The sequence below is a fragment of the Streptomyces sp. ME19-01-6 genome (genome assembly GCF_033793745.1).
GTDB lineage: Bacteria > Actinomycetota > Actinomycetes > Streptomycetales > Streptomycetaceae > Streptomyces.
Genome location: NZ_JARAXF010000007.1, coordinates 170973 through 284445, shown reverse-complemented (window position 1 = coordinate 284445; position 113473 = coordinate 170973). Strand labels below are relative to the sequence as shown.

Below are 113473 nucleotides of genomic sequence, written 5' to 3'. Positions count from 1 at the left end.
TACGAGCGGACCTGAACCGGCGGCGGTCCGACCTGACCGCCCGCGCCGCCGAAGCCTTCCCCGCCCGCCGGCGCGTGGCCGGCACCCCCCTTCTCGCCCGGCCGGGGTGGATCCCCGACCGGCCCGTCCCGCTGGAGCGGGTGCGCCTGGTGTGGACCGGCGACAGCCCCGCCACTTCGGTGGACGGGCACAGCCCCGCGCTCGACCCCATCCGGCCGCTGCGCGACGACGGCACACCGTATGCCTCCTACGCCGAGGCCGTCGGCGAGTTGGCGCGCCCGCGGCTGTTCGAGAACCGCGCGTGTTACCGGCTGCTCCAGGTGAAGGGTGGTGGCGCACCCACGCTCACCTTCGGCCGCGGCCACTACTTCGAGGTCATCGACATCTGCGAGGCCGTGGCGCATGAGTTCGCCGCGGCGGCCCCGCCCCGCGGCGACCGGGCCCCGGACCCGGCCCGCACGCCGTTCCGCGCCCTCATCGGCGACCCGACCGACCTGACCCGCCGCCCGGTCATGGCCGCCGTCAGCACTCTCCTCCTGCGCCACGACCCGGGCCGCGCCCGGGGCCCCGCCCCGGAACACAGCGCCGCCGAATTCATCCTCCACTGGCGCGACCCGGCGAAGGTCGCCACCGGGGGAGGGCTCCACCAAGTGACGCCGGTCGGCATGTTCCAGCCGTCCCACGACGCCCCCTGGAACGAGGACAACGACTTCGGTCTGTGGCGCGCGGTCGTCCGGGAACTCAGTGAGGAGCTTCTGGGCACGAGCGAGGACTACGGCAGCGACACCGCCCCCATCGACTACGACGGATGGCCCCTCAACCGGGCCCTGGGCGAGGCCCGCGCCTCCGGCGCGGCACGGATCCACTGGCTGGGGCTCGGCGTGGACCCGCTGACGTTCGTCACCGACATGCTCACCGTGCTCGTCCTGGACGCCGAGGTCTTCGACGAGCTCTTCCAGGACCTGGCCGCGACAAACGACGAAGGACATCTCGTCGGCGTCGAGGACGGCACCGGCCGCTCGATGGGCGTGCCCTTTTGGGCCGACCACATCGAGCGGCTCACGACCGTCGAACCCATGCAGCCCGCCGGTGCCGCCCTGCTCCGGCTCGCCTGGCTCCACCGGGACGCGCTGCTGGGACGGGCCTGACCAGGCCCGTCCCAGCAGAATCAACATCCAGACATCAACGGCGCAGCGTCAGCCAGTCGAGGGCGGCGACCCGGGGCTACGCCGACTGGGTGACCCCGCGGGGCGAGGTCGCCACCGAACTCGTGGTTCGCGAGAGCAGCGGACCGCCGGGCGGCCTCAGCCGTCGGACAGTTTGAAGTCGTAGTAGCCGGTGGGACCGGTCAACACGGCCTGGAAGTACAGCGGTTCGCCGTCGGCGTCGTCCAGTGGGACATCATGACCGGCCACCCGGGTGAAGCCGAGGGAGAGCCCGGGCACATACGCGTAGAGGGTCTCGTCCAGGACTGTCAGGCCCATCGCCGCCAGCCGCCCCAGCAACTCCCGGGCGGGGGTGCGGAAGACATCGACGCCGCGGAAGTGGACCCGGAAGTCCTCGTGGCCGGGGCGGGGGATCCACACCTCCGCGGCGCCGAGGGTCCTGCCGTCCTCGAGATGGAAGACGATCTCGAACTGCGGGTGCAGCGCGAGCACCTTCATCGAGCGGAACCGGACCGCGGAGCCGTCGTTCGAGACCTTGATCCTGCCCAGCTCCGCTGCCGCCGTTTTGAGGTCCTCCGCCGGCATACCGAGGGGAAAGCCCGTGATGCCGTTCGGCGGGTCCAGCTCGATGTCCATGGCCCGCATCCTATGAGGCAGTGCCCTCGACGAGTCGCCTGACCCCGTTCCGGTGGATCCGGCCGCCGGCGATGGCGCCTCCACCTGGGACACTTGCCGCATGAACATCGAGGAGGACGTCCGGCCGGCGCACGAGGTCGGCGAGCGACTCATCACCGGCCCGCTCGCCGTGAGCGGCCGCGGCCGATGACGATCGAGGTACTCGCGGCCCGCGCCCGCGCCCTGGTACGGCCCGGGCGGCGCGCCACTCTCGGGATCACCGGAAGCCCCGGGGCCGGCAAGTCCACCCTCGCCGAGCACCTCCTGACCGCGCTGCGCGACGGCCCGGTCGAGGAGGGCGGAGAGGGCGGCGGCGGCTGGGTCGCCCATGTGCCGATGGACGGCTTCCACCTGGCCGACATCGAGCTCGACCGCCTGGGTCGCCGCGACCGCAAGGGTGCCCCGGACACCTTCGACGCGGCGGGCTACGCCGCCCTGCTGCGCCGGCTGCGCGAGGACGAGGACGAGGTGGTGTACGCGCCGGGCTTCGCACGGGAGCTGGAGCAGCCGATCGCGGGCAGCATCCCCGTACCGCGCACCGCCCGGCTGGTCATCACCGAGGGCAACTACCTGCTGCACGAGGAGGGGGACTGGGCCCGGGTGCGGCCGCAGCTCGACGAGGTCTGGTACTGCGAGCTGGACGAGGCCGAGCGGTTGCGCCGGCTCGTCGCCCGCCACGAGCGGTTCGGCAAGGACCACGCCGCGGCGGTGGCCTGGAGCCTGGGCACGGACCAGCGCAACGCCGACCTGGTGGCCGGCACCCGGCACCGCGCCGACCTCGTCGTCACCGGGGGCGTCGTCGTCGCAGGGTGACGGCCACGCCCGCGCCCAGGGCGAGCACCGCCGCGCCACCCGCGTACAGCGCCGGCGAGGTGTCGTCAGTGCTCTCCGCAGCGCTGCCCGCGTTGCCGGTACGAGCCGTGCTGCCGGTGTTGTCGGCGCTGGGTGCGCTCTCGGTGCCGTCGGCATCGCCGCCGCCGCGAGTGCTCGGCGCGCTGTCATCGGAGCCGCCGGCGCCGTCCGCGCCGGTGAACACCACATCGGAGCACGAGTAGTAGGTGTCCGGGGTGCTGGTGTTCCGCCAGATGGTGAAGAGGAGCTGACGGCCGGTCCGGTCGGACGGCAGCTTGGCCTTGATGTGGTAGGCGTCGTCGGTCAGGGCCGGGTCGGTGGCCGTCGCGAACGGCTTCGCCTCCAGGTCCGACCACTTCAGCGGCCGCGTGGGGTCGTAGCCCTCCTTGGTGAGATACAACTGGAACGTCCCGGTGTGCGGGATGGTCGAACGGTAGGTGAGCGTGAGGTCCGCACCGGCGGCCAGCCGTGTCGCGGGCCAGTCGGCGCGGGCCAGGTCGAGCCCCTTGTACGCGTCGAGCCCCCCACTGCACAGCTTCCCGTCGGGAATCCTCTGCCGGTCCCGGCCCGCCACCTGGGCCACCCGCAGATTGTCCCACTCGTCCGGGACCCCGCCCGCGGCGACGGCCGCCTTGCATGCGGCCGACCGGGCGTTTCCGCCACCCTCGGGGGAACAGGCCACCGTCCGGCTGACCGGGTCGGTCGGTGCGCCGTGCGCCTGGGCGGGCCCGGCGGCCAGCGCCGTGAGCAGGACCGGGGCCGCTCCGAGGAGAGCGGCCACGGTGGTGGTGCGGTGTGCGGTCATCCGACGCAGCCCTCCTGGCCTCAGCCGCGGGCCGACCCGCCCGCGCCATGGAGTACGGGGCGTACGGGCGACGCGTTCAACGCCCTTGCCCGGCGGCGGGAGCGCCACGCGAGCCATCCGGCGAGCGCGGCCACCGGAGCCGTGGTGAGAAGCATGGTCGCGATCGCGCCGAGGCCGTCGCCCCCGTGGCTCAGCAACTGGCCGGTGAGCAGGAAGAGCACCATGTTGTTCCCGGCGTGGGCCAGGCTCGCCACCCAGACGGTACCGCTGCGCAGATACAGCCACGCCAGGACGGCTTCCTGGCACAGACACGACACCGTCCAGATCAGCAGACCGAGCGGCACGTTCTCGAAGTCGGTATAGCCGATGAAGGCGAGCGGGTAGTGCCACACCGCCCAGATGACGCCCGTGGCCACCACGGACGGCAGGACGCGGCCACCGAACAGCCGCGGCCTGAGATAGCTGGTCCACCCGAACTCCTCGCCCCAGTACACCGGGGTGAGCAGCGGGACGACGAGCATCAGGACGAGCAGCGCCGGCCACCTCGCCACCCCCGGGGCCAGCTCGTCGAGCGGGGACAGGTCCGGGTGCCACACACCCAGGACGGCCGCGAGCGCCATGGTCACCGCGGCCAGCGCGAGCGGGCCGAGCCAGGCGGCCAGGTAGTACGGCCAGGCGGCCCGCAGGCGCGGCCGGAGCCCCGCGTCGGCGAACCCCTCCCGGGTGACCCAGCGCCGTACGACGAGGGCCGCGATCCCCGGCATGAAGAAACCCGGCAGTTGCAGCAGCGGGTTCAGCGCCGACAGGCCCAGGACACCGTGGGCCACCCACAGCCACAGCCACGTACCGGCGAAGGACAGGGCGAGAAACGCCACGACCCCTCTGTTCTTCTTCGTCTTCGACATGCGCGCCTTTCCTTCGTGACCGGACCGGAACCGCGCACCAACGTGTCATCCGGCGGTATGGCCCCACATCGCTGCGCGGAGCGAAATCCGTTTCCCCCGGCGGCGGGAGGCGACGTTGGCTCGTACGGGGGAGGCGCCAGGGCCGGTAATTCGTTCGGTGTCCAGGGCCGTGGTGGCTACAGTGGACGCGTCCAGGTGCGCAGGCGGGGGCTACTTCACCTTTTAAGTGAGTGGTCGCGGGTTCGAGTCCCGCCCGGCTCTCGTGAGCCGGTAGCTCAGTTGGCAGAGCACTTCGTCGCCTCCACCGACTTCGATCTCTGGACATCCAGTACGAGGGGAAATCTCATGGCTCGCTTCAACACCCGTGCCGCGCGCCCGGCGGCCGTCTCGCCGATCGCCACCACGGGGGAGCGGACGGCCACCCACGAGGGCGCGACCGGATACCTCCGCGACGACAAGAGCGAACTGTTCCTCCTCGCCGTGTCCAACATGGTCGGCACCGACACCTTCTACGAGCAGGGCGACGACCGCGACGACCGCTATCGCCGCCTGGTGCGGAAGCTGGCCGTCGAGGACCCGGAGTGGACCGCCCGGCTGCTGGGCTGGCTCCGCCGTGAGGGCAATATGCGCACCGCGTCCCTGGTGGGCGCCGCCGAGTACGTCAGGGCCCGCCTGGACGCGGCGGCGCCCGGCCACTCGCGGCAGGTCGTGGACTCGGTGCTGTGGCGGGCCGACGAGCCGGGGGAGCTGCTCGGCTACTGGACCGGCCGGTACGGCCGGACACTGCCCAAGCCCGTCAAGCGCGGCATCGCCGACGCCGTCCGGCGCCTCTACGACGAGCGGTCGCTGCTGAAGTACGACACGGCCTCCAAGGGATTCCGGTTCGGCGATGTGCTCAATCTCGTGCACGCCCGGCCGACGGACGACAAGCCGTGGCAAGGCGATCTGTTCAAGTACGCGCTCGACCGGCGCCACGGCCGCGACACGGAGATTCCCGAGAGCCTGACGGTGCTGCGGGCCGCCGCGGCGCTCTCCGCGCTCCCGGTCGAGGAGCGCCGGGCGTATGTGCTCGACCCCTCGCTGGTCACCACCCCGGGCGGGCTGGCGGGCGCGGGGTTGACCTGGGAGCGGCTGGCCGGCTGGGCGCGGGGGCCGATGGACAAGGCGGCCTGGGAAGCGGTCATCCCGTCCATGGGCCTGATGGCTCTGGTGCGCAATCTGCGCAACTTCGACGAGGCGGGTGTCTCGGACGAGGTCGCCGAGCAGGTGGCCGCGCGCATCTCCGACCCCGCGCGGGTCGGAAGGTCGCGCATGTTCCCGTTCCGGTTCTGGGCGGCCTACAAGCACACCCGGTCGCTGCGCTGGGGCCACGCCCTGGAGAAGGCGCTGAACGCCTCGCTGTCCAATGTGCCGGCCGTGCCCGGCCGGACGCTGATCCTTATCGACCGGTCCCCGTCGATGTTCCCCGGCTACGGGTACTCCACCCCGAACACCTCGGACATCTCGCTCGCCGAGCAGGCCGCGGTGTTCGGCGCGGGCCTCGCGGTGCGGGCCGAGGCCCCGACACTGGTCGAGTTCGGCATGACCAGCCGGCGGCTCGAGGTGCCCAAGGGCGGCAGCGCGCTGCGGCTCATGGAGGCGTTCGGGCGGATCAACGGCACCGACATCCCCTCCGCGGTCAAGAAGCACTACGCCGGCCACGACCGGATCGTCATCGTCACCGACGAGCAGACCCGCCCGGGCTGGCTGCCGTCGAACTGCCACGGCCAGTGGGGCGGCATGCCCGAGACCCACATCGACGACCTGGTCCCCGCCGAGGTGCCGGTCTACATGTGGAACATGGCGGGCTACCGGGCCGGAGCGATGCCCTCGGGCGGCGGTAATCGCCATGCGTTCGGTGGCCTGACGGACCACAGCTTCCGTATGATCCCGCTCCTGGAAGCCGGCCGGAACGCCCGCTGGCCCTGGGCCTGATGGCCACATCAAGCTGTCCTGGACACCGCGCGGGCGGTCCACATCGGCCGCCGTCTCATCCGCAGGCCGGGTGGGTCAGCGATGCGGGCCTGGCCGTCCTGCCCCACGACGGGGTGGTCGAGACCGGTGCGATCGTGGCCGGTGCGCTCGCCGGGGGGCGAAGTGGACCGGGGGCGGGGACAGATAGGTCCAGGTCACGGAGTCGTCGAGGGCGAGGTAGGCGTCCAGCGCGCGGATCTGCCCGATGGCGTACGGCTTGAACTCCTCGGGGAAGCCGGGGGCGTCGAAGAAGCGCACTCCGTCGTCGTTGAGGAGGCTGGCACCGCCGCCCATGTGGATGATGCGCGGGCCGGCCGGGCCCAGGGCGCCCACGGCCACGGCGGCGGCAGCGACGGCGCCGGCGTAGAGGCCGGCGTCCGGGCCGCCGACGGTCAGCCACGGCGGTGACCTGGTGGCCGCGGGCGGCGGCCTCGGCGACGACGCGGAGCCGGCCTTGCCGGCGGCCCCGAACACGACGATCCTGCTCATCACGTGATCCTTTTCGGTGGTGCTGCGGGTGCTCTGGGTCAGGCGTGCTGGTAAGGCGAGTCTCCTGTGTTGCCTCGTCATCCACTGTCCGCGCAAAGCCGCAGACAGGCGCGGTACGGTGAAGACGTGTCGTGGTCAAAAACAGGCATCGGCGTCGGCGCCACGAACAGCCCGGACGGCCCGGACGGCCCAGAGGGTGCCGAAGAGGCCCCCATCCCAGGGTTCGGGTGCAACCCGCCGCACTCCCCGGTGCCCGGCTTCGAGATCACTGACCTGGCCGCACTGCACAGCCGGGTCGCCGACGGCAGCCTGCAACGGGTGCACCGCGCCGACTTCCTTCCCCGCGCCGGCCACGCCCATCGACCAGCTCGCCGACGACTGGTCCGGACCGAGCTGCCGGCAACTGGGAACCAGCGGTGACCACGCCACCACCTCCGCCCTGCTCAGCCGGCTCAGCGCCGAATCACCCGCCCCCAGGGAGCCTCCCGAGGCATCCTGCGCCTGCTGCTCGCCGCTCTTCTGCTGCGCATCGGACGCCTCCCTCACAGCGGGACGCACACCGACCCGCACGCCGGCGGCGAGGTCTACGCTGCCCGCTTCCGCGCCGAGCTGGAGCGCGCCTACGCCACCACCCGGCGCGCCGAGGACTATGCCGACCGCCTGGGCTACATCGTCAAAACCCTCACCCGCGTCTGCCGGGCCGCCACCGGGCAGTCCGCCAAACAGGCCATCGATGCCCGCGTCGCCCTCCAGGCCCAGCGGCTCCTCGCCCACACAGATGAGCCCGTCGCCGTGATCGCACGCCGCCTGGGCCTGTCCGAACGCACCAACTTCGGCAAGTTCTTCGCCCGCCACTGCGGCACCAGCCCGGGGGACTTCCGCCGCGGCATGCTGCCCGGCGCCCCGACCGCGAACAAGACGGAGCCGAGCGCGAGTGTGTCCGCTCCACGGACGAGGGTCGCGTCCTCGGCTACTTGACCGCGAACACCGGTGGCGTGTCCTTCGCCCCGTTCGAGTTGACGATCACGTACCGGCCGCTCTTCACCCGGTGCAGGGCGAGGATGTCGCCGACCGGTGCGCCGCGCAGCGGGGTCCTGCCGTGCTTCTCGCCGGTGGCCGGGTCGAGGCGCCACAGGTCGCCACCGGCCAGGAGATCGAGCTCTCCCGCGCGGTCCTGCGCCAGGGCGGCGACGGTCGCGCCGAGCGATGTCTTCCAGACGCGTCCGCCGTTCTTCAGCGAATAAGCGGCGACGTGCTGTGGATCGTCCTTCTCCGTCGGGCCGACAGCGCTGATGAACAGTCCTTTGGTCACCACCGACCGGAAGACCGGCCGTGCGTCGAATGGTTCGCTGAAGGCGTAGGGCATGACCTCGAAGTTGAGGTCGTCCTCCTGCCCGGACCGGGGGATCACGGCCTGCCGCCGTCCCTTGCCGTCGAAGCTGATCACCGCGTCGGTCCCGCGATCGTCGTCCTCGTTCACATACATGACGATGGGATCGGCCGAGAGCATGAACACCGTCTCCCAGCGGCTCTCCGTCGGCAGCGTGCTGCGCCACTGCCGTGCGCCGGACCGGGTGTCGAGGGCGGACAGCCGTATCTTCGTGTTCTTCCCGTCGGTGCCGGTGCACTGCTCCACGACCAGGGCCCGCTCGGGCGTCGCGTCGACGGTCAGGGCCTCGCACGTCTCGTCCAGCGGACTGCGCCACCGGGCCGCGCCGTCGCGCAGCCCGAGCCCGACGACCGCCTTCCCCTCCAGGGCCACCACGGTGTCACCGGCGCCGACCAGCCGGGAGTCGGTGGCCCGGGTGAAGGAGCCATCGGCGCGGATCTTCTTCGTCCACAGCTCACGGCCCGAGGACAGATCGACGGCCATCACGGTGTCGCAGGGCTTCTCGTACCGCCCGAGGCCCACAAGACCGATGGCGGACGGCGTGGTACGGCTCATCGTGCACACCGATCTCCGCTCGGGCGCCGGGAGGGTCCACCGCCGGGTGCCGTCCGAGGTGTCGTAGGCGAACAGTCCGTCGTTGCGCGCCCTGATGAGGGTGGACGGCCCCGGCATCCAGTCACCGACGGTCCGCACGGAGGAGGGGCGGTCCCGGGGCGCCTCCCAGGCCACGTCCAGGTGCGGCCCGCGCAGCCATTCGTATCCCAGCACGCCCGGCCATACGCCGCCGGCCAGGCCCACCACGACCAGTGACACGATCCAGGGTTTGGCCAGCGACCCGCTGTTCACCGCGACGGCGATGGCCATCCCGAAGGTACCGGCAAAGGAGAAGACGAACGCGAGGATGAGCACCGGGGTGAGCCCTTCGGGGCACGGGTCGTAATGGCCCCCGCACGCTCCCTGCGACTCGCTGGACAGCGCGGACCACCCCAGCCAGTGGAACACCACGGCCCAGGACACCAAGACCCCTGCCAGGGGCAAGGCGACGGGCTTGATGGCACGCGAAATCGACACGGTCCCCCCGCGGAGTGTGAAAAGCGCGCCAACGACGCGCAGGAGACCTTAACGCGCGGCACCGGGTGAGCGGCATGCCAAGACTCGCCCGTTTATATAGGTGTGTGATACAAATGAATACGTGGATGATGCAGCTATAAGGCGAGGGAGCCTGGCCGGCCACGAGAGGCGCCAGGAGATCGCCGACGTCCTCGAGCAGTTCGCGGTGCTGGCGGTGCGTCAACTGGCCAAGCGGGACATCAGCATGACTGCCGCCTCCGCGCTCGGCCGACTGGCCCGCGAGGGTCCCACCCGACTCACCGCCCTCGCCGCCGACGAGGGAGTGAGCCAGCCCGCCATGACCCAGCTGGTGCAGCGCCTGACCAAGCAGGGGTTGATGGCCCGGGTCGCCGACCCGGACGACGGCCGGGCCGTGCTCGTGTCCGTCACCGACGCCGGGCGGCGGCTGCTCGCCGAGCGCCGCCGGGACCGTGTCGAGCGGCTGTCCGATCTGCTGGCCACGCTCCCGCCCGAGGATCAGGCGACACTCGCCGCCGCGGTCCGCTCGGCCGCGCCCGCCCTGCGGCGCCTCGTGGCGACCGCGGCCGCCCCGGGTGATCAGTCTGCGGTGCGGTCGAGATGACGAAGCGTCACCTTTTATCGCCCGCCCCTGCTCCACCACCGCGAGAGCGCATTCGAAGAACGCATTCCGACCTGGAGTACACCTTGTCCGCTCACGTCAGCGCCCCGAGTCCGTTCCGGCAGCCGAAGGCCGTATGGGCCGTGGCCTTCGCCTGTGTGATCTCTTTCATGGGCATCGGGCTCGTCGACCCCATCCTGCCCGCCCTGTCCAGCCAGCTGCATGCCACGCCCAGCCAGGTGTCGCTGCTGTTCACCAGCTATCTGGTGGTCACCGCCGTCGCCATGCTGGTCACCGGCTTCGTCTCCAGCCGCATCGGCGCCAAGCGGACCCTGGTGGCGGGCCTGGCGGTCATCGTGGTGTTCAGTGCGCTCGCGGGCGCGTCCGGGAGCATCGGCGGCATCGTCGGCTTCCGCGCGGGCTGGGGCCTGGGTAACGCCCTGTTCATCGCCACCTCGCTCGCTGTGATCGTCGGATCGGCGAGCGGCGGCTTCGCCGGGGCGATCATCCTCTACGAGACCGCTCTCGGTGTCGGCATCGCCGTCGGCCCGCTGCTGGGTGGCGAGCTGGGTGGCATCAGCTGGCGCGGGCCCTTCTTCGGCGTCGCCGTGCTGATGGCGATCGCGTTGATCGCCACCCTGATCCTCGTCCAGCCGACCCCGACCCCGGCCCGCCGCGCCTCGCTCCTCGACCCGCTCAAGGCGCTCCGTCACCGCGGGCTGCTCATCATGGGCCTGATGGCGCTCTGCTACAACTGGGGCTTCTTCACGGTCCTCGGTTACTCTCCGTATCCGATGGGGCTGGGCACCCATGAGCTCGGCTATGTCTTCACCGGCTGGGGCGTGCTGGTCGCCGTCTTCTCCGTCTTCGTGGCGCCCCGGCTCCAGGCCCGCTTCGGCATAGCCCGCGCCCTCTACCTCAACCTGGCGCTGTTCGCCCTGGACATCCTGGTCATCGGGTTGTTCACCTCGTCCCGGACGACGCTGATCGCCGCGGTGATCCTGGCCGGCGCCTTCATCGGTGTGAACAACACCATCACCACCCAGGCGGTCATGACCGTCGCCCCGGTCGAGCGCTCGGTGGCCTCCGCGGCCTACGGCTTCGTCCGGTTCATCGGCGGTGGCCTGGCGCCGTATGCCGCGGGCCGGCTGGCCGAGCACTACGACATGCATGTGCCGTTCTACGTCGGGGCGGCCGCGGTCCTAATCGGTCTGGCCGTTCTGACAACCGGCCACTCTCTGCTCGCCGACGCCGAGCGGGCCCAGGCGGCCGAGGCGGCGCTGCACACCCCGGCCGAGAACCGCGAGGAGCGGCTGGAGCGGGGCGCGCTCGCCGAGGACGTCGGCTCCGCGAGCTGAGGCCATGAAACCGGGCCGCGAGGGGTGCGCCGCACCGTGTCACCCGTTCGGCGGTTCCCGCCCCCGTCCCGCCTCGTGGCCTGGTGCGCCGCGAGGCGGGCCGGTGGTCACCGGCCCGTGGTCCCGGGACGGGGTGTCCACTCCTTGGGAATCAACGCGCACGGCGTTCTGGATCTCGTTAACCTGGCGACACATCCGGTTCAGCCGACACCAAGGGAGTGTGCGGTGACCCCCGAGAAGACACAGAGCGACGATTCGCCGGCCAGGGACCTCGGCAGGTTCGCGGAGCGGTCGGAGGTGGGCAGCCTGGAAGTCTGGGCGAGATCGGCCCCGATCCGGCTCGCCGGGTACGAGGACGACCTGGCCGAGCCGCACATCCTCCAGAGCGTGGACTGACGCGGCGAGCGCCCCCGAACTCACGCGCCCGGCGCGGCAGCACGAGGCTTTTCTCTCTTGCCACCCCTCTCGCCGCTCGCGCGCTCCTCAACTGATGGTTAAGTCCGCCCCGGCCGTGATTGGCCGGAGGTGGGCTGGTGTGCTGCCCGATGCCCATGGCAGGATGCATCGCGCGGCCGAGTCCGCCTTAACCAACCGTGAGTGAACGCGCCGTGACCAGCAGGAGGGGGTGCGGATGGCAGTGGGGACCCATGGGTCGCCGGACGCCGACGGCAGCCCGCTGGCGCGGCGGCTCAACTACCTGTTCGCCGCCATGCACCCGCCGGGCGCGCCTTACACCAACGCCCATGTGGCCGAGGCCATCAGCGGCGGCGACGAGTACGGCGGGGTCCGCCTGACCGAGCAGTACCTGTCCATGCTGCGCAATGGCAAGCGCACCAACCCGAGCCCGGACGTGCTCCGGGCCCTGGCCAAGTTCTTCGGCGTGCCCGTCGGCTATCTGTTGGGGGACCTGTCCCCGTCACAGGCCGAGCGGGTTGAGGAAGAGGTGCGGTTCCTGGTCGCGATGCGCGACAAGCGGGTGCGCGGCATCGCGCTGCGCTCGGTGGGCCTGCCACCGGAGGTCCAGGACAGCCTGACCGCCATCATCTCCCAGTTCCGACAGCAGATGAACCTCCCGCCCGACCCGGCCGAAGCCGACGGTCGGGGCGACCCGGGGGATCCCGACAACGGGGCGCCCAGTGGCCGACGGTGATCAGGAGCGGCTGTTCCACTCCTGGCGGCGGATCGGATACGAGGACGGTGCGGGCATGCGAGTGGGACGGATACGGCGGCGGTGCAAGCAGCTCATCAAGGAGCTCGGGCTGCCGGCCACGACCGACCTGCCAGGTCTGTGCGACCTCGTGGCGGGGCGGGTGGGACGTCCCGTCCATCTGGTGCCGATGAGCCTGGGCGGCGTGGTCTCGGGCATGACGGCCAGCACCGACGAGGGATTCTGGATCTTCTACGAGCTGCGGACGTCCCCCTGGCACCAGACCCACATCGTGCTGCACGAGGTCGGTCATCTGCTGCTCGGCCACGACCAGGACCCGGCCGTCACCGAGGACGCGCTGCGCATGTGGGCGCCGTCGGTGGATGTCACCACTGCCATGCGCCGGTTGGGGATGACAGCGGACTTCGCGCGCCACCACTGCTACGACGACCTGACCGAGCGTGAGACCGAAGTGCTGGGCACCCTCCTCATGGAGCGCGTGGTGCCGGCCTCGCCCGACGACAGGCTGCCGCTCGAGGGGCGGGCGGCCGAGCTCGCCACCGCGCTCGGGCCCGCGCTGCGGCATGTCCGCGGCGCGCGGGCGGGCGGCGCGGGTGACGCCCCGAGCGGTGACGAGGGCGGGGGCGCGCGTGTTTGACGTCGTCTACCTGTGCTTCGGCGCCGCCGCGTGGGCGATCGTCGCGTACAAGGCCCGTGCCTGGTTCCGCGACCGGCAGAACGCCGACCTCGGCCTGACCTGCGTCATGACGGCCGGCGTGGCGAATGTGTTCCTGCTCTCCGCGCCGAGTGTCTACCGCTGGTTCGACCACCTGGTGGGCGTGGCCAACCTGGCCATGGTCTTCCTCTACTCCTCGGTGGTGGTGTTCGCCACCGGCGCCCTGGTGCTGATGCTGCGCTGGACCGCGTCGGCGGTGCGGCCCCGTACGGTGGTGACCGCCGTCGGCGCGGCGTGGTCGGTCGCCGTCGTCGGCTTCGCCGTCGGGCGCCCCGACGCCGTCGAGCACCCCCGCGACTTCAGCACCGCCTATGCGGACGCGCCGGGCGTTGTCACCTTCCTGGTGCTGTATCTGGCCATTTTCGGTTCGGGCCTGGCGGGGCTCGGGGTGCTGTGCCGGCGCTACGCGTCCACCCTGCGGGGCTCCTGGCTAGCCCGGGGGCTGCGGGTGTTGGCCGCCGGGTGCTGGCTGGGCCTGGCGTACTGCGCCTGCAAGGTGATCGGCTTTCTCTTCTCCTGGGCGGGCCGGGATATGCCCTGGCTGTCCAACGGCGTGGCGCCGCTGACCGCTTCGGTTGCGGCCCTGCTGGTCCTGGCCGGGTTCGCCATCCCGGCGCTCGGGCCGCGCGCCTCCGCCTGGCGCCGGCTCCGCCGGCTGAACCCGCTGTGGCGGGAGGTCACCGCCCAGGCGCCGGAGGTGGCGATGGCGACGTACATGGGGAGCCCCCGCTGGCCCGACTGGTGGCCGTTCGCCGACTTGGAGTGGCGGGCCAACCGGCAGATGGCGGAGATCCGGGACGTGCAGCGCGGCGTCCGCCGCCATGTGGAGGCGGAAGCCCTGGAGATCGCCCGTGTCAAGGGGCGTTCCGCCGGACTCGGGGATTGGCAACTTGTTGCATTCATGGAAGCGGCGGCGCTCCGACGCGGTTTGCTGAACCAAGCGGCCGGGCGCGTACCGGTGCCCGGCGCTGACAGCGTGGTGGTGGAGACGGGCGCCGGGCCGGGCCAGGAGCATGAGCACCTGGCGCGCGTCGCCGACGTGTACCACCTGCCGCTCGTCGACGAGGTGCTTGAGGAGCTGGGCGAACGGACCGCCGCCCAGCGGCAGTGAAGGGGGACCGAGAGCGAGGTGGCCCTGGACGGGGGTCGGGGCCGCCCGTGGCACAGGGCGGCGCCGGGGAGATTCAGCCCCGGCGCCGCCTCTCGGCCACCATGCGACACACCGCCCGGACCGGGCTCGGGGACCAGTCTCGGGAGACTGGCTCTGACCGACCGGGGCCGACGGACCGGGGCCTAGAGTCGGGAGCCATGCAGAACTCCGCGACATCCGCGAACACCGCTGTTCCCGGCCCGCCCGAGCCGCTCGACACCCGCGCGCTGCTGGAGGATCCGCACGCCACGTACGCCTCGCTGCGCGAGGCGGGCCCCGCCCACCGGATCTCGGGTCCGGACGGGCAGCCCGCCTGGCTGGTGACCCGCTACGACGATGTGCGGCGGGCGCTCGCCGACCCCCGGCTGTCCCTGGACAAGAGCAACGCGCTGCCCGGCAACTTCCGCGGTTTCGCCCTGCCGCCCGCCCTGGACGCCAATTTGCTCAACATGGACCCCCCGGACCACACACGGGTGCGTCGCCTGGTGGCCAAGGCCTTCACCCCCGGGCGTGTCGAGCGGATGCGGGAGCCGGTCCGGCGCGCCGCGGACGCACTCCTCGACGCCGTCGAGCCGGCCGGCCGGGCCGATCTGATCGCCGCGTACGCCGGGCCGCTGCCCATCGTCGTGATCTGCGATCTGCTCGGCGTCCCCCAGCGGGACCGGCGGGACTTCCGCGCCTGGAGCGACGCGCTCATCGCCCCCGACCCGGCGCGGCCGCACCTGGCGAAGGAAGCGGTCGGCAGCATGCTGCGCTTCTACACCGGCCTGATCGCGAGCAAGCGCGAGGAGCCCGGCGACGATCTGCTCTCCGACCTGATCGCGGTACGGGATGACGCTGGGGACGGAGCCGGCGCCGGTGGCGACCGGCTCACCGAGGACGAACTGACCTCGCTGGCCTTTCTGTTGCTGCTCGCCGGGTACGAGAACGTGACCCACCTCATCGGCAACGCGTTGCTCGCGTTGCTCGACCACCCCTCGCTGCTGCGGGAACTGCGCGAACGGCCCGCCGGCATCGCGGCGGCGGTCGAGGAGTTCGCGCGCCACGACGGCCCGGCGCCGCTGGCGATCCGCCGCTTTCCGCTCGAGGACGTGGAGGTCGGCGGAGTGACGGTCCCGGCGGGGGAGACCGTGCTGCTCTCGCTGGCCTCCGCCAACCGCGACCCCGGCCAATTCAAAGAACCGGACCGACTTGATTTGAATTTTGGCCGATGGGGGCATCTTGCCTTCGGCCACGGAATCCACTACTGCCTTGGCGCCCCGCTGGCTCGTCTGGAGGCCGAAACGGCGCTGGCCGCCCTGTTGAGCCGCCTTCCGGGGCTGCGTCTCGATGTTCCGCGCCCACAGCTGCGCCGGCGGCCGACGATTCGCGCACGTGGCTTGATCTCGCTTCCCGTCGCATGGTAGCGGGGAAAGCGCACAAGCTTTTGATGCATAACTGCGCTTCGATGCGGTAGAAAGGTCTTGAGCCCGCCCGGTGTGCATCCCCCGTCGCACCGGGCGGGCCTTCGTCGTCCCGAGGGGGCGAGGTGTTCGGGCGCCATCACAGGGCCGGATCGCCATCACAGGGCCGGATGGGCTAGAGATTGAGCTAGAGAGCAAGGTCACAGAGGGAGACACTGCTTTCGCTTTAGACCCTCGCACTAGCCTCCTCCCATGACGGTCCTGCCTGATGACCTGCCGCTTGCCGCCGATTTCCCGGAGGCGACCCGAGACCAGTGGCACCACCTCGTCGAAGGGGTGCTGCGCAAATCCGGCACTGTGGATGCCGTGGGCGCGCAGGCCGCGGAGGCGCTCGCCACCGAGTTCGACGACGGAATCTCCGTCCGCCCCCTCTACACCGCTGAGGACGCGCCTCCCGACCCCGGCTATCCCGGGTTCGCGCCCTTCGTGCGCGGCGGGCGGGCGCAGGGCTCCACGGTGTCCGGCTGGGGGGTACGCCAGCGACACGCCCACCACGACCCCGGCCACACCAACCGCGCGGTGCTCGCGGACCTGGAGAACGGGGCCGGTTCGCTGTGGCTGGCGGTCGGCGCGGCCGGCCTGCCCGTGGAGGCGCTGCCCGAGGCCCTCAAGGGGGTCTATCTCGACCTCGCCCCCGTCGTCCTCGACGCGGGCGCCGACTTCGACGCCGCCGCCCACGCGCTGCTGCGGCTGTACGCCGACCGCAAGGTGCCGCCGCGCGCGGCCCTCGGCAACCTCGGCGCCGACCCGCTGGGCCTGGCGGCCCGCACCGGTGACCACACCGACCTCGCGGCCCACCTGTCCGCCGCCACCGAGCTCGCGGCGGTCTGCGACCGCGACCACCCGGGCGTGCGGGCCTTCACCGTGGACGCCCTGCCGTACCACGAGGCCGGCGGCTCGGCGGCACAGGAGCTCGGCTGCTCCCTCGCCGCGGGCGTGGAGTATCTGCGCGCGCTGACCGACGCCGGGCCGCTGTCGGCCGAAGCGGCCTGCGCCCAGCTGGAGTTCCGCTATGCGGCCACCGCCGACCAGTTCCTCACCATCGCCAAGCTGCGCGCCGCCAGGCGGCTGTGGGCGCGCGTGGCGCAGGTGTGCGGCGCGCCCACCGAGGCGGCCGCCCAGCGCCAGCACGCGGTGACCTCCCCGGTGATGATGACCCGCCGCGATCCGTGGGTGAATATGCTCCGCACCACCGTCGCGGCCCTGGCCGCCGGGGTGGGCGGGGCCGACGCCGTCACCGTGCTGCCCTTCGACAGCGCGATCGGCCTGCCCGACGACTTCGCCCGCCGGATCGCCCGCAACACCTCCACGATCCTGCTCGAGGAGTCGCACCTGGCGCGGGTGATCGACCCGGCCGGAGGCTCCTGGTACGTCGAGAGCCTCACCGACGACGTGGCCAAGGCGGCCTGGGCCTTCTTCCAGGAGATCGAGCGCGCCGGGGGGCTGGAGCAGGCCCTCGCCTCCGGTCTTGTGGAGCGGCGGCTGGCCGCCACCTGGGAGCGCCGCGCGAAGGACCTCGCCCGCCGCAAGGAGCCGATCACCGGCGTCAGCGAGTTCCCGAACCTCGCGGAGCAGCCGGTGGAGCGCGAGCCCGTCCCCGTACCGCCGGGCGGCGGCCTGCCGCGGGTGCGCCGCGACGAGGCGTACGAGGCGCTGCGCGCCCGCTCCGACGCCCACCTGGCGGCGGAGGGGGCCCGGCCCCGGGTGTTCCTGGCCGCGCTCGGCCCCGCGGCCGCGCACACCGCGCGCGCCGCGTTCGCCGCCAACCTCTTCCGGGCGGGCGGCATCGAGGCGGTGCACGAACCGGCCACGGTCGACGCGGAGTCGGCCGCCGAGGCGTTCGCCGCCAGCGGCGCCCGCGTGGCCTGTCTGTGTTCGAGTGACACGGTGTACGAGCAGGAGGCGGTGGCCGTGGCGAAGCGGCTGAAGGCCGCCGGAGCGCAGCGCGTCTACCTGGCGGGCAGGCCCGGTGAGTGGCGCCAGGAGCGGCGCGGGGAGTTGCAACGGGCCGGGGTGGACGCGTTCGTCTTCGCCGGCTGTGACGCGGTCGGGGTGCTCACCTCGGCCCTCGAGACGATGGGGGTGGCGTGACCGTGAGCGGGATTCCTGACTTCTCCACGGTCGACCTCGGGACACCGGACGAGATGTCCGGCGCGGCGGGCGTCGCGGCGTGGACGGAGGCGCTGCAGAGCGCCACCGGCAAGGACGCCCTGGACCTGGTGTGGGACACCCCCGAGGGCATCGGGGTCAAGCCGCTGTACGGGCCTGAGGACCTGGCCGGTCTCGACTTCCTGGGCACCTACCCGGGCATCGCGCCGTATCTGCGCGGCCCGTATCCGACGATGTACGTCAACCAGCCCTGGACCATCCGCCAGTACGCGGGCTTTTCCACCGCCGAGGAGTCCAACGCCTTCTACCGCCGCAACCTCGCCGCGGGCCAGAAGGGCCTCTCGGTCGCCTTCGACCTGCCCACCCACCGCGGCTACGACAGCGACCACCCCAGAGTCACCGGTGACGTCGGCATGGCGGGCGTGGCCATCGACTCCATCTACGACATGCGGCAGCTCTTCGACGGCATCCCGCTGGACCGGATGAGCGTGTCGATGACGATGAACGGCGCGGTGCTGCCCGTCCTCGCGCTCTACATCGTCGCCGCCGAGGAACAGGGCGTGGCGCCCGACAAGCTGGCCGGGACCATCCAGAACGACATCCTCAAGGAGTTCATGGTCCGCAACACCTACATCTATCCGCCGCAGCCGTCGATGCGGATCATCTCCGACATCTTCGCCTTCACCTCGCAGCGGATGCCGCGCTACAACTCCATCTCCATCTCGGGTTACCACATCCAGGAAGCGGGCGCCACGGCCGACTTGGAGCTGGCCTACACCCTCGCCGACGGCGTGGAGTACCTGCGTGCCGGGCTCGACGCCGGGATGGACGTGGACGCGTTCGCGCCCCGGCTCTCGTTCTTCTGGGCGATCGGCATGAACTTCTTCATGGAGATCGCCAAACTGCGGGCGGCCCGGCTGCTGTGGGCCAAGCTGGTCGGCCAGTTCGACCCCAAGAACCCCAAGTCACTGTCGCTGCGCACCCATTCGCAGACCTCCGGCTGGTCGCTGACCGCCCAGGACGTGTTCAACAACGTGGCCCGCACCTGCGTGGAGGCCATGGCCGCCACCCAGGGCCACACCCAGTCGCTGCACACCAACGCCCTCGACGAGGCCCTCGCGCTGCCCACCGACTTCTCCGCGCGCATCGCCCGCAACACCCAGATCCTGCTCCAGCAGGAGTCCGGCACCTGCCGGGTGATCGACCCGTGGGGCGGCAGCGCGTATGTGGAGCGGCTCACCCACGACCTGGCCCGGCGCGCCTGGCAGCACATCCAGGAGGTCGAGGCCGCCGGCGGCATGGCCAAGGCCATCGACGCCGGCATCCCCAAGATGCGCGTCGAGGAGGCCGCGGCCCGTACCCAGGCGCGGATCGACTCGGGGCGGCAGCCGGTGATCGGCGTCAACAAGTACCGCCCTGAAAATGGCACCAGCGACGAGCAGATCGATGTCCTGAAGGTCGACAACTCCGCGGTGCGCGCCCAGCAGTTCGAGAAGTTGCGGCGGCTGCGCGCCGAGCGCGACGAGGCCGCCTGCCAGGACGCGCTGCGGGCGCTCACCGCGGCCGCCGAGTCCGGCCCGGGCGCGGGCCTTACGGGCAACCTCCTCGCGCTCGCCGTGAACGCGGCCCGCGCCAAGGCGACCGTCGGTGAGATCTCCGACGCGCTGGAGAAGGTGTACGGGCGCCACTCCGGCCAGATCCGTACGATCTCCGGTGTGTATCGAGACGAGGCCGGACCCTCTTCCGGCGTGGACCGCACCCGGGCGCTGGTCGAGGAGTTCGAGCGCGCCGAGGGCCGCCGCCCGCGCATCCTGGTCGCCAAGATGGGCCAGGACGGGCACGACCGCGGCCAGAAGGTGATCGCCACCGCCTTCGCCGACCTGGGCTTCGACGTGGACGTCGGCCCGCTCTTCCAGACGCCCGAGGAGGTCGCGTGGCAGGCGGTCGAAGCCGATGTGCACATCGTCGGCGTCTCCTCGCTCGCGGCCGGCCACCTGACGCTGGTGCCCGCGCTGCGCGAGCAACTGGCCGAGGCGGGGCGGGAGGACATCACCATCGTGGTGGGCGGGGTCATCCCGCCGCAGGACGTGCAGACCCTGCACGAGGCGGGCGCCGCCGCCGTCTTCCTGCCCGGCACGGTCATCCCCGACGCCGCGTACGAGCTGGTGAAGACGCTGGCCGCCGACCTCGGCCACGAGCTGTAGGCCCATGCCGGCGAAGAAGAAACCGACCTCTGCCCCCCGAATCGATGTCGACACCTACGCCAAGGGCGTGCTCGACGGCTCCCGCGCCTATATCGCCCGCGCGATCACGCTCGTCGAGTCCACCCGCCCCGACCACCGCGACCTCGCCCAGCGGCTGCTGATCGAACTGTTGCCGCACGCGGGTGGGGCGCGCCGGGTGGGCATCAGCGGCGTCCCCGGGGTGGGCAAGTCCACCTTCATCGACGCCCTGGGTTCGCTGCTGACCGGGCTCGGCCACAAGGTCGCCGTGCTCGCCGTCGACCCCTCGTCCAGCCGCACCGGCGGCTCCATCCTGGGCGACAAGACCCGGATGGAGCGGCTGGCGGTCGACCCGGCCGCCTTCGTCCGCCCCTCGCCCAGCGCGGGCACGCTGGGCGGGGTGGCCCGCGCCACCCGCGAGTCCATGGTGGTCATGGAGGCGGCGGGCTACGACGTGCTGCTGGTCGAGACGGTGGGCGTGGGGCAGTCGGAGACCGCCGTGGCGGGCATGGTCGACTCCTTCCTGCTGCTCTCCCTCGCCCGCACCGGCGACCAGCTCCAGGGCATCAAGAAGGGCGTTCTGGAGCTCGCGGACGTCGTCGCCATCAACAAGGCCGACGGCCCCCACGAGCGCGACGCCAAGTCCGCCGCCCGCGAACTAGCGGGCGCCCTGCGGCTGCTGCAGCCCCCGGACGCGCCCTGGAACCCCCCGGTGCTGACTTGCAGCGCACGCGAGGGCACCGGGCTCGACGGGGTGTGGGAGCGGCTGGAGCAGCACCGCCGGGTGCTGGAGGCGACCGGCGCGCTGGACGCCAAGCGGCGCGACCAGCAGGTCGAGTGGACCTGGTCCATGGTCCGCGACCAGCTGCTGACCCGGCTGCGGGAACACCCCGAGGTGCGGCGGCTCGGCCCCGTGCTCGAACAGCAGGTGCGCGACGGCACGCTGACGGCGACGCTGGCCGCCGACCGGCTGCTGGAGGCGTTCGCGGCGTCGACCGACGCCCATGGATGACGCGCCGCTGAAGGTGGCCGAGGTGGGACCGTTTTTCGCCCTGCGCACCGACCCCGCCACCGGCGAGCCGCGTGAGCAGGGCTACGCGCTGATCGGCGAGGCGTACCGGCTGACGCGTGAGGGGGCCGCCTCGCCGCTGCTGCGCGCCCGCGTCGAGACGGTGGCCGCGAACCTGCGCACCGATGAGCCCAGGGTCGCGGCATCGCTCGCCTTCCAAGGGCTCGCCGCCCGGATGTGGTCGCTCGCGCTCGGCCAGGCGGCCCTCTCCGGCCAGGTGTCGCGCCTCCGCTCCGACCGGCTGTGGTGGCACCCCGGGCGCGCCGCCCCCGACGACCTGTGGTGGCCCGGCGTGCCCTCGGTCATGGGCGAACCCGCAGGGCTCGCCGGTCAGGTGGGCGACGCGGCGTACACCCATCTGCTGCCACTGCACGCCGCCGTCACTCGGGCGTACCGGGTCCCGGAGCGGCTGCTGTGGGGCAACGCCGCCTCGGCGCTCGTCGGTTCGCTGCGGGTACTGCACGACTGGTGCCGGGCGCGCGGTCTTCCAAAGGCGGCGGAGCGGGCCACCGAACTGGCCCGCGCGCAGCTCGCCCACCCGCCGCTGCGCGACACCGGCACCCTGACCTCCGCTCCGCCGGCTTTCCGGCGCCACAGCTGCTGCCTCTACTATCGCGTGCCGGGCGGCGGGCTGTGCGGCGACTGCGTGCTGCGCCGGGCGCCGGGGTGAGGCAGACGGTCCTGCGGCGGGCCGATACGGTGTGCGAATGCCGAAGAACGAGAACCTGTTCTCCCCCTGGCGGGGCTGGTGCGGGCGCCTCACCTCCCGTCTGGTCCACCGCGGGTGGCGCGCCGTACAGCAGGCCGGTGCGGTGACGGCCGACCGCCCTGGCCCGTACCGTTTCGGCCGCTTCGGCGTCGGCACCCGGCTCGCGTTCCCCCAGGGCACCATCTTCGGGGAACCGTGGATCCAGCTCGGCGACCACTGCGTCATAGGCCAGCACGTGACGCTCACCGCGGGCATGATGCCGGGCGTCGACCTTGGTGCCGACCCCGTCCTGCGGCTCGGCAACGGCGTGGTCCTGGGCCGCGGGAGCCACGTGATCGCCTCCCGGACCGTGGAGTTCGGCGACGACGTCTTCTGCGGTCCGTACGTCTATGTGACCAGCGACAACCACTCCTACGACGACCCGGACCAGCCCATCGGCCGGCAGTGGCCGCGCTCGGCCCCCGTCCACATCGGCTCCGGCAGCTGGCTGGGCGCCGGCGCGGTGATCCTGCCGGGGGCGCGGCTGGGCCGCAATGTGGTGGTCGCGGCGGGCGCGGTCGTACGGGGCGAGGTGCCCGATCACGCCGTGGTGGCCGGGGCACCCGCCCGGATCATACGGCGCTGGGCCCCGGAATCCGGCTGGCAGCCGCCGCTGCGCACCCCAACGCCGGTGCCGATCAGCGAGGACACGACGGTCGAGCAACTGCTCGCGCTCGCCGAGCAGGAGCAGGAGCAGGAGCGAGCACGGGAACGGGGGCCGGAGCCGGGGGCACGAACGTCGTAGCAGGTCAGTAGAGTTTCGGGGACTGTCCCCGACCGACGAGGTAACACCTGTGAGCCCGCCCCCTTCCCTCGTGACCGTGATCGGCATCGGCGCCGACGGCTGGGACGGGCTCGGTCCCGCGGGCCGCGAGGCGTTGCGCGCGGCTGACGTGGTGCTCGGCGGACACCGCCAACTCGATCTGCTGCCGCCGGAGTGCCCCGCTGAACGGGTGCCCTGGCCCTCGCCGCTGCGCCCCGCCGTGCCGCGGCTGTTCGCGGCCCACGCCGGGCGGCGGGTGGCCGTGCTGGCCAGCGGCGACCCCATGTTCTTCGGCATCGGCCGCACCCTGGCCGAGGAGTTGGGCGCCGGTCGGCTGCGGGTGCTGCCCCACCCGTCGTCCATCTCGCTCGCCTGCGCACGGCTCGGCTGGCCGGTCGAGGACACCGAGGTGATCAGCCTCGTCGGACGGCCCACCGTCTCCCTGACCCGCGCCCTGCACGCCAGGCGGCGGCTGCTCGTCCTCAGCGCGGGCGCCGCCACCCCCGCCGAGGTCGCCGCCCTGCTGTGCGACCGGGGCTTCGGCCCCAGCCGGATGCGGGTCCTGGAGCAGCTGGGCGGCGGGCGCGAACGGCACCTCGAAGGCACCGCCGACCACTGGCACCACGCCCTGGGCGACGCCCTCAACGTCATCGCCGTCGACTGCGCCCCCGCCCCCGGCACGCCGCGCCTGTCCGCCGTCCCCGGGCTGCCGGACCAGGCGTACGAGCACGACGGCCAGCTGACCAAGCGCCATGTGCGCGCCGCCACGCTCGCCGCGCTGGCCCCCGCCCCCGGAGAGCTGCTGTGGGACGTCGGCGGCGGCTCCGGCTCGATCGCCGTGGAGTGGATGCGTACCCACCGCGCCTGCGCCGCGGTGTCCGTCGAACGGGATCCCGTACGGGCGACACGCATCGGCCGCAACGCCGCCGCGCTCGGGGTGCCCGGGCTGCGCGTGGTCACCGGGGCCGCGCCCGGCGCCCTGGCCGATCTGCCTGCCCCCGACGCGGTGTTCATCGGCGGCGGCCTGACCGCGCCCGGCCTGCTGGAGGCCTGCTGGGCGGCGCTGCCCACTGGCGGGCGGCTCGTCGCCAACACCGTGACGCTGGAGTCGGAGGCCCTCCTCGCCCAGTGGTACCGCCGGCACGGCGGGGAACTGGTCCGGATCGCCATCGCACACGCCGCCCCGGTCGGCGGCTTCACCGGATGGCGGCAGGCGATGCCGGTCACCCAGTGGGCCGCGGCCAAACCCGCCGAAGGAGAGACTTCCCCATGACCGTGTACTTCATCGGCGCGGGCCCCGGCGCCGCCGACCTGATCACCGTGCGCGGCGCCCGCACCCTGGCCCGCTGCCGGGTGTGCCTGTACGCGGGCAGCCTGGTGCCCCGCGAACTCCTCGCCGAGTGCCCGCCGGACGCCCGCCTGGTCGACACCGCCCGGCTCAACCTCGACCAGATCACCGACGAGCTGGTCCGGGCCCACCGGGCGGGCGAGGACGTGGCCCGGCTGCACTCGGGCGACCCGTCGGTGTTCAGCGCCGTCGCCGAGCAGATGCGGCGGCTGGACGCGCACGGGGTGCCGTACGAGGTGATCCCGGGCGTCCCCGCGTTCGCCGCCGCGGCGGCCGCGCTGGGGCGCGAGCTGACCGTACCGACCGTCGGTCAGACCGTCGTCCTCACCCGCGTCGCCCAGCAGGCCACCTTGATGCCGGACGGCGAGGACCTCGCCACCCTCGGCCGAAGCCGGGCGCTGATCGTGCTGCACCTGGCCGCCCGCTACGTGGACCGGGTGGTGGCCGAACTCCTCCCGCACTACGGCGCCGACTGCCCGGCGGCGGTGGTCGCCCGGGCCAGCCGCCCCGACGAACTGGTGTTGCGGGGCACGCTGGGCGACATCGCGGACCGGGTGAAGGAGGCGGGCGTGGTGCGTACCGCGGTCATCATGGTGGGCCGCACGCTGGGCGCGGAGCAGTTCCGCGACAGCCACCTGTACTCGGCGCGCCGGGAGCGACCTTGGTCTCCTTGATGTGGGGGAGCGTCAGGTCGCCGTTCCCCGGGGCCGCCTCGCCGCCGCGCGCCCCACGATCGCGCCCGCGCGGTCGATGCAGATGACGTCCACGGCCACCGGCGCCCCGCGCAGCACGCCGAGCGCCACCTCCCGGGCCGCCGCCGCGACCAGATCGCCGAGCGGCACCCCGCGCGCCGCGCACAGCTGCACCGTCTCCAGGCCGGTGTTGGCCGCCGCCACCGCCGTCGCCAGCTCCTCGTCGGCGCCGCCGCGGCGCGCCAGGCCGGCGAGGAAGGCCTTGTCCACCTGCGAGCGGGAGGAGTGCAGATCCAGATGGCCCGCCGCGAGCTTGGAGAGCTTGGCGAAGCCCCCGGCGACGGTCAGCCGGTCCACCGGATGGCGGCGCAGATACTTCAGCACCGCCCCCGCGAAGTCGCCCATGTCCAGCAGCGCGTCCTGCGGCAGCCCGTGCACGGCGACCGCGACCTTCTCCGAGGTCGACCCCGTACAGCCCGCCACATGGGTGCGCCCGGCCGCGCGCGCCACGTCCACGCCGCGCCGGATGCTGTCGATCCACGCCGAGCAGGAGTACGGCACCACGATGCCCGTCGTGCCGAGGATCGACAGGCCGCCGAGGATGCCCAGGCGCGGGTTCCAGGTGCTGCGGGCGATCTCCTCGCCATGGTCCACCCCGATCTCGACCTCGGCGTCGCCGGTACCGCCGAGACGGGCCGCCACCGAGGAGATGTGATCGCGCATCATCTGCCGGGGCACCGGGTTGATCGCGGGCTCGCCGACCGCGAGCGGCAGGCCGGGGCGGGTCACGGTACCGACGCCGGGCCCGGCCCGGAAGACCACGCCGCTGCCGGGGGGCAGCAGCCGCACGGTGGCGCGCACCATCGCGCCGTGCGTGACGTCCGGGTCGTCGCCCGCGTCCTTGACCACCGCAGCCATCGCCCGGTCCGCCGTCAGCTCCTCGCCCGCCAGGGCGAACGCGGGCCGCTGCCCCTTGGGCAGTGCGACTGTCACCGGGTCCGGGAACTCGCCGCTGAGCAGCGCGGTGTACGCGGCCGTCGCAGCGGCCGTCGCACACGCCCCGGTGGTCCAGCCGTGCCGCAGCCCCGAACGCTCCAACTGCGCACTGCGCCCGCCGGCCGGGGCGGTTCCGGCCTTCGATGTGGGTTCAGCCACGGGACACACCGCCCCTCGCCCCCGCGCCGACCGCGCGCCGGGCGCGGCCTGGGGGCGGTACGGCGGCGCTCTCCCCCGACCCGCCCCACGCGGCAAAGCAGCGCGTCGATGCCGCGGGAAGAGGGCAAAGGCCCGGGGCCGCATGGTCGCGCACGGCCATGGCAGGGTTGGCCGGGCGCGGCCGGCCGGCCGCGGACCGGCACGGCACCACGCACCACGGAAGGCACCCGATGACACCGACCCCGGCGGAGGCCGCCCCCGGTCCCCGGCCGCGCCCGTCCCGCCACGTGCTCATCCTGGGCGGCACCAGCGAGGCGCGCCGATTGGCCGCCGCGGTGGCCGATGCCCCGGGGCTGTGCGTCACCAGCTCGCTGGCCGGGCGTGTCGCCGAGCCGCGGCTGCCGGCCGGGCAGGTGCGGATCGGCGGGTTCGGGGGGCCCGAGGGCCTGGCTCGCTGGCTGAGCGAGCAGCAGGTGGACGCGGTCATCGACGCCACCCATCCTTTCGCCGGCACGATCAGTTTCAACGCGGCCCGGGCGGCCGCCACGGCCCATGTTCCCCTGCTCGCCCTGCGCCGCCCCGGCTGGGTGCCGGGCCCGGGCGACCGGTGGCACTGGGCCGGGTCGCTGGACGAGGCGGCCGGGCTGCTGCCCGCCCTGGGGCAGCGGATCTTCCTCACCACCGGGCGGATGGGCCTGGCCGCCTTCGCGCATCTCACCGAGCAGTGGTTCCTGGTCCGCTCCGTCGACGCACCCGAGCCACCCGCCCCGCCGCGTATGGAAGTGCTCCTGGACCGCGGTCCGTTCACCGTGGCGGGGGAGGCGGAGCTGCTGCGCCGCCACCGCGTCGATGTCGTGGTCACCAAGGACAGCGGCGCCGGTGCCACCGCCGCCAAGCTCACCGCCGCGCGCGAGGCCGGGCTGCCGGTCGTGGTCGTCCGGCGCCCCGCGGCCCCGGACGGCGTGCCCGTCGTGTCCGATCCGGCGGCGGCGCTGGCCTGGCTGCGCACCACCTTCGACATCCTCGACTGACCTTCGCGCCGCCGTAGGTCAGCGACGCTCGGGGTAGCGGCGCGGGGTCCAGACGACCTCGGTGCCGTCGCCGCGCCGGGCCGTACGGGTCTGGGAGGAGCCGACCAGCAGGATGGTGCGCATATCGACCTGGGCCGGGTCGAGATCGGCCAGCCTGACGACCCGTATCCGCTCCTCGGGGCCGCCCACGTCCCGGCCGAGCACGACGGGCGTGTCCGGCGCGCGGTGCTCGAGCAGCAGCTCGCGGGCCTTGCCGACCTGCCAGATCCGGCTGCGCGAGCCGGGGTTGTACAGGGCGAGGACCAGGTCGGCCGCGGCCGCGGCGCGCAGCCGCTCGGCGATGACCTCCCAGGGCTTGAGCCGGTCGGACAGCGAGATCACCGCGTAGTCGTGGCCGAGCGGGGCGCCCGCGCGGGCGGCGGCCGCGTGGGCCGCGGTCATGCCGGGCACCACCCGGACCGGCACCTCGCGGTACGGGTCCTCGGCCGCCGCCTCCAGCACGGCCGTGGCCATGGCGAAGACGCCCGGGTCGCCCGAGGAGACCACCGCGACCCGCCGCCCGCGCCGTGCCAGGTCGAGCGCGAACTCGGCGCGCTCGGCCTCCGCCTTGTTGTCCGAGGCGTGCCGCCGCTGCCCCGGGCGCACCGGCACCCGGTTCAGGTAGGTGGTGTAGCCGACCAGGTCCTCCGCGGCGGCCAGTTCGCCCCGGGCCTCGGGGGTCAGCCACAGCGGGCCCGCCGGGCCGAGACCCACCACCACGACCTCGCCCCGGCGGGCCGTGGCCTTGGCGTCGATCCGACTCGGCAGCACCGCCACCGAGAAGTAGGGCACCGAGTCGGGGTCCACCTCGGCCAGCGGCGCCACGCGCTCCGCGCCCATCGTGGCCCGTTCCACGTACCGGGCCTCCGCCAGCCGTCCCGAGCGCTCCAGCGCTCGCCGCACCGCCGGGAAGGTCCGGCCGAGCTTCATCACTGCGGCCGCGTCGGTCGTGGCCAGGCGCGCCGTCAACTCGTCCTCAGGGAGCGTGCCGGGCAGGACCGTCAGCACCTCCTCGCCCTCCACCAGCGGCGCCCCGATCCGGGCGGCGGCCGCGCTCACGGAGGTGACGCCCGGGACGACCTCGGTGGGGTAGCGGTCGGCCAGCCGCTTGTGCATATGCATATACGAGCCGTAGAAGAGCGGGTCGCCCTCGGCGAGCACCGCGACCGTGCGCCCCGCGTCCAGATGGGCCGCCAGCCGGGCCGCCGCGTCCGCGTAGAACTCCTCCATCGCGCCGCGGTAGCCGCCGGGGTGGTCGGTGGTCTCGGTGGTGACCGGATAGACCAGCCGCTCCTCGATGTGGTCGGGCCGCAGATGGCGCTCGGCGATGGCGCGTGCGATGCTGCGGCCGTGCCGGGCGCTGTGGTACGCGACGACATCGGCCTCGGCGATGACCTCCACGGCGCGCACGGTCATCAGCGAGGGGTCCCCGGGGCCAAGACCCACGCCGTAGAGCCGGCCCTTCGGAACGGCCGCCTGCTCCTGCTGCTCGCTCACTCTTCCTCGCTCGCAATCGCGTTGACCGCGGCCGCGGCGATGGCGCTGCCGCCGCGCCGGCCGCGCACCACCAGGTGGTCGAGCGCGGCCGGATGCCCGGCCAGCGCCTCCTTGGACTCGGCGGCGCCGATGAAGCCGACCGGTACGCCGATGACGGCCGCCGGGCGCGGCGCGCCGGCCCCACCCTCTTCGATGATCTCCATCAGGCGGAACAGCGCGGTGGGCGCGTTGCCGATGGCCACCACCGCGCCCTCCAGCCGGTCCCGCCACAGCTCCAGCGCGGCGGCGCTGCGCGTGGTGCCCATGTGGCGGGCCAGTTCGGGCACCCCGGGGTCGGACAGGGTGCACACCACGTCGTTGTCCGCGGGCAGCCGCTTGCGGGTCACACCGCTGGCCACCATGTGCGCGTCACAGAGCACGGGCGCGCCGGCGCGCAGCGCGGCGCGGGCGCGGGCGACCACCTGGGGGGTGTACGCGAGGTCCTGGACGAGGTCGACCATGCCGCAGGCGTGGATCATCCGCACCGCGACCCGGCTGACGTCGGCGGGCAGGCCGCTCAAGTCCGCCTCGGTGCGGATGGTGGCAAAGGAAGCGCGGTATATGGCCGCGCCGTCCTTCTCGTAGTCGAACACTGTGCCCTCGATCATGTCGTTCCACGGGCCGCCGCCACGGCGCCGGCCAATTGCTCTGCTGTTACGTTCACTGTCCCGTCCACGCCCCGCTCGGACCCTGTGGCACCTCGTACGGTGACCTGGTAGCCGTCGCCCGTCGCCAGCACGTCGACCCACCGGCCGCCGGGGTGGCCGCAGCGCCGCTCGCAGCCGGAGAAGTACACGGGCAGGGCGGTCGGCGGTCGGCCCGGGCGGCCGCCGCCGGACGCCTCGCCCGCCACCGCGCGCGCCGCGTCGGCCCGCACATCGGCCAGGGACTTGGCGCAGCCGGGCCGTCCCGTGCACGCGCCGACCCCGAGCCAGGGGGAGTGCGGCGCGGTCACCAGCCCGGCGTCGGCGAGCTCCCGCAGCGCGGCCCGGGCGCCGTCCTGGGAGAAGCCGGGCAGCACCACGCCGCGCCAGGGCGTCACACGCAGCTCGCCCGAGCCGCCCCGGGCGGCGAGTTCGGCGAGCAGCCGCCACCGCGCGGCGGCGAGCCGCCCCAGCGGAACGGCGACGGACACCACGCACCGCCCGCCTGGCCCGGCGACGAGCCCGACCGCGGGCGCGCCGGAGACGGCATGGTCCACGAGGGCCTGCGCTGCTTCCTCGCGCGCGGGTGCCGCGTCCACCGGCGATGTCTGTCCCTCGGCGCGGAGGGACTCAGGGCCGAGCGGAGTGGCCTGGATCCCCGCCTCGGCGAGTCGCCCGGCCAACCGGCCGTCCGTCACGGCGTGTCGCGCCGACAGCTCGCGAACGCGCCAGGCGCGGGTACCACTCGCGCGCACGGCGTCGAGAAATGCCACTGCGGCCAGCGCCGCCGCGCGCGGCGCGTCCGCGGCGCGCATCCGGAGCCCGGCGACCGCGGAGTCGCCACCGGGCCCAGGATCCAGCGGCCGAGCCCGGCCCGGCGTGTCGTCGCCCACCGCCCGCCCGTTCCGGCGCGCCGCGACGCCCGATGCGTCAGGACGGCCCGTCGCCTCGGAGGAGCCCCCGGCGTCCGGCGCGGTGGACGCCGGGTACCCCAGTCCGTGACCGCCGACGGAGCCGAGCCGCAGCAGCGCCCCGCCGTCCGGCTCTGCGATCAATGTCACATCCGCGCCCAGCGCCGCCACATCGCCCCGCCCGTCGTCGAGTGCGAACAGGAACCGGCCCGAGAGACTTGCGAGTTCGGCGAATCCGGAAGACGCGGGTCCGTCGTCGCACAGCAGGGCGTCCAGTTCCCGCGCCCACGCCGAGACATCCGTGTGCCCCGCCCCGTCCAGTCCGGACAGCGGGGACGCCACGATGTTACGCACCCGGTCGTGCCGGTCCGACGGGAGGAGCCCGGCCGTCCGCAGCCGGGCCGCGAGCCCGGCCCCGCACCCCGGGGCGAGGCCGCGCAGCTGCAGATTGCCCCGGGAGGTGAGGTCCAGTCGGCCGTCCCCCAACTCCTCGGCAGCGAGCGCCAGCACCAGCGCCTGACATGCCGTCAGAAGCCCGGCCGGCAGCCGCACCCGGGCCAGTGCGCCGTCGTCCGCCGGGTGCAGGCGCAGCGCGCCCGGGCAGGCGTCGGCGCGCCCGCGCACGGGGGTTTCATCCCCTGGTGGGGCGGTTGTCGGGGGGAGGGACATGGCGGCGAGCATACCGACGATTGCCTCCGGCTCACCGCCCCGCGGCAGGTCAGGAACGCCTACTATGCTCACCGGCGGGTCGGTCCCGGCCCGCCACCACACAAGACGGCAAAAAGGGTAGGAAGCCGGTGGAAATCCGGCGCGGTCCCGCCACTGTGAGCGCGGCAGCCGGTTATGCGGCGGCCGCGCGAGCCAGGAACTCCCGCCGTCTTCAACCCGCCCGGGGCGCGGACCCCGAGGAAGGCCTGCCGTCGCATGATCCTGCTGCTGTCGACGTCCGACACCGATTTGCTCAGTGCCCGCGCGGCACAGACCCCGGTGCCCTACCGGCTCGCCAACCCGGCCCGGCTCCCGCTGGACGACCTCCCCGCGCTCCTCGACGGCGTCGAACTCGTCGTCGTACGGCTGCTCGGCGGGGTGCGCGCCTGGCAGGAAGGGCTCGACACGCTGCTCGCCCAGGACCGCCCGGTCGTCGTGCTGACCGGCGAACAGGCCCCGGACGCCCAGCTCATGGAGGCCTCCACGGTCCCGGTCGGGATCGCCGCCGAGGCTCACGCCTACCTCGCGCACGGCGGGCCCGGCAACCTCGGCCAACTGGCCCGCTTCCTGTCCGACACCGTCCTGCTGACCGGACACGGCTTCGAGCCGCCCGCTCCCGCGCCCTCGTGGGGCGCGCTGGAGCGCGCCGCGCGCGAGGACGTCACCGGCCCGCGGATCGCCGTGCTCTACTACCGCGCGCACCATATGAGCGGCAACACCGCCTTCGTCGAGGCGCTCTGCCGGGCCGTCGAGGACGCCGGAGGCCGTCCGCTGCCGCTGTACGTCGCCTCGCTGCGCGCGCCCGAGGCCGAGCTGCTGGAGGCCCTCGCCGAGGCCGACGCGGTGGTCACCACCGTGCTGGCCGCGGGCGGCACCCGGCCCGCCGAGGCCTCGGCCGGCGGGGACGACGAGGCGTGGGACGCGGGCGCGCTGGCTGCGCTGGACGTCCCGGTGCTGCAGGCGCTGTGCCTGACCGGCTCGCGCGCCGCGTGGGAGGAGAACGACGAGGGCCTCTCGCCTCTGGACGCGGCGACCCAGGTCGCCGTCCCGGAGTTCGACGGGCGGTTGATCACCGTGCCGTTCTCCTTCAAGGAGACCGACGAGGACGGCCTGCCCGTCTATGTAGCCGACCCCGAGCGCGCCGCGCGTGTCGCGGGAATCGCGGTACGACACGCCCGGCTGCGCCACATACCGGCGGCCGACAAGCGTCTCGCGCTCGTCCTGTCCGCCTACCCCACCAAGCACTCCCGTATCGGCAACGCCGTGGGCCTGGACACGCCCGCCAGCGCCGTCGCCCTGCTGCGCCGGCTGCGCGCGGACGGCTTCGACGTCGGCCCCGAGGAGGGGCCCGAGTCGCTGCCCGGCCTCGCCTCCGGCGACGGCGACGAGCTGATCCGCGCCCTCATCGAGGCGGGCGGCCACGACCAGGACTGGCTCACCGAGGAGCAGCTGGCCCGCAACCCGGTCCGGGTCCCTGCCGCCGACTACCGCCGCTGGTATGCCCGGCTGCCGCAGGAGCTGCGCGAGGCGGTGGAGGAGCACTGGGGGCCGCCGCCGGGCGAGATGTTCGTCGACACCAGCCGCGACCCCGAGGGCGAGATCGTGGTGGCTGCGCTGCGCCGGGGCAATCTCCTGGTCGTCATCCAGCCGCCGCGCGGCTTCGGCGAGAACCCGATCGCCATCTACCACGACCCCGATCTGCCGCCCTCCCACCACTACCTGGCCGCCTACCGCTGGATCGCCACCTCCCAAGCCGACGGCGGCTTCGGCGCCGACGCCATGGTGCACCTGGGCAAGCACGGCAATCTGGAGTGGCTGCCCGGCAAGAACGCGGGCCTGTCCGCCGCCTGCGGCCCCGACGCCGCGCTGGGCGACCTGCCGCTGATCTACCCGTTCCTGGTCAACGACCCGGGGGAGGGCACGCAGGCCAAGCGCCGCGCCCACGCCACCCTCGTCGACCACCTCGTGCCGCCCATGGCCCGCGCCGACTCCTACGGCGACATCGCGCGCCTGGAGCAGCTGCTGGACGAGTACGCCGCCATCTCCGCGATGGACCCGGCGAAACTCCCCGCCATCCGGGCCCAGATCTGGACCCTCATCCAGGCCGCCAGGCTCGACCACGACCTCGGCCTGGAGGATCGGCCGGACGACGACGGCTTCGACGACTTCCTGCTGCATGTCGACGGTTGGCTGTGCGAGGTCAAGGACGCCCAGATCCGCGACGGCCTGCATGTCCTCGGCACCGCCCCGGCCGGCCCCGAACGGGTCAACCTCGTCCTGGCCATTCTGCGCGCCCGGCAGATCTGGGGCGGCACCTCGGCGCTCCCCGGCCTGCGCGAGGCACTCGGCCTCGACGAGTCGGCCGCCACCCGCACCGGCGCGGACGAGGCGGAGGAACGCGCCCGCGCTCTCGTCCAGGCGATGGAGGACGCCGGCTGGGCGCCGGAGGCGGTCGAGAAGGCGTGCCTGGGACTGCCCGAGGAGCAGCGCGACGCGGTGACCGCGATCCTTGACTTCGCCGCGCGTGAAGTCGTGCCGCGGCTGGCCGCCACCACCGACGAGATCGACCACGCCGTACACGCCCTGAACGGCGGCTTCGTCCCCGCGGGCCCCTCCGGCTCACCGCTGCGCGGCCTGGTCAACGTCCTGCCGACGGGCCGTAACTTCTACTCCGTCGACCCCAAGGCCGTGCCCAGCCAGCTGGCCTGGGAGACCGGCCAGGCGCTCGCCGACTCGCTGCTGGAGCGCTACCGCCGCGACAACGACGGCGCGTGGCCGCGCTCCGTCGGCCTGTCGCTGTGGGGCACCAGCGCGATGCGCACCTCGGGCGACGACGTGGCCGAGGCGCTCGCGCTGCTGGGCGTCCGCCCGGTGTGGGACGACGCCTCGCGGCGCGTCACGGGACTCGAACCCGTCCCCCTCGACCAGCTGGGCCGCCCCAGGGTCGATGTCACCCTCCGCATCAGCGGCTTCTTCCGTGACGCGTTCCCGCACGTCGTGGCGCTGCTCGACGACGCCGTACGCCTCGCCGCCTCGCTCGACGAGCCCGAGGCCGACAACTACATACGCGCCCACGCCCAGGCCGACCTCGCCGAGCACGGCGACGAACGCCGGGCCACCACCCGCATCTTCGGCTCCCGCCCCGGCACCTACGGCGCGGGCCTGCTCCAGCTCATCGACAGCCGCGACTGGCGCACCGACGCCGACCTGGCGGAGGTCTACACGGTCTGGGGCGGCTACGCGTACGGCCGCGGCCTGGAAGGCCGCCCGGCCCGCGCGGAGATGGAGAGCGCCTACCGCCGGATCGCGGTCGCGGCCAAGAACACCGACACCCGCGAACACGACATCGCCGACTCGGACGACTACTTCCAGTATCACGGCGGCATGGTCGCCACCGTGCGCGCCCTCAAGGGCACCGCCCCGGCCGCGTACATCGGCGACTCCACCCGCCCCGAGACGGTCCGCACCCGCACCCTGCACGAGGAGACCTCCCGGGTCTTCCGCGCGCGCGTGGTCAACCCTCGCTGGATCGAGGCGATGCGCCGCCACGGCTACAAGGGCGCCTTCGAACTCGCCGCGACCGTCGACTACCTCTTCGGCTACGACGCCACCACGGGCGTGGTCGCCGACTGGATGTACGACAAGCTCGCCCAGAGCTACCTCCTCGACCCCGAGAACCGCTCCTTCCTCCAGGACGCCAACCCCTGGGCGCTGCACGGCATGGCCGAGCGGCTGCTGGAGGCGGAGAGCCGAGGCCTGTGGGAGCACCCCGATTCCGAGGTCCTGGCGGCGGTGCGGGAGCTGTACCTGGAGACCGAAGGCGGCATAGAGGGCGGGGCGGGCGGGGAGGACGAAGCCGAGTGACAGAGTCGGGGAGTGAGCCGGTGGCCGGGACGGCGCCGCTGGAGTCGGTGGGCTGGGTCTGCGTACGCGACGGGCGGCTGCTGGCCGTGCGCACCCGCGGGCGCGATGTGTTCTACCTCTGATCCCGCGCGGTGCTCCCACGTTTGCGGGGCAGGTGAAGCGCATCGCTGAGCTGACGGTGTAGAGCATCGTCGCATCCCTCTGTAATGCATCTGGCACGCTCAGTGCATGATCGGGGGCGACAGCCAAGTCTCCGACAGCCCGAGCGAGCCGCGTGCTTGCTCCGGCGGCTGGAAGGGTCGTCGTCGGACAGGCATGACCTGTCAAACTCCCCGGAGCGATTCAGGGGAGAATCTCCCGGATCCATCGGGGAGAGAACTTCAACTGCCCGGAGGCAAGCTCGAACCGGGGAAGGGCGGGCCCCGGGCGCTGGCCCGGAGCTCGGCCTGACCGCCGCGTCCGCCGCCCGTGACGCCGCCTGCCCGGGACGCGGCCCGCCGGGACGGGCGGGCCCGGTGCCGGGTCAGGAGCGCTTGAGGGGCGCCGGGGGAGCGGCGGGCCGGGAGGCGGAGCGGACCCGCTCGGGCCAGGGCGGGCAGTTCACCAGCTCGGCCCACTCCCGGTCGTAGCGCCCCGGCACGGCCCGGCCCGCGGAGGCCCAGCGCTCGACCAGGGCGGCGTAGATGGGCACACAGGTGCTCTGATGGAGCGTTTCGCCGCCCGCGGTGCTCCGGTCCAGCGCTCTGCTCGGCTGCGAGAGAGAACGGCGTCGCATCGTCGTCGTCATGTCAGGCCAACGCGCCGCGCCCGGCGTGGTCACCGGCTCTCTGTGGAGCTCACCCGGACCGGGGCGGTCTCGCACATATCATCGACCGTGCCCGACAATGAAAAGCATTGCCGAATTCAGAAAGGCATTGCGCATCGCCGCCGGTCCACGCGATCTGGGCACTTGATAACCGTGTCCATTGCAGCCTTTGGATTATTTTCCGATGTGCTGTTCAATTGCGCTGTTCCGCTAGGCGATTCGAGGAGGAGCGGGTGGGCACCCATACGCACGGGCACGGGCACGGCCATGCCGGGCACAGCCATGGTGTGGCGGAGAACGCCGACCGTCGCTGGCTGCTGGCGGCGCTCTCGCTGATCAGCGGCTTCATCGTGATCGAGGGCGTCATCGGCGTGGTGGCGCGCTCGCTGGCGCTGATCTCCGATGCCGCCCACATGCTCACCGACGCCGCGTCGATCGTCCTCGCGCTGTTCGCGATCCGACTCGCGGCCCGCCCCTCGCGCGGCGGCTACACCTACGGTCTCAAACGTGCCGAAATTCTCTCCGCCCAGGCCAATGGGCTCTCGCTGCTGCTCCTCGCGGTGTGGCTGGGCTATGAATCGGTGGAGCGTCTGATCGACCCGCCGGACGTGAATGGCGCCCTGGTCCTGGCCACCGGAATCGCCGGAGTGGCCGTCAATATCGCGGCGGCCTGGTGCATGTCCAAGGCCAATCGCAGCTCGCTCAACGTCGAAGGCGCCTACCAGCACATCCTCAACGACCTGTTCGCCTTCATCGGCACCGCCGTCTCCGGTGCCGTCGTCCTGACCACCGGCTTCGCGCGGGCCGACGCGATCGCCTCGCTCGTCGTAGTCGCGCTCATGATCAAGGCCGGGGTGGGGCTGGTCCGTGCCTCCGGCCGGGTGCTGCTGGAGGCCGCGCCGAACGGGGTCGAGCCCGACGAGATCGGGGACCGGCTGGTGTCCCACGCGGCCGTGGCCGAAGTGCACGATCTGCATGTCTGGCAGATCACCTCGGGGGAGGTCTCGCTCTCTGCCCATGTGCTGGTCGCGGCACCGGACGGCGACTGCCACACCGTCCGTGAGGATCTGGAGCGGGTGCTGGGCGAGCACTACGGGATCACCCACACCACCCTGCAGGTCGACCACCTCGGCGACCGCCGGTCGCCGCGCGGCGCGGACGGCCCGGCAGTGGGGGGTGACCCGCGCGACGAGCACTGCCTCGCCGCCCATGGTCCGGTGCACCGTTCGGCGCCGCACGGCCATTGACGAATTCCCGGTGCGGGTAAGCCACCACCCCGATTCGGAAATCAATGCGTCGAACTGATCCCCGATTCTCGGCGCATATCGATGGCCCCGGTGCCGATCTCTGAAGCGCGTGCGGCTCATTAATCGATTCGCGTATCAACGGACACAGATGCGATTGAGCCGAAATATGGCGCGGATCTACTGATCATGCAGGCCGGAGGTATGCTCTCGGCTGCGACCTGAATACGGGGGCACGGGCAGGGCCTTGTGGCGCCACGATGAACCGGGGGAGTTCGCGTATGAGGTTTCAGGTTCTGGGAAACTTCGAAGTGCTGAGCGACACCCGCGCCCAGACGCCGAGCGCTCCCAAGCTCCGCCGGGCCCTGGCCCTGCTGATACTGCGGCACAACGAGGTCGTGCCCACCAAGGCCCTCATCGACGAACTCTGGGGGAGCAGGCCCCCGGACAAAGCCATTCGCGCCGTACACACCTACATCTATGAACTCCGCCGCGGCCTGACCCGCCCGGGCAGCGGCGGAGAGCCGTTCCTGCAGACCCGGCCGAGCGGCTATACCGTCCGCGTACCGGAAAGCGCGATCGACCTCAATTCCTTTCGGGTTCTGGTCAAAGAAGGCAGGGAGGCGCTCGCCGCGGGGGATCCGGGACACGCCCGGGAACTGCTGAACCGGGCTCTGGGGCTGTGGCAGGGCAGCGCCCTGGCCAATGTGGACTGCGGGGAACTGCTCGAAGCGCATGCGACCGAGCTGGAGGAGAGCCGGCTGCGGGCCCTGGAGATACGCGTCGAAGCCGACTTCCAACTCAGCCGGCACCAAGAATTGACCGGTGAGCTCAAGGCGCTGGCCGCCGCCAGACCCCTGCACGAGGGCATCCACGCCAAACTGATGCTCGCGCTCTACCGCTCGGGGCGGCGCGGCGAAGCACTCAAGGTCTTCCACGACCTGCGCCGCCATCTGGTCGAGGAGCTGGGCCTGGAGCCGGGCCCCGAACTCCAGCGGCTGCAGCGCTCCATGCTCGCCGGGGACCCCTCGCTCGACCCGCCGGCCGCCGCCCCGCCCCCGCCGCCAAGCCGCGCGCAGCCCCCGGCGCCGCCCGCCCAACTCCCCCGGGACACCGTCGGCTTCACCGGGCGGCAGGCCGTGCTCGACGAGGCCGGCGGCCTGCTCGCGGCGCACGGCGGCGGCACGGGCCTGCCCGTGGTGTCGCTGGTCGGCATGCCGGGCGTCGGCAAGACGGCCACCGCCATCCACCTCGCCCACGCGGTCCGCGCCCGCTATCCCGACGGGCAGCTGTACATTCCGCTGGGCGGATCCCAGCCCACCCCGGCGACCGCGGCGGAGGGGATGGAGCACATCCTGCGGGGGATCGGCGTGGCGCCGCGCGACATCCCGACCACGCTGGGCGGGCGGATGGCGCTGTTCCGTACCTGGAGCTCCGACCGCCGGGTGCTGTTGGTGCTGGACGACGCCGACTCGCCGCAGCAGGTCGAACCGCTGCTCCCGGGCGGCACCGGCTGCGCCGTGCTGATCACCGGGCGCTCCCTGCTGTACGGGCTGCGCGGGGCGCGGACCGTGGCGCTGAGCTGCCTGTCCACCGCGGAAGGCGGGCAGCTGCTCACCCGGCTGATCGGGCGTGAGCGGACGGACGCCGAGCCCGAGGCCGTCGCCGATGTGGTGCGGCTGGCGGACGGGCTGCCGCTGGCCATCACCTTCCTCGGCGAGCGATTGATGGCCTTGCGGCCGGTCAGTATCTCCTGCGTACTGGCGAAGATACGATCCGCCAAGGGGCAGCACCGGCTCTCCGAGCTGTCGGCGCTGGGGCTCGACCTGTACGACCGGCTGGACGGTTGCTTCCGCAAGCTCGACGGGGACGCTCAGGAGGCCTTTCTGCGGCTGGCCCTGATGCCGCGTCGGCTGTTCACCGCCGGGCAGGGCGCGCGGGTGCTGGGCACCGACACCACTACGGCCGACGTGTTGCTGATGCGGCTGGTCGACGCCTCACTGGTGGAGGTCGCGGGGGAGCGGGCGGCGGGCCGGCGGCACTACCGCTTCCGGGAACTGGTCCGCGAATACGCGCTGGAGCGGATGGCGGTGCCCCGTACGGCACCCGCGGTGCGCCGATTCACGGGTTTCTGAGCCCTCTGCCCCCGAAGGTCGCGGGCGGTGCTTTCAGCCGGCGTCCGCGGCCCGGTGTCCGGCTCGCAGGGCGGGCAGCACCACCTGGTCGACCATGGCCTCGATGGCCCGGTCGTCCGGCGGGGTGCCGTTGAGCAGATAGTGCATCATCACCTGCGCCGGCCCCGTCCTCGCGGAGAACGGGCTGGCCGACTCCCCGGGGATCTCCCCGCGCTCGGCCGCCCGCCGCAGGATCTCCGCGATGGCCTCGAGCCGCGGCTCGATGAATCTGGTGCGGAACACCGCGATCAGCTCGGGGTGGCGCAGCAGATCCCCCAGCAGCACCATCGCGGGCGGGCCGGTGCGGCCGGTGAGGGAGTCGGCCATCCGTCGCAGCGCCGCCACCAGCTCCTCGCGCAGATCGCCCGTCTCGGGCAGCTCCTCGCTGGGCAGCAGGACATGCTCGAAGGCGTCGAGCAGCAGGTCCTGCGGGGTGCTCCAGCGGCGGTACAGCGCGGCCTTCCCGGTGTGCGCCCGCTCCGCGACCCCCTTGAGCGTCAGCCTGCCGTAGCCCAGTTCGGCGCACTCGGCGATCGTCGCCTCGTAGATGGCCCGCTCCAGGGCGGCGCCCCTGCGGCGGGTCCGTACCGGCGGCGCCGGTGCCTCCTCCGCGCTCATCCGGCCGCCTCTCTTCCCGACAAGCACTGCCCCCGCCAAGCCCTAAAAAGCCCCGTCAAGCGCCTGCAAGCCCCTTTGCGGACTCTATCAGCGGGGTCTACTCTGCCAAATAGAGAACAGATTGGTCTACTATCAGCACGGCGGCGCATCGCTGCGCCCTCTCCTCAACGAGGGGCGAAAAGAGGGGCGAACGACCATGAACGGCACCCAGCACCCCGCGCCGCCGCCCCGTTTCCGGTGGGCGGTCCTGGTGATCGCGGGAGCGCAGCTGATGGTGGTGCTGGACATCAGCATCGTGAACATCGCGCTGCCCAGCATCCGCGACGACCTCGGCTTCACCCGGTCCGGGCTGCAGTGGGTGGTCAACGGCTACACCCTCGCCTTCGGCGGGCTGCTGCTGTTCGGCGGGCGGGTGGGCGACCTCCTGGGCCGCCGCCGGGTGTTCGCCTGCGGGGTCTGCGCGTTCGCGCTGATCTCCCTGCTCGGCGGCTTCGCCGACGAGCCCGGCCAGCTTATTGCCGCCCGCGCCGCGCAGGGCGTGGCCGGCGCCCTCGTCGCGCCCACCGCCCTGGCGCTGATCAGCACGACCTTCCCGGAAGGGCGGCAGCGCCGCGCCGCGTTCGGCGTCTACGGGGCGGTGTCCGGCTCGGGCGCGGTCATCGGGCTGCTGCTGGGCGGGCTGCTCACCGACAGCCTCTCCTGGCGCTGGGTGCTGTGGGTCAATGTGCCCATCGGCGCCGCGCTCGCCTGCGGCGCCCTGCTGGTGCTGCCTTCCTCCGCGCGCCGCCGCGGCCGGTTCGACCTGCCCGGGGCCATCTCGGTCACCGGCGGGCTTACCGCGCTGGTGTACGGGCTGGTCCGCGCCCCCCAGCACGGCTGGACCGACCGCTGGACGCTCACCTCGTTCGCCGCGGCGGCCGTGCTCCTCGTCCTGTTCCTGCTGATCGAGGTGCGCGGCCGGCAGCCGCTGATGCCGCTGCGCGTCTTCGCCGACCGCGACCGCTCCGGCGCCTACGCGGTGACCCTGCTGACCGGCGCGGCGCTGCTGAGCACGCTCTTCTTCCTCGCCCAGTTCGCGCAGGACGTGATGGGCTACTCACCGCTGCGCAACGGCGTGGCGTTCCTGCCCAACGCCGCCTGTGTGCTGCTCTTCTCCGGGCTCGCCTCACGGCTGACCGCCCGCGTCGGCGCCATGCCGCTGATGGCCGCGGGCGCCGCCTCGATGGCCGTCGGCCTGGTGTGGCTGTCGCGGCTCGACGTCGGCGCGAGGTACGCCACCGACCTGCTGCCGGGCCTGCTGCTGTACGGGTCCGGCCTCGGCCTGCTCTTCGTACCGCTGTCCATGACCGCGGTCGCGACGGTCGCCGACGAGGACTCCGGCCTCGCCTCCGGGCTGCTCAACACAGCCCAGCAGGTGGGCGGTTCGCTGGGCCTGGCCACCCTGAGCACCGTGGCCGCCGACTCCACCCGGGACGCCCTGCCCTTTGGCCGCCCGCCGACCCGCCCGCAGCTGGCCCACGCGCTGGCCGAGGGCTGGGCCACGGCCCTGTCCGTCAGCGTGGCCTTCGTCGGCTCTGCGCTGGTCGTCGTGGTGGCCGTGATCCGCGCCCGGCCGGGGGCCGCCGCGCGGCCCGCCGAGCCCGCGACACGACAGGATACGGCCACCCCCACCCCGGGCTGACCCGGGCCGACGCCCGCCCTTGTGAGAAACCTGTCCGCTTCCTGAGCGTCGGTGTGCAGGCTCGCCGCATCGGCTCTTTCCGGTTCCCCCGGACGCGACCCGGTCCCCGGGCCGCGCTGAGCCGAGCGCCGCACACACAGCCGCACACACAGGGGGAGTGGTACGGATGGAGCGGGTCGCTCTGGGACTTCCGGTCGGACCGGGCAACGAAACGCGGGTGGCACGGCTGCTGCGCCGCCTCGCCCCGGCCAAGGCCGGCGAGGCGCGCACCGAGGCGGTGGCGACCTTCACCGCGCCGGGCCGGGTGCTGCACATCGCCGACACCACCGGCGGTCTCGACGGCCTCGTCGCCGACCTCACCACTCACCCGGACGTCGCGGCCGGTCTGCGCGAGCTGTGCGGCATGCCCCACCGGCTGCCGGCGGCCTCGTATCTCATCCGGGCCAGGCTCACCCGCTGGGCCCACTACGCCCGGCCGCACCCCGCGCGCCTCCCGGTGCACCGCCGCGCCCTGCTCTACCCGGTACGGCCGGGCAAGGGCGAGGAGCTGCGCCGTCTGCTGGCCGCCGGAATCGCCCCCGGGACCTCCCAGCAGCTGGCGTCCGCCCTGATCAGCAGCACCATCTTCGCCCGCCAGGACCTCGTCGTCCGGTTCTGGGAGGCCACCGCAGACCCGGCCGAGGAGCTCGACAACATCGCCCGCGTCGTCCCGCGTTCCGGCCTGGGGGCCAAGCTCAACCGGCTCCTGGACGTCGAGCAGGACCTGACCACCGACGCCGGGTTCCGGGCCTTCTTCACGGGCTGCGCGATGTCCCCCGTCCCCGGCGCGGGCGCCTGGGCCCGGCCGTAGCCGCGCCACGGACCGCGCCGCCACCAGCCACCTCACCACCGTCACTTCCGAGGAGGAATCGTGACCGCACAGCCTGTCCCCGTCGTCTCGTTGGACGACGCCTTGCCCAACCGCCGGCGCGGTGGAGATCTGCGCACCCTGCTCAGCCCCAAGACGGTCGGCGCCACCTCCGGCTTCCTCGGCGTGGCGATCATCGAGCCCGGCGAGTACGTGGCCGAGCACTACCACCCCTACTCCGAGGAGTTCCTGTACGTGGTGTGCGGCGACCTCGTGGTCGACCTCGATGGCACGCCGCGCGAACTCCACGCCGACCAGGGGCTGATGGTCCCGATCGGGATGCGCCACCGCGTGCGCAACACCGGAGCCGCCCAGGCCAGGATCGTCTTCCACCTCTCGCCGCTGGCCCCGCGCCCGGAACTGGGCCATGTGGACACCGAGACGGTCCCCTCACCGGCCGCCGGCACGCTCGCCCGGGACGCGCGGTGAGTCGCACCGCCGTCATCACCGGGATCGGGGTGGTGGCCCCCGGCGGGGTCGGCACCAAGGGCTTCTGGGAGCTGCTCACCGCCGGGCGCACCGCCACCCGGCGGATCTCCCTCTTCGATCCCACCGGATTCCGCTCCCAGGTGGCCGCCGAATGCGACTTCGACGCCGCCGCCGAAGGGCTGAGCCCGCAGGAGATACGCCGGATGGACCGGGCCGCCCAGTTCGCGGTCGCCGCGACGAGGGAAGCGCTCGCCGACAGTGGGCTGACCCCCGCCGAGGCGCCCGCGCATCGCACCGGCGTGAGCCTGGGCAGCGCCGTCGGGTGCACCACGGGGCTGGAGGAGGAGTATGTCGTCCTGAGCGACGGCGGCCGGCTCCACCTGGTCGACCACCGCTACGGAGTCCCCGAGCTGTACGGCTACATGGTGCCCAGCACACTCGCCGTCGAGACGGCGTGGGCGTGCGGCGCCGAGGGGCCGGTCGGCCTGATCTCCACCGGCTGCACCTCGGGTCTCGACGCCGTCGGCTACGGCGCCCAGCTCATCGCCGAGGGCTCGGCCGACGTGATGGTCGCGGGCGCCACCGACGCGCCCATCTCGCCCATCACCTCGGCCTGCTTCGACGCCATCAAGGCCACCTCGCCCAACAACGACGACCCGGCGCACGCCTCCCGCCCCTTCGACCGCCTGCGGGACGGCTTCGTCCTCGGCGAGGGCGCGGCCGTGCTGGTGCTGGAGGAACGCGGCCGCGCCGAGGCCCGGGGCGCGCATGTCTACGCCGAGCTCGCGGGCTTCGCGAGCCGCAGCAACGCCTTCCATATGACCGGACTGCGCCCCGACGGCCGGGAGATGGCCGAGGCCATCCGGGTCGCCCTGGACCGGGCCCGCCTTGCGCCGGGCGACGTCGACTACATCAACGCGCACGGCTCCGGCACCCGCCAGAACGACCGCCACGAAACAGCCGCCTTCAAGCGCGCGCTCGGCGAGCGGGCCCGTGAGGTGCCCGTCAGCTCCATCAAGTCCATGGTCGGCCACTCGCTCGGGGCGATCGGCGCGATCGAGGTCGCCGCCTGCGCGCTGGCGCTGGAGCACCAGGTCGTGCCGCCCACCGCCAATCTGCACCACCGGGACCCCGAATGTGACCTGGACTACGTCCCGCTGACGGCCCGTGACCACTCCATGGACGTGGTGCTCTCGGTCGGCAGCGGCTTCGGCGGCTTCCAGACGGCGATGCTGCTCAGCCGGCCCGGGAGGGCCCGGTGACCCCCGCGGCCGGGCCGGCCACGCGCACCGCCACCGCCGTCGTCACGGGCCTTGGCATCGTCGCGCCGGGGGGCATCGGCGTCGAGGAGTACTGGTCGGCGATGCTGCGCGGGCACAGTGCCATCGGCCCCATCACCCGCTTCGACGCCTCCGGCTATCCGGTGCGGCTGGCCGGCGAGGTGTCCGGCTTTCGCACCGAAGAGCGCATCCCCAGCAGGCTGGCCGTCCAGACCGACCGCTGGACCCACCTGGGGCTTGCCGCCGCGGAGGCCGCGCTCGCCGACGCCGGGGCGGACCCGCACGCCCTGGCCGAAGTATCCGGGCTGTCCGGGATATCGGAATACGACATGGCGGTCGTGACCGCCTCCTCCTCCGGCGGCACCGAGTTCGGGCAGCGGGAGATCGAACGGCTGTGGTCGCGCGGGCCCCGGCACGTCGGCGCGTACCAGTCGATCGCCTGGTTCTACGCCGCGACCACCGGCCAGATCTCCATCCGCCACGGCATGCGCGGGCCGTGCGGGGTCATCGCGGCCGAGCAGGCCGGCGCCCTGGACGCGCTCGCGCACGCCCGCCGGGTGGTGCGCGACGGCGCCCGGCTCGTGGTCAGCGGCGGCACCGACGCCTCGCTGTGCCCCTACGGTCTGGTCGCCCAGCTCTCCACCGGCCGGCTGTCCACCCGCCAGGACCCGGCGCGGGCCTACGTGCCCTTCGACGCCGAGGCCTGCGGCCATCTTCCGGGCGAGGGCGGGGCGATGCTGATCGTCGAGGACGCGCGCTCGGCCCGGCGGCGCGGCGCCGCCCACGCGTACGGCGAGATCGCCGGGCACGCGGCCACCTTCGACCCGCCACCCGGCTCCGGCCGTGAGCCCGGGCTGCGCCGCGCCGTCATGAACGCCCTGATGGACGCCCGGACGGCCCCGGAGGAGATCGACGTCGTCTTCGCCGACGCCGCCGCCGTACCCGCCCTCGACCGCGCCGAGGCGGACGCCCTCGCCTGGGTCTTCGAGCCGTACGGCGTGCCCGTCACCGCGCCCAAGACGCTGACCGGCCGGCTCTACGCGGGCGTCGCGCTGGACGTGGCCACCGCGCTGCTGGCCATCCGCGACGACGTCATCCCGCCCACCGCGGCCGGGGTGACCCAGCACCCGGACCACCGGATCGACCTGGTGGTGGGCGAGCCGCGGCCCGGCCCCGTGCGGGCGGCCCTGGTGGTCGCCCGGGGCTTCGGTGGCATGAACGCCGCGCTGGTCCTGCGCCGGACGGATCCGCGCGGGTGAACGAGCAAGGAGACGCCATGACCGAATTCACCATCGACGACCTGAGGCGGATCATGCGCGGCAGCGCGGGCGCCCAGGACGGGGAGCGCATCGACGGGGAGAACCTCGACGCCGACTTCGCCGACCTCGGCTACGACTCGCTGGCCGTACTGGAGATCCAGTCGCAGATCGAGAACACCTTCGATCTGACGCTGCCCGACGACGCCCTCAGTCGGATGCGCACCCCACGGGAGACCGTGTCCGTGGTCAACGCCTGTATCGGAACGAAGGAGTGAGCCGACGCATGACCGAAGCGACCGAAGCCACCGAAGCGGCTGAAACGACCGAGCGCGCCCGCACCGACAACGCCATCGTCATCGACGCGCCCCTGGAACTGGTCTGGGACATCACCAACGACGTCGAGAGCTGGCCACGGCTGTTCAGCGAGTACGAGACGGCCGAGATCCTCCACCGCGACGGCGACACCATACGGTTCCGCCTCACCATGCACCCCGACGAGAACGGCACCCGCTGGAGCTGGGTGTCCGAGCGCACCGCGGACCCGGCCACCCACACCGTCCGCTCCCGCCGCGTCGAGACCGGGCCCTTCGCATTTATGGACATCTTCTGGGAGTTCACCCAGGAGCCCGAAGGGGTGCGGATGCGCTGGGTCCAGGAGTTCCACATGTCGCCCCGGGCGCCGGCCGACGACGCCGCCATGACCGCGCACATCAACCGCAACACCAGGATCCAGATGGAGCTGATCCGCGACCGGATCGAGGCCCGCGCCCGCGCGGCGGCCTCTTGAGCCGACTGAACCGGCTCGCCCTGACCACCGCAACACCACACCGAGGAGATCCCCATGGCCACGACCTTGATCGTCGCCCGGCTGAAGCCCGGCGACCACCAGGCCGCGATCAGCGGCCTGTTCGCGGAGTCGGACGCCACCGAACTGCCCGACCTGGTGGGCGTCCAGGAGCGGCGGCTGCTGACCTTCCAGGACCTGTACTTCCACCTCGTCCGCACGGACGAGGCCCTGTCCAAGACGCTCACGCCACAGCACGACAACCCGCTGTTCCTCTCGATCAGCGAGGCGATGGACGAGTACGTCACCCCGTACGAGGGCGCCTGGGGCAGCGTCCAGGAGGCCTCGGCCCGGCAGTTCTACCACTGGAAGCGCGGCATCGGCCAGGTCCGGCCCTGACGACTCGGAGGGAGCACACCGTGACAAACGTGACAGACGCCACAGGTATGACAGATACGACATCCGCCACGGATACCGACAACCCCGGAAACTCGTACGACGCCGTCGTCATCGGCGGCGGTCCCGCCGGCTCGAGCACCGCGGCCCTGCTGGCCCGGGCCGGCCACCGGGTGCTGGTGGTGGAGCGGGAGAAGTTCCCCCGCTACCACATCGGCGAGTCCCTCATCCCCGGCTGCCTCGACCTGGTCAAAGAACTGGGCCTGTGGGAACGGCTGGAGAGCCTCTGCTTCACCAAGAAGTACGGCGGCACCCTGCTGTGGGGCGCCACCGAGGGCACCTGGGAATTCCGGTTCGCCGACGGCAGCGACTACGAGTACTCCTTCCAGGTGCGCCGCGCCGATTTCGACGCCCTGCTGCTCACCCGCGCCCGGGAGCTGGGCGCCCGCGTGGTAGAGGAGGCCACGGTCAAGGAGGTGGAGTTCGACGGCGACCGCGCCACCGGCCTGGTCTACACCGTCAGGGGCATGGACGAGCCCGTACGGGTCTCCTTCCGCTTCCTCATCGACGCCTCCGGCCAGCAGCGGCTCCTCGGCCGCCGGCTCGGACTCGTCGAATGGCACGAGGACCTGCGCAATGTCGCGGTGTGGAGCTACTTCCAGGGCTGCGACTTCATCGAGGGCGAGAACCGGGCCGGCGACGTGGTCGTGGAGAACATGTGGCAGGACGACCAGCCCCCCGGCTGGTTCTGGTTCATCCCGCTCCACGACGGCACCGTCAGCATCGGCTATGTCACCCGCACCGCTCTGCTGCACGACTCAGGCCTGACCCCGGACCAGCTGTTCGAGCAGCAGCTGGCCGCCTCGGAAGAGGTCAAGCGGCTCACCCGGAACGCGACCAGGGTCAGCGCCTACCGCACCCTGCGCGACTGGAGCTATGAGTGCACCCGCTTCCACGGCCCCGGCTGGGCCGCGGTGGGCGACGCCGCGGCCTTCGTCGACCCGCTGTTCTCCACCGGCGTCACCCTGGCCATGCGCGGCGCGCGGGAGCTGGCCCCCGCGATCGACCAGGCGCTGCGCGACCCCGACCAGGAGACGAACCTGCTCAAGGCGTACGAGGACGGCTACCGCGAATTCCTCGGCCACGTCCTGACCTTCGTGCGCTTCTTCTACAACATCAAGATGCGCAAGGAGCAGTACTGGGAGGGCGCCCAGACCATCGTCGACCCGCAGAAGCTCCAGCCGCCGAAGATCGACTTCGCCGCTCTGCTGGCCGGGATGACCGGCACCCGGCCCACGCCCGAGATGCAGGCGGACGCCAGGGCCAAGACCCACGACATCCACTCCCGCTTCACCACATGAAGACCGCCATGCCGGTGGAGGAACTGCTGCCGGCCCTCGCGGCGATTGTTCTCCTCGTACGGGGCGTACACGCCCTGGCCCGGCGCTGCCGCCAGCCGGCGGTGGTGGCCGAGCTGGCCGCGGGCATCCTCCTCGGTCTGGCGCTCCGCCTGGTGCTCACCGACGAGGCGGAGGCCGCGATCCTCACCCGCCCGGTGCGCGAAGGGCTCACCGCGCTCGGCGGCCTCGGGCTGCTGCTGTTCCTCTTCGAGACGGGGTGCGGGGCCGGTGGCGGCCCGGCACCCCGCCACGGCCGGCGGGCGCTGTGGATCGGCGGGACGGCGTTCCTGGTGCCGTTCGCCGCCGGGCTCGGCGCGGCGTACGCCATCGTCGGTGAGCACGGCCCCGGGGCCTCCCGGACCACCGCGTTCGTGCTCTTCCTGGCCACCGCCCTCGCCGTCACCGCGCTGCCCGTGCTGGCCCGGATCGTGGACGACCTCGGGCTCGCCGACACCCGTCTGGGCACCCTGGCCGTCGGAGGCGCGGCCGTCTGCGACGCGCTGGCCTGGACCGTGCTCGCCGTCGCGCTCGCGGTCGACGGGGAGCGCGAACCGGGGCGGGCGGCGGCCGGCCTCGCCGGATGCGCCGTATACACCCTGGCGCTGCTGACCGTGGTGCGCCCGGTGGTGCGACGGCTCACCGCCCGCGGCCCGGCCGCCCCGTACGGCACGGCGGCCTTGCTGTGCGCCGGGGTCCTGCTCTCCTCCTATGTCACCGCCCTGCTCGGGGTGCACGCCATCTTCGGCGCGTTCCTCTTCGGCTTCGCCGTCCGGCCGGCAGGCCCGCCGCGCGGCCAGGGACCCGCGGCGCCCGCCCCGAACCCGCTGGGGCCGGCCCGGGCGGTGCTGCGCCCGGTCGCCGGGCTGCTGGCCCCGGTGTACTTCGTGGTCAGCGGCATGGCGGTGAACGTGAGCGCGGTGGCCGCCCAGCTGTGGCTGCTGGGCTTCCTCGGCGGGGTCGCGCTCGTCGCGAAGGTCACCGCCGCGGCCGGGGCGGGCGCCCTGTGCGGGCTCGGCCGCCGCGAATCGGTCCTGCTGGCCGTGTTGCTGAACACCCGGGGCGTCACCGAGCTGGTGATCCTCTCCATCGGCTGGTCCAGCGGACTGCTCGACCAGCAGATCTACGGCGCGATGACGGTCTTCGCGCTGTTCGCCACCGCGCTCACCGGGCCCGTGCTGCTGCGCTGGGGCTCCGCCCGCCCGGCGGACCCCGCCACGGCCCCACCTCATCCCTCATCGAAGCCCTCACCGGAGCCCCAACGAAAGGCGGAAACGCTGTGACCGACACCCACACCGACACTCACACCGACACCGACACCGACTACACCCCCGAGCTCGCGACCGCGGTCCGGGTGAAGGAACTGGCGATGGGCCTGTGGGTCTCCGCCATGATGATGACCGCCGTTCACCTGCGGATTCCCGACGAGATCGATGACAAGCCGGTCGAGGCGGGCGAGCTCGCCGCCCGGCTGGACCTGCACCCCGAGGCCCTCGCCCGGCTGCTGCGGGCGCTGGCCGCGCACGGCGTCTTCGCGGAGGTGGCCGAGGACCGCTTCGGACACACCGAGCTCTCCCGGGTGCTCCGCGAGGACCACCCGAACAGCGTGCGCTACCAGGTGCTGTGGACCGTCGCCCCCTGGACCTGGCAGGCCTGGCCGCATCTGGAGGAGGCGGTGCGCACCGGCGAGCGGGTCTTCCCGCGCCTGTACGGCAAGGAGTTCTTCGCCCATCTCTCCCAGGACGCCCCGCAGTCCGCCGAGGTGTTCAACCGGGCCATGACCCAGTCCTCCACGTTCACCTCGGCCATGGTCGCCGAGGCCCTGGACGTGACCGGCGTACGGGTCGTGGTCGACGTCGGCGGCGGCCGCGGCCACCTGCTGCGCACCGTCCTGGAGCGGTACCCGTGGCTGAGCGGGGTGCTCTACGACCTGGCGCCCGTGGTGGCCTCGGCGGACCCCGCGCTGCGGCCCGGCGGCGAACTCGCCGACCGAGCGCAGGTGGTCGCGGGCAGCTGCCTGGACGGCGTCCCGCCCGGCGACCTCTACATCCTGAAGAACCTGCTGGAGTGGGACGACGAACGGACCGTCACTACGCTGCGCCATGTGGCCGGGGCGCTGCGCTCGGGCGGCCGGGCGGTGCTGGTGCAGAACCTGGTCGACGACAGCCCCGAACCCAAGGTCACCACCGGGATGGACCTGCTGCTGCTCCTCAACGTCGGAGGGAGGAAGCACACCAGGCGTCAGCTGACCCGGTTGCTGTCCGAGGCGGGCCTCGAGATCGCCGCGACCCGTCCCACGGCCAGTAGCCTCTTCGTCATCGAGATCGCCCTGCGCGGCTAGACCGCCCGTCCCCGCCCCCGCCCCGGGACCCGCCCGGGCGGGCGGTCCGACGCTCCGGGCGGTCGAGGGCGACCGGGGGCAGGAATTCGCGGATGAGCGTGCGGTGCCACCACGCGCCGGTGGCCCGCAACTCGCGCCAGGTGGTGAAGCGGTACAGGAACAGGCGGGCACGGATGTGTGTGGGCGGCGCGTCGGGGAAGGGACACACCCGCAGCAGCTTCAGCGTCGCCCGGTCGCCCTCCAGCAGCTTGGTGACCAGCGGGCCGAACCAGGCCCGGGCGTAGGCCGGCGAGATCCCGGCGAACCACATCAGCCAGTCGAGACGTAGATGATACGGGGCGAACTGGCGCGGCATCCGGCGCACATCGCCCGGCTTGCCCCGGAACTCGTACTCCTTCCACACCGCGTCCGGCGTGGGCACCGGCTCGTCGGTTCCCTGGATCACCACCTCGAACCGGGCGCGGCTGACGCTGCCGAAGGCGCCGTAGGTGTTGACCAGGTGCAGCGGATTGAAGGAGTAGTTCATCAGCTGACTGCCCGACACCAGGTTCCGGGCCGGCCAGTAGCTGAGCACCACCACCAAAGCGGTGGCGGCCAGCACCGCGGCCTCGAACCACACCGGGGGAGCGGCGAGCGGCGGCGGCTCGTGCAGCCCCAGCGCCCGGGCCGCGCGCCGCCCGTCGACCGCGGCGAGGGCCAGCAGGATGGTCACCCAGTTCAGCCACGAGAAGTTGCCGGACGCGACCAGCCACAGCTGGGTGACCACGATCACGGCCCCGGCCACGCTCGCCACCGGCTGCGGCGTGAACAGCGCGAAGGGCACGACCAGCTGGGCGACGTGGTTGGTCGCGACCTCGACCCGGTGCAAGGGCCTCGGCAGCCGGTGGAAGAACCAGCTCAGCGGGCCCGGCATCGGCTGTGTCTCGTGGTGGTAATACAGGCAGGTCAGCTGCCGCCAACAGCGGTCCCCCCGGATCTTGATCAGCCCGGCGCCGAATTCGACCCGGAACAGCAGCCAGCGCAGCAGCCACAGCACCAGGACCGGCGGCGCGGTGCGGGCGTTGCCGAGGAAGACGGCGAGGAAGCCGGTCTCCAGCAGCAGCGACTCCCAGCCGAAGCCGTACCACACCTGTCCGACGTTGACGATCGACAGATACAGCAGCCACAGCACCAGCCACATCAGCATCGCGGCCCACAGCGGCACCCGGTCCGCCGCCCCCGCCATCAACGCGGCGGCGAGCGCGGCCCCCAGCCAGGCGCAGCCGGTGAAGAAGCCGTCCGAGAAGTGGAGGTGGAAGAGGCTCGGGGAGCGCCGGAACGGCATCCGCGCGGTGAACCGCGGCACCGGCGTCAGGCCCCGCTCGCCGATCAGGGCCCGCCCCTGGTTCGCCGCGACCGCAAAGGCGATCAGATAGAGGGCCGCCAGCCCGCGTTGGAAGACCAGCCGGGTCAGCCAGTAGTCGGATGAGGTGAACCACTCCATGCGGAACCGCTCCCTGGGCCTGTTTCCCGGCTCGGTTCGCCCTCGCTGCCGGGCACCCGGCTATCCGTACCACCTACCGCCGGACGCGCGCGGCCCGGCGGGCCCCGGGGCGGGCCGAGTTCATCCGGTCGGCGCGCCCGGCCGCCGGCCCTCGCTTAACCGGTTCAGGGCCGCCGTGGCGAGGCGGTGCTGCCGCGCGGGGTGAGGGCCGGGGTGGGCGCTTGGTGGGCGCTGGGCGCCGCCTGGCCGAGCACGTCGAACAGGCGGCGGGCGACCTCGGCCCCGAAGCCGAAGACGTCATGGCTCATCGCCGACAGCGTGGGGCGGGTGAGCTGGCACAGCTGGGAGTCGTCCCAGGCCAGCAGCGAGACGTCCGCGGGCACCGACAGACCCATCTCGGCGGTCACCGACAGGCCCGCCACCGCCATGATGTCGTTGTCATAGATGACCGCCGTCGGCCGGTCGGCCGAGGCCAGCAGTGCCCGCGTGGCACGGGCCCCCTCATCGCCCGAGAAGTCGGTGGTGACCGTGCGCCCGTCGGCCAGCCCCAGCTCCCGCACGGCCGCTTCGAAGGCGGCGGTACGGATCACGCTGTGCCCCAGCGTGGCGGGGCCGCTCACCCGGGCGACCCGCCGGTGGCCCAGCGCCGCCAGATAGCGCACCGCCTCGGTGACGGCGGTGCCGTCGTCCGTCCATACGCAGGTGAAGCCGCCGGCCAGGGACGGGTGCCCGGCGGCCACGGCGGGCACCCCGAGCCGGAGCAGCTCGGGGACGCGTAGATCCCCGTCGTGGAGGTCGACGAGAATCGACCCGCCGACCTGCCGCCCCCGCCACCACGCCTCCTGGACCGCGATCTCCTCCCGCACATCCCGCACCAGCCGCAGCAGCAGCGAGCACGACCGCTCGACGAGCACGCTCTCGATGCCCGAGACGAACTCCATGAACCACGGCTCGAGTCCCATCATCCGGGCCGGCCGGGCGATGGCCAGGCCCACGGCGTCCACCCGCGCGTTGGACAGCGACCGGGCGGAGAGATGGGGCGCCCAGCCCAGCTCCCGGGCGGCCTCGAAGATCCGGGCCCGGGTGGCCTGGGAGACCCCGGGGCGGTCGTTGAAGGCGAGCGACACCGCGCCCTTGGAGACACCGGCCCGTGCGGCGACGTCCTTGATGGTGACGCGCCGCGGTGGGCCCGCCGTGACCTCGCTGTCCATGCACCGACTCCCACTGCTCGGCTGCCGCTCGCGACGAACGCCACACCCTACCGCGTCGGTAAACCGGTCAAGGTCGCTTTTGCGTGTGCCGTGCCCCGAACCGTCACCGGCCGGGCCGTTCGCGGTCCGTCACCCGCTCCGCCGGTACGCCGACGGACCGGGTGAGGGGCTGCGGCCCAGGACCTGGCCGAGCGCGCCCGTCGGCGGCTTCAGCAGGTCGCCGGCGCGGGGCAGCGACGGGCACGGCGCCACCAGGCCCCGCAGCCCGGCGGGAAGGGGCAGCCGGTGCCAGGGGACGTACCGGGTGACCAGGCCCAAGGCCGCGCGCACCGGGGCCGGAAGGACGGCGTCACGGCGCGGTGCGACGGATGTGAGCGGTGCGACGGGGATGAGCGGTGCGACGGAGGTGAGCGTTTCGGCGGGGGTGAGGCGCAGTCCCAGCAGCTGCGCGCCGCTCGCCTCGTACGCGGCCTTGCGGGCGCGGTTGAGGTTGCCCAGCGGGCGGAACTCGTCCGTGGTGTGCCAGGGGTTGAAGGCGAGCTGCTCCACCCGGCACACCGCCGAGTGGGCCGCGGCCGCGTCCAGGTCCTGGCGCGGCACGGTCAGCAGGGCCACCGGGACGAGGGGCGTGTCGCTCTCCTGCCACTCCACCGAGCCGTCCTCGACCGGGGTGCGGTGCTCGTCCAGATACCGCTGCACACACAGTTCGAAACAGATGTCGCCGGTGAACAGGCGCTGCGTCAGCTCCCGGTGCAGATAGTCGGGATCGCCGCGGTCGGGCGGCGGGGCCGGGGTGCCGCCGGGAGCGGGGCGCAGCTGGTAGCGGACCGGCCCCGCGTCGCCCCACAGGATCGCCCCGCAGCTCCAGAAGGTCTCGCGGGCCAGCGAGCCGACGGTGTGCCGGGCGGCGGTGTGCACATTGCGGCGCATCCGGGCGGCGGTGGACCAGCCGACCGCCAGCGGAAGCTTCACCAGCAGCCCGAAGGCCTGCTCGGCGGCGCTGCCCGCGCCCGCCATGGCCTTGGCGAAAGCGACGTATTCGCGCGCGTCGGCGGCGTGCGACACCGGGAAGCTGGTGGCCAGCAGATCGTGTGTCCCCTCCGGCCCGGCCTGCACCCGCACGGCCATCCCGCGCAGATCGGGCGCGGCGTCGGGCCGCTCGGTGCCGCTCGCGTGGGACAGCCGCACCACGGCCGGGTACTCGGCGCCCGGCTGCGCGTAGCCGACCCGCAGCGCCTCGGGCAGGTCGTCGTGGAACCGCAGCCGGGCGTTGTCCACGCCGAGCGTCGGCTTGGCGCGGAAGGTGCGCAGGAGGTGCGCGGGGCCGCCGTGCCGGCTCGCCCGCTCCACGCCCACCAACTCGTGCGCCAGCTTGTCGAGAACCAGCCGCTCAGCCTCCAGGCTGCCGCCCTCGTACCGTTCGTAGCGGAGGAATGACGCAGTGTGACGCAGCGTGGACCGCTCGTGCTGTGCGGTGTCGACCATGGGGGAAGCCTCCGTGCGGAACGGGGAGAGACGCGGTACGGCGGGGCGGCGCGGGCGTGCCGAGCCGGTGCGCGGCGCCGGTCCGGCTCTTGGGTCAGCGTAGGGGCGGGGCCGCGGACCCGCAGCTCAGCGCCGCTGGAAGGGTGACCGGCGGGTCCTCAGGGCGCGGCGGCGCGGGCCCGGTCACTGCGGCACACTGGTCTCATGCCGGAACTGCCGGAGGTGGAGGCCCTGGCCCAGATCCTGGCCGAGCGCGCCGTCGGCCGGGAGATCGCCCGTGTCCACCCCGCCGCGGTCAGCGTCCTCAAGACGTACGACCCGCCGCTGACCGACCTCGAAGGACGCACCGTCACCGCGGTCCGCCGCCACGGCAAGTTCCTCGACCTGGCCACCGACGGCCCGCATCTGGTCCTCCACCTCGCCAGGGCCGGCTGGCTGCGCTGGCGGGACGGACTCCCGGAGGCCCCGCCCCGCCCGGGCAAGGGCCCGCTCGCGCTGCGGCTGCGCCTGACCGGCCCGGAGGGCGCCGGCTTCGACCTCACCGAGGCGGGCACCCGCAAGGCGCTGTCCGTCTACTGCGTGCGCGATCCCCAGGAGGTGCCCGGCATCGCCCGGCTGGGGCCGGACCCGCTGGCCGAGTCCTTCACCCTCGAGGCGTTCGCCGGGCTGCTGAGCGGGGTGCGCCACCGGATCAAGGGCGTGCTGCGCGACCAGAGCGTCATCGCCGGCATCGGCAACGCCTATTCGGACGAGATCCTGCACGCCGCCCGGATGTCCCCCTACCGGCTGGCCGGCGACCTGACCGAGGAGGAGGTCGTCCGGCTGTACGAGGCGATGGGTGCCACGCTGCGCGACGCCGTCGAGCGCTCCCGGGGGCCGGCGGCGCGCGACCCGAAGGGGGAGAAGCGCAGCGGCATGCGGGTGCACGGCCGCACCGGCCAACCCTGCCCGGTGTGCGGCGACATGGTCCGGGAGGTGTCCTTCGCGGACTCCTCCCTGCAGTACTGCCCCACCTGCCAGACCGACGGAAAGCCGCTCGCCGACCGGCGGCTGTCCCGGCTGCTCAAGTAGCGCCGGGACAGCCTCAGGCGCGCGTCGCCGTCCGGTAATCGCCCAGGAAACGGAACCGTCCCTTCTCGACCCGGTAGAGGAAGAGTCCGGTGCCCGGGGTCAGCGAGCCGTTGCCCCGCTCGAAGCCGTAGGTCTTGGTGATCCCCCGGTACCGGACCGCGCGCAGCCTGCGCGCCACGGCTTCCCGGTCGACGTTCTGCGGACCCAGCTCGCGCAGCGTCTGGGCGATCAGCCCGACGACGTCGTACGCCTCCACGGCGTAGCGCCCGGGCGCGGACCCGTACCGCTTCCGGTGGGCGGCCGCGAAGGGCCGCGCCGCGGGCAGGGCCGTCGCGTCGGTGAAGGCCGAGCTGAGCAGCCAGCCGTTCGCCGCCTCGCCCGCCCGCTTCGGGAACGCGGTGTCGATGACCGGTTGCGTGGCCAGCCGTGCTCCGGTGAAACCGGCGGACGCCAACTCCCGGGCGAACAGCGCGGCCCGGGGCGCCAGGCCGCCGAAGACCACCGCGCGGACGCCGCTTTGGCGCACCTCGTCCACCGCCCGGCCGAAGTCCCTGGCGTCCGCCGGGACGGTGACGGTCACCGACGGCAGGTCCCCGCCGCGCATCGCGGTGGCCATGGACCGCATGAGATGCCAGCTGTAGTCCCCGGCGGCGCGGTCGTCGACCAGGGCCGTGCGGTGCGGCCGGGTGCGCAGGGCGAGGTAGGACAACAGTGGAAGGCCGAGGCCGTCGTCGTCCGGCCGGGTCTGCAGATAGGACGTGTGCTCGACGGGGGACACCTCGGCCGTGCCGACCGACACCGACAGCAGCGGCAGCCCCTGCCTGTCGTAGGTGCCGATCGAGGCCGCGCAGGTCGCGTCGGTCGTCGGCCCGATGACCGCGATGACAGTGGGGTCGGCGGCCATCCGCTCGGCGACGGTACGCGCGCCGCCCAGGGCGCCACGGTCGTCCAGGACCTTGAGGGCGAGCGTGACGGGCCGGTCCGCACGGGCGTTGAGGTGCTCCACCGCCAGCTCGGCGCCCCGGCGCTGGGCCGTCCCGGCCGCGGCCTGCCCGCCCGTCAGATCGGCGTGCACCCCGACCGTCCACCGGGGCGGGGTGCGCCGGCCGCCCCCGCCCGCCCCGCCGCCCCCGTCGGGGCGCGAGGCCGCCCAGACGCCGAGGCCGCCCCCGGCCGCCAGGACCGCGCCGCCCGAGGCCACCGCCAGGAACCTGCGGCGGGCAGGGCGCGGCTCAGGCGCCCCGCCCGCAGCGCCGACCACCGTCGGCGGAACGTCGGCCAGCGCCAGCAGCTCCGCCGAGCGCTCGGCGATCAGCTGGGCGACCGGCCGCGGCAGCCACCGCGTGCCCTCCGCCGGCGGCCCGCCGTCCGCCAGCCGACGCCCCAGCTCGGCGGCGGTGGGACGGCGCTCGGGGTCCTTGTCGAGACAGGCCTCGATGAGCGGGCGCAACTCCTCGGGCACCCTGGTCAGATCGGCCGTGTCGTGCACCGTGCGGAACAGCATCGCGGCCACCGGACCGGTGCCGAAGGGCGGGCGTCCGGTGGTGGCGTAGGCGAGCACACAGCCGAGCGAGAAGATGTCGCTGGGCGGCCCGAGCTCCGGGCCCCGGCCCAGGGCCTGCTCGGGCGAGAGATAGCCGGGCGAGCCGATGACCGCGTCCCGGGCGGTGATGGCGGTGTCGTCGAGGGCGCGGGCGATGCCGAAGTCGATGAGGCGGGGGCCGTTGGGGGCGAGGAGGATGTTGGCGGGTTTGACGTCGCGGTGGATGAGTCCGGCTTGGTGGATGGTGTGGAGTGCTTGGGCGAGGGTGGTGGCGAGGGTGTGGGTGGTGGTGTGGGGGAGGGGGCCGTGGGTGGTGATGGCTTCGGTGAGGGAGGGGCCTGGGATGTAGGTGGTGGCGAGCCAGGGGGTGTCGGAGTCGGTGTCGGCGTCGGGGACGGTGGCGGCCCAGGGGGTGTTGATGCGGCGGGCGGCGGTGACTTCGCGGCGGAAGCGGGCGCGGAATTGGGGGTCGTGGGCGTATTCGGTCTGGATGACTTTGAGGGCGACGAGGGCGCCGCCGGGGGAGCGGCCGAGGTAGACGACGCCCATGCCGCCCGCGCCGAGTCGGCCCAGCAGCCGGTAGCCCCCGATCCGCGCCGGATCCCCGGAACGCAGCGGGATCACTTCAGCTCCTCCTTCACGGCCTGGGCCATCTTGATGAGCGGGGAGTACGGCATGTCGTCAATCTCCTTCTCGCTGTATCCCCTGGCTCCCTTGACCATCACCGACACGGTCACCGGCCCGATCCGCGAGGTGGCCCAGATATAGGGATACGGCCCGCCGGCCGAGTCGCTCTCGTACTCGCCGTGCTCCCAGATCTGGTCGTCCGCCGTCTCCTGGCCCCGCCGCCCCCACGGGGCGCCCGAGGACAACAGCGAGATGATCCGCTCGTCCTGGTTCAGCCGCTGCTCGGGGCAGGGGGCACCGCCCAGCGGTAGCTGGGGGAGCACCACCTCCTCCAGCGTGGTGGCCATCTCCTGGTCGGCGCTGTCGGCATCGGCGTGCACCGACACCACCGCCATCACCCGCACCGGCCCCTTCCCGGCCCCCTTGGCGGGCAGCACGCTGTGCTGCGACAGACTGGCGAGCACCCCCTTGGGCAGCTTCTCGCGCTGCCACACACACGTTTCGTCCAACACCGCCCAGGTGTGCGGGTCGCTTGCGAAGGGGCGCTGCCGCACGAAGTCCGCCCCGAAGTCCCGCGGCCCGGCGATCGCCCGGCGGGCCGGCCGCAGCGCCCGCGCGGAGGTGTCGGGCACCCGGTCGGGGCGCACCGTGAAGTCGGGGCCGACCGGGCTCGGGCTCACCTGAGGCGCGTCGTTCGCCGACGGCGGCACCCCCAAGTCCGAAGGCGGACCCGAGCTCTTGGGGCCCGGCCCGCCGGACCCCGACGAACAGCCCGCCAGCAGCACGCCGACCGACAATGCGGCCACACCGCCCCGAAGCACCCCGCGACATCGCACAGTTGCCCCCTCCCCCCACATACGACCGTCGATGACACCTTAAAATGCCGCCGTTCCACGAGGGACCCGGCGTCACATCGGCCGGGGACTGGACGGCGTCGGCCGACCCTGATAGCGCTGTGCCCAGAAGCACCCGCACCACCCACTGTCCCCCCACTCCACTCCACGGAGCACCATGACCAATGCCCTGATCATCGGTGGCGGAATCGCCGGAACCGTGACCGCGCTCGCCCTGCGCAAGGCCGGGATCAACGCGGCCGTGTACGAGGCGCGTCCCACCGACGTCCCCGCCGACACGGCCGCCACCGAAGCGGGTGCGTTCCTGCTCATCTCCGCCAACGGCATGGAGGCGCTGCGCACCATCGACGCACACCAGCCGGTGCTGGACAACTCCTTCCCGGCAGGCCGCGCCGACTTCATCAGCAACACCGGCAAACGGCTCGGCGGGCGGCCCCTGGCCGGCTCCGAGGAGGGCGCGCTGGGCGCCCGTACGATCAAACGTGCCACCCTGGGGCGGGTGTTGCGCGAGGAGGCGGAGCGCCGCGGCGTGCGCGTCGAGCACGGCAAGCGCCTCCTGGCCGCCCAGACCGGTCCTGACGGACGCGTGGTGGCGTCCTTCGCGGACGGCGGGCGGGCACAGGGGGAGGTGCTCGTCGGCGCCGACGGAATCCACTCCCTCATCCGCAGGACCATCGAAGCCGCGGCGCCCCGGCCGCGCTTCACCGGCCAGCACACGGTGTGCGGCTACGCCCGGGACGCCGCGTCGCCCCCGGACCGCGACACCTACGTCATGATCTACGGCAAGCGCGCGTTCTTCGGCTGCACCACGGCCCCCGACGGCGAGGTCTGGTGGTTCGCCAACACCCCGGGCGCCGAGCTGTCCAAGGACGAGCTCGCGGCGATCTCCCCGGAGCAGTGGCGGGAGCAGCTCGCCGGTCTGTTCGCGGAGGACAACACCCCCGCGGCCGAGATCATCCGCGCGAGCGGCGAGTCCATCGTCGCCACCAACGCCTACGACCTCCCCTCGACGCCCACCTGGTCCGACGAGACGATGGTTTTGGTGGGGGACGCGGTGCACGCCTGTGCGCCGAACGCCGCCCAGGGCGCGTCACTGGCCATCGAGGACGGAGTGGTGCTCGCCAAGTGCCTGCGCGACCTGCGCAGCCCCCGGCCGGCCTTCGCCGCGTACGAGAGGCTGCGCCGCGAGCGGGTGGAGCGGGTCGTCGCGACGAGCGCGGGCCTGGTCCGCCGCACCGTGCCCGGGCCGGTGGGCCGGGCCCTGCGGGACGCGATACTGCCGCGGAAGCTCGACCGGGCGGACAACGGCGGCGCGGACTGGCTGACCGGGTACCGCATCGACTGGGACGAGCGCGTCACCGGGGAGGCGGCACGGGCTCGGCGCTGACGCGCCGCGGATGCGGCAACCGGGTGTCAGGGGCCGTCGCCCCTGAGGCCCGGTTGGCCGTCACACGGGTTTGGCCTCGGTGCATGGGGGCACTTGGAGCGTTCTGTGAGATCCACACGCCCGGGAGCTCCGCGTGAACCGAGTCCGCATCGTGATCGTCGGCGCCGGATTCGCCGGCTACCAGGCGGCCCGCGCACTCTCCCGCACCCTGCGGGACGAGGCGGAGATCGTCCTGGTCAACCCCAACGACTACGTTCTGTATCTGCCGCTGCTGCCGGAGGTGGCGGCCGCGGTCCTGGAACCCCGCCGGGTCTCGGTCTCCCTCACCCAGACCCTGCCGGGGGTGCGCCTGGTGCTCGGCGAGGTCGGCTCCGTCGATCTCGACGCCCGCCGGATCGGCTGGACGGACCCCGAGGGCCGGCGCGGCCGGATGGACTACGACCGGCTCGTCCTGTCCGTCGGCAGCGTCAACAAGCTGCTGCCGATCCCCGGCGTGGCCGAGCACGCGCACGGCTTCCGGGGCATGCCCGAGGCGCTTTACCTCCGTGACCACATGATCCGCCAGATCGAGCTGGCCGGAGCCACCGACGACCCCGCGGAGCGGGCCGCCCGCTGCACCTTCGTGGTGGTCGGCGCGGGGTACACCGGCACCGAGGTGGCCGCACACGGCGTGCTGCTCACCGACACGCTCGCCCGCCGCAGTGCCGGGCTGCGCGGCGCGCCGCCGCCGCGCTGGCTGCTGCTCGATCTCGCCGACCGGGTGCTGCCCGAGCTCGACCGGAGGCTGTCCGACACCGCGGACCGGGTGCTGACCAAGCGTGGTGTGGACATCCGTACGGGCACCTCGGTCAAGGAGGCCACCGAAGACGGCGTGGTGCTCGACACCGGTGAGTTCATCGCGACCCGGTCGCTGATCTGGTGCGTGGGTGTCCGCCCCGACCCGCTGGTGGCCGACGTCGGTCTGCCGACCGAGCGGGGGCGGCTGTGTGTCGATCAGTATCTCGCCGTGCCGGGCCATCCCGAGGTGCTGGCCTGCGGGGACGCGGCGGCGGTCCCCGACGTGACCCGCCCGGGCCAGTGCACGCCGATGACCGCGCAGCACGCGCAGCGGCAGGGCAAGGTGGCGGGCCGCAATGTGGCCGCCTCGCTCGGGTACGGCACGCGGCGCCCGTACAAACACCACGACCTCGGCTTCACCGTCGACCTCGGCGGGCTGCAGGCGGCGGCCAATCCGTTGCGTGTGCCGCTGTCCGGGCCGGTGGCCGGACTGGTCACCCGTGGCTACCACCTGATGGCGATGCCCGGCAATCGCGTCCGGGTCGCCGCCGACTGGCTGATCGACGCGGTGCTGCCGCCGCAGGGCGTACAGCTGGGCGTGGTGCGCTCCTGGGCGGTCCCGCTGGACACCGAGGCGCCCGAGCGACCTCGCGTGCTCCACACGGCCCCGGGCGGCCGCTGACGGACCACGGCGGACCACGGAGGACCAGAAAGCAGTAGCCAACGGACTCTGAAAGGAGCGATATGCAAGACCACCTGCTCAGTGAGCTCGGGCAGCAGCTCAGGGTGGACTCGGTGCGGGCCGCGGCGGCCGCCGGATCAGGCCATCCGACCTCGTCGATGTCGGCCGCGGACCTGATGGCCGTCCTGCTGGCGAACCACCTGCACTATGACTTCGAACAGCCCCGCCACCCCGGCAACGACCACCTGGTCTTCTCCAAGGGGCATGCGTCACCGCTGCTGTACTCCCTGTTCAAGGCGGCCGGGGCGATCAGCGACGAGGAACTCCTCACCTTCCGCAAGCTCGGCAGCCGGCTGGAGGGACACCCCACGCCGCGGCTGCCGTGGGTGGATGTGGCCACCGGGTCGCTGGGGCAGGGGCTGCCCATCGGCGTCGGGCTGGCCTTGGCCCGCAAGCGCCTGGAGAAGCTGGAGAAGACAGACAGCCGCGTCTGGGTGCTGTGCGGGGACAGCGAGCTGGCCGAGGGGTCGGTGTGGGAGGCCGTCGAGCACGGCTGGTACGAGCGCCTCGACAACCTCACCGTCATCTTCGACGTGAACCGGCTGGGCCAGCGCGGACCCACCCGCCACGAGTGGGACCTCGGCGCCTACGCGCGCCGGATGCACGCCTTCGGCTGGCACACCATCGAGATCGACGGCCACGACACCGCCGCGATCGACCGCGCCTACGGCGAGGCGGCGTCCACGGCCGGCCGGCCCACGGCGATCATCGCCCGCACCGTGAAGGGCCGGGGTGTGGCCGCGGCGGAGAACCGGGAGGGGCTGCACGGCAAGCCGCTGCCGGACCCCGAGGAGGCGATCGCCGAGCTCGGCGGCGTACGGGAGATGGCCGTACCGGTCCTCGGCCCGCCCGCGGTGAGCATCGCGCAGCCGTCCCGCGAGGGCCCGCTGAGCCTGCCCCGCTTCGACCCCGGCGAAGAGGCCGCGACACGGGACGCCTTCGGGCAGGCGCTGGCCGCCCTCGGCACGGCCCGCGGCGATGTGGTCGTGCTCGACGGCGAGGTGGGCGACTCCACGCGCGCCGAGCTCTTCGCCAAGGAGCACCCCGAGCGGTACTTCGAGTGCTATATCGCCGAACAGCAGCTGGTGGCCGCCGCCGTCGGGATCCAGGCGCGCGGCTGGACCCCGTACGCGTCCACCTTCGCGGCCTTCCTCACCCGCGCCTACGACTTCGTACGGATGGCCTCCATCAGCCGTGCCGACCTCAACCTGGTCGGGTCGCACGCCGGGGTGGCCATCGGCGAGGACGGCCCCTCGCAGATGGGCCTGGAGGACCTGGCGGCCTTCCGCGCGGTCCACGGCAGCACGGTGCTGTACCCGTGTGACGCCAACCAGACCGCCCAACTGACCGCCGCGATGGCCGAGGAGTCGGGCATCCGCTATCTGCGCACCACGCGCGGCAAGACCCCGGTCATCTATCCGCCCTCCGAGCGCTTCCCGATCGGCGGCAGCAAGCTGGTGCGCGCCACGGACGACGACCGCGTGACCATCGTCGCGGCCGGAGTGACCGTGCACGAGGCGATCGCCGCCGCCGACCGGCTGGCCGAGGAGGGCATTCCCGCCCGCGTCATCGACCTGTACACGATCAAGCCGGCGGACGCGCAAACCCTCAGGGCCGCCGCCGACCTGACGGGGGGCCTGGTCACCGTCGAGGACCACCACCCCGAGGGCGGGCTGGGCGACGCGGTGCTCGAGGCTTTCTGCGACGGCTACCCGGCGCCCCGCACGGTCAGGCTGGCCGTGCGCGACATGCCGGTCTCCGCCACCCCGGCGCAGCAGCTTGCCGCGGCCGGGATCGACGCGGAGGCGATCGCCGCGGCCGCCCGCGAACTGGCCCTCGCGGCGGCCTGACGCACAGCACAAGCGACCGACGTGCAAGGAGCGGACCATGAGCAACGACCGCGGAAAGCGTGTGGTGGTGGTCGGAGCCACCGGCAACACCGGCACCAGCGTCGTTCGGGCGCTCGGCGAGGACCCGGACGTCGCCTCCGTCGTGGGGATCGCCCGCCGGATCCCCGCCTGGACGCCGCCGAAGGTGACCTGGGTCCGGGCCGACATCGCGGAGGAGGCGGACGATCTGGTCCGGCCCCTCGAAGGCGCCGACGCCGTGATCCACCTGGCCTGGCTCATCCAGCCCAGCCATGACCCGGTGACCACCTGGCGGACCAACGTCCTCGGCAGCATCCGCCTCTTCGAGGCCGTCGCGGCCGCGGAGGTGCCGGCGCTGGTGTACGCGTCCTCGGTGGGGGCGTACTCGCCCGGCCCCCAGGACCGCAGGGTGGACGAGTCCTGGCCCACCCACGGCTGGCCCGAGGCCGCGTACTGCCGTGAGAAGGCGTATCTGGAGCGGGTGCTGGACGCCTACGAGGGCGAGCACCCGCAGGTGAGGGTGGTGCGGATGCGCCCGGCCTTCCTCTTCAAGGAGCAGTCCGCGGCCGAGCAGCGCCGCCTGTTCCTGGGCCCGCTCCTGCCGCGCCGGCTGGTGCGCCCCGCCCTGCTGCCGGTGGTGCCCGACATCCGCGGCCTGCTGCTGCAGGCCCTGCACACCGACGACGCGGCCGAAGCCTACCGGCTCGCGGTCGTCAGGGATGTGCGCGGCGCCTTCAACCTGGCCGCCGAACCCCCGCTCGACGCGCGGGTGCTCGCCGAGATGGTGGGCGCCCGGGTGGTCCGGATGCCACGCGTCGCCGCCCGCTCGGCGCTGGCCGCCGCCTGGCACCTCCATCTGGTTCCCGCCTCTCCGCAGCTGTTCGACGCGGCGCTGCGGCTGCCGCTGATGGACGCCGGCCGCGCCCGCGACGAACTGGGCTGGCAGCCGCGGCACACCTCCGCGGAGACGATCGAGGAGTTCATCGAGGGCCTGCGCCACGGCACGGGCATGGAGACGGCACCGCTGGCCTCCAAGTCGTCCGGCGGACGGGTCGGCGAGGTGGCCGGAACCGGCGTGGGCCGACATCCTTGAGCCCCGCGCGGCGCACTGCCCGGCTTGTCCTGTGCGACCTCTTGTGAAGCGATGTGGAGAGGCGGGTCCGGAAGGGGCCGAGCGCCAGGTCAGCCGGGCAGGTCCCCGGTGCCGCCGTCGGTGTCCTCGATCCGGAAGCCGACCTTCAACCCCACCTGGTAGTGCGCGATCCGGCCCTCCTCGATGTGCCCGCGGATCTGACCGACCTCGAACCAGTCAAGATTCCGCAGAGTTTTCGAGGCGCGGCTGATCCCGCAGCGAATCGCGTCGTCGACGCTCTCGGCGGACGAGCCGACGATCTCGGTCACCCGGTAGATGTGCGACATGGCAGTCTCCCCGTATCCGTGGGGCGGGCCGGTTGTTCCTCCCACCGTGCCTCACCCGGGACGCGCCCGCGAGCCGGGCGCCGGGCCGCTCGGTCAGGGCACCACCGTCACCGGCCAGCGCCCGGCCTTGACCAGCCGGACCGCCACCGAGCCGACGAAGCGGTGCCCCGCCTGCTCCGACACGCCCACCACCACGGCGTCGGCCTTGAGCTCGTCGGCCGCCTGTACCAGGCCGTTGTACGGGTCGCCGCGGAAGGTGTGGAACTCCCAGCGCACCTCGAAGACCCCGCGCAGCCGCTCCGTCGCCTCACGGATCTCCTGGATCAGCTCCTCGGCGACCTGCTCGGTGGTCTGAGCCACCGAGGCCCCCAGGGCCGCCCCTCCGGCCAAAACCGGCTGCACGTAGACCACGGCGAGCAGGGCGCGCTGCCGCCGGGCCAGCCCGGCCGCGTACGCCGCGGCGCGCCAGGAAGAATCGGAGCCGTCCACTCCGACCACGATGACTTTCGGGCCGTCCGTGCCGCGTTCGAAGGACGCGGGGAGTTTGTCCACCACATCTGCGAGGCTAGCGCCAGGAAAGGGTAGGTGATCAACCGACCCGGACCGCGGCGCCCACGCGCCGCGACCGCACCATGACCGGCACCGTACGACAGGAGAATCGATGGGCGGAACGCACCGCGGCGAGCTTCTCGCCATCAGTGATCTGCATGTGGCCTACCAGGAGAACCGGGAGATCGTGGAACGGCTGCGGCCGGGCTCCGACGACGACTGGCTGATCGTCGCCGGAGACGTCGGCGAGCTGTTCGCCGACATCGAGTGGGCGCTGGGCCTGCTGAGCGAACGCTTCGCCAAAGTCATCTGGTCGCCCGGCAACCACGAGCTGTGGAGCCACCCCAAGGACCCGGAGAAGTCCCGTGGCGTGCGGCGCTACCAGGCGCTGGTGGACATGTGCCGGGCGAAGGGCATCGTCACCCCCGAGGACCCCTACCCGCGGTGGGAGGGCATCGGCGGGCCGCTGACCATCGCCCCGCTGTTCCTGCTCTACGACTACTCGTTCCGACTCGAGGGCCTGGACACCAAGGAAGCGGCCCTCGCCCATGCGCACGAGGCGGGGGTCGTGTGCACCGACGAGCACTTCCTGCACCCGGAGCCGTACGCCACCCTCGACGCGTGGTGCCGGGCCCGCGTCAAGGAGACCGAGGCGCGGCTCGAGGCCTGCGACCCCGAGCTGCGGACCGTGCTCATCAACCACTGGCCGCTGACCCGGCTCCCCACCCGGGTGCTGCGCTACCCCGACTTCGCCCTGTGGTGCGGCACCGAACTCAGCGCCGACTGGCATGTGCGGTTCCGTGCCGAGACCGTGGTCTACGGACATCTGCACATCCCCAGGACCACCGTGGAGGACGGGGTGCGTTTCCAGGAGGTATCGGTCGGCTACCCCAGGGAGTGGAAGCGCCATGGGTTGCTGCCGGAGGATCCGCTGCGCCGGGTGCTGCCGGTGCCGGTGTCCTGACCCGCCGGGCGTCCACGCGCGCCCGTCTTGACGGCACCGGCGGGTGGCGCCGTACGGTCACGGCTGTGAACCCTGACGCGGTGTTCCTTCCCGAGACCTACGCCGCCGGTGTCCCGTACGCCCTCTTCACACAGGCGCGCGCCACCCGCCCCGTCTGCTGGATCGAGGAACCAGCGGTCGGGGCGTGGCCCGCGGGCCCCGGCTTCTGGGCGGTCTTCCGGCACGCCGACGTCAAACACGTGCTACGCACGCCGGAGGTCTTCTCCTCCCATCTGGGCGCCACCCAGATCCGCGACCCGGACACCCCCGGCGACCTGGAGTTCGTACGGGCGATGATGCTCAACCAGGACCCGCCGGACCACTCCCGGACGCGGCGCGTCGTCGCGGCGGCCTTCACCCCGCGCGCGGTGCGCGAGCTCCAGGCGGTCATCGAGGCACGCGCGCGGGCGCTCGTCGAGGCCGTGGCACCGCGGGGCGAGGCCGACTTCGTGGAGCTCGCGGCGGATCTGCCGGTGTGGACGCTGGCCCATGTCATGGGCGTCCCCGAGAGCGACCGGAGGCTGCTGTTCGACTGGGCGAGCCGGGTCATCGGCTATCAGGACGCCGAATACGCCGGGTTGAGCACCGCCGAGGCCGCGGGGCTCAGCCCGATGGCACGCGCCGCCCTCGCCCACCGGCCGCGATCGCTGACCCGCCCGGACGGTCGGCCGATGAACCCGCGCTCCCGCGAGGCCCTCGCCGACATGTTCGCCTACGCCCACGCCCTGGCCGAACGACCCCGCCCCGGCACCGTGATGGCCCACCTACGGGAGGGCGGCCTGAGCCGCGAGGGGTTCGAGAACATGTTCTTCCTCTTCGCCGTGGCCGGGAACGAGACCCTGCGCAACGGCATCCCCGGCGGGCTGCTGACCCTGCTGGAACACCCCGAGAGCCATGAACTCCTGCTGGCCCGCCCGGAACTGACCGACTCGGCCGTGGAGGAGATGCTGCGCTTCTGGCCGCCCGTCATCGACTTCCGCCGCACCGCGACCCGCGAGGTGGAGCTGGGAGGGCAGCGCATCCGGCGCGGCGACAAGGTCGTCGTCTACCACGCCTCCGCCAACCGCGACGAGACGGTCTTCGCCGACCCCGACCGCTTCGACATCACCCGCAGCCCCAACGACCACGTCAGCTTCGGCCACGGCCCGCACTTCTGCCTGGGCGCGCACCTCGCCCGGCTGCAGATGCGGGCCATGCTGCGCAGCGCCCTGACCCGCCTGCCGGGGCTGCGCCGGGCAGGGGCGCCGGTGCGGCTCACCTCCAACTTCCAGAACGGCCTCAAACGCCTCCCCGTCACGTGGGAAACAGGTCGGTGAACGGCGAGGTCGAGTCCCCGACCGACCGGCCGAAGGGCGCGTCGAAGTCCCAGACCAGGAAGAGCAGAAAGACCATCAGCGCGCTGAACATCGCCGCCATCGCCAGCTCGCGCGGTGTACGGCGGATCTGCAGCGTGAACAGCAACCCGATCACCAGCGCGGCGCCGATGGCCAGTCCGATCCAGACCACCCTGGGCATCGTTGGCCCGGCGCTCTGCGCCCGGGCCTCGCGGGCCGCGTCCACCGCGGCGACCTGCTCCACCAGTGGCTGGTAGATCTGCCACTCCCGCTCGGTACGCGGCGTGTAGTCGGTGACATCGCGCCGCAGCTGCGTCAGCAGCGTGGCGCCCCGGTCGGTGAGCTCGCCCTTGTCGATCATCACCTGCCATTCCTTGGACACCACATGGTCCGCGTACGCCTGGGCGTCGGCGCGGATGCGGTCGCGCACCGGCGCGGGGTAGCCGGCCGCGCGCTCGCTCACCTCGTGCAGCGCCTGCGCCTCCGTGCGCACGCCGTCCTGCGCGGCGCCGCGCGCCTCCCAGACCCCGGCGATGGCCAGGCCCAGCACGATGGCGTAGACCACGCCGATCATCATGGTCATGTACTCGATGACATCGGGCGTCTCGGAGGGGTCATCATCCTCGGGGATCCGCCGCTGGTTGAGCAGCGTGACGGCCACGACGAGTGCGTAGACCCCCGCCGTCACGAGAATCAGAATCAGCCATTCGGGCATGGGCAACCTCCGTCAGGTCGTCGGCGTCGGCGTCAGCCGCGCGACCCGCCGCCGCGCGCCGCGGAGCGCGAGCGTGAGCGGGGGCGCAGGGCGGCGGCCGCGAGCACCGCGGGCGCGGTGATCAGCAGGGTGAAGGTGACCAACGAGACGCCGCCGCCCGACTGTTGGGGCGCGGGCTTGTGGTACGCGCGCAGCTCCGCGGTACGAGGGGGGCCGGTCGGCGCCGGGGAGCTCGGCGTCGGCGTCCTGGGCGGCTTCGTGCGGGTCGGCCGGGACGGCGACGGGGGAGTGGTGGGGCGTGCGGGGGGCGGCGCGGCCGAGGACGGCTTCGCGGGCGAGGCGGGCGCCGATGTGTGGGTGGGGCGGTGCGTCGGTGTGGGCGCGGTCGTCTGCGTGGGGGTGGGTGTCGGCGTCGACGTGTGCGTGGGGGTGGGGGTCGGCGTGGGGGTGTCCGTAGGCGTACGCGTTGGGGTCGGGGTGGTCGGCGGGGTCTGGGTGGGGGTGGGCGTCGGCTTCGGACACCACCCCGGCCAGATCACGTCAACACCCGGAATGCGCACCTCGATGTGGAGGTGGATACCCCCGTACAGGCCGAGCGCCGAGCCGCCGGTCCGGTCCGCCCCGTCCCCGGTCCGGTCCGCCCAGGCGACGGGGCCCGCCCCCGTCGAGGCGAGCACCAGGGCCGCGGCGAGAATCCCTGAACGCAACGTGCGTTGCCATCGGTTCACGACGGAGATCTTCGGCTGATCGGAGCCGTTACAGCCGTATGCCCGCACGGATTCCCTCGAATGGGTGAATTCGCGCGGAATTCGCCCGTCCGGGTCGCGGCCCTGTCGGGCTGAGCGCCGGGGGCACCTCCCAGCGGTAGCCGGGGGAGAACCGAACCCCTTAACAACCGGTCAGCGCGCGTCCTTGAGACGCGCCCGTTCCAGGATCGGGCCGGTGTCCACGCCGGGCGGCAGGGTGCCGAAGGCGTGGCCCCAGTCGCCGCCGAGCCGCGAGGCGCAGAAGGCGTCCGACACCGCCGGGTGGCTGTGCCGTACCAGCAGGCTGCCCTGCAGGACCAGCGTCATCTGCTCGGCGAGGCGGCGGGCGAGCAGCTGCGCCCGCCGCGGATCGGCGAGCTGCGGCAGCAGGTCGCGGAGGCGGGCGACGGCCGCGTCCAGCCGCGCGTCGGCGCCGGCGGCGGCGTCCACCTCGGCCAGGAAGGCGTCCAGCGCGCCCGTCTCCCGGCCCAGTGCCCGCAGGACGTCGAGGGCAGCGACATTGCCCGAGCCCTCCCAGATCGACAACAGCGGTGCCTCCCGGTACAGGCGCGGCATGCCGGAGTCCTCCACATAGCCGTTGCCGCCCAGGCACTCCAGGGCCTCGGCCGCGTGGGTGGCGCCGCGCTTGCACACCCAGTACTTGCTCACCGCCAGCCCCAGCCGGCGCAGCGCCGCCTCCGACTCGTCCCCGGCTCGGGCCCGGTCCAAGGCCGCCGCCAGCCGCATCGCGAGCGTGGTGGCGGCCTCCGACTCGACGGCGAGGTCGGCGAGCACATTGCGCATCAGCGGCTGGTCGATCAGCTCCGCGCCGAACGCCCGCCGGTGTTCGGTGTGGTGCAGGGCCTGCCGGAGCCCGGCCCGCATGCCCGCCGCCGAGCCGATCACACAGTCCAGCCGGGTCACGTTCACCATCTCGACGATGGTGCGCACCCCCCGGCCCGGCTCGCCGACCCGCCAGGCCACCGCGCCGTCGTACTCGACCTCGGAGGAGGCGTTGGCGCGGTTGCCGAGCTTGTTCTTGAGCCGCTGCAGACGCATGGCGTTGAGCGTCCCGTCGGGCAGCACGCGCGGCACCAGGAAACAGGTCAGGCCCTCGTCGGTCCGGGCAAGGGTGAGGAAGATGTCGCTCATCGGCGCGGAGGTGAACCACTTGTGGCCGGTCAGCAGGTAGCTGCCGTCCGCCTGGGGGAGGGCCTGCGTGGTGTTGGCCCGTACGTCCGAGCCGCCCTGCTTCTCCGTCATCGACATGCCGGCGATCAGGCCCCGCTTGCCCAGCGGCGGGCGCAGCCCGAAGTCGTACACGCGGGCGGCCAGCAGCGGCTCGTAGACGGCCGCGAGCTCGGGCTCGGCGCGCAGCGCCGGGACCGCGGCGTACGTCATGGAGATGGGGCAGCCGTGGCCCGGCTCGGCCTGCGCGAAGACATAGAACTTGGCCGCGCGCACCAGGTGGGCCCCGGGGCGGGGCTCGCTCCAGGCGGCGGCGTGCTGCCCGCTGGCCACGGCGGCGGCCATCAGCTGGTGGTAGGCCGGGTGGTACTCGACCTCGTCGACGCGGTGGCCGTACCGGTCGTGGGTGTGCAGCACCGGAGGGTGCTCCTCGGCCATCCGGGCCCAGTCCTGGACCTCGGCGGACCCGGCCAGCGTGCCCAGCTCCCGCACCTCCTGTTCGCCCCAGTCCCCTCCGTCCCGCCGCAGGGCCTCCAGCAGCGCCGGGTCGTCGGCCGTGCTGAAGCCGGTCAGCGGCGGGGCCTGGTTGAGGACTTCATGCGTGGCACCCATGGCGTCTCCGTAAGTTGTTAGGCGGCCCAGGAGGGCCGGATGTGGCTGATGGCGGCTTGCCAGTCGTGGCTTCCGAGGAGTGGCCGTCCGGCTCTCCGGGGCGCCCTGGCTGCTGATTGAGATGTGCGCGCCTTGTGCGGTCGCTGATTACGGAGATGACAGCGGGGTGTTCCTCGGGCCGACGGCATGCTGTGCGGAACGAGGAGGGGCGAGTGAGCGAGCGACGGACCCAGGTCTGGGCCGGTATCGACGCAGGCACGGGCCACCATTGGGCGGCCGTCGTCGACCAGACCGGAGCCACCCTGTGGTCGAAGAAGATCGACAAGAGTCGGCGATCCTGGCCGCGCTCGGCGAGATCCTGGACCTGGCGGACGAGGTTCACTGGGCGGTGGACATCTCCGGTACGTCCTCCGCGTTGCTGCTGGCCCTGCTCGCGGCCCACGGCCAGCAGGCCGTCTACGTGCCCGGCCGCACGGTCAACCGCATGGCCGGCGCCTACCGGGGCGAGGCGAAGACCGACGCGCGCGACGCCTACGTCATCGCCGAGACCGCCCGCCACCGCGGCGATTTCGCTGTCATCGGCGTGCCCGCCCAGCCGGCCGCCGACCTGGCTCTGCTGACTGCCCACCGTGCCGACCTGGTCGCCGACCGAGTGCGGATGATCAACCGGCTCCGCGACGTGCTGACCGGTGTCTTCCCCGCGCTGGAGCGGGCCTTCGACTGCAGCAGCCACAAAGGCGCGCTGGTGCTGCTGACCGGCTACCAGACCCCGGCCGCGATCCGCCGCCGCGGCCGGGCCCGGCTGACCGCATGGCTGGCCAATCGCAATGTCCGGGGCGCCGACGCGGTCGCGGTCACCGCTGTGGAAGCGGCCCAGGCCCAGCAGACCGCGCTGCCCGGCGAGGACGTCGCCGCGCAGATCGTCGCCGACCTGGCGGCACAGATCCTCGCCCTGGACGACCGGCTCAAGCGGATCGACCGCCAGATCCGCGAGACGTTCCGCAGCCACCCGCAGGCGGAGATCATCGAGTCCTTGCCCGGCATGGGCCCGATATTGGGGGCGGAGTTCGTGGTCGCCGCAGGTGATTTGTCCGCCTACGCGGATGCCGGCCACCTGGCCTCGGCGGCCGGACTGGTGCCCGTCCCGCGCGACTCCGGACGGCGGACCGGCAATCTGCACCGGCCCAAGCGCTACAGCCGCCGTCTGCGCCGGGTGTTCCACCTGTCCGCACAGACCAGCATCATCCGCGAGGGACCGAACCGGGACTTCTACCTCAAGAAGCGCGGCGAGGGCTGCAAGCACGTCCAGACCATCATCGCCCTGGCTCGCCGCCGGGCCAGCGTCCTGTGGGCTCTCCTGCGCGACAACCGCGTCTTCACCCCCGCCCCACCGGCCGCGCAAACGGCTTGACTTCGTCATTGAGACTCCTCGTGCGCGGCGGCCCTGCTCTCTTATGCTCTCTCTTACACTTCCATCATGCGCGACGAAGAACTGTAATGGATAGGGTTCGGGCACATATGGACGAGACCCGCGACACGCGTGACACCCGCGATTCCGCTGAACCCCGCGGCACCGCTGCTCCCCGCGGCACCGGCGGAAGCACCGCCGCCGGGACCCTCGCACTGCGCCCGCTGACGGCCCGCTCGATCGTGCTCAGCACCCTGCTCGGCCACCACCCGCCCCAGCTGCCCGCCCGCGCCCTGGTCCGCGTCGGAGCGCTGTTCGGTGCCGCGGAGGGCACCGTCCGGGTCGCGCTCACCCGCATGGTCGCGGCCGGCGACCTCGAGCAGCGCGGCGGCGCCTACCGGCTCACCGACCGCCTCCTGGCCCGCCAGGCCCGGCAGGACGACAGCCGGGCCCCCCGCACCCGGCGCTGGGACGGCGGCTGGGAGATCGCGGTCATCACCTCCGACCGCCGCGCCGCGCCCGAGCGGGCCGCGCTGCGCCAGTCGATGGCCACCCTGCGCCTCGCCGAGCTGCGCGAGGGCACCTGGCTGCGCCCCGCCAACCTCGTACGGCCGCGCCCGGCCGTCGCCGCCGAGCAGTGCGCGTGGCTCACCGGCACGCCCGAGGACGACCCGGTCCGGCTCGCGGCCCGGCTCTGGGACCTGGACGGCTGGGCCACCCGGGCCCGGCTGCTGTCGGCGGCCCTGGAGCGGGCGGACGGGCCGGCCGAGCGGTTCACCGCCGCCGCCGCCGTGCTCCGCCATCTCCTCGCCGACCCGGTCCTGCCCGCCCGGCTGCTGCCCCCCGACTGGCCGGGCGCCGACCTGCGCCGCCGCTACGACGCCTTCGAACGCGAGTTCCGAGCCCTGCTGCCCCGGTACGCGGGGGACTGACCGCGGGCGGGCCGACTAGGCCGACTCTCTGAGGACCAGTTCGGTCGGCAGGACCAGGGACGGCTCGATCTGCTCGCCGGAGGCGAGGCGCAGGAGTTGGCGGGCCAGCCGTTGACCGATCCGTGCGATGGGCTGGCGGACCGTGGTCAGCGGCGGATCGGTGTAGCGGGCGGTCTCGATGTCGTCGAAGCCGACCACGGCGACGTCGTCGGGCACCCGGCGGCCGGCCTGCCGCAGTGCCCGCAGCACGCCCACCGCCATCAGGTCGGAGGCCGCGAACACGGCGTCCAGATCCGGCTCTTCGCGCAGCAGCTCGCGCATCGCGACCACGCCCGACTCCTGGGTGAAGTCACCGACCGCGACGGTCGCGGGCAGCCGCGCCTCGTCCAGCGCCGCCCGGTAGCCGGCCAGCCGGTCGATGCCGGCGACCATGTCCCGCGGGCCCGCGACGGTGGCGATCCTGGTGCGCCCGGAGCGCACCAGATGGCGCACGGCGGTGGCCGCGCCCCCGGCGTTGTCCACGCCGACGTACGGCAGGGGCGCCGGGCCGAGCAGCCGCTCGTTGGAGACCACGGGGATGCCCATGCGGGCGAGGGAGGCGGGCAGCGGGTCGGCGCCGTGTACGGAGGCGACCATGACCCCGTCGACATGGCGCGCCAGGGCGAAGCGCTCGATGCGGTCCCGGCTGGCGGGGGAGCGGGCCATCATCAACACCAGTTGCTTGTCGGCCGCCTCCAGCTGCTGGCTCACCCCGCGCACCACCCCGGGGAAGAACTGGTCGTCGGAGAACACCCGGCCCGGCTCCTCGGGCAGGACGAGGGCGAAGGAGTCGGTGCGCTGGGTGACCAGGCTGCGGGCCGCCTGGTTGGGGATGTACCCCAGCTCCTGGATGGCCCGCCGCACCGCCTCGCGGGCGTCCTCGCCGACCCTGGTGGAGCCGTTGACGACGCGGGACACCGTGGCGCGCGAGACGCCCGCGTGCAGCGCCACGCTCTCCAATGTCGGCCGGGTCCGGTGCATGGGCGCAATACCTCGTTCTCCGTCGCGCTCTTCGTCGAGCCGCTGGTCCGTGCCGGCTGGTCGTGTCACAGCATGAATCACCCGGCGCGGCCGACGGCACCCTTCGGCCGAACTGTCATCGGCTGACGGCTCGGGCGGGGCCCGCTCAGGGCGCGAGGACGCGGGCGCGGCAGACGGAGGGGGAGCCCCAAGCCGTGCGCAGCGCGCGGGCCTTGCGGATCCACAGGGACAGGTCGTACTCGTCCGTGTAGCCGATCGCGCCGTGCAGCTGCAGCGCGGTCCTGGCCGCCGCGTACGCCGCCTCACCCGCGGCGACCTTGGCGGCGGCGACCTCCGCACCGGCCCGGGCGGTGCCGTCCGCCAGCGCCAGCGCGGCCCCGTACAGCAGCGGCCGGGCGAATTCCAGGGCGATGAGGACGTCCGCGAGCTGGTGCTTGACCGACTGGAACGAGCCGATCGGGCGGCCGAACTGGCTGCGCTGCTTGGCGTACGCCACGGTCCGCTCCAGCAGGGCGAGCCCGGTGCCGAGCGCCTGCGCGGCCGTCGCGAAGGCGGCCCAGTCCGCGGCGCGCGCGGCCGCCGCCGCGACGGCCGGGCCGCTCGCCAGCACCTGGCCGCCGCCGAGCGGCCGGGCCAGCCGCCTGGCCGGATCCAGCGAGGGCTGCACCGGCCCGTGCCCCGCGGCCGCCCGCAGCCGCTCGCCCTCGACGACGAACACCGCGTCGGCGGCGTCCGCGTCCAGCGCGTACGGGCCGCCCGCGGGCGCGGCGAGGGTGACCATCGCCTGCCCCGCCGCGATGCGCGGCAGCCAGTCCTTCGCCACCGCCGCGACCGCGTCGGCGCGCTCGGCCGCCGCGGCGAGGAGGACCGCCGCGGCGGCCGTCTCGACCAGTGGCCCCGGCACCCCGTGCCGGCCCGCCTCGACCCAGGCGACGGCGAGCTCCACCGGCAGCGGCCCCGCGCCCTCGTACGCCTCCGGAACGGCCAGCGCGAACGCCCCGGCCTCGCCCAGCCGCCCCCACACCGCCCGCCCCGCCTCGCGCTCGCCCCGCGCCCAGGCCCGCACCGCCCCCGGGGTCCCGGCGGCGGAGAGCATACGGTCCAGGGTGCGGCCGAATTCCGTCTGCTCCTGGTCCAGCAGGAATCTCATCCGTACCGCCTCTTCATCGCTCGTCCCGGCAGGGGATTAGCCGCCTCATCCGCGGCCCTTCGGCAGTCCGAGCAGCCGCTCGGCGATGATGTCGCGCTGGATCTCGTTGGTGCCCGCGTAGACCGGGCCCGCCAGGGCGAAGGTGTAGCCGTCCGCCCAGGCGCCGCGTGCGGGCGCGTCGGGGGCGGAGTCGGCGAGTTCGCCGTGGGGGCCGAGCAGGTCCAGGGCCGTTTCGTGGAGGGCGATGTCCAGCTCGGACCAGAAGACCTTGTTGAGGCTCGACTCGGCGCCCAAGGAGCCACCGGCGGCCAGCCGGGAGGCGCCCGCGTAGGCGAAGAGCTCGTACGCGCGGGCGCGGATCAGCGCGTCGGCCACCCGGTCGCGCAGGGCGGACGGGACATCGGCCGCGGGCTCGTCGTCGGGGGCGGCGTCCGCGGCCCGTTCGCGCCACAGCGCCGCCAGGCGGCGCGCGGCCGCAGTGAAGCGCCCGGGGCTGCGCAGGGTCAGCCCCCGCTCGTTCCCCGCCGTGCTCATCGCCACCCGCCAGCCTTCGCCCGGCTCGCCGATCACGTCCTCGTCGGGCACGAAGACCTGGTCGAGGAAGAGCTCGGCGAAGGCGGGCTTGCCGTCGAGACGGCCGATGGGGCGCACGGTCACGCCCGGCGCGCGCAGCGGGAACATCAGATACGTCAGTCCGCGATGGGGAGCCGATGCGCCCCGGTCGCTGCGGAAGAGGCCGAAGGCGCGGTCGGCGAAGGCGGCCCGGGACGACCACGTCTTGAGGCCGTTCAGCAGCCAGCCGCCGTCGGTGCGTTCGGCGGTGGAGCGCAGGGACGCGAGGTCCGAGCCGGATTCGGGCTCGGACCAGGCCTGCGCCCAGATGACCTCGCCGCGGGCCAGCGGCGGCAGCACCCGGGCCCGCTGCTCCGCCGTGCCGTGCTCGAAGAGCGTGGGCGCCAGCAGGCTGATCCCGTTCTGGCTGACCCGGCCGGGTGCCTGCGCCGCGTAGTACTCCTCCTCGAACAGCAGCCACTCGACAAGCGACGCGCCTTGCCCGCCGTACTCCTCGGGCCAGCTCACCGCCGACCAGCGGCCCGCGGCGAGCGTCCGCTCCCAGGCGCGGTGGGCGGCGAAGCCCTCGGCAGTCTCCAGGGAGGGCAGGGGATCGGCGGGCACATGGGCCGTGAGCCACCGCCGCGCCTCGTCCCGGAACGCCCGCTGCCGCTCGGTCAGGTCGAGATCCACCGGAGCTCCCGCCCCCTTCCCGTTCCCTAACAAGTGTTTGGTAGGTTACCGTGGCGCCGTGACGGACAACAAGGCGGGCAACAAGGCCGCCCGAGCGCCCTACGTCCCCGGCCACGGCCTCCTCACCGGTCGCACGGCCGTCATCACGGCCGCGGCGGGCACCGGCATCGGCGGCGCCACGGCCCGCAGATTCCTCGAGGAGGGCGCCCGCGTCGTCATCGGCGACGCCCACGCCCGCCGGCTGAAGGAGACCGTCACGGCGCTCGCCGGGGAGTTCGGAGCGGACCGGGTCGCCGGGACCGCGTGCGATGTGACCGACGCGGGCCAGGTGGCGGTGCTCCTGGACCTCGCCGAGGAGGCCCACGGCCGCCTGGACGCCGTCGTCAACAACGCCGGGCTCGGCGGCACCGCGGAGCTGACCGAGATGACCGACGAGCAGTGGCACCGGGTCATCGACGTCACACTGGGCGGCACATTCCGCTGCACCCGCGCCGCGCTGCGCCGGATGAAGGCCGACGGCCGCGGCGGCGTCATCGTCAACAACGCCTCCGTCGTCGGCTGGCGCGCCCAGGCCGGCCAGGCGCACTACGCGGCCGCCAAGGCCGGCGTGATGGCCCTCACCCGCTGCGCCGCCGTCGAGGCCGCCGCCTACGGCGTACGGGTCAACGCGGTCGCGCCGAGCCTGGCCATGCATCCGCACCTGGTGAAGGTGACCACCCCCGAACTGCTTGCCGAGCTCACCGAGAAGGAGGCGTTCGGCCGCTACGCCGAGCCGTGGGAGGTGGCCAACGTCATCGTCTTCCTGGCCAGCGGCTACTCCTCGTACATGACGGGCGAGACGGTGTCCGTGAGCAGCCAGCACGCGTGAGGCGGAAAGCGGGGAGATCAAGAGACCGAGAGACCGAGAGAATAGCCATGTGCCGAAGACCAGCGAGAACAGCAAGAAGACCACCGTGACCCCGTCCCCCCAGCGACGCCGCGAACTGCTCTCGACGGCGGCGGAGGTGTTCGCCGCGCACGGGTACAACGCGACCACCGTGCGCCGCATCGCCGACGAGGCGGGGATGCTCGCGGGCAGCCTTTACTACCACTTCGACTCCAAGGAGGCGATGGTCGACGAGATCCTCTCCACCTTCCTCGACGAGCTGTGGGCCGGTTACGAGTCCGTGCTCGGCGCCGGGCTCGGCCCCAGGGAGACCATCGAGGCGCTCGTCACCGAGTCCTTCCGGGAGATCGACCGGCACCGGGCGGCCGTCGCCATCTACCAGAAGGAGTCCAAGCACCTCTCCGCCCAGCCCCGCTTCGGCTATCTCACCGTCTCGCAGCGGAAGTTCGAGGAGGCATGGCTGGGCACGCTCGAGCGCGGGGTGGCCGAGGGGGTCTTCCGCGCCGACCTCGACATCCGGCTGGCGTACCGCTTTCTGCGCGACACCGTCTGGGTCGCCGCCTCGTGGTACCGGCCGGGCGGACAGCACAGCCCCGAGGAGATCGCCCGCCAGTACCTGTCGATGGTCCTGGACGGCATCACCCCGCGGGCCTGACCACCGGGCTGACACCCGGCCTGACACGGGCTGAAGGAGCGATCATGGCCGAGGCATACATCGTCGATGCGGTACGGACCCCGGTCGGCAAGCGGAACGGCGGACTGGCGTCCGTCCACCCGGCCGACCTCGGCGCGCACGTCCTGCGCGCCCTGATGGAGCGCTCGGGCGCCGACCCGGCCGCCGTCGAGGACGTGGTCCTCGGCTGCCTGGACACGGTCGGCCCGCAGGCCGGGGACATCGCACGCACCTGCTGGCTGGCCGCCGGGCTGCCCGAGGAGGTCCCGGGCGTGACCGTCGACCGGCAGTGCGGCTCCTCACAGCAGGCGATCCACTTCGCGGCGCAGGCGGTCCTCTCCGGCACCCAGGACCTGGTGGTCGCGGGCGGCGTGCAGAACATGTCGATGGTGCCGATCGCCTTCGCCAGCCGCCAGGCGACCGTGCCGCTCGGGCTGACCGATGGCCCCTACGCGGGCTCCGAGGGCTGGCGGGCGCGCTACGGCGACCGGCCGGTCAACCAGTTCTACGGCGCCGAGCTGATCGCCGAGAAGTGGGGCATCACCCGCGAGGCGATGGAGGAGTTCGCGCTGCGCTCGCACCAGCGGGCGATCCGCGCCATGGACGAGGGCCGCTTCGACCGCGAGCTCGTGCCGTACGGAGAGGTCACCGCCGACGAGGGGCCGCGCCGGGACACCAGCCTGGAGAAGATGGCCGGCCTCAAGCCGGTCATGGAGGGCGGCCGGATCACCGCCGCCCTGTCCTCCCAGGTGTCCGACGGGGCCGCGGCGATGCTGATCGCCTCCGAACGCGCGGTGCGCGAACACGGCCTGACGCCGCGCGCCCGCGTCCACCACCTCTCGGTGCGCGGCGAGGACCCGATCAGAATGCTGTCCGCGCCGATCCCGGCGACGGCGCACGCCCTGAAGAAGACCGGCATGACCATCGACGAACTCGACCTGGTGGAGATCAACGAGGCCTTCGCGCCCGTGGTGCTGGCCTGGCTGCGGGAGACCGGCGCCGACCCGGAGAAGGTCAACATCAACGGCGGCGCCATCGCCCTCGGCCACCCGCTCGGCGCCACCGGCACCAAGCTGATGACCACCCTGCTGCACGAACTGGAGCGCACGGGTGGCCGTTACGGCCTGCAGACGATGTGTGAGGGCGGTGGGCAGGCGAATGTGACGATCATCGAGAGGGTGTGAGTGGGAGCAACCCTACGCCCGGCGGACGGAGTCCGGCGCGGGCGCGCGAAGCCCGTGAGGCCCCCTGGGGCCGAGCGGTGCGAGGGGGGCCGTGAAGGGTGGGGTCGATGTGTGAGGGCGGTGGGCAGGCGAATGTGACGATCATCGAGAGGGTGTGAGTGGGAGCAACCCTACGACTGGCGGACGGAGTCCGGCGCGGGCGCGCGAAGCCCGTGAGGCCCCCTGGGGCCGAGCGGTGCGAGGGGGCCGTCAGGGAGGGGCCGGTCATCGGGAGGGTGTGAGGCGGTCGAGCGCCTCCGCCGCCTCCGCCATCACCCGCTCCACCAGCTCCGCACAGGACGGCAGGTCCTCGATCACCCCGGCGACCTGCCCCGAAGCCATCACCCCGCTGTCCGTGCGGCCGTCCACCATCGACGCCTTCAGCAGCATCGGCGTGTTGGCGGCCAGCAACATCTGACTCCAGGTCAGCTCCTTGCCGTGCTTCATCGCGAGCCCGTCGCGCACCATCCGCGCCCAGCTCAGCCCGGACAGCCGCCGGAAGGCCGCGGCGTGGCGCAGGGCCCGTGCCAGCGCCCGGGCGCGCCCGCACCGCTCCAGGGAGGCGACCAGCTCGCTGCGGAGCATCCGGTGGGGGAGCCCGTCGACCGCGGTGGTGACGGTGGCGTCCATGACCGACGCCGCCAGATAGCGGGCCTTGACCGCGTCCGGAACCGTGCTGTCGGAGGTCAGCAGAAAGCGGGTGCCCATCGCGATCCCCGCGGCGCCGTACGCGAGCGCGGCCACCAGGCCGCGCCCGTCGAAGAAGCCGCCGGCCGCCACGACGGGGATGCCGACCGCGTCCACGACCTGGGGCAGCAGCACGGCCGTGCCCACGCTCCCGGTGTGGCCACCGCCCTCGCCGCCCTGCACCACGACCGCGTCAGCGCCCCAGGCGGCGACCTTCTCGGCGTGTCGCCGCGCGCCGACGGACGGGATGACGACGACGCCCGCGTCCTTCAGCCGGATGATCAGCTCCCGCGTGGGGGCGAGCGCGAAGGACGCGACCCTCACCCCCTCCTCGATGATGATGCGGACCCGCTCCTCGGCGTCCTGGGCGTCCGCCCGCAGGTTCACCCCGAAGGGCGCGTCGGTGCGGGACCTGACCTCCCGTACGGCCGACCGCAGCCGGCGCGGGGTCATGGTGGCGGAGGCGAGGATGCCGAGGGCGCCCGCGTTGGCGGCGGCGGACACCAGCCGGGGCCCGGCCACCCACCCCATGCCGGTCTGCACGATCGGATGCCGGACGCCGACGAGCTCGGTCAGCGGCGTGTCCATCAGGCGGGCACCTCCCGCTCGCGGAGCCCCTCCGGGTCGATGACCTCCCGGATCAGCCGCAGCTCCGCGTCCGTGGGCTCGCGGGTGTACGGGACGTCGTCCGCGATGTCGAGCGCGAAGCCGGTCGCCTCCCGCACCTGCTGGGCGCTCACGCCCGGGTGCAGGGAGCGCACCCGCATGGTGCGGCCGGGCGTGGCGAAGTCGAGGACGGCGAGGTCGGTCACGACGCAGGGGATGCGGTGGTAGCGGGTGGCGGACGGCCCGGCGGCGGCCGCCCGGTCGTAGCCGACGCCACAGACCATGTCGACGCGCTCGACGAAGACCCGCCGGGAGTGCCGGGGCACCCAGTAACTCGTCGGGTTGTTCAGCGTGTTGACGGGGGCGCCGCGCACGCCCAGCAGCTGCCGCCGGGGCCGATGCCAGTCGCCGATGCAGCTGATGTTCTGGTTGCCGTGCCGGTCGAGCTGGCCGGCGCCCATCATGACGTGCCGCTTGCCGCCGGTCACCAGCGCCAGGTGCTGGCGGTAGGGCAGCCAGCCCTCCACCACCCCGGGCTCCGCGCCCAGCAGCATGGCCTCGCCGTCCGTGAGCAGCAGGTCGGGCGCGAAGGTGAGCCGGGCCAGCCGGGCGCCGACGCGCGGCACGGTTCCCATGGGGGCGGCGAGGACCTCGCCGTCGCCGCGCCAGGCCTCGGCGCAGGCCACCACACAGTACTCGGCCCGGGTCACCGTACTCATACGCCCTCCTTGGCGAACGCCGCCACCGCCGCCTGGTACGCGTCCTCGTCGCCGGCCAGGAAGCGCTTGCTGAACTCCCGCCAGGCGCCCGGGTCGGCGGCGGCCTTCGCGTACGCGCGCTGGAACGCCTCGTCGCGCCCGTAGTCAGGGGCGCAGGAGGTGAAGTGCGCGCCGTTGGGGGTCTCGATCACGCCGGTCACCGAGTGACGCTTGACCAGCAGCGTCTGCGGACCACCCGCCTCCGCGAACTCCGCGCCGCCGACGACGCGCTCACAGGAGACGTACGCCGCCGCGGCGGCCTCGCAGAACAGGTCGTCGAAGTACGGGTCCGGGCCCAGATACTGTCCGTTGCCGTGTGCGTCGGCCCGGTTGAGGTGCACCAGCGCGGCGTCCAGCCGCAGCGCGGGCACCGCCACCAGCTCCTCCCCGTCCTCGTACGGCGAGGTGACCGTCCGCAGCCCCGGGTTGACCGTCATGACATCCGAGCCGAGCCCCGCCCGCACCGGCATGAACGGCAGCCGGTGGACGGCGGCGGTCAGCCCCCACATGAACATCGCCTCGTCCATCTCCACCAGTTCGAAGTCCCCGCGCTCGCGTGCCGCCCTGAAGTGCGGCTCGAGCGGGATCGAGTCGAGCGTGGCGAAGGCGGCGACCAGCTTGCGGATCTTCCCGGCGGCGGCCAGCAGCCCGACGTCCGGCCCGCCGTACGAGACCACGGTCAGGTCGGTGACCGGCGAGCGCAGCAGGGCCCGTACCAGTGCCATGGGCTTGCGCCGTGACCCCCAGCCGCCGATGCCGACCGTCATGCCGCTCTCGATCCGGCCGACGGCCTCTTCCGGGCCCATCCTCTTGTCGGTTCCGGGGCTCAACGCCGCTCACCCGCTTCGGACAGGAACGCCTCGCGGTGCCGGTCGGCGATGCCGCTCAGGTTGGCCTCGAAGGTGAAGCCCTGCTCGAAGCGGTAGCTGCGGCGCACATCGACCGGGTCGATGCCGTTGATGGCGGCCTTGGCCAGCCGCAGCAGCGCCCCGTCCTTGGCCGCGATCTCGCGGGCCAGTTCCAGCGCCGCGTCCGACAGCTCCGCGCGCGGCACGACCCGCCACACCGAGCCGTGCCGGTGCAGCTCCTCGGCGGTCACGGTGCGCGAGGTGTAGTACAGCGCGCGCATCAGGTGCTGCGGCACCAGCCGCGCCAGATGGGTGGCCGCGCCCAGGGCGCCCCGGTCCAGCTCCGGCAGCCCGAACGTCGCGTCGTCGCTCGCCACGATCGCGTCGGCGTTGCCGACCAGGCCGATGCCGCCGCCGAGACAGAAGCCGTGCACCGCGGCGACGACGGGCACCTGGCAGTCGTAGACGGCGGCGAACGCCTCGTAGCAGCCGTGGTTGGCGCCGATCAGGGCCTGGTGCCCCTCGGTGCGCTGCATTTCCTTGATGTCCACGCCCGCGTTGAAGCCCCGCCCGGCGGCGGCGAGGACGACACAGCGCACGTCCGGGTCTTTGCCTGTGCCGCGCACGGCCGACGCGAGCTCGTACCAGCCCTGTACGGGAAGTGCGTTGACCGGTGGGAAGTCCACGGTGACGACGGCGACGCCCGCGTATGGGGCGGAGGTGGAGACACCCATGAGCAGATCCGCTACCTTTCCACCAAACATTTGTTAGGTGAGAAGGTAGCAGCGCGCGGAGCGCAGCGGGAGGTGTCACGTGGCCGTCACCATCGACCTGGCCGGGCGCGTCGCCGTCGTCACCGGAGGGACGCGGGGCGTCGGGGCGGGGATCGCGCGGGCGCTGCTCGCCGCGGGCGCCGAGGTCGTGGTGTGCGCGCGCCGGCCAGGGGACCGGCCCGTCGAAGCGGCGGGCCGCGCCGCCCGCTTCCTGCCGCTGGACGTGCGCGACGCGGACGCCGTCGGCGCCTTCTTCGAAGGGCTGCGCGGCTCTTACGGGCGGCTCGACCTCCTGGTCAACAACGCCGGAGGCGGCTCGTTCGGGCTGGTCGCCGGGTCCGGGCCGGGCCGCGCCGCCCGCGTCGTCGAGCTGAACCTGATCGCCCCCCTGACCGTCTCCCTCGCCGCCTACGAGGTGATGCGGCATCAGGAGCGCGGTGGCTCCATCGTGATGATCGGCAGCGTCAGCGGGACCCGCCCGTCCCCGGGCACCGCCGCCTACGGAGCCGCCAAGGCGGGCCTTGCGAACCTCGCCCGCTCCCTGGCCGTGGAGTGGGCCCCCACGGTCCGGGTCAACACCGTCGTGCTCGGCATGGTCCGCACCGAACTGTCCCATCTGCACTACGGCGACGATGCCGGGATCGCCGCAGTCGGCCGCACCGTCCCCCTCGGGCGGCTGGCCGAGCCGGGCGAGGCGGGCGACGCCTGCGTCTTCCTCGCCTCCGACCTCGCCGCGTACATCAGCGGCGCCGCCCTGTACGTCCACGGCGGCGGCGAACGCCCGGCGTTCCTCGACGCCGCCAACGTCAACCAGCGGGAGGACCCAACATGACCGGACTGTGCGGTGGGCGCGTCGCCGTCGTCACCGGAGCGGGCCGTGGCCTGGGCCGCGCATACGCGCTGGCGCTCGCCGCCGAGGGGGCCAAGGTCGTCGTCAACGACCTCGGCGTGGCCCTGGACGGCGCGGCGGGCCCAGGGAGCCCGGCCCAGGACGTCGCCGCCGAGATTTGGGCGCTGGGCGGCGAAGCGGTCGCGCACGGCGGCGACATCGCCACCACCGACGGCGCGGCCTCGCTGGTCGCCACCGCCCTGGACACTTATGGCCGGCTCGACGCCCTCGTCAACAACGCCGGTTTCCTGCGCGACCGCATGCTGATCAACCTGGACGAGGACGACTGGGACGCGGTGCTGCGCGTCCACCTCAAGGGCCACTTCCTGCCGCTGCGGCAGGCCGCCGCCCACTGGCGCGCCGAGGCGAAGGCGGGCCGAGCCCCGGCCGCCCGCGTGGTCAACACCAGCTCGGGCGCGGGGCTGCTGGGCAGCGTCGGCCAGGGCAACTACTCCGCCGCCAAGGCCGGGATCGTCGGACTGACCCTCGTGGCCGCCGCCGAGCTGGGCCGCTACGGCGTCCAGGTCAACGCCATCGCCCCGGCCGCCCGCACCCGGATGACCGAGCGGACCTTCGCGGACTCCATGGCCGCACCCGATCAGGCCGGCGCCTTTGACGCGATGGCCCCCGAGAACGTCTCGCCGCTCGTCGTCTGGCTCGCGTCCGCCGACAGCGCGGGCGTCACCGGCCGGGTCTTCGAGGCCGAGGCCGGGCGCATCACTGTCATGGAGGGCTGGCGGCCGGGCCCGACCGCCGACAAGGGCGCCCGCTGGACCCCGGCCGAGGCGGGCGAGGCCGCCCGAAAACTGCTCGCCGCGGCAGAGCCGCCGCGGCCGGTGTACGGGGCGTCATGAGCCCACCGGGACCTCGGGCGTACATCCCGCGCGGCGCAGAGTCGTCAGGAAGCGCGCGGCGAAGACGGGGTGGCCCGCGGGCCCGGGATGCAGCCGGTCCAGGCCCTCGGGCTCCAGCAGCAGCCGCGTACAGCTGGGCCCGAACACCTTGGGGCCGTGGAGGTAGTGCAGGTTCGCATCCCCGTGCGTGCGCAGCAGCTCGACCGCGCGCCGTATGTGCGCCCGGCACTCGCGCATCGTCATGCCGGAGGGCCCCGGCACCTCCTCCCGCTCGGGTGCGACGATGTTCGACATCACCGCGAACGGCGTCGTCGGATGCCCCTCGCGCACCGTCCGTACGAAGCCGACCAGCGCCGAGGCCAGCGAGTCGCGGTTGTGGCTGCCCAGCGCCTGGATGTTGATCCCGACGCAGACGGTGAGCAGCTCGGCCGGCAGGTCCCGCATCAGCCGCGCGGTCATCGGCTGCAGCTGGCAGGCCGCGCCCAGCGCCAGCGAGGTCAGCTCCCAGCCGGCGCGCCGGGCCACCAGGGCGGCCCACGCCCGGCTCGGGGACGCCGCCCCGCGCCCCTGCGAGATGGAGCTGCCGTAGTGAACCCAGCGCGGCCGTCCCGCCACACCGTCGGGCTCGACCGCCGCGCCCGCGTCCAGCGTCACCTCGCACAGCCGGAACTGATGGTAGAAGGGCAGCCACAGCTCGACCGTCGCCATGTGCCCCGGCAGGCCGTCGACCCGGAACTCCGCGTCCCCGCCGTGCGTCCGCAGCTCGACGGTGGCCGTATGCCGCCCCTCGCACAGCACATCCAGCCGCGCCACCTCCGGCGGGCCATTGAGCTTCGGCGCGGGATCCGCCTGGTAGCGGCAGGTCAGCCCGGTGCTGTCGGTGCGCAGCGCCACCCGCACCCCTGATGGCATCGCGGCCCGCCCGAGCCCGCCCTCGGGCAGATACAGCGCGGCCTCCGGATGCGGCAGCCGCCAGGGCGCGGTCCAGCCGGGGCCCCGCTGCAGCGACACCGCCCCCCGGTAGCGCAGCCGCGGGTCGTCGTGGGCCAGACGCACGCCGCACTCTCCTCCGTTTTCCGTCCGGGGGGAGGGCGCGTACACCGCCCCACCGCGGGCGCACGATGCCCCGCACCTCGCACATCGTGCCACGGAGCGCGGCTGAGGCCGACCGGAAACGCCTCGCGGACGGCCCCTCCGCTACGGCAGACTGACGCGGTGCCCGGGCGGAGGGGGTGGTGCGATGCCGTGGCCGCGGCGACGCAACCAGCAGGCGACTGACGAGACATCGGAGTCCGAGCGTCTGCTCTTCGGCGGACGGCTCCGGTACGACATGGGATTCAGCCGCTACGACGACGCCTATCTGCATCTGTCGTTATGGGCGATGGCCCGCAGGCTGCCGCGCCTGGTGGGCTCCACCGTACGGCTCGCCCGGGCCGCCGACCGCAAGGCGCTGCGCACGGTCGCGGCGGCGGAGATCGGCCAGGGGATCGGCCAGGCGTTCAGCCTGGTGGCGGTGAACGGCGCCCTGGCGGCGCTGCTGTCCGACGGGGCGACCGCAGACCGGCTGCGCAACGCCCTGCCGTCCCTGATCGTGGTCGGCGTGGTGGCGGTCCTCGGCGCGCTGCTGGCGTCGGCCTCGACGGCGGGGACCGGCCGGCTGGAGCCGAAGGTCGAACGGCTCGCGACCGAGCGGTACCTGGAGTGCGCGGCCCAGGTGGAGCTGTCCGCGATCGAGGACGCGGAGTTCCACCGGCTGCTGGACTCCGCCCAGTACGGGGCCTCTTCGGCCCGGCGCATGGTCAAGTACTGCGTGGCGGTGGTCAACGGGCTGCTCGCCGTCATCGCCGCCGCCGGAGTGCTGACCGTTCTGCACCCCGTGCTGCTGCCACTGCTGGTGCTCATCGCCCTGCCGCGCAGCTGGAGCGCGCTGCGCATCGCCCGCCGCCGCTATCTCTCCTTCCACACCATGATCGAACACGCCCGCGCGGGCCATCTGCTCAGCCGGCTGCTCACCGAGCGCGAGGCGGCGCAGGAAGTCCGGGTGCACGGCGTCGGCCGCTTCCTGCTGCGGCACTTCCGCCGGATGTCGGAGTCCGCCGAGGCGGAGCAGACCCGGCTGGCCGACGCCGCGGCCGGCACCGAGCTGGTCGCCGCGGCGCTCACCGGTGCGGCCACCCTCGCCACGTACTCGGCGCTCGCCGGGCTGCTGCTCACCGGCGGCATGGAGCTGTCCGTCGCGGGCACCGCGGTCATCGCGATCCGCACCGGCTCGCAGAATCTGTCCTCGCTGGTGCTGCAGCTCAACCAGCTGTACGAGGAGATGCTGTTCGTCCAGGACCTGGACCGGCTGTGCGAGGACGCCGAGCGGTGCGCCATCCCCGAGGGCGGGCTGCCGCTGCCGAAGGAGCCGGAGGAGATCCGCTTCGACTCCGTCTCCTTCACCTATCCCGGCAGCGACCGGCCCGCCCTGGACAAGGTCAGCCTCACCATTCCCGGCGGGGGCGTGGTGGCGCTCGTCGGCGAGAACGGATCCGGCAAGTCCACCCTGGTCAAGCTGCTCGCGGGGCTCCATCTGCCGGACTCGGGGCGCATCCTGTGGGACGGCACCGACGCCGCGGCGGCCGACCGCGAGCAGCTCTTCTCCCGCATCGCCATGGTCAACCAGGACTTCAAACGCTGGCCCTTCACCGCCAAGGCGAACGTCGCGATCGGCAGCCCGCAGAGCCCCATCCGCGCCGAGGCCCTGGACCGCGCGGCGGCCTACGCCGGGGCGGACGACATCGTCGCCGGGCTGCCGCATGGCTGGGACACCCTGCTGGCCCGCGAGTTCCGCGGTGGCCACCAGCTCTCCGGCGGCCAGTGGCAGCGGCTGGGCATCGCCCGTGCCCGCTACCGCACCGCTCCCGTACTGCTGGTCGACGAGCCCACCTCCGCGCTCGACGCCCGCGCCGAGCTCGCCGTCTTCGAGCAGATCCGCGCCCTCGCGGGGAAGGGACAGACCGTCGTCCTGATCACTCACCGGCTGGCGTCCGTCCGGCACGCCGACCTCATCCACGTCCTCCACGAGGGGCGCCTCGCCGAGTCGGGCACCCCGCGGGAGCTGCTGGACCGGGGCGGCATCTATGCCGAGCTGTTCCATCTGCAGGCGGGCCAGTACGACCTCAGCGGGCCGTGACCACCCCGTGTCCGGCGAGATCAGAGACCAGCCGGTCCCTGCGGCGTACGGCCTCGCCCGGGTCGTGGACGTCGGCGCTCAGCATCCCGAGGCGGTCCACCAGCTTCTCGACCACCGCGTTCTCGGCCGCGGAGCGGTCGGGGAGCAGCGGGGATTCGAAGCCGTGCTGCCACACCCTGGCGATCGCGTGGTCGTTCTTCCAGCGCACCTCGCGCAGGGTCTCCAACTGCAGCCGGGCGGCGGTGCGGCTGTCCATGCCGTTGTGGGTCCAGTCCTCCGCCTCGCCGTCCAGGTCGAACACCTCCAGACCGAAGCGGCCGGCGTCCTGCCAGACCGGCATGGTCTCGTCGTTCATCATGAAGACGTAGAGCGCGAACTGGCCGGAGTACTCCGACACCAGGAACCGCTTGGTGTCCTCGAAGAGTTCGGGTGTCTCGCCGGGATAGCCGACGATGAACGAGACGAAGGAGTGGATCGAGCTGTTCTGCAGCAGCTCGAAGGCCACCCGGTTGGCGCGCGCCGTGACCTTCTTGTTCATGTAGCCCAGCGTGGTGTCGTTCATCGACTCGAAGCCGATGGACAGCGCGCGGCAGTGCGCCCGCTGCAGATCGTCCATGACTCCCCGGTCGCGGAGCGAGTTGGCGCGCGTGTACGCCTCCCAGCCGACGTTCGCCTCCGCCAGCAGCGGCAGCAGCGCGCGCAGCCGGGTCGGCGGCACGGTGAAGGTGGAGTCCAGGGCCTTGATGTACTCGGCGCCGTTCTCACGGCGGTAGCGCACGAAGTCGTCGGCGATCTTCTGGGCCGACTTGTAGCGCCACTTCGGCGACGCGGCGGGGAAGGAGCAGTACTTGCAGCTGAACGGACAGCCCCGCATGGACTCGTAGGGGACGACCGGGAGCGTACCCACCGGGCTGGGCGAGGGCAGCGCGTCCAGGTCGACGTACTCGATCCTGGTCATGCGCACCCGGTCCGTATCGGGGTCGCGCCACACCAGGTTGGGGATGTCGGCCACATCGCCGTCGATGCGCAGGGCGCGCAGCAGGGCGGGCAGGGCGGCTTCGGCGTCGCCGCGGACGATGTACCGGACGAAGGGGTGGTCGGCCAGGATCCGCTGGAACTTGAGGTTGCTGTACTGCCCGCCGAGCACCAGGAGCGCGGTGGGGCAGCGTTCCTCCACCCACGCGACGGCCTTGGCGAGGGTGCGGCGGTCCCAGATGAACGTGGTCGACAGCAGCACGATGTCGACATCGTCCGGGGGTTCCGCGGGGGAGCCGTTCCAGATCCTCTCGATCGGGAACACCTCGTGGTCGACCCCGGCGGCCAGGAGGATCGACTGCAGGGTGAACGTGGTCAGATGGGGTGCCTGCCCCGGCTCGCGTTCCTCCTCGGCGGGGGTGGTGAGGCGCACGGAGCTGACGGCGCGGGCCCGGCCGCCGGCGCGCCTCGGGCGCAGCAGGGGCTGTCCCGTCCCGGCCGCCGTGCGCAGGAGCGACAAGTCGAACACTCCGGGGTGCCCGGCGGCCGCGCGGTGGCCCGCCGGGGCCAGTAACGCCTGGAACGAGGAGCCCTCCAGAAGCTTCTTGTTCGGTACTTCCGGACCCATGCCGGAGATCAGGAGAACGTTCATCGGCTTCCTTCCGGGAAGTGATGTGCTGTCGTGCAAGCCTTGGCGCAGGCTTGATGCCTTCAGCGCAGGAAGGCCCTGACCGTCGCGGCGATGCCCGCCTCGTCGAGCCCGTCGGCGCTCGGCCCCAAGTCCGAGGGGAGGCCGAGCGCGCGGAGCCGGTGCGGAACGTTCACCAGGGTTTCGGCGACGCGGTGTGCCGAGGTCCCGGCCAGATAGGGCTCGACCAGGACGATGTCGGCCCGGTCGGCGGCCAGCACCGCCGTGCGCAGGCCGACCGCGTCGAAGGGGCGGATGGTCGAGGCGTACAGGACGGTCAGGTCGAGGCCGGCGGTGGCGCGCGCCACCGTGTCCAGCGTGGGGCCCACGGCCAGGACCACACCGCCCGCGCCGAGCCTGATGACCTCGAACGACCCCGAGGCGCCGTGGGGCTCGGCGTTGCCCTGTTCGGGCAGTCTGATGTACGCGCTCACGTCACCGGCCGCGGCCTCCCGCAGCAGCCGCCCGGCCTCGTCGGGGTGTCCCGGCACATGGAGGCTCCAGCCCGGGAGGGAGTCGAACAGCGCCACGTCCTGCGGCGCGGTGTCGAACGAGGCGCCGTAGCCGACCAGAACCGTGCGCTCCTTGTACCGGCCGAGCACCGGCCCGAGCTGTTCCAGAACGCGCTCCACGGGCACGGAGAGGTCGATCAGGACCGATCCGGCAGGGAGCGAGAGCGTGTCCGGAATCCATCCCTTGTCAAATGGATCGAGAATGGGTGACGGCGGATCCGATAGCTGAGTCATGCCCGGTCCTCTCGTGAATACCGTTCCGGCTGCCGTGAGAGCTGCCGTGAGAATGGTGTGATCCGGAGTGTGGCGCGGGACAAGTAAGGATCGCGTTAAATATTCAACCTTTAATTACTTGCCCATTCGTTTACTGTTTTGATGCCTTGGCTAGGGATGCGCCCGGGGCGGCCGGGGTTACCGTGATTGACCGTCAGGAAGGTTGCGGCGAAGGGGATTTCGATGGCTGGATCGCATGGCGGAAGCCCGCAGTTCGTGCATGTCATCGCGGGGCCCACCGGCGTAGGGAAGAGCGCGGCCGCCACCGCGCTGGCCCGGATCACGGGCGCGCCGATCGTGGTGGCCGACCGGATCCAGTGCTTCACCGACCTGGCGACCACCAGCGCCCGGGCCGGCGAGGAGACGGTCGAGGTGGAGCGCTCCTGGCTGGGCGACCGGACCGTCGCTGACGGGGACTACCCGTCCGAGGAGGCTGCGGATGCGCTCGTCCGGAGGCTGGAGGAGCTCGGCGAGCGCCATCGGTTCGTGATCGTCGAAGGCGGTTCCATATCGCTGCTACGGGATTTCGCGCAGCGGCTCCCGGATCTTCCCTACCGGCTGACCGCGCGGCTGCTGCATGTCCCGGACCGGGAGGGATACCTGGCCCGTCTGGCGCGCAGGGCGCGTCGGATGCTGGCGCCCGAGGGGGCGCAGACCAGTATGCTCCAGGAGCTGGCCACCCTTTGGGGAAGTCCGGACCATCGCTTTTTCGCGGCATCCGTCAACGGACTCGAAGCGATTCTGGAATGGTGTGCCACCTATTCGGTGAGCGTGGAATCGCTGATCTCGTGTGAGCTCTCCGAGGCACAACTGGAGAAGATGGCGTGGATGGTGGCGGAGCGCCATGCCGAACATGGAATATTGCAGGATGCAATATTTTCGAAAGTATTCAGTGGAATGTCTTCGGCCGCTTATGGCGCGGCGTGAAAGCGGACACGCGTGTGCGCCGGGTCACGGTTTTCTGCGGGGCCTCGTCCGGCTGCCGCCCGGTCCATCTCCGAGCGGCGGCCGAGTTCGGCCGGGCCGTGGCCGAGGCCGGGCTCGAGCTGGTGTACGGAGGGGCCCGGGTGGGTCTGATGGGGGCGGTGGCCGACGGCGCGCTGCGCGGGGGCGGCGCCGTCACGGGCGTCATTCCGCGGCACCTCTCGCGCCACGAGATCCGCCACACCGGTCTCACCCGGCTCCTGGTCGTCGAGGACATGCACCAGCGCAAGGCGCGCATGGCGGAACTCGGCGACGCCTTCGTCGCCTTGCCGGGCGGCCTCGGCACGGCGGAGGAGCTCTTCGAGGCGCTGACATGGGCTCAGATAGGGCTGCACGACAAGCCGTGCGCCCTCCTGGACACCGGCGGCTTCTACCAGCCGCTGCTCGCCTTTCTCGCCCACGCCGCGGCCGAAGGGTTCGTGTCGCGCCGCGACGTGGACGGCATCGTGGTCTGCGAGCGACCCGGGGACCTGCTGCCCCGGCTCGCCGCGCACGCTGCTCAGATGGAGACGCCGTGTGAGCGCAGATAGGCCAGCGGGTTGATGTCGGAGCCGTAGCCGGGGCCGGTGCGGATCTCGAAGTGCAGGTGCGGACCGGTGGCGTTGCCCGTGGAACCGGAACGGCCCACCTGCTGGCCGCCGCTCAGCTGCTGGCCCGCCCGGACGGACAGCTGCGACAGATGGGCGTACTGGCTGTATCTGCCGTCCGGGTGCTGGATGACCACCTCGTAGCCGTACGCGTCGGCCCACCCCGCCGAGACCACCCGGCCGGCGCCGACGGCCTTGACCGAGGTGCCGATACCCACGGGGAAGTCGACGCCGGTGTGATAGCCGCTCGACCAGCTGCTCCCGGCCGCGCGGTAGGCCGTGGTCGGGCTGACTCCGCTGACCGGTGCGGTGAACTCGGAGGTGGTGGCGGGCTTGTGGGTGGACCGGTGGTGGCGGTCCGGCTTGGCGGCCTTCGACGGCCGCTCGGCCTTCGGCTGGGCCTTCGCCTTGGCCTTGGGTTCGGCCTTCCCCTTGGATGTGGCCTTGGCCGCGGAGCCGTTCAGGGAGAGCTTCTGCCCGGGGAAGATCAGATCGGGGTCGCCGCCGATGGTCTCGCGGTTGGCCTGGTAAATCGTCTGCCAGCCGCCGTCGACATCGTGCCGGCCGGCGATCCGGGACAGCGAGTCCCCGGCGATGACCACGTACTTGCCGCCCTGGGCGGCCGTACGGCCCGGCAGGCTGGTGGGCGTCGGCGTGTCGTGCTTGGTCCGCGGGGTCCGGTCGGCCTGCTGGTGTGTCGTCGACGACGCGCCCGCGGCCTTGGCCGCGCTCTGCGGGGCGGCGTCGGCGCGGGTCAGCCCGGCCCGCGCCGAGCAGTTCGGCCAGGCGCCGGGGCCCTGGGCGTCGAGCACCTTCTCGGCGACGGCTATCTGCTGGTCCTTGGTGGCCAGGTCGGCCCGGGGCGCGTACGCGGTCCCGCCGTACGCCTCCCAGGTGGACTGGGTGAACTGCAGGCCCCCGTAGAAGCCGTTCCCGGTGTTGATGTCCCAGTTCTCGGTGGACTCGCAGTGGGCGACCTTCTCCCAGGCCTCCCCGGTGGCGGCGCTCGCGCCGGCCGCTCCGACCAGCGGCAGGGCGATACCGGCGCCGCCCGCGGTGACGCTGAGCGAGGCGCGGGAGATGCGGTTGGGCTTGTAGCGGCGGTGGCGTCCGCGTAAGGCCATGGACGGCTCCTTCTCATGCGCCTTCGCGGCGCGCTGCCGGGCGCGCCAAAGATTAAGGGTGTGGATTTGGCCACAACAAGAGGGAGTTGGGGCACGGCTGAAGGCCGCAGCGCGCTACGCTGCGGCCTCACCGTTGGGGAGTGACGTGGATCACATTATTTCGCTCGGTGTCGCGGGTGGAACGGAGCGTAGTGATCTCAAAAGGGCGTGGTGACGGCGGAGTTGTGCGCCCCCTCGGCCCTGGCGAGTGCGCCGGGGGCGCTCGGTGCCAGGTGTGGTCCAGGGCCCAGCCGCCGAAGGTCTACGCCCGGACCGCGAGCGACAGCGCGAAGCGCCCCTCGCTGTCGGTCCACCACTGCCGCGGCCGCAGCCCCGCCGCGGTCAGCTCCGCCCGTACCCGCTCCCGCCGGAACTTCGCGGAGACCTCGGTGCGGATCTCCTCCCCGGCCGCGAGGTGCACGGCGAGGTCCAGCGCGGGAATCTTCGCGGTGACGGCGCCGCGGGCCCGCAGCCGCATCTCGATCCACTCGTGCTCGGCGTCCCACAGCGCCACATGGTCGAAGTCCGCCGGGTCGAAGTCGGCGCCCAGCTCCCGGTCGAGGACGGCGAGCACGTTCTTGTTGAACTCTGCCGTGACGCCCTGCGCGTCGTCGTACGCGGCGACCAGCGTGGCCTCGTCCTTGACCAGGTCGGTGCCCAGCAGCAGCGCGTCGCCGGGCGCGAGCAGGGTGCTGACCGAGGCGAGGAACCCGGCCCGCTCGACGGGCAGCAGATTGCCGACGGTGCCGCCGAGGAACGCCACCAGGCGCGGGCCCGGCGTGTCCTGCGGGAGGGCGAGCCCGCCCAGGAAGTCGGCGACCAGCGCGTGCACCGTCAGCCCCGGGTGCTCGGCGAGCAGGGCGCGCCCCGCGAGGGTCAGCGCGCTCTCGCTCACGTCCACGGGCACGTAGGCGTGCAGATCCGGCAGGGCGCGGAGCAGATGGCGGGTCTTCTCGGAGGAGCCGGAGCCCAGCTCGACGAGCGTACGGGCGCGGGTCGCGGTGGCGATCTCCGCGGCCCGGGCGATCAGGATCTCCCGCTCCGCGCGCGTCGGGTAGTACTCGGGCAGCTCGGTGATCCGCTCGAACAGCTCGCTTCCGCGGGCGTCGTAGAACCACTTCGGCGGCAGTTGTTTGGGGCTGCGGGTCAGTCCCTCGGCCACATCGGTGCGCAGCGCGGCGGCCGTGGCGTCGGCGGGCAGGGTGCGGGTGATGGTGAAGGGGCTCACAGGGAAGCCTCCTTGAGTGCGGTGAGCTGAACATCGGAGCGGGTGGCGGTGAGCAGTGTGCGGTCGGGGACGTCGGTCCAGCGCGGGTCGTCGTCGTAGGGCTCGGAGGCGACCACGACGCTGTGGCCCGGCTCGGTCAGATAGCTGAGGGTGTCGCCCCAGGCGGTGGCGGCGATGGTCTCGCCGTCCGTGAGCAGCAGGTTGAGCCGCGACCCGGGCGCCGCGGCGGCCACCATACCGGTGGTCTCGCCCAGCGCCGTGGGCAGGTCCTGGCCCAGGCGGAGCCGGTGCAGCGCGAGCGCCCACAGGAACGCCGCGTCGCAGCGCGCCTCCAGCCGCAGCAGGTCGGCGGGCGGCAGGGTGGTGACGAGGTCGGCCACGGAGTGGGGCCAGTCCTCGACCCTTCCGTTGTGGCTGAACAGCCAGGAGCCCGAGGCGAAGGGGGCGGCGCCCGCATCCCCGTCGGCGCTCGCCTCGGAGGCGTTGCGCACGGCGGCCAGCAGCGCGCCGGTCCGGATCACCCGGGCCAGGTCGGTGAACGACAGATCGGCCCAGATGGGCCCGGCGCGCCGGTAGCGGGCGGCCACCGGGTCGCCCTCCGCGTACCAGCCGACGCCGAATCCGTCGGCGTTCATCCGGCCGTGCCGCTGTCGCCGTGGCTCGTAGGACTGGCGGTACAGCCCGTGCGGGGGCGCGATGAGGAGTTCTCCCACGGGCGTGCTGGGTCCGAGATAGGCGAGATGCCGGCACATCGGCATCACCCCCTTCCGATCCAGGGTGCGGTCCGATCCGGGTGGCTGGTGTTCACGCTTCCCCGGGCCGCGCGTCGCGCGCGGTGCGGAAGCCCGAGAAGATCTGGCGGCGTATGGGCAGGTCCCAGTTGCGGAAGGTACCGCGGCAGGCGACCGGGTCCACGGCGAAGGAGCCGCCGCGCAGCACCTTGTACGCGTCGCCGAAGAAGACCTGCGAGTACTCGCGGTACGGGAAGGCCCGGAACCCCGGGTAGGGCAGGAAGTCGCTGGCCGTCCACTCCCACACGTCGCCGATCAGCTGCCGGACGCCGAGCGGCGAGGCACCGCGCGGGTAGCTGCCGGCCGGGGCCGGCCGCAGATGGCGCTGGCCCAGGTTGGCGTGGTCCGGGGTGGGGTCGGCGTCGCCCCAGGGGTAGCGCCGGGACCGGTCGCCGGCCGGGTCGTGCCGGGCGGCCTTCTCCCACTCCGCCTCGGTGGGCAGCCGCCGCCCCGCCCAGCGGGCGTAGGCGTCGGCCTCGTACCAGCTCACATGCACCACGGGCTCCTCGGGCCGCACCGGCTCCGTCACGCCGAACCGCCGGCGCAGCCACTGCCCGCCCTCCCGCCGCCAGAACAGCGGCGCACTCAGCCCGTGCTCGCGGATATGACCCCAGCCCGCTTCGGTCCACCAGCGCCGCCGCTCGTAGCCGCCGTCCTCGATGAACCGCGCGTACGCGCCGGCCGTGACCGGAGCGGTATCGATGAAGAAGGCGGGGACCACCCGCCGGTGGGCCGGGCGCTCGTTGTCCAGAGCCCAGGGCTCGGTGGAGGTGCCCATGGTGAACGGGCCGCCGGGGACCAGCACCTCCGCGGGCAGCGGGGCGCCGTCAGCGGTTTCCGGCGGGGGTGGCGGCGGGGCGGTGAGGGCGGCGGGCCCGCGGCGCAGCTGATGAGTGATGAGCATCGTCTCGTCGTGCTGCTGCTCGTGCTGCGCGATCATGCCGAACGCGAAGGCGGCGTCGACCAGCGGCCCGCCCCGCAGCGGGATCCGCGTCAGCACGTCGAGCACCCGGCCGCGCACATCGGCGACGTATCCGCGCGCCTCGGCGGGCGGCAGCAGCGGCAGCGAGGGCCGCTCGGCGCGCGGGTGCTCGAAGGCGTCGTACACCGAGTCGATCTCGGGGCGCAGCGCCTCCTGCCCGGCGACCGCGCGCAGCAGCCACTGCTCCTCCTGGTTGCCGATGTGCGCCAGGTCCCAGACCAGCGGTGACATCAGCGGGGAGTGCTGGGCGGTGAGGTCGTGTTCGTCGACGCAGGTGGTGAGGGTGCGGGTGCGCTCGCGCGCTCGCCGCAGCGCCGCTTCGGCGCGCCGCCGCAGCGCCTCGGGGTCGGTGTCGGGGCCGGGAGCGGTCATGGCCGGTACTCCTTCCCGGTGACGGGGGTGAGCAGATCGTCGGCCGGACATCGGCCGCGGGCGACATAGCGGTCGGTGAAGGCGGCGACGGCGGAGGTGATGGCGGGGGAGGCCCCGAGCCGGGGCAGCGCATCAAGGGCCGTGGTGAAGCAGACGGCGGCGGCGGCGCGGAGCTCGGGGTCGGCGAGGGCGTGGCGGGCGGCGGCGCGCCACAGCGCGTTGGCGGGCGCGGGCTCCGGGCCCGCCGTCTCGGCGAGCGGTTTCACCACGCGGTAGACGGTCTCCGCCGCCTCGGGGTCGTCGAAGAGGGCCACGGTGACGGCGAGCGGGACGATCCAGCCGTCGTCGCCACGCTGCGCGTCGATCATGCGCAGCTCCAGATGGCCGCGGGGGCGGACGGGCGGGAAGAGGGTCGATATGTGGTAATCGAGGTCGTCCAGGGTGGGCGGCCGGGGCGCGCCGGTGCGGATCCAGTCGCGGAAGGTGAGGCCGTACGGCACGGCCCACGTCTCTTCGCCGTCCCGGATGGCCATGACGGGCGCGTCCAGCACATACCCGGCCCAGGCCGCACGCGGGTCCGGGCCGGCGGGCGGCGCCAGCGTCCGGCCCGGGTCCATCGCGGTCCACAGGGCCTGCCGCGTCGAGCGGTAGCCGGTGGGGGCGCCCTGGTGCAGGGGAGAGTTGGCGAAGGCGGCGGTCAGCACGGCCCCCAGCAGATGGGCCAGCCGCCAGCGCCGCCCGACGCCGAGCGGTCCTGGCTCGTCGTGGCCGGCGTCCACGCACACCTGCACGGAGGCGGTGTTGCACATCATGGAGCGCCCGGCCGGTCCGCGGCGGTCGAAGTAGGTCTCCATCGTGGCGTAGCGAGGGGTGGTGAGAAACCGGCGCGGCGGGCGCCATGGGTCGTGCCCGTGGCCGGCGATGCCGAGGCCGAGGCGGGCGAGGAGCGGGCGTACGAGCGCCAGGTCGGCGGCGGCGGACTCCACCAGGGCGGTGAGCGAGTCGGCCGGGAGGGAGCTGAGCTCCAGCTGGCCGCCAGGTTCGAAGGTGAGGGTGGACCGGAGCGGCAGTTCGCGCAGTGCGGTGACCGCGGCCTTGAGCCGGGCGGCCTCCACCGGGTGTGCGGGGTCGTGCGCGTCGTGCACAAGCCATTCGAGCTCGACACCGAACCGCCGCGGCGGTCCGGTCTTGAAACAGATGCCGCGTATGCGCGCCTCCGTCTCGGCTTCGCTGATCGTCTGGTTCTCGGGCACAGTCGTCGTCTCCCGTTCGCCTTTTATGGGCTCGGTTCGCCGGGGTGCGAGCCGCGTTGCCGCTGCCCACCCTCGCCTGTCGGCGGCGTCTGACTCAAGGGCCCATCCAGCCTCAGAGCCCGTTCAGCGTCGCACAAGAGGTCATCCGCCGCCCGGCGGAGTGGCCCGGGCGCGCCTCGCGGACGGTTCCGCTGGTCGTACCGACTGGTTAGTATGCGGTCGGCGCGGGGACCGCGCGCCGACCGACAGGGTGTGGGAGGCCACGGGTATGCAGGCATGGCGAGTGCACGAGACGGGCGAGCCGCGCGCGGTGATGCGCCTGGAAGAGGTGGCGGAGCCGGTCGCCGGGCCCGGGCAGCTGCTGCTGCGGGTCAGGGCCGCCGACGTCAACTTCCCCGACGCCCTGCTGTGCCGCGGGCAGTACCAGGTGCGCCCCCCGCTGCCGTTCACCCCCGGCGTCGAGGTATGCGGCGAGGTCCTGGCCGTCGGCGAGGGCGCGCCGGGCCGCCCGGGCGACCGCGTCATCGCCACCCCCGAGCTGCCCGCCGGCGGCTTCGCCGAGACCACGGTCGTCAGCGCCGCGGCCGCGCTGCCCGCGCCCGACGCGCTGGACGACGCGCAGGCCGCGGCGCTGCACATCGGCTACCAGACCGGGTGGTTCGGCCTGCACCGCCGGGCCCGGCTGCAGCCCGGCGAGACGTTGCTCGTGCACGCCGCCGCGGGCGGCGTCGGCAGCGCCGCCGTCCAGCTCGGCAAGGCCCACGGCGCGCGGGTGATCGGCGTCGTCGGCGGCGAGGACAAGGCCAAGGTGGCCCGGGAGCTGGGCTGCGACCTGGTCGTCGACCGGCGGCAGGAGGACATCGTGGCGGCCGTCAAGGAGGCCACCGGCGGACGGGGCGCCGATGTGATCTACGACCCGGTCGGCGGCGACGCGTTCGCCAAGTCGGTCAAGTGCGTGGCTTTCGAGGGCCGGATCGTGGTCGTCGGCTTCGCCAGCGGAGTGGTCCCCCAGGCCGCCCTCAACCACGCCCTCGTCAAGAACTACGCGATTCTCGGCCTCCACTGGGGTCTGTACAACACCCATGACCCCGCCGCCGTCCGCGCCTGCCACGACGAGCTGGCACAGCTCGCCGCGCAGGGCGCGGTCAGCCCCCTGGTCAGCGAGCGGGTGCCGCTGGACGCCGCCGCCGACGCCGTCCAGCGCGTCGCGGACGGCACCACCACCGGCCGCGTCGTGGTCGTCCCGAGCTCGGAAGACAAGGGGGCGGCCCGATGAGCGCGGCCACCGAACGGGAGCGGATGACCGCCGCCGAGCTGCGGCGCCGTGTCCGACAGCTGCTCGCCGAGCACCCCGTGGCCACCACCGCCAGGCTGGACTTCCTGCGGGCCCGCTTCGACGCCGGACTCGCCTGGATCCACTACCCGGCGGGGCTCGGCGGCCTCGGCGCCCCCCGCGCCCTGCAGTCCGTCGTGGACGCCGAGCTGGAAGCCGCGGGTGCGCCCGACAACGACCCCCGCCGCATCGGCATCGGCCTCGGCATGGCCGCGCCCACCATCCTCGGCTTCGGCACCGACGAGCAGCGCACCCGTCTGCTGCGCCCCCTGTGGACCGGGGAGGAGGTGTGGTGCCAGCTGTTCAGCGAACCGGGAGCCGGCTCCGACCTCGCGGCCCTCTCCACCCGGGCCGTGCTCGACGGCGACACCTGGGTGGTCGACGGGCAGAAGGTCTGGACGTCCAGCGCACATCTCGCCCGCTGGGCGATCCTCATCGCCCGCACCGACCCCGACCTGCCCAAGCACCGCGGCATCAGCTACTTCATCTGCGATATGACCGACCCCGGCGTCGAGGTCCGCCCGCTGCGCCAGATCACCGGCGAGGCGGAGTTCAACGAGGTCTTCCTCACCGGCGTGCGCATCCCCGACAGCCGGCGCCTCGGCGAGGTCGGTGAGGGCTGGAAGGTCGCCCAGACCACCCTGATGAACGAGCGCGTCGCCATCGGCGGCGGCCGCGTCCCCCGCGAGGGCGGCATGATCGGCCCGGTCGCCGGAGCCTGGCGCGAGCGGCCCGAGCTGCGCACCCACGACCTGCACCAGCGGCTGCTCGGGCTGTGGGTGGAGGCGGAGGCGGCCCGGCTGGCGGGCGAACGGCTGCGCCAGCAGCTCGCGAGCGGCCAGCCAGGCCCCGAGGGCTCGGCGATGAAGCTCGCCTTCGCCCGCCTCAACCAGGAGATCAGCGGCCTGGAGGTGGAACTGCTGGGCGAGGAGGGCCTGCTGTACGACGACTGGACGCTGCGCCGCCCCGAGCTCGTCGACTTCACCGGACGCGAGGCCGGCTACCGCTATCTGCGCGCCAAGGGCAACTCCATCGAGGGCGGCACCTCCGAGGTGCTGCTCAACATCATCGCCGAACGAGTCCTGGGCCTGCCGTCCGAGCCGCGGACCGACAAGGACCTCCCGTGGAAGGATCTGCCCCGATGAGCACCCCCGACCCGCTCTGCTCCGAGGCCGACCTGCTCTACTCCGAGGCCGAGGAGGATCTGCGCGCCGCCGTGCGGTCGCTGCTCGCCGACCGCTGCCCGCCCTCCGCCGTCCTCGCGGAGGCGGAGAGCCGCCGCCCGTACGACCCGTCGCTGTGGCGCTCGCTGGCCGTCGAGATGGGGGTGGCCGGGCTCCTGGTCCCCGACAAGCTCGGCGGACAGGGCGCCACCGCGCGGGAGGCAGCGGTCGTGCTGGAGGAGCTGGGCCGTTCCGTCGCCCCCGTTCCCTATCTCACCAGCGCCGTGCTCGCCGCCTCGGCCCTGTTGGGCTGCGACACCGACGAGGAGCAGGTGGCCCGGCTGCTCGGCGCGCTCGCCGAGGGGCGCGCGGTCGGCGCGCTCGCGCTGCCGCTGTCCACCGCGCCCGGCGGCGCGCCGCCCGCCACCGTCACCGCCCGCGCCGACGGCGCCCTGAGCGGCCGGGTCGGCGGGGTGGCGGGGGCGGTCGGCGCGGAAGTGCTGCTGGTCCCCGCCGAGGGCCCGGACGGTTACGGGCTCTACGCCGTGGACACCGGCGCCCCGGGCGTCACCGGCGTCACGGTCGAGGTGTCGACCCCGCTCGACCTCACCCGGCCGCTCGCCGCGCTTCACTTCGCCGAGGCCCCGGCGCGCCGCCTCGCCGGGCCCGACCGCGCCCGGGCCGCCGTCGGCCGGGCCCTCATGACCGGGGCCGGGCTGCTGGCCTCCGAGCAACTGGGTCTGGCCGAATGGTGTTTGGCGGAGACCGTACGGCACACCAAGGAGCGCCATCAGTTCGGCCGCCCCATTGGCTCGTTCCAGGCGCTCAAACACCGAATGGCCGGACTATGGCTCGAGCTGGTCTCCGCCCGCGCCACGGCCCGGCACGCCGCCGACGCGCTCGCCGCGGACAGCCCCGATGTCCCCGTCGCGGTGGCGGTCGCGCAGGCGTACTGCGCGCGGGTCGCGGTGCACGCGGCCGAGGAGTGTGTGCAGCTGCACGGCGGGATCGGCATGACCTGGGAACATCCGGCGCACCTCTACCTCAAGCGGGCCAAGTGCGACGAGATCGCCCTGGGCACCCCCGGCCGCCACCGCGAGGCACTGGCCGGGCTGGTGGACCTGCCCGCCCCCGTCGGCTGAGCGACCCCGCTCCCGGACGTCGCGTGCGGCACCGCACGCGACGTCCGGAAGCGGCCGGGGCGGGCCGTCCGGGCACGGGCGGGGCGTTCGCACCCGTGATCGGCACTCGTATGGAGCACCGCGATGGCGCGGGTCAAGGGCGTGACTGGGCCAAACTGGCGGCCGGATTCCGATCCTCATGAAGCGCCTGAGGAGGCTCGCCATGGCCATTTCGATCTCCGTGGTCCTACTGCTGCTGATCCTGGCAATGGTCTTCCTGCGGAGTGGAGGGCTGCGCGTCTCCCATGCGCTGGTCTGCGTCACCCTCGGCTTCTACCTGGCCAGCAGCAGCATCGCGCCGACCATCTCCGAGGGGCTCGCGGCGACCGCGGACGTGGTCAGCAGCGTCCGGCCCTGACCGGGGCCGTGCGTCGGGGCGGGGGCGGCTGAACACGCCGATCCCGTTGGGGACCAGCCGCTCGGTGCCGCCCGAGGGATGGTTGCGCACGCTGACCCGCCCGCTGTCCGCCTGCCGCGCCACGAGCGTGGAGGAACCGCCGCCGTCGAGGTTGACCACGTCGTCGGCGCCGAGGTCGAGCATCACATCCGCGAGCTCGCTGAGGGTCAGTCCGGCGCGATAGGTCATCTCGCCGTCCAGCACCAGCAGATACAGCAGATGTCCGCCGTCGCCGATGCCCGCCGCGGTACGCACCGCCCCGGTCAGCGGGTCGAGCCCGTCGAGCCTGCGGTGGTCGCGCGCGATCGGGAAGCCGCCGAGCGCGAAGGCGAACCGTGGGCCGTGCGTGTCGCGCAGCCCGTACTCGAAGCGCACCGGGTCGCCCACCCGCAGCTCACGCAGCGCCCGCGCCCCTGCCTCCCGCCCCACCAGGACGAACGAATCCGCCGCGATCGGGCCCTTGCCGGGCGTGACCGCCCGCTGGGCGACCCGACCCTCACGCACGGTCACCTCGTAGGTCTCCGCGCTGCAGGGCGCCGACCGGGCGGTGTCCACACCGCAGGTGGTCCGCACCCGGGACGCGCTGCCCCAGTCGGAGGTGTACGCCCCGATGCCGTCCACCGGCACCGCGTACTGGTTCAGCCCGCGCAGCGGCCGGGTGCCCCGCCCCTCCGCCGTCACCGTGCCGCGCAGCGTCAGCCGGCCCACCCGGGCGATCCGGTCGGCGCCGACCCCGATGACGTCCTCGGTGGAGGTGCCGGGCGGCGCCGCCGGGCCGAACCGCTGGCCCTGAGGCACCGCGGACTTGAGCAGCAGTCCGCCCGTGACTTCCGGGCCCACCGCGGCGCCCGTCGCGTCCACACCGGGGTGCTGGGTCTCGGTGATGTCGAAGAAGTCGCCGTTCACGGCGGCGACCGCGGAGCGCTTGGTGGCCATCGCGGAGACCCGGGCGCGCGAGGCGACCGCTTCGGGGTGGAGCAGGTCGAGCGAGATCCCCGGCTCCCGCAGGTCGACGGTGAGCAGATGGCCCAGCGCCGTGCCGTGCGAGGTGGCCAGCGTGAACCGGCGGTACTCCACGCCGGGCGCCGGCTGGGTGCGCTCCAGATCGCGCGGCGCGGCGCGGAGCGTGGGCGCGGGATCCGCCCCGGCCGGCTTCGCGCCGGCCAGCACGCCCCATGTGAGGACCACCGCCACCGCCGCGCGCGTCCGCCCGGCTCCCGCGCGTCGCCTCACCGCCACGGCACACCTCCCGTCAACCACCGGTCCCAACCCACCGCTTCGGCCCGCGCCGCGCGTGTCGCGGGAACGGCACGGAAATGGCCGGAGACCGCCCGCGGAACTCTTCGCACGCCTCTGCCCAACCGGCCCACGCCGCCCCGATACTCACTGGCGTCCGTCGTGCACCCCCGGCCCCGCGCCGGGGCAAGAGCCGGGAGGCCCCCATGGTCCGCCGTACGCGCCGTGCCTTTGTCGTCACCCTCGGAGCAGCCCTGGCGGGCGGGATAGCCGCCCCCGCCTACGCGAGTTCGGGCTCCGGCAGGGGCAAGCCGCCGCTGGCCAGAGCCCACGCCCACAACGACTACGAACACCCGCACCCGCTCACCGACGCGCTCTCCCACGGCTTCGGGAGCGTCGAGGCCGACATCTGGCTGGTGGACGGCCAGTTGCTGGTCGCCCATGACGCGACCGACCTCGACCCCTCCCGCACGCTGGAGGCGCTCTACCTCGACCCGCTGGCGCGGCGCGTCAAGCAGAACGGCGGCCGGGTCTACCGCGGCCACGACCTGACGCTGCAGCTGCTCATCGACATCAAGACCGCGGGCGAGCCCACCTACCTCGAACTCGCCAAGCGCCTGCGCCGCTACCACCCGATGCTGTCCACCGCCCACGGCGGGGTCGGCGGCCGGGTGCGCCGCTCCGCGGTGACCGCCGTCATCTCGGGCGACCGTGGCGCGCGGGCCCCCATGGAGGCGGAACGGGTGCGCCACGCCTTTTACGACGGGCGTCTCGAGGACCTGGGCAGCGGCGTGCCCGCCTCCTTCATCCCGCTCATCAGCAGCAACTGGACGCAGAGCTTCAGCTGGCTGGGAGCCGGCCAGATGCCGCCGGCCGAGCGGGAGAAGCTGCGCCAGATCGTGGGCTCGGCGCACGCGAGCGGCCAGCGCGTCCGCTTCTGGGCCACCCCTGACGTGGCGGGTGCGGAGCGCGAGGTGCTGTGGCGCGAACTCCTCGCCGCCGACGTCGACTACATCAACACCGACGACCTGGCGGGTCTGGAGGACTTCCTGCGGGGCGCTCACTGACCCGCCCTGCGGGCTCACGGCAGTCACTGGCAGATCGTATGATCACCACACGCGCCTCCCCGGGAGGCGCGTGTCGGCCAGTCGGGCGACAGCACTCACGACACGCCGAGCGAGCCGGGCCACAGGGGTCCCTGTGGCACGCCTTACGCGCCGTCTCCCCTCAGCGCCGCCGGGTCGTCCAGGACCGCTTGGACCACCGAGCCCGCCGCGCCCAGCACCGGGCCGTCGGAGCCCAGCCGGGAGACGGTCACCACATCCTGGCCCGGCCGGGCCGGATCCGTGAGCCGCCGCGCCAGCTCCCGCTCCAGAGCGGGCAGCAGCCAGGGCGCCAGCGGGGTCAGCGCCCCGCCGAGCACCACCTTCTGCGGGTCCAGAAGGTTCACCGTGCCCGCCAGGGCGATGCCCAGCGCCGCGCCCGCGCCGCGCAGCGCCCGCCGCACCCGCTGGTCGCCGTCCGCAGCGCGCCGGGCCAGCAGGGCGATCCGGCCCCCGGGGGCCCGGTGTTCGGCGGCGGCCTGCTCCGCATGGACGCCCCCGGCCCGCAGCACCGCTTCCTCGCCCGCGTACTGCTCCAGACAGCCGCGCCCGCCGCACGCGCACGCGGGGCCCTCGGGCCGCACCGGCACATGGCCCAGCTCGCCCGCGAAGCCATGCGTCCCGCGCAGCAGCCGCCCGTCGATCACCACGGCGGCACCGATGCCGATCTCGGCCGAGACATGCACGAAGTCACGCGGCGCGGGGTCGTGCCCGCCGAGCCACAGCTCCGCGAGCGCGCCCAAGTTGGCCTCGTTGTCGACGGTGAGGGGGAGGCCGGGCAGGGCCTCGCGCAGCGCGGGACCCACATCCACGTCCTCCCAGCCGAGGTTCGGCGCCCGCACCACGACGCAGGACTCGCGTGCCACCAGCCCCGGCACCGCCACCGAGAGCCCCGCCGGCCGCAGCCCCTCGCCCTCCGCCTGGGCCGCGACACGTCGTACGAGCTCGGCGAGCCGCCCGAGCACGGGGCCCGGCGCGCGGCCCCGGTTCGCCGACTCGACCTGGGCCCGCAGCCGCACCCGCCTGCCGAGGTCCATCGCGCACACCGCCAGGTGGTCCACGCCTATCTCCGCGCCCAGCCCGGCCGGTCCGCGCTCGTTGAGCTGCAGCGCGCTGCCGGGACGGCCGACCGTGCCCGGCCGGGACGGCCCGAGCTCCACCAGCAGCCCGTCCCGGGCCAGCTCGTCGACGAGGGTCGAGACGGCGGCCCGGGTCAGCCCGATCCGGGCCGCGACGGCGGCGCGGGACAGCGGACCGTGCGTGGCGACGGCGTGCAGCACGAGGGAGAGGTTGTGTCTGCGGATCGCCTGCTGGGTGTTGGGCAGTGGCGCTGCCACCTGGCGGTTCTCCTGTCCTTGGCGGTCGGCGGTCCTGGACCCCGCGCTGCGTCTCCGTGGCCCGGCCCGAAACCTTACGGTGCCGGTCGGCGCAGCAATGCGTCGGCATCCGACAGGACCCCGGCCAGGCGCTCCAGCGCCGCCCGGTCGCGCTCCACCGGCTCGTACGAGGGCCCCTCCGCCGTCCTCCAGCGCCGGGCCACCGCCGCCGGGTCCTCGCCCAGCAGCAGGCCCGCGGCCTGGGCGGCGGCGCCGAGCGCGACCAGTTCCTCGGCCCGGGGCACCTGGACGGGCCGGCCGCTGAGGCGGCGTACCGTCTCCCGCCACGCCGTGCCCCTGGCGCCGCCGCCGATGAGCAGCAGCGGCGCGTCGGGCGCGGCGTCCGCGTCCAGGACCCGGTCGAGCGCGGTGAGCAGCGCGAACACGGCCCCGTCGTAGGCCGCCTGGAGCACCTGACCCGGCGTCGTGTCATGGCGCAGCCCGTACAGCAGCCCGGAGGACAGCGGCAGGTCGGGGGTGCGCTCGCCGTCGAGGAACGGCAGCAGGACGGCCGAGCCGCCCTGCTCCACCGCCTCGCGGTCGCGGCCGAGCAGGGCGGCGATCCGGTCCACGGCCAGCGTGCAGTTGAGCGTGCAGGCCAGCGGCAGCCAGGCGTCGCGCGTGTCCGCGAACCCCGCGACCACCCCCGTGGGGTCGGCGGGTCGGCGCGCCGAGACGGTGTAGACCGTACCGGAGGTGCCCAGGCTCAGCACGGGCTGCCCCGGCCGCAGGCCAAGGCCCAGGGCCGCCGCCATGTTGTCGCCCGTGCCGGTGGCCACCAGGGCCCCGGCGGGCAGCGGCAGGTCCGGGAGGTGCCGCACGGTCCCGGCCGCCTCCCCGTGCCGCAGCACGCGCGGCAGCAGGTCGGGGGAGAGGCCGACGTGCTCCAGGATCTGCCCGTCGTACGACTCGGTCGCCGACGCCCACCAGCCGGTGCCGGAGGCGTCGCCGCGGTCGGTCGTGCCCTGGCCGGTGAGCCGCTCGGTGAGGTAGTCGTGGGGGAGCCGCACGGCGGCGGTGGCCCGCGCCGCCTCGGGCTCGGTCTCCTTCAGCCAGGCCCACTTGGTGACGGTGAAGGCGGGCGCGGGCACGCTGCCGACCCGCTCCGCCCACACCTTGGGGCCGCCCAGCTCCTCGACCAGGCTGTCGCGCTGCGGGGCCGACCGCACGTCGTTCCACAGCAGCGCCGGACGCACCGGGCGCCCCGCGGCGTCCAGCGTGACCAGGCCGTGCTGCTGGCCGCCGACCGAGACCGCGGCCGCCTGCCGGGCGTGCGCCCCGCACTGGCCGAGTGCCTCGGCCAGCGCCCGCCACCACTGCTCCGGGTCGCTCTCCTTGCCGTCACCCCCCGCCCCGCCGCCGACGGTGTGCGGCGCCTGGCCGCGCGCGACGACCTGGCCGGTCGCGGCGTCGACGACCAGCGCCTTGGTGGACTGCGTGGAGCTGTCCACGCCGACGACCAGCGGTCCCTCGGGCACGGGCACGGCTGCTGCTGCCATCGCGCTCTCCCTTTCATGTCCCTGTATGCGGCTGACCAGTGTGTGGCTGAGCGGGGCTTCCCCGGAATGCTCGTGCATACTAATTTGTAAAGCGCCATGACGAAATAGGCGAGGGAGCCGCGATGAGCTACAACCCCACCCCCGAAGACAAGTTCACCTTCGGTCTGTGGACGGTCGGCTGGCAGGGCAGGGACCCCTTCGGGGACGCCACCCGCCCGGCGCTCGACCCCGTCGAGTCCGTGACGCGGCTCGCCGAGCTCGGCGCGTACGGCGTAACGTTCCACGACGACGACCTGATCCCCTTCGGCGCCTCCGAGACCGAGCGCGAGTCACACATCAAGCGCTTCCGGCAGGCCCTGGAGGCCACGGGCATGACCGTGCCCATGGCCACCACCAACCTCTTCACCCACCCGGTCTTCAAGGACGGCGCGTTCACCGCCAACGACCGGGACGTGCGCCGCTACGCGCTGCGCAAGACCATCCGCAACATCGACCTCGCCGTCGAGCTGGGCGCCAAGATCTATGTGGCCTGGGGCGGGCGCGAGGGCGCCGAGTCCGGCGCCGCCAAGGACGTGCGCGCCGCGCTCGACCGGATGAAGGAGGCCTTCGACCTGCTCGGCGCCTATGTCACCGAGCAGGGCTACGACCTGCGGTTCGCCATCGAGCCCAAGCCCAACGAGCCGCGCGGCGACATCCTCCTGCCGACCGTCGGCCACGCGCTCGCCTTCATCGAGCGGCTGGAGCGGCCCGAGCTGTACGGAGTCAACCCCGAGGTCGGCCACGAGCAGATGGCCGGGCTGAACTTCCCGCACGGCATCGCCCAGGCGCTGTGGGCGGACAAGCTGTTCCACATCGACCTCAACGGCCAGTCCGGCATCAAGTACGACCAGGACCTGCGCTTCGGGGCGGGCGATCTTCGGGCCGCCTTCTGGCTCGTCGACCTCCTGGAGACGGCCGGCTATCAGGGCCCGCGCCACTTCGATTTCAAGCCGCCGCGCACCGAGGACATCGCGGGCGTCTGGGCGTCCGCCGCCGGGTGCATGCGCAACTACCTCATCCTCAAGGAGCGGACCGCCGCTTTCCGGGCCGACCCGGAGGTCCAGGAGGCGCTGCGCGCCTCGCGCCTGGACGAACTGGCGCGCCCGACGCTGGGCGAGGGGGAGACCCTGGCCGGTCTGCTGGCGGACCGCGCCGCCTTCGAGGAGTTCGACGTCGAGGCCGCGGCGGAGCGCGGCATGGCCTTCGAACGCCTGGACCAGCTGGCGATGGACCACCTGCTGGCCGCCCGCGGCTGACCGCGCCCGGCGGCCGGCCCGCGTCGTGCGGGCGTGGGCCGGCCGCCGGTTTCGCGCGGTACGGGCGTGGGCCGGCCGCCGGTCCTGCCCCCCGACGGGACCGGCGGCCGGGTCCTACGGGACCGGAGCCGTCAGGGCGTCCAGCCGCCCAGCCAGTCCGCGATCTCGTAATTCGCGGCCTGGGAGTCGCTCAGCTGCGGCCGGTCGGTGCTCGCCGAGCCGGAACCCGCCCCGGTGTTCTTGTACTCGGCGAAGCGGTCGTCCTTCCAGGAGAAGCCGCTCATGTCGGTCCACGGGGTGGTCCGGATCGCGGCGCTCAGGGAGGTGTTGCGGACGACGGCCTGCGGGTCCAGACTCGCGTCGCCGCCCGCGTGCCAGGGGCGGCCGAGGTAGTGGCTGCGGTCGCTGACATCGCCGGTGATGTTGCTGTTGATGATCAGGAAGCCGTGTTTGCCGGCCGCGGTCGAAGGTGCGGCCACGTACCCGGCCGAGCTGCCGTCGTACCGCTTGACCAGCCGTATCGTCGACTTGGTGATGACGGCGGAGGCACGGCCGAAGATGAAGTCGACATTGCCCTGGATCCAGGCGTTGTTGACGTACACCCGCCCGACCTTGTCCTTGCTCGCGGAGTCCAGCAGCAGGGTGTCCTGGTCGCCCAGGGCCCCGATGTTGTCCAGGACGATCTTGTCGCCCGCGGTGCGCAGCGCCACCGCCTGCTTGTCGGTGATGCTGGTGTTCGCCTCGTTGAAGTCGTTGACGAACTGCAGATTGCGGGCCTGGAAGTCGTCCGCTTCGACGGCGACCGTCGCGCTGCCGCTGGTGCCGTAGGTCCCGCCGCCGGGCTTGGGGGTGCCCGAGGCGTTGTTGTAGACGATGGTCACGTCGTTCTTGCTGCTGGTGGTGCCCACCAGCCGGATGTGCGGCTTGTTGCTGGGGATCTTCACCGTCTCGCGGTACGTGCCGGGCTTGACGGAGATGGTGACGGCTGAGGGGTTGTTCGCCGGCACCGCGTTGACCGCGGCCTGAACGGTGGTGTAGTTGCCGCTGCCGTCCTTCGCGACGACGATCGTGGCCGCGGCCTTGGCCTGCGCCGCCGGTGCGCCAGCGGCGACCAGCACGGCACCCGTGGCCAGGGCGAGCGGGGCGCTGACGAGCGGTCCAGTAAGGCGCCGCCGAGGGCGCCGGTCCGATGTGGGCATGGGGGTGACTCCGTCCCGTGGAGACGTGCCGGACATACTGATGCCCTGCGGTTGCCGCGCGGGGCGGAAAGGTTGCCGGGTGCGGTTGGCCCGTCGGGATTTGGTCCGCATTTCCCGATCTCGGTGGGGCCCGGGGCGGCTGGCGTGCTCCCGGCTGCGGGGCCGCGTGAGGCGGAACGGTTGCCGGGCGCGGCCGACCGGCCCGGTCTCTCCGAAACCTGCAAGGCCCGCGGCGCCTGGGCACGCCCCGGCCACCGCTGGGCGGGGTGCCCGTAGCCTTCGGTCCTTCGGCTGGGAGGTGTGACAGGTCCAACGGGGCCCTGCCCTGCGGCAGGGCCCCGCCCGTGCGGTCCCCGCCAGCCCGCGTCCTGCGCCGACGCGGTCTGTCCGGTGCCGCCACCTGTCCGGGGCGGCGGCGGTGCGTCCAGGGCCGTCGGCGCTGCCGCGCAGGCAGCGGCCGTCAGCCCGTACCCCCCGCCGCTTCCACGGCTTCCGCTGTCGCCGATCCGTCCGGCGCCGCCACCAGCCCGGGCGGGGGCACCGCCTCCAGGACCGCCAGCGCCGCCGCCGGGTCGTGGTCCGGTGGTCCGGCCGGCCACCAGCGGCCGCGCTCCTTGCGGTAAGGCCACCAGCGCCCGTCCCGGCCGTAGCGCAGTTGCGCGTCCGCGCCGACCACCGTCCAGCGGTGGCCCGCCGCCCGCAGCCGCGGCGCGCCTTCCTCTCCCTCCCAGGCGGCGGCGAGCGAGGCGCGGGCGCGCGCGAGTGCCTCGTCGGCCGGAGTCCACTCCTCCTCCAGGACGGCGAGCCCGCCAGGCCCGCCGTGCCCCCAGGCGCGTACGGCCCGCGGCGAGGCGGTCGGCGATACCGGCAGGGGGCCCGGCGGCGGCCAGCCGCACCGCGTCCTGCCAGGATGTGAGCGCGGTCGGCAGCATGGCCGCGGCGTGGCCGGCGCCAGCGCCTCGGCCAGCAGGCGCTGGGCGCGCACCGCGGCGTCCGCGGCCAGGAACTCCAGCGCGACGACGTCCAGCCCCGGGGCCGGGTCGCTCCCGCCGCTCAGTACCGGCGGCCGACCGGGCTCGGCCACGGCCGGTGGGGGCGCCGGCAGCGGCTGCCGGGAGGCGGCCGCGGCGAACGCCTCCCGGGCCGGCACGCCCTCCCGGACCCGGATCGCGGCCTCCTCCGCCGCGCCGCCCGGGGCGCGCCCGGCGGCGCGGGCCACGCTGCGCACCTGGAGTTCGTCCAGGAGCTCGCGCTCCCCCCGGCCGCGCATCACAGGGGGATCGGTTCGAGACCGAGAACATCGCGGACACCGGCGCCGGGTCGCCCGGCCGCTTGCTCACCCAGACCCTGCAGACGACCCGCTTCGCCCGCGCCCTCGCCCATGACCTCCTCCCGGGAGCCGACCGGTTCCTTGCCTGGCGCGCGCGTTACCAGGACCACCCGAAACAGCAGGTCAAGAATCCCGAACAGCGCCTGGTTGCCGGTCCGGTCCGCCTCGGCCTGGCCGGCAGGGACGGTGAGGCCTGGGGCGAGCACTTCGGCTGGGGCTCGCCGTTTCACCGGGGACGGCGGACCGTAGTCGTAGATCGTGGGGAGCCGGTCCAGCACACGCAGACTACGCACGAGCGCAGATACGTGCTGCCCGACCAGCGGGTGCACAGGGAGGCGGCTCCTGTGGTCGCCGCCGGCGTGGCCTCGGCACTGCACAAGGCGAGAGAGACGGTGAAACTCAAGGCCCGACTCGTCTTGGAGCGCGACCCCGCCGACCAGGAGACAGCCACCGCCGACTGCGCGGACCCGGACGGCAGCCCCGTCCCGCTGCCCGACGGCGGCTGCGGAGCCTCGTTCCTTCTGTGCCTGGCCTGCGAGAACGCACGCGTCCGCGACGACCATCATCCCCGACTGGTCCTGCTGCACCAGGCACTGGGCAACGCCCGGTCCGCTCTGCCGCAACTGGTCTGGGACCGGCGCTGGGGTGATCCCGCCGCCCGCCTGGAGGACCTGGCGTCCGCTCCCGCCCGACGCACCGCACGAACGCTTCGTCCTGGCCGCACCGGCCGACAGCCCGTGGGCGGCTCTGCTCGGCACGCAGCCTGACCGGCCCTGAGTACCGCAGGCCTCAGCGCACGACCGTTCGCGCGATCGTGGCTTGGCCGCCGACCCGGATTCGGTGCTCCACGCCGTCGTGGTGAACGGTTGCTGTGATGGTCGACGGGCAGCCGAGGTGGTCGCCCATGTCGACGATGAGGCGGTCCGTACCGGATCCGGCCGCGTGCGCGGCCAGGCAGGCGGTGCTGTTGGCGTTGGCGATGTCCTCGGGGACTCCGATCGACGGCGCGAACATCCGGGCTGCCGCCCGGCCGTGCCGGTCCGGGAGCGAGTAGGCGTAGCAGCCCAGCAGACCGTGGCGGTCGCAGGCTGCGCGCAGCAGGGTGAAGTCCGGGGTGAGTTCGGCCAGCACGGCGCGCGACCGGACGGGCAGCAGAAGCCTCGGCCGCCCGTTCGACGCCACGCAGGCGTCCCCGGCGACTGCGTCCTCGGGCAGTCCGAGGCCGTGTGCGATCGCCTCCAGTTCGGGCCCTTGGGCGTCGCTCAGGCTGACCGGGCCTGGATCGAACGATGCTGTCAGGCTGTCACCGTTTCGGGTGACCCGGCCGTCGAAGCTGCGGTGGGTCGTCCGCAGGACGGCGCGGTAGTCGTCGCCGCCTTCACGTTCGGCGAGCAGCGCGAGGGCGGCGACGGTGCCGTGGCCACAGGCGGGCAGTTCGCCTGCGCCGGTGAAGAACCGGAGGGTGTACGACGGATGGGCGCGCTCGGTTCCGGCCGCGCGGAGGAAGACGGCGTGCGACGTTCCCAACTCCGTGGGAAGGCCACGATGGTCCCCATCGTTTCGTTTTCCGAAGCGATCTCGGATGGTAGCGTTTCGGAATCCGAAGCGTCAACCTTGGAGGCTGGACTGCACGCCATGCCAACCCCAAAACCCGGCAAGCCAGTTCGTGGTTCGACCACCGGTCGCCCCCTCATGGCCGCACTCGACCTGTTCGGACGGCGGTGGAGTCTGCGCATCCTTTGGGAGCTGCGCGGGGGCCCCCTTGGGTTCCGCCCCCTGCAGAAGCAGTGCGACGACATGTCCTCCAGCGTGATGCGGCAGCGCCTGATCGAACTGCTGGATGCCCACGTGGTTCACCAACTACCCGACGGCCGGTACGAGCTCACTCCACTGGGGCGGGATGCCTGCCTCGCACTCGGCCCCCTCGTCCAGTGGTCGGAGCGCTGGGCGGCGATGCTCGACCCGCAACCGGCGCACCGCAACAGTGAGCGGCCCGCCGACGGCACCTCGCATCCCGACACCGTGGGCGACGGGACGCCCGAGAGGGGTTCTGCCGGCTGACGCCCGCGCGGCCTGGGTTGACGGCGTGCTCGGAACCTCCGCCGGCACCTAGGTCCTCGCCGAGCTGGGTGAGGTGATAGGCGTCGCCGTGCAAAGTGAGCACGCGGGCGCCGGTCAGCTCGCCCAGCCGGGTGCTGGGCACGCTCGATGACATGCGTTCACAACGGCGCTGCAACTCCCGGAAGCCTGCCGGGGCTTGGCTCAGTTTGCACAGGATGCACAGCGTCCAGCGCCGCCCGAGCAGATCAAGTGCAGCCATGACCGGGCGCCCTGAATCGGACCCTCGTACCGGTGAGCCCGGCCGAGGCGTTCTGGCTTCCATGCCCACTCCTTGCGCTTCGAGTTTCGAAGCATCATAGTGATTCGAAAACCGAAGCAGGAAGTGCCCATGCCACGCATCGAACCGCTCACCCCGCCATATCCCGCGCCCATCGACCAGGCACTGCGCCGATGGATGCCTCCCGGCGTGACACACGAGCCGCTCACACTGTTCCGGGTACTGCACCGCAACCCGGAACCGGCCTCACGCATGTTCGCCCTGGGGGCCGGCCTGCTGGGCCACGGACATCTTCCCGCCATCGACCGCGAGATCATCATCGCCCGAGTGACCGCGCGCACCGGCTGCGCCTACGAATGGGGGGGCACACGCCGCGACCCTCGCCCAGCAGGCCGGACTGAGCCGGGAACAGCTCCAGGCCACCACCGACATCGACGTCGCAGCCAACACCGCGTGGCCGCCTCGTCATGCGGCACTGCTC

Annotated in this window: 101 protein-coding genes, 1 tRNA gene, 4 pseudogenes and 1 riboswitch (2 of these 107 only partly in view); of the genes and pseudogenes, 61 read left to right on the top strand and 45 right to left on the bottom strand. The window is 73.2% G+C overall.

Annotated features, from left to right (window positions below; all coding sequences use genetic code 11):
• Positions 1-1148 carry the 3' portion of a hypothetical protein gene (locus PV419_RS19600; RefSeq protein WP_319690663.1) on the top strand. The gene continues 70 nt to the left of window position 1, outside the view, so 1148 of the gene's 1218 nt are visible here — the last part of the coding sequence; its start codon lies off the left edge, out of view; it ends in the stop codon at positions 1146-1148.
• A gap of 156 nt (positions 1149-1304) precedes the next feature.
• Here the strand turns inward: PV419_RS19600 and PV419_RS19595 are convergent, their stop codons facing one another.
• Positions 1305-1802: a hypothetical protein gene (locus PV419_RS19595; RefSeq protein ID WP_319690661.1), complete on the bottom strand. Its 498-nt coding sequence runs from the start codon at positions 1800-1802 to the stop codon at positions 1305-1307.
• A 186-nt stretch (positions 1803-1988) separates the two neighbouring features.
• Here PV419_RS19595 and PV419_RS19590 point away from each other — a divergent pair, with 186 nt between their 5' ends.
• A complete protein-coding gene (locus PV419_RS19590) occupies positions 1989-2654 on the top strand; it encodes a nucleoside/nucleotide kinase family protein (protein ID WP_319690660.1) in 666 nt (221 codons plus the stop codon).
• Here the strand turns inward: PV419_RS19590 and PV419_RS19585 are convergent.
• Together PV419_RS19585 and PV419_RS19580 are read right to left on the bottom strand one after the other, a co-directional pair.
• Positions 2626-3498 (bottom strand): lytic polysaccharide monooxygenase, encoded by an 873-nt coding sequence (locus PV419_RS19585; RefSeq protein WP_319690659.1) that lies wholly within the window; start codon positions 3496-3498, stop codon positions 2626-2628. The two genes, PV419_RS19590 and PV419_RS19585, sit on opposite strands and share 29 nt — an antisense overlap.
• Positions 3499-3518: 20 nt before the next feature.
• On the bottom strand, positions 3519-4403 hold the full coding sequence (locus PV419_RS19580; protein WP_319690657.1) for a CPBP family intramembrane glutamic endopeptidase: 885 nt from the start codon (positions 4401-4403) through the stop codon (positions 3519-3521).
• A 164-nt stretch (positions 4404-4567) separates the two neighbouring features.
• Between PV419_RS19580 and PV419_RS19575 the strand changes: the two genes are divergently transcribed.
• A tRNA-Lys gene (locus tag PV419_RS19575) sits at positions 4568-4664 on the top strand.
• A gap of 84 nt (positions 4665-4748) precedes the next feature.
• A complete protein-coding gene (locus PV419_RS19570; protein WP_319690655.1) occupies positions 4749-6377 on the top strand; it encodes a TROVE domain-containing protein in 1629 nt (542 codons plus the stop codon).
• A gap of 75 nt (positions 6378-6452) precedes the next feature.
• On the opposite strand, the gene PV419_RS19565 is transcribed toward PV419_RS19570, so the two are convergent.
• On the bottom strand, positions 6453-6905 hold the full coding sequence (locus PV419_RS19565; protein ID WP_319690654.1) for a hypothetical protein: 453 nt from the start codon (positions 6903-6905) through the stop codon (positions 6453-6455).
• A gap of 135 nt (positions 6906-7040) precedes the next feature.
• Positions 7041-7679: a hypothetical protein gene (locus PV419_RS19560; RefSeq protein WP_319690653.1), complete on the bottom strand. Its 639-nt coding sequence runs from the start codon at positions 7677-7679 to the stop codon at positions 7041-7043.
• Between PV419_RS19560 and PV419_RS19555 the strand changes: the two genes are divergently transcribed.
• Positions 7566-7883 carry a helix-turn-helix domain-containing protein gene (locus PV419_RS19555; protein ID WP_319690930.1) on the top strand — a complete coding sequence of 106 codons (318 nt, stop codon included), beginning with the start codon at positions 7566-7568 and terminating at the stop codon, positions 7881-7883. The genes PV419_RS19560 and PV419_RS19555 overlap by 114 nt on opposite strands.
• On the opposite strand, the gene PV419_RS19550 is transcribed toward PV419_RS19555, so the two are convergent.
• Positions 7876-9366 (bottom strand): PQQ-binding-like beta-propeller repeat protein, encoded by a 1491-nt coding sequence (locus tag PV419_RS19550; RefSeq protein ID WP_319690651.1) that lies wholly within the window; start codon positions 9364-9366, stop codon positions 7876-7878. The genes PV419_RS19555 and PV419_RS19550 overlap by 8 nt on opposite strands.
• A gap of 121 nt (positions 9367-9487) precedes the next feature.
• Here PV419_RS19550 and PV419_RS19545 point away from each other — a divergent pair, with 121 nt between their 5' ends.
• From PV419_RS19545 to cobM, 14 genes are all read left to right on the top strand, one after another.
• Positions 9488-9988, top strand: coding sequence for a MarR family winged helix-turn-helix transcriptional regulator (locus PV419_RS19545; protein ID WP_319690649.1), 501 nt, complete (start codon positions 9488-9490; stop codon positions 9986-9988).
• An 83-nt stretch (positions 9989-10071) separates the two neighbouring features.
• A complete protein-coding gene (locus tag PV419_RS19540) occupies positions 10072-11343 on the top strand; it encodes an MFS transporter (protein WP_319690647.1) in 1272 nt (423 codons plus the stop codon).
• A gap of 225 nt (positions 11344-11568) precedes the next feature.
• On the top strand, positions 11569-11739 hold the full coding sequence (locus PV419_RS19535; protein WP_319690645.1) for a hypothetical protein: 171 nt from the start codon (positions 11569-11571) through the stop codon (positions 11737-11739).
• Positions 11740-11974: 235 nt separating this feature from the next.
• A complete protein-coding gene (locus tag PV419_RS19530; protein WP_319690643.1) occupies positions 11975-12493 on the top strand; it encodes a helix-turn-helix transcriptional regulator in 519 nt (172 codons plus the stop codon).
• Positions 12480-13148 (top strand): hypothetical protein, encoded by a 669-nt coding sequence (locus PV419_RS19525; protein WP_319690641.1) that lies wholly within the window; start codon positions 12480-12482, stop codon positions 13146-13148. Before PV419_RS19530 ends, PV419_RS19525 begins: the two co-directional genes overlap by 14 nt.
• Positions 13141-14337 (top strand): MAB_1171c family putative transporter, encoded by a 1197-nt coding sequence (locus PV419_RS19520; RefSeq protein WP_319690639.1) that lies wholly within the window; start codon positions 13141-13143, stop codon positions 14335-14337. The genes PV419_RS19525 and PV419_RS19520 overlap by 8 nt, the downstream gene beginning before the upstream one ends.
• Positions 14338-14534: 197 nt before the next feature.
• Positions 14535-15782 (top strand): cytochrome P450, encoded by a 1248-nt coding sequence (locus PV419_RS19515; RefSeq protein ID WP_319690637.1) that lies wholly within the window; start codon positions 14535-14537, stop codon positions 15780-15782.
• A gap of 249 nt (positions 15783-16031) precedes the next feature.
• Positions 16032-17930: a methylmalonyl-CoA mutase small subunit gene (gene mutA, locus PV419_RS19510; RefSeq protein ID WP_319690635.1), complete on the top strand. Its 1899-nt coding sequence runs from the start codon at positions 16032-16034 to the stop codon at positions 17928-17930.
• 53 nt (positions 17931-17983) lie between these two features.
• Positions 17984-20152, top strand: a complete 2169-nt coding sequence (gene scpA / locus PV419_RS19505; protein WP_319690928.1) for a methylmalonyl-CoA mutase — start codon at positions 17984-17986, stop codon at positions 20150-20152.
• 4 nt (positions 20153-20156) lie between these two features.
• Positions 20157-21182: a methylmalonyl Co-A mutase-associated GTPase MeaB gene (gene meaB / locus PV419_RS19500; RefSeq protein ID WP_319690633.1), complete on the top strand. Its 1026-nt coding sequence runs from the start codon at positions 20157-20159 to the stop codon at positions 21180-21182.
• Complete coding sequence (locus PV419_RS19495; protein ID WP_319690631.1) at positions 21175-21909, top strand: (2Fe-2S)-binding protein; 735 nt, start codon at positions 21175-21177, stop codon at positions 21907-21909. The genes meaB and PV419_RS19495 overlap by 8 nt, the downstream gene beginning before the upstream one ends.
• A 37-nt stretch (positions 21910-21946) precedes the next feature.
• On the top strand, positions 21947-22732 hold the full coding sequence (locus PV419_RS19490) for an acyltransferase (protein WP_319690630.1): 786 nt from the start codon (positions 21947-21949) through the stop codon (positions 22730-22732).
• A gap of 49 nt (positions 22733-22781) precedes the next feature.
• Positions 22782-24023 carry a precorrin-6y C5,15-methyltransferase (decarboxylating) subunit CbiE gene (gene cbiE, locus PV419_RS19485; protein ID WP_319690628.1) on the top strand — a complete coding sequence of 414 codons (1242 nt, stop codon included), beginning with the start codon at positions 22782-22784 and terminating at the stop codon, positions 24021-24023.
• The gene (cobM, locus tag PV419_RS19480; RefSeq protein WP_319690626.1) at positions 24020-24772 is read left to right on the top strand and encodes a precorrin-4 C(11)-methyltransferase; all 753 of its coding nucleotides are present in this window, start codon (positions 24020-24022) and stop codon (positions 24770-24772) included. Before cbiE ends, cobM begins: the two co-directional genes overlap by 4 nt.
• Before the next feature lie 12 nt (positions 24773-24784).
• Here cobM and PV419_RS19475 read toward each other — a convergent pair whose 3' ends face one another.
• Positions 24785-25945, bottom strand: coding sequence for a cobalt-precorrin-5B (C(1))-methyltransferase (locus PV419_RS19475; protein WP_319690624.1), 1161 nt, complete (start codon positions 25943-25945; stop codon positions 24785-24787).
• Positions 25946-26175: 230 nt separating this feature from the next.
• Here PV419_RS19475 and PV419_RS19470 point away from each other — a divergent pair, with 230 nt between their 5' ends.
• Positions 26176-26976, top strand: coding sequence for a cobalt-precorrin-6A reductase (locus tag PV419_RS19470; RefSeq protein WP_319690622.1), 801 nt, complete (start codon positions 26176-26178; stop codon positions 26974-26976).
• Positions 26977-26994: 18 nt separating this feature from the next.
• Here PV419_RS19470 and PV419_RS19465 read toward each other — a convergent pair whose 3' ends face one another.
• From PV419_RS19465 to PV419_RS19455, 3 genes are read right to left on the bottom strand one after another with little or no spacing between them, the layout of a single operon-like run.
• A complete protein-coding gene (locus tag PV419_RS19465) occupies positions 26995-28512 on the bottom strand; it encodes a precorrin-2 C(20)-methyltransferase (protein ID WP_319690621.1) in 1518 nt (505 codons plus the stop codon).
• Positions 28509-29159 carry a precorrin-8X methylmutase gene (locus PV419_RS19460; protein WP_319690619.1) on the bottom strand — a complete coding sequence of 217 codons (651 nt, stop codon included), beginning with the start codon at positions 29157-29159 and terminating at the stop codon, positions 28509-28511. Before PV419_RS19460 ends, PV419_RS19465 begins: the two co-directional genes overlap by 4 nt.
• A complete protein-coding gene (locus PV419_RS19455) occupies positions 29156-30787 on the bottom strand; it encodes a nitrite reductase (protein ID WP_319690926.1) in 1632 nt (543 codons plus the stop codon). Before PV419_RS19455 ends, PV419_RS19460 begins: the two co-directional genes overlap by 4 nt.
• 51 nt (positions 30788-30838) lie before the next feature.
• A riboswitch (cobalamin riboswitch) is annotated at positions 30839-31000 on the top strand.
• A 30-nt stretch (positions 31001-31030) separates the two neighbouring features.
• Between PV419_RS19455 and cobN the strand changes: the two genes are divergently transcribed.
• A complete protein-coding gene (gene cobN, locus PV419_RS19450) occupies positions 31031-34678 on the top strand; it encodes a cobaltochelatase subunit CobN (protein ID WP_319690617.1) in 3648 nt (1215 codons plus the stop codon).
• A complete protein-coding gene (locus PV419_RS19445) occupies positions 34675-34800 on the top strand; it encodes a hypothetical protein (RefSeq protein ID WP_319690616.1) in 126 nt (41 codons plus the stop codon). Before cobN ends, PV419_RS19445 begins: the two co-directional genes overlap by 4 nt.
• Positions 34801-35201: 401 nt before the next feature.
• Here the strand turns inward: PV419_RS19445 and PV419_RS19440 are convergent, their stop codons facing one another.
• The gene (locus PV419_RS19440) at positions 35202-35453 is read right to left on the bottom strand and encodes a hypothetical protein (protein ID WP_319690614.1); all 252 of its coding nucleotides are present in this window, start codon (positions 35451-35453) and stop codon (positions 35202-35204) included.
• Positions 35454-35716: 263 nt separating this feature from the next.
• On the opposite strand from PV419_RS19440, the gene PV419_RS19435 reads away from it, so the two are divergent.
• Positions 35717-36730 (top strand): cation diffusion facilitator family transporter, encoded by a 1014-nt coding sequence (locus PV419_RS19435; RefSeq protein ID WP_319690612.1) that lies wholly within the window; start codon positions 35717-35719, stop codon positions 36728-36730.
• 278 nt (positions 36731-37008) lie between these two features.
• Positions 37009-38862 (top strand): BTAD domain-containing putative transcriptional regulator, encoded by a 1854-nt coding sequence (locus PV419_RS19430; RefSeq protein ID WP_319690610.1) that lies wholly within the window; start codon positions 37009-37011, stop codon positions 38860-38862.
• Between the two features lie 33 nt (positions 38863-38895).
• On the opposite strand, the gene PV419_RS19425 is transcribed toward PV419_RS19430, so the two are convergent.
• A complete protein-coding gene (locus PV419_RS19425; protein WP_319690608.1) occupies positions 38896-39519 on the bottom strand; it encodes a TetR/AcrR family transcriptional regulator in 624 nt (207 codons plus the stop codon).
• Positions 39520-39715: 196 nt separating this feature from the next.
• On the opposite strand from PV419_RS19425, the gene PV419_RS19420 reads away from it, so the two are divergent.
• The 11 genes from PV419_RS19420 to PV419_RS19370 all read left to right on the top strand — a co-directional run bounded on the left by PV419_RS19420 (position 39716) and on the right by PV419_RS19370 (position 49993).
• The gene (locus PV419_RS19420; RefSeq protein ID WP_319690606.1) at positions 39716-41200 is read left to right on the top strand and encodes an MFS transporter; all 1485 of its coding nucleotides are present in this window, start codon (positions 39716-39718) and stop codon (positions 41198-41200) included.
• A gap of 166 nt (positions 41201-41366) precedes the next feature.
• A complete protein-coding gene (locus PV419_RS19415; protein ID WP_319690604.1) occupies positions 41367-42050 on the top strand; it encodes a SchA/CurD-like domain-containing protein in 684 nt (227 codons plus the stop codon).
• Between the two features lie 60 nt (positions 42051-42110).
• A complete protein-coding gene (locus PV419_RS19410) occupies positions 42111-42536 on the top strand; it encodes a cupin domain-containing protein (RefSeq protein WP_319690602.1) in 426 nt (141 codons plus the stop codon).
• Positions 42533-43798, top strand: a complete 1266-nt coding sequence (locus tag PV419_RS19405) for a beta-ketoacyl-[acyl-carrier-protein] synthase family protein (RefSeq protein WP_319690600.1) — start codon at positions 42533-42535, stop codon at positions 43796-43798. The genes PV419_RS19410 and PV419_RS19405 overlap by 4 nt, the downstream gene beginning before the upstream one ends.
• A complete protein-coding gene (locus tag PV419_RS19400) occupies positions 43795-45075 on the top strand; it encodes a ketosynthase chain-length factor (protein WP_319690598.1) in 1281 nt (426 codons plus the stop codon). Before PV419_RS19405 ends, PV419_RS19400 begins: the two co-directional genes overlap by 4 nt.
• 17 nt (positions 45076-45092) lie before the next feature.
• Positions 45093-45350 (top strand): acyl carrier protein, encoded by a 258-nt coding sequence (locus PV419_RS19395; RefSeq protein ID WP_319690596.1) that lies wholly within the window; start codon positions 45093-45095, stop codon positions 45348-45350.
• Between the two features lie 8 nt (positions 45351-45358).
• Positions 45359-45862: an SRPBCC family protein gene (locus tag PV419_RS19390; RefSeq protein ID WP_319690594.1), complete on the top strand. Its 504-nt coding sequence runs from the start codon at positions 45359-45361 to the stop codon at positions 45860-45862.
• Positions 45863-45916: 54 nt separating this feature from the next.
• Complete coding sequence (locus tag PV419_RS19385) at positions 45917-46258, top strand: TcmI family type II polyketide cyclase (protein WP_319690592.1); 342 nt, start codon at positions 45917-45919, stop codon at positions 46256-46258.
• A 47-nt stretch (positions 46259-46305) separates the two neighbouring features.
• Positions 46306-47616: an NAD(P)/FAD-dependent oxidoreductase gene (locus tag PV419_RS19380; RefSeq protein WP_319690590.1), complete on the top strand. Its 1311-nt coding sequence runs from the start codon at positions 46306-46308 to the stop codon at positions 47614-47616.
• Complete coding sequence (locus tag PV419_RS19375) at positions 47613-48935, top strand: cation:proton antiporter (protein ID WP_319690588.1); 1323 nt, start codon at positions 47613-47615, stop codon at positions 48933-48935. Before PV419_RS19380 ends, PV419_RS19375 begins: the two co-directional genes overlap by 4 nt.
• The gene (locus PV419_RS19370; protein ID WP_319690586.1) at positions 48932-49993 is read left to right on the top strand and encodes a methyltransferase; all 1062 of its coding nucleotides are present in this window, start codon (positions 48932-48934) and stop codon (positions 49991-49993) included. The genes PV419_RS19375 and PV419_RS19370 overlap by 4 nt, the downstream gene beginning before the upstream one ends.
• Here PV419_RS19370 and PV419_RS19365 read toward each other — a convergent pair.
• From PV419_RS19365 to PV419_RS19355, 3 genes are all read right to left on the bottom strand, one after another.
• Complete coding sequence (locus tag PV419_RS19365) at positions 49968-51476, bottom strand: lipase maturation factor family protein (protein WP_319690584.1); 1509 nt, start codon at positions 51474-51476, stop codon at positions 49968-49970. The genes PV419_RS19370 and PV419_RS19365 overlap by 26 nt on opposite strands.
• A 164-nt stretch (positions 51477-51640) precedes the next feature.
• Positions 51641-52687 carry a LacI family DNA-binding transcriptional regulator gene (locus PV419_RS19360; RefSeq protein ID WP_319690582.1) on the bottom strand — a complete coding sequence of 349 codons (1047 nt, stop codon included), beginning with the start codon at positions 52685-52687 and terminating at the stop codon, positions 51641-51643.
• A gap of 129 nt (positions 52688-52816) precedes the next feature.
• On the bottom strand, positions 52817-54172 hold the full coding sequence (locus tag PV419_RS19355; RefSeq protein ID WP_319690581.1) for a hypothetical protein: 1356 nt from the start codon (positions 54170-54172) through the stop codon (positions 52817-52819).
• A 204-nt stretch (positions 54173-54376) separates the two neighbouring features.
• Here PV419_RS19355 and PV419_RS19350 point away from each other — a divergent pair, with 204 nt between their 5' ends.
• Positions 54377-55243 carry an Fpg/Nei family DNA glycosylase gene (locus PV419_RS19350; RefSeq protein ID WP_319690579.1) on the top strand — a complete coding sequence of 289 codons (867 nt, stop codon included), beginning with the start codon at positions 54377-54379 and terminating at the stop codon, positions 55241-55243.
• A gap of 13 nt (positions 55244-55256) precedes the next feature.
• Here the strand turns inward: PV419_RS19350 and PV419_RS19345 are convergent, their stop codons facing one another.
• Positions 55257-57410, bottom strand: a complete 2154-nt coding sequence (locus tag PV419_RS19345) for a bifunctional serine/threonine-protein kinase/ABC transporter substrate-binding protein (RefSeq protein ID WP_319690577.1) — start codon at positions 57408-57410, stop codon at positions 55257-55259.
• Positions 57407-58093, bottom strand: coding sequence for a hypothetical protein (locus PV419_RS19340; protein WP_319690576.1), 687 nt, complete (start codon positions 58091-58093; stop codon positions 57407-57409). Before PV419_RS19340 ends, PV419_RS19345 begins: the two co-directional genes overlap by 4 nt.
• 331 nt (positions 58094-58424) lie before the next feature.
• On the opposite strand from PV419_RS19340, the gene PV419_RS19335 reads away from it, so the two are divergent.
• The 4 genes from PV419_RS19335 (at position 58425) to PV419_RS19320 (ending at position 64134) form a co-directional block, all read left to right on the top strand.
• Positions 58425-59654, top strand: a complete 1230-nt coding sequence (locus PV419_RS19335) for an FAD-dependent monooxygenase (RefSeq protein WP_319690574.1) — start codon at positions 58425-58427, stop codon at positions 59652-59654.
• Between the two features lie 133 nt (positions 59655-59787).
• Positions 59788-61113, top strand: a complete 1326-nt coding sequence (locus PV419_RS19330; protein WP_319690572.1) for an NAD(P)/FAD-dependent oxidoreductase — start codon at positions 59788-59790, stop codon at positions 61111-61113.
• A gap of 62 nt (positions 61114-61175) precedes the next feature.
• Positions 61176-63023 carry a transketolase gene (locus PV419_RS19325; protein ID WP_319690570.1) on the top strand — a complete coding sequence of 616 codons (1848 nt, stop codon included), beginning with the start codon at positions 61176-61178 and terminating at the stop codon, positions 63021-63023.
• Between the two features lie 37 nt (positions 63024-63060).
• On the top strand, positions 63061-64134 hold the full coding sequence (locus PV419_RS19320; protein ID WP_319690568.1) for an NAD-dependent epimerase/dehydratase family protein: 1074 nt from the start codon (positions 63061-63063) through the stop codon (positions 64132-64134).
• An 89-nt stretch (positions 64135-64223) separates the two neighbouring features.
• On the opposite strand, the gene PV419_RS19315 is transcribed toward PV419_RS19320, so the two are convergent.
• Positions 64224-64460: a dodecin gene (locus tag PV419_RS19315; RefSeq protein WP_319690567.1), complete on the bottom strand. Its 237-nt coding sequence runs from the start codon at positions 64458-64460 to the stop codon at positions 64224-64226.
• Positions 64461-64553: 93 nt separating this feature from the next.
• Positions 64554-65015: a universal stress protein gene (locus tag PV419_RS19310; protein ID WP_319690565.1), complete on the bottom strand. Its 462-nt coding sequence runs from the start codon at positions 65013-65015 to the stop codon at positions 64554-64556.
• A gap of 106 nt (positions 65016-65121) precedes the next feature.
• On the opposite strand from PV419_RS19310, the gene PV419_RS19305 reads away from it, so the two are divergent.
• Together PV419_RS19305 and PV419_RS19300 are read left to right on the top strand one after the other, a co-directional pair.
• Entirely contained in the window at positions 65122-65973 is an 852-nt protein-coding gene (locus tag PV419_RS19305) for a metallophosphoesterase (RefSeq protein ID WP_319690563.1), read from the top strand.
• A gap of 65 nt (positions 65974-66038) precedes the next feature.
• Positions 66039-67328: a cytochrome P450 gene (locus tag PV419_RS19300; protein ID WP_319690560.1), complete on the top strand. Its 1290-nt coding sequence runs from the start codon at positions 66039-66041 to the stop codon at positions 67326-67328.
• Here the strand turns inward: PV419_RS19300 and PV419_RS19295 are convergent.
• The 3 genes from PV419_RS19295 to PV419_RS19285 all read right to left on the bottom strand — a co-directional run bounded on the left by PV419_RS19295 (position 67306) and on the right by PV419_RS19285 (position 70607).
• A complete protein-coding gene (locus PV419_RS19295) occupies positions 67306-68061 on the bottom strand; it encodes a hypothetical protein (RefSeq protein ID WP_319690558.1) in 756 nt (251 codons plus the stop codon). The genes PV419_RS19300 and PV419_RS19295 overlap by 23 nt on opposite strands.
• Positions 68062-68093: 32 nt before the next feature.
• A complete protein-coding gene (locus PV419_RS19290; protein WP_319690557.1) occupies positions 68094-68789 on the bottom strand; it encodes a hypothetical protein in 696 nt (231 codons plus the stop codon).
• Positions 68790-68960: 171 nt separating this feature from the next.
• Complete coding sequence (locus tag PV419_RS19285; RefSeq protein ID WP_319690555.1) at positions 68961-70607, bottom strand: acyl-CoA dehydrogenase family protein; 1647 nt, start codon at positions 70605-70607, stop codon at positions 68961-68963.
• Between the two features lie 212 nt (positions 70608-70819).
• Here PV419_RS19285 and PV419_RS19280 point away from each other — a divergent pair.
• Both PV419_RS19280 and PV419_RS19275 read left to right on the top strand, forming a co-directional pair.
• Positions 70820-72018 (top strand): annotated as a pseudogene (locus PV419_RS19280) (IS110 family transposase).
• A gap of 107 nt (positions 72019-72125) precedes the next feature.
• Positions 72126-72947: a PaaX family transcriptional regulator C-terminal domain-containing protein gene (locus tag PV419_RS19275; protein WP_319690553.1), complete on the top strand. Its 822-nt coding sequence runs from the start codon at positions 72126-72128 to the stop codon at positions 72945-72947.
• Positions 72948-72962: 15 nt separating this feature from the next.
• On the opposite strand, the gene PV419_RS19270 is transcribed toward PV419_RS19275, so the two are convergent.
• From PV419_RS19270 to PV419_RS19260, 3 genes are all read right to left on the bottom strand, one after another.
• Positions 72963-73967 carry a LacI family DNA-binding transcriptional regulator gene (locus tag PV419_RS19270; protein WP_319690551.1) on the bottom strand — a complete coding sequence of 335 codons (1005 nt, stop codon included), beginning with the start codon at positions 73965-73967 and terminating at the stop codon, positions 72963-72965.
• A gap of 145 nt (positions 73968-74112) precedes the next feature.
• The gene (locus PV419_RS19265) at positions 74113-75117 is read right to left on the bottom strand and encodes an acyl-CoA dehydrogenase family protein (protein WP_319690549.1); all 1005 of its coding nucleotides are present in this window, start codon (positions 75115-75117) and stop codon (positions 74113-74115) included.
• Between the two features lie 45 nt (positions 75118-75162).
• Complete coding sequence (locus PV419_RS19260; RefSeq protein WP_319690547.1) at positions 75163-76362, bottom strand: acyl-CoA dehydrogenase family protein; 1200 nt, start codon at positions 76360-76362, stop codon at positions 75163-75165.
• A gap of 58 nt (positions 76363-76420) precedes the next feature.
• On the opposite strand from PV419_RS19260, the gene PV419_RS19255 reads away from it, so the two are divergent.
• The 3 genes from PV419_RS19255 to PV419_RS19245 are packed head-to-tail and all read left to right on the top strand — an operon-like array spanning position 76421 to position 79105.
• Positions 76421-77230, top strand: a complete 810-nt coding sequence (locus PV419_RS19255; RefSeq protein ID WP_319690545.1) for an SDR family oxidoreductase — start codon at positions 76421-76423, stop codon at positions 77228-77230.
• 49 nt (positions 77231-77279) lie between these two features.
• The gene (locus PV419_RS19250; RefSeq protein WP_319690543.1) at positions 77280-77903 is read left to right on the top strand and encodes a TetR/AcrR family transcriptional regulator; all 624 of its coding nucleotides are present in this window, start codon (positions 77280-77282) and stop codon (positions 77901-77903) included.
• Positions 77904-77947: 44 nt separating this feature from the next.
• Positions 77948-79105: an acetyl-CoA C-acetyltransferase gene (locus PV419_RS19245; RefSeq protein WP_319690541.1), complete on the top strand. Its 1158-nt coding sequence runs from the start codon at positions 77948-77950 to the stop codon at positions 79103-79105.
• A 264-nt stretch (positions 79106-79369) separates the two neighbouring features.
• Here the strand turns inward: PV419_RS19245 and PV419_RS19240 are convergent, their stop codons facing one another.
• The 4 genes from PV419_RS19240 to PV419_RS19225 are packed head-to-tail and all read right to left on the bottom strand — an operon-like array spanning position 79370 to position 82777.
• Positions 79370-80419 carry an NAD(P)H-dependent flavin oxidoreductase gene (locus PV419_RS19240; RefSeq protein WP_319690539.1) on the bottom strand — a complete coding sequence of 350 codons (1050 nt, stop codon included), beginning with the start codon at positions 80417-80419 and terminating at the stop codon, positions 79370-79372.
• Complete coding sequence (locus PV419_RS19235; protein ID WP_319690537.1) at positions 80419-81156, bottom strand: CoA-transferase subunit beta; 738 nt, start codon at positions 81154-81156, stop codon at positions 80419-80421. The genes PV419_RS19240 and PV419_RS19235 overlap by 1 nt, the downstream gene beginning before the upstream one ends.
• On the bottom strand, positions 81153-82001 hold the full coding sequence (locus PV419_RS19230) for a CoA transferase subunit A (RefSeq protein WP_319690924.1): 849 nt from the start codon (positions 81999-82001) through the stop codon (positions 81153-81155). The genes PV419_RS19235 and PV419_RS19230 overlap by 4 nt, the downstream gene beginning before the upstream one ends.
• A gap of 20 nt (positions 82002-82021) precedes the next feature.
• Complete coding sequence (locus PV419_RS19225; protein WP_319690535.1) at positions 82022-82777, bottom strand: enoyl-CoA hydratase family protein; 756 nt, start codon at positions 82775-82777, stop codon at positions 82022-82024.
• 79 nt (positions 82778-82856) lie between these two features.
• On the opposite strand from PV419_RS19225, the gene PV419_RS19220 reads away from it, so the two are divergent.
• Entirely contained in the window at positions 82857-83648 is a 792-nt protein-coding gene (locus PV419_RS19220) for an SDR family oxidoreductase (RefSeq protein ID WP_319690533.1), read from the top strand.
• A complete protein-coding gene (locus PV419_RS19215) occupies positions 83645-84559 on the top strand; it encodes an SDR family oxidoreductase (protein ID WP_319690532.1) in 915 nt (304 codons plus the stop codon). Before PV419_RS19220 ends, PV419_RS19215 begins: the two co-directional genes overlap by 4 nt.
• Here PV419_RS19215 and PV419_RS19210 read toward each other — a convergent pair.
• A complete protein-coding gene (locus PV419_RS19210) occupies positions 84554-85615 on the bottom strand; it encodes an SGNH/GDSL hydrolase family protein (RefSeq protein WP_319690530.1) in 1062 nt (353 codons plus the stop codon). The two genes, PV419_RS19215 and PV419_RS19210, sit on opposite strands and share 6 nt — an antisense overlap.
• Positions 85616-85799: 184 nt before the next feature.
• On the opposite strand from PV419_RS19210, the gene PV419_RS19205 reads away from it, so the two are divergent.
• On the top strand, positions 85800-87734 hold the full coding sequence (locus PV419_RS19205; RefSeq protein ID WP_319690529.1) for an ABC transporter ATP-binding protein: 1935 nt from the start codon (positions 85800-85802) through the stop codon (positions 87732-87734).
• On the opposite strand, the gene PV419_RS19200 is transcribed toward PV419_RS19205, so the two are convergent.
• Both PV419_RS19200 and PV419_RS19195 read right to left on the bottom strand, forming a co-directional pair.
• Positions 87721-89361, bottom strand: coding sequence for a radical SAM protein (locus PV419_RS19200; protein WP_319690527.1), 1641 nt, complete (start codon positions 89359-89361; stop codon positions 87721-87723). The two genes, PV419_RS19205 and PV419_RS19200, sit on opposite strands and share 14 nt — an antisense overlap.
• Positions 89362-89420: 59 nt before the next feature.
• Positions 89421-90143, bottom strand: coding sequence for a transketolase (locus PV419_RS19195; RefSeq protein WP_319690526.1), 723 nt, complete (start codon positions 90141-90143; stop codon positions 89421-89423).
• 222 nt (positions 90144-90365) lie between these two features.
• Here PV419_RS19195 and PV419_RS19190 point away from each other — a divergent pair, with 222 nt between their 5' ends.
• Both PV419_RS19190 and PV419_RS19185 read left to right on the top strand, forming a co-directional pair.
• On the top strand, positions 90366-91109 hold the full coding sequence (locus PV419_RS19190; protein WP_319690524.1) for an isopentenyl transferase family protein: 744 nt from the start codon (positions 90366-90368) through the stop codon (positions 91107-91109).
• Positions 91106-91696, top strand: coding sequence for a TIGR00730 family Rossman fold protein (locus PV419_RS19185; protein WP_319690523.1), 591 nt, complete (start codon positions 91106-91108; stop codon positions 91694-91696). Before PV419_RS19190 ends, PV419_RS19185 begins: the two co-directional genes overlap by 4 nt.
• Here PV419_RS19185 and PV419_RS19180 read toward each other — a convergent pair.
• The 5 genes from PV419_RS19180 to egtA all read right to left on the bottom strand — a co-directional run bounded on the left by PV419_RS19180 (position 91666) and on the right by egtA (position 97542).
• Positions 91666-92877, bottom strand: coding sequence for a transglycosylase family protein (locus PV419_RS19180; protein WP_319690521.1), 1212 nt, complete (start codon positions 92875-92877; stop codon positions 91666-91668). The two genes, PV419_RS19185 and PV419_RS19180, sit on opposite strands and share 31 nt — an antisense overlap.
• Positions 92878-93178: 301 nt before the next feature.
• The gene (gene egtD, locus PV419_RS19175; RefSeq protein ID WP_319690519.1) at positions 93179-94144 is read right to left on the bottom strand and encodes an L-histidine N(alpha)-methyltransferase; all 966 of its coding nucleotides are present in this window, start codon (positions 94142-94144) and stop codon (positions 93179-93181) included.
• Positions 94141-94896: an ergothioneine biosynthesis protein EgtC gene (gene egtC / locus PV419_RS19170; RefSeq protein ID WP_319690517.1), complete on the bottom strand. Its 756-nt coding sequence runs from the start codon at positions 94894-94896 to the stop codon at positions 94141-94143. Before egtC ends, egtD begins: the two co-directional genes overlap by 4 nt.
• 52 nt (positions 94897-94948) lie before the next feature.
• Complete coding sequence (egtB, locus tag PV419_RS19165; protein ID WP_319690516.1) at positions 94949-96289, bottom strand: ergothioneine biosynthesis protein EgtB; 1341 nt, start codon at positions 96287-96289, stop codon at positions 94949-94951.
• Positions 96286-97542, bottom strand: a complete 1257-nt coding sequence (gene egtA / locus PV419_RS19160; RefSeq protein WP_319690514.1) for an ergothioneine biosynthesis glutamate--cysteine ligase EgtA — start codon at positions 97540-97542, stop codon at positions 96286-96288. Before egtA ends, egtB begins: the two co-directional genes overlap by 4 nt.
• Before the next feature lie 268 nt (positions 97543-97810).
• On the opposite strand from egtA, the gene PV419_RS19155 reads away from it, so the two are divergent.
• The 4 genes from PV419_RS19155 (at position 97811) to PV419_RS19140 (ending at position 101577) form a co-directional block, all read left to right on the top strand.
• A complete protein-coding gene (locus PV419_RS19155) occupies positions 97811-98818 on the top strand; it encodes an NADPH:quinone oxidoreductase family protein (protein ID WP_319690512.1) in 1008 nt (335 codons plus the stop codon).
• Positions 98819-98841: 23 nt separating this feature from the next.
• Positions 98842-100020, top strand: coding sequence for an acyl-CoA dehydrogenase family protein (locus PV419_RS19150; protein ID WP_319690922.1), 1179 nt, complete (start codon positions 98842-98844; stop codon positions 100018-100020).
• Positions 100017-101180, top strand: a complete 1164-nt coding sequence (locus PV419_RS19145) for an acyl-CoA dehydrogenase family protein (protein WP_319690511.1) — start codon at positions 100017-100019, stop codon at positions 101178-101180. The genes PV419_RS19150 and PV419_RS19145 overlap by 4 nt, the downstream gene beginning before the upstream one ends.
• Before the next feature lie 202 nt (positions 101181-101382).
• Positions 101383-101577 (top strand): hypothetical protein, encoded by a 195-nt coding sequence (locus PV419_RS19140; RefSeq protein WP_319690920.1) that lies wholly within the window; start codon positions 101383-101385, stop codon positions 101575-101577.
• A gap of 42 nt (positions 101578-101619) precedes the next feature.
• Here the strand turns inward: PV419_RS19140 and PV419_RS19135 are convergent.
• A pseudogene (locus PV419_RS19135) lies at positions 101620-102552 on the bottom strand (phosphodiester glycosidase family protein); the annotation flags it as partial.
• Positions 102553-103058: 506 nt separating this feature from the next.
• On the opposite strand from PV419_RS19135, the gene PV419_RS19130 reads away from it, so the two are divergent.
• Complete coding sequence (locus tag PV419_RS19130) at positions 103059-103919, top strand: phosphatidylinositol-specific phospholipase C/glycerophosphodiester phosphodiesterase family protein (protein WP_319690509.1); 861 nt, start codon at positions 103059-103061, stop codon at positions 103917-103919.
• 143 nt (positions 103920-104062) lie between these two features.
• Here the strand turns inward: PV419_RS19130 and PV419_RS19125 are convergent, their stop codons facing one another.
• Both PV419_RS19125 and xylB read right to left on the bottom strand, forming a co-directional pair.
• The gene (locus PV419_RS19125; protein ID WP_319690508.1) at positions 104063-105292 is read right to left on the bottom strand and encodes an ROK family transcriptional regulator; all 1230 of its coding nucleotides are present in this window, start codon (positions 105290-105292) and stop codon (positions 104063-104065) included.
• Positions 105293-105366: 74 nt separating this feature from the next.
• Positions 105367-106830 (bottom strand): xylulokinase, encoded by a 1464-nt coding sequence (xylB, locus tag PV419_RS19120; RefSeq protein WP_319690507.1) that lies wholly within the window; start codon positions 106828-106830, stop codon positions 105367-105369.
• Between the two features lie 122 nt (positions 106831-106952).
• Between xylB and xylA the strand changes: the two genes are divergently transcribed.
• Positions 106953-108125, top strand: coding sequence for a xylose isomerase (gene xylA / locus PV419_RS19115; protein WP_319690505.1), 1173 nt, complete (start codon positions 106953-106955; stop codon positions 108123-108125).
• Positions 108126-108256: 131 nt separating this feature from the next.
• Here the strand turns inward: xylA and PV419_RS19110 are convergent.
• The 3 genes and pseudogenes from PV419_RS19110 to PV419_RS19100 all read right to left on the bottom strand — a co-directional run.
• Positions 108257-109216 (bottom strand): annotated as a pseudogene (locus PV419_RS19110) (pectinesterase family protein); the annotation flags it as partial.
• A gap of 568 nt (positions 109217-109784) precedes the next feature.
• Positions 109785-110594: a hypothetical protein gene (locus PV419_RS19105; RefSeq protein WP_319690502.1), complete on the bottom strand. Its 810-nt coding sequence runs from the start codon at positions 110592-110594 to the stop codon at positions 109785-109787.
• On the bottom strand, positions 110594-110983 hold the full coding sequence (locus PV419_RS19100) for a hypothetical protein (protein ID WP_319690500.1): 390 nt from the start codon (positions 110981-110983) through the stop codon (positions 110594-110596). The genes PV419_RS19105 and PV419_RS19100 overlap by 1 nt, the downstream gene beginning before the upstream one ends.
• Positions 110984-110998: 15 nt before the next feature.
• Here PV419_RS19100 and PV419_RS19095 point away from each other — a divergent pair, with 15 nt between their 5' ends.
• A complete protein-coding gene (locus PV419_RS19095) occupies positions 110999-111421 on the top strand; it encodes a hypothetical protein (protein ID WP_319690498.1) in 423 nt (140 codons plus the stop codon).
• A 22-nt stretch (positions 111422-111443) separates the two neighbouring features.
• Here PV419_RS19095 and PV419_RS19090 read toward each other — a convergent pair whose 3' ends face one another.
• On the bottom strand, positions 111444-112181 hold the full coding sequence (locus tag PV419_RS19090) for a PhzF family phenazine biosynthesis isomerase (protein ID WP_319690497.1): 738 nt from the start codon (positions 112179-112181) through the stop codon (positions 111444-111446).
• Positions 112182-112346: 165 nt separating this feature from the next.
• Here PV419_RS19090 and PV419_RS19085 point away from each other — a divergent pair, with 165 nt between their 5' ends.
• Positions 112347-112715 carry a helix-turn-helix domain-containing protein gene (locus PV419_RS19085; protein WP_319690918.1) on the top strand — a complete coding sequence of 123 codons (369 nt, stop codon included), beginning with the start codon at positions 112347-112349 and terminating at the stop codon, positions 112713-112715.
• A gap of 106 nt (positions 112716-112821) precedes the next feature.
• Here PV419_RS19085 and PV419_RS53320 read toward each other — a convergent pair.
• Positions 112822-112974: pseudogene (locus PV419_RS53320) on the bottom strand (winged helix-turn-helix transcriptional regulator); the annotation flags it as partial.
• A gap of 129 nt (positions 112975-113103) precedes the next feature.
• On the opposite strand from PV419_RS53320, the gene PV419_RS19075 reads away from it, so the two are divergent.
• A protein-coding gene (locus PV419_RS19075) for a carboxymuconolactone decarboxylase family protein (RefSeq protein WP_415925343.1) crosses the window boundary here: on the top strand, positions 113104-113473 show its 5' portion. The gene runs 314 nt beyond the window's last position; the window shows 370 of its 684 coding nt (coding positions 1-370); the start codon lies at positions 113104-113106; the stop codon falls past the right edge of the window.

Coding starts and splice junctions, on each gene's coding strand:
- PV419_RS19390 (WP_319690594.1), top strand. CDS start 45,359: ATGACCGAAGCGACCGAAGCCACCGAAGCGGCTGAAACGACCGAGCGC.
- PV419_RS19205 (WP_319690529.1), top strand. CDS start 85,800: ATGCCGTGGCCGCGGCGACGCAACCAGCAGGCGACTGACGAGACATCG.
- PV419_RS19200 (WP_319690527.1), bottom strand. CDS start 89,361: ATGAACGTTCTCCTGATCTCCGGCATGGGTCCGGAAGTACCGAACAAG.
- PV419_RS19270 (WP_319690551.1), bottom strand. CDS start 73,967: ATGCACCGGACCCGGCCGACATTGGAGAGCGTGGCGCTGCACGCGGGC.
- PV419_RS19425 (WP_319690608.1), bottom strand. CDS start 39,519: ATGAGCGCGGAGGAGGCACCGGCGCCGCCGGTACGGACCCGCCGCAGG.
- PV419_RS19230 (WP_319690924.1), bottom strand. CDS start 82,001: ATGGGCCCGGAAGAGGCCGTCGGCCGGATCGAGAGCGGCATGACGGTC.
- mutA (WP_319690635.1), top strand. CDS start 16,032: ATGACGGTCCTGCCTGATGACCTGCCGCTTGCCGCCGATTTCCCGGAG.
- PV419_RS19430 (WP_319690610.1), top strand. CDS start 37,009: ATGAGGTTTCAGGTTCTGGGAAACTTCGAAGTGCTGAGCGACACCCGC.
- PV419_RS19145 (WP_319690511.1), top strand. CDS start 100,017: ATGAGCACCCCCGACCCGCTCTGCTCCGAGGCCGACCTGCTCTACTCC.
- PV419_RS19385 (WP_319690592.1), top strand. CDS start 45,917: ATGGCCACGACCTTGATCGTCGCCCGGCTGAAGCCCGGCGACCACCAG.
- PV419_RS19335 (WP_319690574.1), top strand. CDS start 58,425: ATGACCAATGCCCTGATCATCGGTGGCGGAATCGCCGGAACCGTGACC.
- cobN (WP_319690617.1), top strand. CDS start 31,031: ATGATCCTGCTGCTGTCGACGTCCGACACCGATTTGCTCAGTGCCCGC.
- PV419_RS19150 (WP_319690922.1), top strand. CDS start 98,842: ATGACCGCCGCCGAGCTGCGGCGCCGTGTCCGACAGCTGCTCGCCGAG.
- PV419_RS19595 (WP_319690661.1), bottom strand. CDS start 1,802: ATGGACATCGAGCTGGACCCGCCGAACGGCATCACGGGCTTTCCCCTC.
- PV419_RS19570 (WP_319690655.1), top strand. CDS start 4,749: ATGGCTCGCTTCAACACCCGTGCCGCGCGCCCGGCGGCCGTCTCGCCG.
- PV419_RS19240 (WP_319690539.1), bottom strand. CDS start 80,419: ATGGACACGCCGCTGACCGAGCTCGTCGGCGTCCGGCATCCGATCGTG.
- PV419_RS19365 (WP_319690584.1), bottom strand. CDS start 51,476: ATGGAGTGGTTCACCTCATCCGACTACTGGCTGACCCGGCTGGTCTTC.
- meaB (WP_319690633.1), top strand. CDS start 20,157: ATGCCGGCGAAGAAGAAACCGACCTCTGCCCCCCGAATCGATGTCGAC.
- PV419_RS19295 (WP_319690558.1), bottom strand. CDS start 68,061: ATGCCCGAATGGCTGATTCTGATTCTCGTGACGGCGGGGGTCTACGCA.
- PV419_RS19455 (WP_319690926.1), bottom strand. CDS start 30,787: ATGCTCGCCGCCATGTCCCTCCCCCCGACAACCGCCCCACCAGGGGAT.
- PV419_RS19130 (WP_319690509.1), top strand. CDS start 103,059: ATGGTCCGCCGTACGCGCCGTGCCTTTGTCGTCACCCTCGGAGCAGCC.
- PV419_RS19140 (WP_319690920.1), top strand. CDS start 101,383: ATGGCCATTTCGATCTCCGTGGTCCTACTGCTGCTGATCCTGGCAATG.
- PV419_RS19265 (WP_319690549.1), bottom strand. CDS start 75,117: ATGAGATTCCTGCTGGACCAGGAGCAGACGGAATTCGGCCGCACCCTG.
- PV419_RS19565 (WP_319690654.1), bottom strand. CDS start 6,905: ATGAGCAGGATCGTCGTGTTCGGGGCCGCCGGCAAGGCCGGCTCCGCG.
- PV419_RS19585 (WP_319690659.1), bottom strand. CDS start 3,498: ATGACCGCACACCGCACCACCACCGTGGCCGCTCTCCTCGGAGCGGCC.
- PV419_RS19155 (WP_319690512.1), top strand. CDS start 97,811: ATGCAGGCATGGCGAGTGCACGAGACGGGCGAGCCGCGCGCGGTGATG.
- PV419_RS19315 (WP_319690567.1), bottom strand. CDS start 64,460: ATGTCGCACATCTACCGGGTGACCGAGATCGTCGGCTCGTCCGCCGAG.
- PV419_RS19350 (WP_319690579.1), top strand. CDS start 54,377: ATGCCGGAACTGCCGGAGGTGGAGGCCCTGGCCCAGATCCTGGCCGAG.
- PV419_RS19470 (WP_319690622.1), top strand. CDS start 26,176: ATGACACCGACCCCGGCGGAGGCCGCCCCCGGTCCCCGGCCGCGCCCG.
- PV419_RS19440 (WP_319690614.1), bottom strand. CDS start 35,453: ATGCGACGCCGTTCTCTCTCGCAGCCGAGCAGAGCGCTGGACCGGAGC.
- PV419_RS19225 (WP_319690535.1), bottom strand. CDS start 82,777: ATGGGTGTCTCCACCTCCGCCCCATACGCGGGCGTCGCCGTCGTCACC.
- PV419_RS19490 (WP_319690630.1), top strand. CDS start 21,947: ATGCCGAAGAACGAGAACCTGTTCTCCCCCTGGCGGGGCTGGTGCGGG.
- scpA (WP_319690928.1), top strand. CDS start 17,984: ATGTCCGGCGCGGCGGGCGTCGCGGCGTGGACGGAGGCGCTGCAGAGC.
- PV419_RS19530 (WP_319690643.1), top strand. CDS start 11,975: ATGGCAGTGGGGACCCATGGGTCGCCGGACGCCGACGGCAGCCCGCTG.
- PV419_RS19195 (WP_319690526.1), bottom strand. CDS start 90,143: ATGACTCAGCTATCGGATCCGCCGTCACCCATTCTCGATCCATTTGAC.
- xylB (WP_319690507.1), bottom strand. CDS start 106,830: ATGGCAGCAGCAGCCGTGCCCGTGCCCGAGGGACCGCTGGTCGTCGGC.
- xylA (WP_319690505.1), top strand. CDS start 106,953: ATGAGCTACAACCCCACCCCCGAAGACAAGTTCACCTTCGGTCTGTGG.
- PV419_RS19085 (WP_319690918.1), top strand. CDS start 112,347: ATGGCCGCACTCGACCTGTTCGGACGGCGGTGGAGTCTGCGCATCCTT.
- PV419_RS19275 (WP_319690553.1), top strand. CDS start 72,126: ATGGACGAGACCCGCGACACGCGTGACACCCGCGATTCCGCTGAACCC.
- egtC (WP_319690517.1), bottom strand. CDS start 94,896: ATGTGCCGGCATCTCGCCTATCTCGGACCCAGCACGCCCGTGGGAGAA.
- PV419_RS19395 (WP_319690596.1), top strand. CDS start 45,093: ATGACCGAATTCACCATCGACGACCTGAGGCGGATCATGCGCGGCAGC.
- egtB (WP_319690516.1), bottom strand. CDS start 96,289: ATGACCGCTCCCGGCCCCGACACCGACCCCGAGGCGCTGCGGCGGCGC.
- PV419_RS19320 (WP_319690568.1), top strand. CDS start 63,061: ATGAGCAACGACCGCGGAAAGCGTGTGGTGGTGGTCGGAGCCACCGGC.
- PV419_RS19495 (WP_319690631.1), top strand. CDS start 21,175: ATGGATGACGCGCCGCTGAAGGTGGCCGAGGTGGGACCGTTTTTCGCC.
- PV419_RS19235 (WP_319690537.1), bottom strand. CDS start 81,156: ATGAGTACGGTGACCCGGGCCGAGTACTGTGTGGTGGCCTGCGCCGAG.
- PV419_RS19360 (WP_319690582.1), bottom strand. CDS start 52,687: ATGGACAGCGAGGTCACGGCGGGCCCACCGCGGCGCGTCACCATCAAG.
- PV419_RS19420 (WP_319690606.1), top strand. CDS start 39,716: ATGAACGGCACCCAGCACCCCGCGCCGCCGCCCCGTTTCCGGTGGGCG.
- PV419_RS19215 (WP_319690532.1), top strand. CDS start 83,645: ATGACCGGACTGTGCGGTGGGCGCGTCGCCGTCGTCACCGGAGCGGGC.
- PV419_RS19415 (WP_319690604.1), top strand. CDS start 41,367: ATGGAGCGGGTCGCTCTGGGACTTCCGGTCGGACCGGGCAACGAAACG.
- cobM (WP_319690626.1), top strand. CDS start 24,020: ATGACCGTGTACTTCATCGGCGCGGGCCCCGGCGCCGCCGACCTGATC.
- PV419_RS19105 (WP_319690502.1), bottom strand. CDS start 110,594: ATGCGCGGCCGGGGGGAGCGCGAGCTCCTGGACGAACTCCAGGTGCGC.
- PV419_RS19190 (WP_319690524.1), top strand. CDS start 90,366: ATGGCTGGATCGCATGGCGGAAGCCCGCAGTTCGTGCATGTCATCGCG.
- PV419_RS19380 (WP_319690590.1), top strand. CDS start 46,306: ATGACAGATACGACATCCGCCACGGATACCGACAACCCCGGAAACTCG.
- PV419_RS19515 (WP_319690637.1), top strand. CDS start 14,535: ATGCAGAACTCCGCGACATCCGCGAACACCGCTGTTCCCGGCCCGCCC.
- PV419_RS19355 (WP_319690581.1), bottom strand. CDS start 54,172: ATGGTCGACACCGCACAGCACGAGCGGTCCACGCTGCGTCACACTGCG.
- PV419_RS19590 (WP_319690660.1), top strand. CDS start 1,989: ATGACGATCGAGGTACTCGCGGCCCGCGCCCGCGCCCTGGTACGGCCC.
- PV419_RS19245 (WP_319690541.1), top strand. CDS start 77,948: ATGGCCGAGGCATACATCGTCGATGCGGTACGGACCCCGGTCGGCAAG.
- PV419_RS19180 (WP_319690521.1), bottom strand. CDS start 92,877: ATGGCCTTACGCGGACGCCACCGCCGCTACAAGCCCAACCGCATCTCC.
- PV419_RS19460 (WP_319690619.1), bottom strand. CDS start 29,159: ATGATCGAGGGCACAGTGTTCGACTACGAGAAGGACGGCGCGGCCATA.
- PV419_RS19285 (WP_319690555.1), bottom strand. CDS start 70,607: ATGGGTGCCACGCATGAAGTCCTCAACCAGGCCCCGCCGCTGACCGGC.
- PV419_RS19305 (WP_319690563.1), top strand. CDS start 65,122: ATGGGCGGAACGCACCGCGGCGAGCTTCTCGCCATCAGTGATCTGCAT.
- PV419_RS19375 (WP_319690588.1), top strand. CDS start 47,613: ATGAAGACCGCCATGCCGGTGGAGGAACTGCTGCCGGCCCTCGCGGCG.
- PV419_RS19580 (WP_319690657.1), bottom strand. CDS start 4,403: ATGTCGAAGACGAAGAAGAACAGAGGGGTCGTGGCGTTTCTCGCCCTG.
- PV419_RS19325 (WP_319690570.1), top strand. CDS start 61,176: ATGCAAGACCACCTGCTCAGTGAGCTCGGGCAGCAGCTCAGGGTGGAC.